The sequence below is a fragment of the Curvibacter microcysteis genome, assembly GCF_028649455.1.
Classification (GTDB): Bacteria; Pseudomonadota; Gammaproteobacteria; order Burkholderiales; family Burkholderiaceae_C; genus Curvibacter; species Curvibacter microcysteis.
In genome coordinates this window covers 1-113,735 of the sequence record NZ_JAQSIO010000001.1, presented here as the reverse complement: position 1 = coordinate 113,735, position 113,735 = coordinate 1, and the positions used below count along the sequence as shown (strand labels likewise).

The window sequence follows — 113,735 nt, the reverse complement described above, 5'->3', positions numbered from 1 at the left end:
GGCGACTGGTCTGAACCGGGCGGCGCGAGCCCCGGGTCACCGCTGACCTGTTGGCGGCGGTGACTTGGCCGCAGGGGGAACTTTTCCCCCTAATATCGGCTCTTCCCACACGGCTTGCGCCAGGCCGCACAACAACACACAACAAAGCACACTGCGCGAAGTCCGGGGCCAGGCGGCCGTGTCGCCCGTGCCCGGGTGGACTGAGACCTTTGTAATTTCCTGATGGAGCTTTGATGAAACGAATCCTGTTGTTGATCGCGACCAACGTCGCCATTGTGGTGGTGCTGGGCATCGTGGCCAGCCTGCTGGGTGTGAACCGCTACCTGACGGCCAACGGCCTGAACCTCGGGGCGCTGCTGGGCTTTGCCCTGATCATGGGCTTCGGCGGGGCCTTCATTTCGCTGCTCATCAGCAAGCCCATGGCCAAGTGGACATCGGGCATCCGCATCATCAATCAGCCCCAGTCGGCCGACGAAGCCTGGATCGTGGACACCGTGCGCCGCTTCTCCGAGCGTGCCGGCATCGCCATGCCCGAGGTCGGCATTTACGAGGGCGAGCCCAATGCCTTTGCCACCGGCGCCTTCAAGAATTCGGCCCTGGTGGCGGTGTCCACCGGCCTGCTGCAGGGCATGACGCGCGAAGAGGTCGAGGCGGTGATCGGCCACGAAGTGGCGCACGTCGCCAACGGCGACATGGTCACCATGACCCTGATCCAGGGCGTGATGAACACCTTTGTGGTGTTCCTGTCGCGCGTCATTGCGTATGGTGTCGACAGCTTCTTCCGCAAGAGCGACGAAGAGCGCTCGGGCCCGGGCATCGCCTACATGGTCAGCACCATCGTGCTCGACATCTTGTTGGGCTTCCTGGCCAGCATGATCGTGGCCTGGTTCTCGCGCCAGCGCGAATTCCGGGCTGACGCCGGCGCCGCTCAGCTGATGGGCCGCCGTCAACCCATGGTCAACGCGCTGGCTCGCTTGGGCGGCATGGTGCCTGGCGAGCTGCCCAAGAGCGTGGCCGCCATGGGCATCACGGGCAGCCTGGGCAAGCTGTTCTCCACCCACCCTCCGATCGAAGAGCGCATCGCGCGCCTGCAAGCCAGCTCGGCTGTTTGATCGACGACGCGCCTGGCGGCGCGTCATTTCCTCCCGCTGATCCCAGGCGGTTGGTCTCGCCTCCCGGTTGGTCCGGGGCAGCGGCAAGCAGGTGCCAGGGGCGTCCTAGCATGGACGTCCCCGACAACTTCGACTTGCTGTAGGACCACCCCATGACCCCCTTCTCTGTTGGTCGCGGCCGCCGCTGGGCCCGCTTGAACGCCGTTCGTTGTGCCCTGCTGGGCACCGCCTTGGGCGCCCTCACGTCGCTGCAGGCCCAAAGTCTGGACGCAGCCTCCCTCAAAACCCTGGACCAACGCATCAGCGCTGTTTCGCCGCAGTTGGTGAGTTGGCGGCGCGACATCCACAGCCACCCTGAGCTGTCCGGCGCCGAGGTGCGCACCGCCAAGCTGGTGGCCGATCATTTGCGGCGCCTCGGCCTCGAGGTCCAGACCGGGGTGGGCGGCCACGGCGTGGTCGGCATTTTGCGAGGGGGCCGATCCGGCAAGATGGTGGCGCTGCGCGCCGACATGGACGCCTTGCCCGTGCAGGAACTGACCGGCCTGCCCTTTGCCTCCAAGGTCAAGGCCAACTACCTGGGCCAAGAGGTGTCGGTGGCCCACGCCTGCGGCCACGATGGCCATACCGCCATCCTGATGGGCGTGGCCGAGGTGTTGGCGGGCATGAAGGCCGAGCTGCCCGGCAGCGTGAAGTTCATCTTCCAACCCGCCGAGGAAGGCGTCACCGAAGCCCCGGATGCCCACGGCCATGTGCCCAGCTTCGGCGCCAAGGCCATGGTGGAGCAAGGGGTGCTGAAGGAGGTGCAGGCCATCTACGGGTTGCACCTGACGGCCAACATCCCCCAAGGCTTGGCGGGCTACCGCAGCGGCGCCACCATGGCCAGTGCGGACGACATCACGATCGAGGTGACTGGCCGTGGAGGCCATGGCTCGGCCCCCTGGCTGGGGGTGGACCCGGTGGTGGCCGCAGGCCAGGTGGTGCTGGGCTTGCAGACGGTGGTCAGCCGTCAGCTCAACCTCACCCAAGACCCTGTGGTTGTGACCGTCGGGGCCATCAACGGGGGCAATCGGGGCAATGTCATTCCCGACAAGGTCGTGATGCTGGGCAGCCTGCGGGCCTTTGACGAGGACATGCGCCAGGAAGCCCAAAAACGCATCGTCGCCACGGCTGAGCAGATCGCGGCCAGTTCGGGCGCCAAGGCGACCGTGAGTTTTGGGCCCATGATTTACCCGGTCACGGTGAACTCTCCCGCCCTGACCGAGGCTTCGCTGCCCGCCCTGAAGCTGGCCATGCGGGGCCAGGTGGTGCAGATCCCCAAGGTCAGTGGCTCGGAAGACTTTTCTCAGTACCAGAAAGTGGTGCCAGGATTCTTCTTTTTCCTGGGCGGCACACCGGTGGGGCTGAAGGCGGAGACCGCGCCGTCCAACCACTCACCGTTGTTTGATTTCAACGAAGACGCCCTGGCCCTGGGCGTGCGGGCGCTGAGCGTGCTGGCGCTGGACTTTCTCCAGCGCTCTTGAAGGGCATTGAGGCTGGCGACCGGGCTTCGCTTCGGCTAAGCTGCCTCACTCTCTCTTCACTGTGCGGGGTGCGCCATGGGTGCAGGGCTTTTTTCTCGAACCCGCCTGGGGCCTCGTCTGGCGCTGGGTTTTGGCTTGGTGTGCCTGGTCATGAGCTTGGCCGCCGGCATTGGCGTTTGGCGCTTGATTCAATTGCAGGCGATCGCCGATGACCTGGGGGGAGACTCTTCCGAGCGCGCCTTGCTGGCTTCGGAGTTGCACGCGATTGTCGTGATCAGCTCCAGCCGCGCCGAAACCCTGTTGTTGATCGACAACCCGGCAGCGGCTACACGCATCGACGCGGACCGCAAGCGCACCTCGGCACGCTCTGCTGAGGTGCGAAAACGCCTGGAGGCCCTGGCGGATGACGATGAGTCCAAGAAACTGTTTGCTGCGTTGGACGGTGCCGGCAATGGTTTTCGAGAGGTGCGCGACCGCCTGGTCAAGCAGCGTGCCGCAGGCCAGCCTGTGCCGGACGAGGCCATCAGCCAGGACCTGCGCCCGGCGGCCGATCGCTACGCGGCTGCGGTCGACCAATTGGCCCAGCACCAGCGCGCCCGGGTGCAGTCGGCGCGTGAGAGCGCCCTCAACAGCGAGCGCCAGGGCATCAGTCTGTTGGTCATGGGGTCCTTGCTGGGCCTGGGTTTGAGCGTGCTCAGCGCTTGGCGGCTGTCGCACTCCATCCTCACCCCCGTGGCTGGCGCGACCCGATTGGCCGGTCACATCGCTGATGGCGATCTGACCCAGGTGCCGCCCCCGGTCGATCCCGCCAGCCGTGACGAGGTGCAGGGCCTGGTCGCCGAATTGACGGGCATGCAGGCCAAGCTGGTCCAGGTGGTGTCGGGCATGCGCAGTGCCAGTGCTTCTGTGGCCAATGCCAGCCATGAGATCGCCTCAGGCAACAACGATTTTTCTGCGCGCACCGAGCAAACCGCCTCCAACCTGGAGGAGGTGGCCGCCAGCATGGAGGAGTTGCTGGCCGCGGTGCGACAAAGCGCCGATGCCGCTCAGCAAGCCGAAGGCTTGGCTGGCTCGGCCAGTGCGGTGGCCGTGCAAGGGCGGGAGGTGGTGTCACGGGTGGTGTCGACCATGGAGGGTATTTCGGGCTCGTCGCGGCGCATTGCCGACATCACCGGGGTCATTGACGGCATTGCCTTCCAGACCAACATCCTGGCCCTGAACGCGGCGGTGGAAGCCGCCCGCGCGGGCGAACAGGGCCGGGGCTTTGCCGTGGTCGCGGGCGAGGTGCGCGTGCTGGCCCAACGCGCGGCCCAGGCCGCGCGTGAGATCCGCGACCTGATTGCATCCAGCGTCAGCCAGGTCGACAGCGGAGCGCAACTGGTGCAACAGGCCGGCAGCACCATGGCCGAGATTGTGGATTCGGTGGCCCGGGTAGGCACCATCATTGCCGAGCTGAGCCATTCGGCGCGCGAGCAGAGCACGGGCTTGGGGCAGGTCAATGAAGCGGTCAGCCGGCTCGACCAGATCACGCAACAGAACGCGGCCCTGGTGGAGCAGTCGGCTGCCGCCGCCCAAGGCCTGCGCAACCAAGCCCAGCAATTGGCGGACACCGTGGACAGCTTCCGCCTGCCTGCGGGTGCCGCACTGGACTGGGAGGGCGGCGCGCCACGGGCTGCGGGGCGTCCCGCGCCGCGTCAGCTCCGCTGAAGCCCCAGCAGGCTTTGCGCCACGGCCTCGCCCACCTTGATGCCATCGACGCCGGCCGACAAAATGCCCCCGGCATAGCTGGCCCCTTCGCCTGCAGGGAACAGGCCCCGGGTGTTGAGGCTTTGGTAGGTCTCACCCCGGGTGATCTTCAGAGGCGATGAGGTGCGGGTTTCGACCCCGGTCAGCACCGCGTCGTGCAGGTCAAAGCCCTTGATCTTGCGGCCGAAGGCAGGGAAGGCCTCGCGCATGGCGCTGATGGCATAGTCGGGCAGGGCCTGCGACAGATCGCCCATCTTCACCCCGGGCTTGTACGAGGGCTCGACCGAACCCAGCGCGGTGGAGGCTTTGCCCGCCACCAGGTCGCCCACCAACTGGCCAGGCGCTTCGTAATTGCTGCCGCCCAGCACAAAGGCGCGCGACTCCAGCTGACGCTGCAGCACGATGCCCGCCAGTGGGTGGAAGCCGCCGTCGGCGGGGGGCTGCCACGTGTGGTCCGGGCCCAGCGCCCATTCAAAATCGGCCGGCTGTGTGGGGTAGTCCTTGGGGTCGATCCCCACCACGATGCCCGCGTTGGCATTGCGCTCATTGCGCGAGTACTGGCTCATGCCATTGGTGACCACACGCTCGGGCTCGGAGGTGGCGGCCACCACGGTGCCGCCGGGGCACATGCAGAAGCTGTACACCGCGCGCCCATTGCTGGCATGGTGCACCAGCTTGTAGTCGGCTGCACCCAGCAGCGGGTGGCCGGCGTGCCGGCCCCAGCGGGCTCGGTCGATCAGGCCTTGGGGGTGCTCGACGCGAAAGCCCACCGAGAAGGGCTTGGCCTCCAAGTAGACGCCGCGCTGGTGCAACATGGCAAAGGTGTCGCGCGAGCTGTGGCCCAAGGCCATCACCACATGGGTGGCGGGCAACTCGTAGCTTTGGCCGCTTTCCAGGTCCAGCACCTTCAGGGCGCGCAGCTGCCGGCCTTGCGGGCCCTCGTCTTCGATCACCACGTCGGTCACGCGCTGCTGGAAGCGGATCTCACCGCCCAGGGCGATGATCTGTTCGCGCAAGGTCTCGACCACCTTGACCAGCTTGAAGGTGCCGATGTGCGGGCGTGCCGCGTACAGGATTTCTTCGGGCGCACCGGCCTGGACAAACTCTTCCATCACCTTGCGGCCCAGGTGGCGCGGGTCCTTGATCTGGCTGTACAGCTTGCCGTCCGAGAACGTGCCCGCGCCGCCTTCGCCGAACTGCACGTTCGACTCGGGGTGCAGCACCTTTTTGCGCCACAGACCCCAGGTGTCCTTGGTGCGCTCGCGCACGGTCTTGCCGCGTTCCAGCACGATGGGCTTGAAGCCCATCTGGGCCAAGACCAGCGCGGCAAAAATGCCGCAGGGGCCAAAGCCCACCACCACCGGGCGTTCATTGCCGGGGCTGGGAAAGTCACTCGGCGCCTGGCCGGGCGGGTGCCAGACCATGTCGGGCGTGGGCTGGATGTGCGGGTGGGTGGCGTGGCGTGCCAGCAGCGGGGCCTCGGCGGCGCTGTCGTGCAGCGTGAGGTCGACGATGTAGACCGTCAGCAGTTCGGGCTTGCGTGCGTCAAAGCTGCGTTTGTGCACATGCACGGTGGCGATGTCGCTGGGCGCGATGCCCAGGATGAGCGCGGCCTGGGTGCGCAAGGCCTCGATGGGCTGGGTCTGGGGATCGGCTGGCAGCGTGGCCAGCGGCAATTTGAGTTCGGAGAGGCGAATCATGGGGGCCGGCTTGTGTTGATCAAGCAGAGGTCTGGAGGTGGCCTCGATTTTAATCGGCCCGCCCGGTCCGGGGCCCACGTTGTGGGGCCCCAGTACCGCCGGTGGGGGCAGGGTGCGCTGCCTGCCCTGGTTGGGCTCAGGCCGGGAACAGGCCTTCGACCGACAGGTAGCGCTCGCCGGTGTCGTAGTTGAAGCCCAGGATGACCGCGTTGGCGGGCAGCTCGGGCAGTTTTTGCGCGATGGCGGCCAGGGTGGCTCCCGAGGAGATGCCGACCAGCAGGCCCTCTTCGCGCGCGCTGCGGCGGGCGTATTCACGGGCCGCTTCGGCGTCGACCTGGATCACGCCGTCGAGCAGGCTGGTGTCCAGGTTCTTGGGCACAAAGCCGGCGCCAATGCCCTGGATGGGGTGGGGAGCGGGTGCGCCGCCCGAGATCACGGGCGAGGCTGCAGGCTCCACCGCAAAGACCTTGAGCTGCGGGAACTTGGCCTTGAGCACGCGTGCCGTGCCCGTCAGGTGGCCGCCGGTGCCCACGCCCGTGATCAGCACGTCAATGCCCTCGGGGAAGTCGGCCAGGATTTCCTGCGCCGTGGTGCGCACATGCACATCGATGTTGGCGGGGTTTTCGAACTGCTGTGGAATCCAGGCGCCCGGCGTGCTGGCGGCCAGCTCTTCGGCCCGGGCGATGGCGCCCTTCATGCCTTTTTCGCGCGGCGTCAGGTCGAAGGTGGCGCCGTAGGCCAGCATCAGGCGGCGGCGCTCAATCGACATGCTGTCGGGCATCACCAGGATCAGCTTGTAGCCCTTGACCGCGGCCACCATGGCCAGGCCGATGCCGGTGTTGCCCGAGGTCGGCTCGATGATGGTGCCGCCGGGCTGGAGCTTGCCCGATTGCTCGGCGTCTTCGATCATGGCCAGTGCAATGCGGTCCTTGATCGAGCCGCCCGGGTTGCCGCGCTCCGACTTGATCCACACCTGGGCTTGCGGGCCAAACAGCCGGTTGATGCGCACGTGTGGGGTGCGGCCAATGGTCTGAAGGATGTTGTCGGCTTTCATGCGGTCTCCTGAGGGGTTTGAGGTGAATGCGCGAATTCTGGCCCACTTCATTCGCCCGTGGGCAACTAAGCTCATGCCCAGCAGTCATAATGGCGCCCGTGAAGTCAGCCAGACCGCCGCTGGTGCATGCCGAAAGGGCGGCGACGCAAGTCGCCGTGTGGAAACACCGCACTGGAGGAACGTCCGGACTGCACAGGACAGCGTAGGAGCTAACGGCTCTCCACCGCGAGGTGAGGATCAGAGCAACAGAGACGAGTTTGGTCGAACCGGCCCAATCAGGGTGTTCTGTGGGGGAGCGGCGCAAGCCGCGTTCGGACGGGCGAAAGCCCGTCAGATCACGCGCAAGCGTGACCCCCACAGCCACCTTGGTCGGTGCCCGACCAAGGTGAAACGGGCAATCTCTACGCGCAGCAATACCAAGTAGGCCAGCGTTGATGTGGTTCCGCAGAGTTGGCGGGTAGGTAGCATCGAGCCGGGTGGGCGACCCCCGGCCCAGAGTAATGGCGGTCACACCGGGGGCAACCCTGGTGCACAGAATCCGGCTTATCGGCTGACTTCACACTTTCTTCTTTCCGACGCGCCGAGGTGGCGCGCTCAGAACTTCTCGTGCGGGCCCATGAAGCGCCACTCGCCCGGCGCCAGGCCCGCCAGCGCGACCCGGCCCAGCCGGGTGCGGCGCAGCGCCAAGGGGCGCAGCCCCGCGCTCTCGCACAAGGCCAGGATGCAGCTGGCATTGCTGGCCTTGAGCGCGAAGCGCAGACGCGTGCCTTGGGGGCCGCGCGCGTTCAAGCTCAATTTGCCCACCACCGGCACCAAGGGCCATTGGCGCGCCTGCTGAATGCGGTTTTGCAGGCGTTCGATCGTGTCGTTGGTGACCTGGCCCGGCAGCTCGACCATGAACTCCTGCTCCAGCTCGGCCTCATCCTCCATCAGGCGGCGGCGCATGCGGCCGTCCTGGGTGAACACCACCAGACCCGTGGCCAGGCCGCTCAGGCCCGCCAGCGGCAGCTGCTGGGCGAAATGGCGTTTGAGCACGCGCACTGGGTGGCGGCTGATGGGGGCGGTGGCCTGCAGGCTCAAGGCGTCGCAGGCGGCTTGGGGGTCGGGGCGGTACCACAGCAAGGTGGCTGGCGGCACGGTTTCGGGGCGTGCTTGCGGGTCGATGTCAACCTGATCCACGCCAGGGTTGACCCGGTGCTGGGGCTCTTCGACGATGCCGCCATTGACCTTCACCCATCCCCCCTCGATCAGCAACTCGGCCTCGCGGCGGGAGCAGGCGGCCTGGTCGGCAACGTGTTTGGAGAGGCGGATCGGTTCGGTCATGGGCGGGCTCGTGGGGCTGCGGGTCGGCCACGCCCGGCGGGGGCGGCAGGGGGCGAAGTTTACGCGCTCGGGGGCCACGCCCGACCAGGGGATGGCCCGGGTGGCTTGGATACGCGCAGTGATCTCAGGCCAGGGCCAGGGTCCGGATGCGTTCCACATGGGCCATCAGCGAGCGCTGGGCCACCGGCCACAAGCGTTGCGGCACATCGTCGTAGGCCAGCGGCACCCACTGCTCGGGCGTGCCCTCGGGCAGGGCGCGCATGGCGGCCAACACCTTGGCTTCCCGCTTGAGCCGGTGCGCCTTGAGTTGGGCGATGGTGTCGGTGGCCGCACCCAGCACGTAGCCGTGGGCTGGCAGGATGAACTCGATGCCGTGCTCGGCGCAGGCTGCGCTCAGCAGGTCCAACGACTCGATGTACTGGGCCATGTTGCCGTCGGGTGGGTCGACCACCGTGGTGCTGCCATTGAGCACGTGGTCGCCCGAGAACAGCAGGCCGTCTTCTTCGAGCACCAGGCACAGGTGGTTGGCTGCGTGGCCTGGGGTGTGCAGCACGCGCAGGCTGTGTTGCACGCCCGGGGCCGTGAGCAAGAGGCGCTCGCCATGCTGCAGCGCCCGTTCGGGCGTGAAGGCGCTGGCCGCGCTGGCCGCGCGGGCGGTGGGGGCCGAGGGCAGGCCCAGGATGGGGGGCGCGGCGCGGCCGTGCTGCACGCACAAGGCCTGCAAGGGGGCGGCGCCGGGGGAATGGTCGGGGTGTGAGTGGGTGCAGACGATGTGGCGGATGTCGCCCCCGGCCGCCTGCCACAGGCGCTGCAGGTGTTCCAGGTCGGCCGGGCCGGGGTCGATGGCGATGTAGCCGGTGTCGGGGTCGCCCACCAGGTAGCTGTTGGTGCCAGGGCCGGTCATGACGCCGGGGTTGGGCGCGGTCAGCCGTTGTACGTTCTTGAGCAGCGGCACGGGGCGCTCGGTCTGCCAGGCCAGTTCATGCACGATCTGGCCGTCCGGGCTGACCAGGGCCAGCTCGCCGTAAGGCTGTTCATGCTCCATGTAGCGGGCCTCGTGGCCATGGAGCCAACCGGCGCGGGGGCAACTGGTCCACAGCGGCTGTTCACTGGCGCAGGCGGCCAGCACCGAGGCGACCGTGGGGTAGGCCTGCAGGCGCTCCAGCGTGCGGATGGTCGGGAAGATGATGAAGAACTGGCCTGCGGCATGCCGCGCCAGCGCGTCGGCCGGGCGCACCCAGACCGGTTCGAATTGCTCGGCCTCGTCGGCCACGGGCTCCTGGTGAGCGGGCATGGGCGCGACCAGGAAAGGCACGTCAAAGCGGCGCGGCAGGTCGCGGTCGGTCACCCAGTGCGCCAACACATGGACTTGGTCGGCGGCCAGTTGCAGGCCCAGGGCCTGGCATTGCGCCGCCAAGGGCTGGCTGCGGTCCAGTTGCGCGATGGTCTGGGCATCGGCTGGGCGGCCATCCGCTTGCCAGGCCAGCAGCACCCCCAGTTCCTCAAAGCTTTCGCGGATGGCGGCAATGGCCCGCGTGAGGTTCAGATCGCTCTGCCCTGGCCGGCGCCGGGCCTGGCCGTGCGAGGCGGCATCGAGCGCGTCGATGCCCCCGCCCGGGAACACATAGGCCCCCGGAGCGAAGCTGGCGGTCAGGGAGCGCCGGGTCATCAGCACCTCGACCGCGGTCTGGCCATCAGGCCCGACAGCATCCCTCAGCAGCAGCACGGTGGCGGCCTGGCGCAAGGGGGCGGGTTCGCGAAAAGGGTGCAGTTGCTGGCTGGAACGGGTCATGCGAGCCATTATGGTCAGCGCTCAGGCGGGACCTGACACCTGCAAGACTGGGGTTTTCACCAGGGGCGTTCGGGCCGATGCGGCGGGGACTGGGGCGTCGGCCCGGCCCTTGCTTGCAGCGCCGGCATAAGCAAAGACCTGGTGTTTATGAGCATCTGGTCACAATCGCGGTTCAACGAACCTACCCACCCTGCAGACCTGATTTTGGAGCGCTTGATGAACAACACCCCCTCTCTTCGCCGGACCCCTTGGCGCCTTGGCCTGAGCTGGCTGGCCGCTGCCTGGCTGGGCGTGGCCGGCCCGGTGCTGGCCCAGGGCGACTGGCCGCAGCACCCCATCACCGTGGTGATGACCTTCCCGGCGGGCTCCGGGGTGGACGTGGTGGCGCGCCAGATCCAGGAACCCCTGGGCAAGCAACTGGGCCAGGCGGTGGTGATCGACTACAAACCTGGCGCTGCCGGCAACATCGCCAGCGACTTCGTCTCGCGTGCCAAGCCCGATGGTTACACCCTGGTGTTCGGCACGGCCGCCACCCATGGCAGCAACGCCGCCTTGTATAAAAAACTGTCTTTCGATGTCGAGACCGACTTCGTGCCGGTGGCACCCGTGCTGGATGTGTCCAACGTGCTGACCATCAACCCCGACGTGGTGCCGGTGCGCACGCTCAAGGAGTTTGTCGAGCTGGTCAAGGCCAACCCAGGCAAATACAACTTTGCCTCCACCGGCAACGGCACGGGCACCCACATGGCGTTTGCCGAGTTCAACTCGCGTGTTGGCCTGGAAATGACCCATGTGCCCTACAAGGGCGGCCCCGAGGCCATGACCGCGGTGCTGCGCGGCGAGACCTGCTGCATCATGAACCAGGTGCAGACCGTGCTGACCCATTACAAGGCCGGCAAAGTGCGCCTGCTGGGCGTGACCACGGCCAAGCGCGTGGGCGCGGTCTCGGACGTCCCCACCATCGCAGAAAGTGGCCTCGCAGGCACCAAGGGTTTTGACAGCTCGATCTGGTTTGGCCTGTTCGCGCCCAAGGGCACCGACCCGCGCGTGGTGCAGCGCCTCAACAGCGCCGTGCAGGCGGTGCTGGAAAACCCCGAGGTCCGGGCCAAGCTCGAAGGCGCTGGCAACAGCGTGCGCCTGGAAAGCCCTGAGCAGTTCAAGGCCACCGTCAAAGCCAACCGCCAGAAATGGGCCGAGGTGGTCAAGGCGGCTCACATCAGCCTGGACTGAACCCGGCTTGACGCGGCCCGGTTTCGCCGCCCAGCGGAAGCCCCGATAATCTGGTGATGCAGATCCGCTTCACCAAGATGCAGGGCGCCGGCAACGACTTCGTCGTGCTGGACGAAACCGCCGCGCGCCTGAACCTCAGCCCGGCCCAATACCGCTACCTGGCGGACCGCCACTTTGGCGTCGGGGCCGACCAAATCCTGACCGTGCGCCCGGGCCCAGCGCCCGACATCGACTTCGAGTACGTGATCCACAACGCCGACGGCGGCGAGGTGGAGCAGTGCGGCAACGGGTCGCGCTGCTTTGCCCGCTACGTGCGCGACAAGGGCCTGACCACCAAGGACGCGATCCGCGTGCACACCCGTGCCGGCCTGATCGAGCCCGTGCTGCAGGCCGATGGCCGCGTCACGGTGGACATGGGCGCTCCGGTGTTCGAACTGGCCGACATCCCTTTTGACCCACAGGGCCTGACCCCGCGCGCCCGGGGCGACTGGCAGGTCTGGCCGCTGGCCGTGCCAGGCCGGGAGGCCTTGCAGGACGCCGCCGTGGCCGTGGTCTCCATGGGCAACCCCCACGCCGTGCTGCTGGTGGACGACGTGCAAACCTCGCCGGTGGCCAGCTGGGGCCCTCTGATCGAGTCCCACCCCTTCTTCCCGCGCCGCGTCAACGCCGGCTTCCTGCAGGTGGTGTCGCGCAGCGAAGTGCGCCTGCGCGTGTTCGAGCGCGGCACGGGCGAGACCCTGGCCTGCGGTAGCGGCGCCTGCGCGGCCGTGGTCGCGGGCATCCGCCTGGGCTTGCTGGCTGCGCGCGTGGACGTGCACACCCGCGGCGGCCAGCTCAGCATTGAATGGGCTGGTCTGGGTCACCCCGTGCGCATGACCGGCCCGGCCGTCACCGTTTTTGAAGGGCAGATCGACGTGCCCGACGCCCTCTGATTCACCCAGCTTCCCGCCCCATGACCGACCTCAACACCCCTGGCATGAACCCGATCACCGAAGACGACATCGCCAACTACCTGACCAACTCGCCCGACTTTTTCGAGCGCCATGCCGAGGTCCTGGCCAGCGTGCAAATGACCAGCCCGCACGGCAACCGGGCGGTCAGCCTGCAAGAACGCCAGGCCGAGATGCTGCGCGAAAAGATCAAGACCCTCGAGGGCCGCATCATGGACATGATCCGGCACAGCAACGAGAACCTCATCATTGCCGACAAGCTGCAGCGCTGGGCCCTGGGCCTGATGCGCACCGACAACCCGGCTGAACTGCCCGATCGCATCGTCGCCGACGTGCGCAGCCAGTTCCAGGTGCCCCAGGTGGCGATCAAGGTCTGGTCGGTGGCGCCCCAGCATGCCGAGGCGGCTTTTGCCCAAGGCGTGAGCGAAGACGCCAAGACCTTTGCCACCTCGCTGACCTCGCCCTTCTGCGGCGCCAACCCGGGCTTTGAAGCCGTGCAGTGGCTGGAGCAGCCGGCCCAGGCCGTGTCCCTGGCCTTGCTGCCGCTGCGCAATGGCGCCATCAGCAGCGCCGCGCCGGCCTTTGGCATGCTGGTCCTGGCCTCGCCGGACTCGCAGCGCTTCCACAGCGGCATGGGCACCGACTTCCTGGAACGCATGGCCGAGCTGGCCAGCGCCGCCCTGAGCCGCCTGCGCGGCTGATCCCGTGGCAGCCAGCGGCCGCTCCGCCCGCGCGCTGCGGCCCGCGCCGCGCCAGGCTCCGGCCAGGGGGGGCGATGGCGCCCCCAGCGCGGCGCCACTGGCCGCCTTGTCGCCTGATCCGGTCCCACCCGACGCGGCGGGGCAGCCCCCCGCTCCGGATGCGCTGGATCCCTTGCTGCAGGCCTACCTGACCCATGTCAGGGTTGAAAAGCGCTTGGCCGCACGCACTGTCACCCTGTACACCTTGCACCTGACGCAGCTCAGCGCGCTGGCCCACCAGGCCGGCCTGGGCTTGACGGCGGTGCCGCCCACCCAGGTGCGGCGCTGGGCCGCGCAAATGCATGGCGCCGGCCGCCAGGGCCGGGGCATCGCCCTGGTTCTGTCGTGCTGGCGCAGCTTCTACACCTGGCTGGGTCAGCAGGGTTGGGTGGGCAGCAACCCGGTCAGCGATGTGCGCGCCCCGCGCGCGCCCAAGCTGCTGCCCAAGGCCTTGGGTGTCGATGACGCGGTGCAGCTGGCCGAATTTCAGAACCCCGACGATGACCCTTGGCTGGAAGCGCGTGATGCCGCCCTGGTCGAGTTGCTGTACGGCAGCGGCTTGCGCGTGGGCGAGCTGGTGGGCCTGGATGTCCGGGCCAGCCCGCAGGCCCAGCAACAGGGGCGCGGCTGGATCGACCTGGAGGCCGCCGAGGTCCATGTGCTGGGCAAGGGCGGCAAACGGCGCAGCGTGCCCATCGGGCGCCAGGCCCTGGCGGCCTTGCAGCGCTGGCTGCACCTGCGTGGCGGGCTGGAGCCCAGCGCCGTGCTGTCGCAGCCGGCGCTGTTCATGGGGCGAAACGGCACGCGCCTGACCCCGCAGTCGATCTGGCAGCGCCTGCGCCGGCGCAGCCAACTGGCCGGCACGCCCACGGCGGTGCACCCGCACATGTTGCGCCACTCTTTTGCCAGCCATGTGCTGCAGTCCAGTGGCGACCTGCGCGCCGTGCAGGAGCTGCTGGGCCACGCCAACATCAGCACCACCCAGGTCTACACCCGGCTCGACTTCCAGCACCTGGCCAAGGCCTACGATGCGGCCCACCCGCGGGCGCGTCAAAAAAAGGCAAGCCGGCGCTCGGTCGACCTGCCAGGGGCGGTGCCCGCGCCCCCCGAGTCCCCAGCGGCCACCGAGGCCGAGCCCGAGGGCTGATCCGCTTCAGGGCCGGCGGCCCGAACTTCGGACGTGCTTAGGCCAGCCTTAAGTCCCGTTCGCCGAGGCCCCAGAGCCCGCTCAGTCGACGCATACTGCCGGTCATCTCAGGCCTGCCACGGTGGCGGGTCGGACCTGACAAGGACACCCCCGTGCTGCACTGGATTCGCACCAACCGCTCGTTTTTGCTGCTGTTGCTGGGCTTCGGCCTGTTCCGCACCGCGATCGCCGACTGGAACCCGATCCCCTCCGGGTCGATGCGGCCCACGGTGCTGGAGGGCGATGTGGTGCTGGTCAACCGCGTGGCCTATGACCTCAAGCTGCCGCTGACCGATGTGGTGCTGGCCCGCCTGGGCGAGCCGCAGCGCGGTGACGTGGTGACCTTCAGCTCGCCGCAGGACGGCACCCGCTTGATCAAGCGACTGGTGGCCGTGCCTGGGGACGTGGTCGAGATGCGTGACGAGCGCCTCTTCATCAACGGTGAAGCCGCTCAGTACGACGGCGCCGAGCAGCTCAGCGAAGCCCTGCTGCCCGGCATGGAGCGCCCGGCCACCCGCTTGACCGAAAGCATCCAGGGCCACCAGCGCCGTGTGCAGTGGTTGCAAGGGGTGAGGGCGCGCTCCAGCTTTGGCCCCTTGAGCGTGCCCGCCGGCCAATACCTGATGTTGGGCGACAACCGCGACAACAGTGCCGACTCTCGCTACATCGGCCTCGTGCCGCGCGAGCGCTTGATCGGTCAGGCCAAGGCGGTGCTGGTGTCGGCAGACATCCTGGGCCACTGGTGGCCCCGTTTCGAGCGTTTTGGCCAGGCCCTGTGAGGGCCGGGCTTGGGCGCTTGAACGTGGCGACGGCGCGGCTGGCGTAAAAGGAACGACAATTCCGCCCCATGAAAACGATTCGACTGCGCGAAGGCAAAGAGCGCTCCCTGCTGCGCCGCCACCCCTGGATTTTTGACTCCGCCATTGCCAAGGGCGGTGGCGACCCCGGCGAGACCGTGCGCGTCGAGGCGGCCGATGGCCGATTCCTGGCCTGGGCGGCGTTCAGCCCGGCCTCTAAGATCAAGGCCCGGGTCTGGAGCTTTGACGAGTCGCAGCGCATTGACGCGGCCTTCATGGGCGCCGCGGTGCAGCGCTCGGTGGCCGCGCGGGCCTGGTTTGACGTGCGCAGCAACGGCATCCGCCTGGTGCATGGCGAATCCGACGGTCTGCCCGGCCTGGTGGTGGACCGCTACGACGACACCCTGGTGGCCCAATTCGGCACCGCCGGCATGGAGCGCTGGAAAGACGTGCTGGCCGACGCCCTGCTGCGAGAAACCGGCCTGAGCAAGCTGTACGAGCGTTCCGACGCCAGCTCGCGCGGGCTTGAAGGCCTGCCCGAGGCCACTGGCTGGCTGCGCGGTGGCACCCTGGCCGATGGCCAAGCTGCGCCCACCGGCATCACCCTGCGCGAGCACGACTGGCAGCTCACGCTGGACGTGGCCGAAGGCCACAAAACCGGCTTCTACCTGGACCAGCGCGACAGCCGCCAGCGCTTTGCCGAAGTCACCCGCCAGCGTCAGTTTGGCAGCGTGCTCAACTGCTACTGCTACACCGGCGGCTTCACCGTGGCGGCCCTCGCGGGCGGCGCGGGGCATGTGACCTCGATCGATTCCTCGGCGCCGGCGCTGGAGCGTGCCCGCGCCCACGTCGCGCTCAACGGCTTCGCCGCCGACCGAGCCGACTTCCTGGACGCCGATGTGAACGCCTCGCTGCGCCGCTTTGGGGCCGAAGGCCGCACTTTCGACGCCATCATCCTGGACCCGCCGAAGTTCGCCCCGACCGCTGCGCACGCCGAGCGGGCCGCGCGCGCCTACAAGGACATCAACCGATTGGCTTTCAAGCTGCTCGCACCAGGGGGCGTGTTGTTCACCTACTCCTGCTCGGGCGGCATCAGCGCGGACTTGTTCCACAAGATCGTGGCCTCGGCGGGCATTGACGCGGGCGTGGATGGCTACATCACCGAGCGCCTGGCCGGTGCTCCCGATCACCCCATGACCATCAACTTCCCTGAGGGCGAGTACCTCAAGGGCCTGGTGGTGGTGCGGCGCTGAGCCCGCAGCCCGGGGCCGGGCTTGCCGCGGCCCGGGGGCGGGGCTTGAAAAGCCTCGATAAACTCCTCAACTTGTGCCGGTCGGGGGCGCGCCTTGCGCTCCGGGCTGCCCCACGCGCCGAACCGGCGCCGTCCTGAATTTGTTCGAAAGTCTAGCCATGGCCCTGATCCCCGTCACCATCCTCACCGGCTTCCTTGGTTCCGGTAAAACCACCTTGCTCAAGCGCGTGCTGACCGAGGCCCACGGCCAGAAGATCGCCGTCATCGAAAACGAGTTCGGCGAAGAGAACATCGACAACGACATCCTGGTCAGCAACACCGAAGAGCAGATCATTCAGATGAGCAATGGCTGCATCTGCTGCACCATCCGCGAAGACCTGCGCGAAACCCTGCAACTGCTGGCCGCCAAGCGCCGCAAGGGCCTGCTGGACTTTGAGCGCATCGTCATTGAAACCACCGGCCTGGCCGACCCCGGCCCGGTGGCCCAGACCTTCTTCATGGATGAAGAGATCGCCGAGACCTACCTGCTCGACTCCATCCTGACCCTGGTCGACGCCAAGCACGCGGCCCAGCAACTCAACGACCGCCAGGAAGCGCGTCGCCAAGTGGGTTTTGCCGACCAGATCTTCATCAGCAAGACCGACCTGGTGCCGGCCGAAGAGGTCGAAGCCCTCAAGCACCGCCTGGCCCACATGAACCCGCGTGCGCCGCAAAAGGCCGTGCATTTTGGTGAAGTGGCGATCAGCGAGGTGTTCGACCTGCGCGGCTTTAACCTCAACGCCAAGCTCGACATCGACCCCGACTTCCTCAAGGAAGACGATCACGACCACCACCATGACCACGATCATGCCCACGGCGAGCATTGCGACCACCCCTCGCACCAGCATGGCGGCCACGGTCACCATCACCACCACGATGACGACGTGAAGAGCTTCGCCTACAAGTCGGAGCGTGCCTTTGACCCGGCCAAGTTGGAAGACTTCCTGGGCGCCATCGTCAACATTTATGGCCCGCGCATGCTGCGCTACAAGGGTGTGTTGAACATGCAGGGCACCGAGCGCAAGGTGATCTTCCAGGGGGTGCACCAACTGATGGGCAGCGACCTGGGCCCGCAGTGGGGCCCGGACGAGGCACGCATCAGCAAGATGGTGTTCATCGGCATTGACCTGCCGCGCGACATCTTCTTGCAGGGCCTGGAACAGTGCCTGGTTTGAGGCAGGTCTGACCTCGGCGTCGTTTTTTATCAAAATTGATGCCAATGCCCTTGTGAAGGCGGGCAAAAGCCCTAGACTTGCGGTTTTTCGCAGGGGGTGGGCGACACATGTTTGTCTCGATTCCGCAACGGTTGACGGGGCACGGCCTTGAGCCTATACAATCGCGCCCCGGCAAAAGCCCGGTGCGCGTCCCCGGCGCAGGCCAGCCGGTTCGCCGGTTCCAAGCGATCCCGCCTTTCATGCGAGGAGACAATCTTTGAAAGCCCCTGCCAGCAAATCCCAAGCGGCGCCCGTGGCTGCGGTAAAGAAAACCGCAGCCGCCAAGCCTGCCAGTGCGACGGTGAAAACCGCCGCAGCGGTGAAAGCGCAGGCCAAGGCGGCTGCCCTGACTCCTCCTGCTGCCGCCAAGCCCCCTCCAGCCTCCCTGCCTTCCCTGGTGGTGCCGGCGGTGGCCCCGTCCGGCATCGAGCGCAGCACGCGCCCGTCTTCCAGACTGACCCAATTAACCGTACCATCCATGGCCACGGCCCCTGCCGTGGCGTCAACTGCCGCCAAAGCCAGCTTTCTACACACCATGCCTACGACAATGAACGTTTCGCCCGCGCTTTCCTCGATCAAGAAAGACCCGAAACTGGCCAACAACTGGAAAACCAAGACCGTCGACCAGATGACGGACGAGGAAGTGCTCGCCATGCCTGACAGCGAGTACATGAACGAAAAGCAGACGGCTTTCTTCCGCCTCAAGCTGAGCCGCCTCAAGCAGGACATGCTGAACAACGCCGGTGAAACCACCGAGCACCTGCGCGAAGACACGGTTGTGGTGCCTGATCCCGCCGACCGCGCCACCATCGAAGAAGAACACGCGCTTGAACTGCGCACCCGTGACCGCGAGCGCAAGCTGCTCAAGAAGATCGAGCAATCGATCGCCCGCATCGACGCCGGTGACTACGGCTACTGCGACGAAACCGGCGAACCCATCGGTGTCGGCCGCTTGCTGGCCCGCCCCACCGCCACGCTGTCGCTGGAAGCCCAGCAGCGCCGGGAACTCAAGCAGAAGATGTTCGGGGACTGAGCCCGGTTTGTCCGGCTTGCCCGCCCTGTTTTCATGACCAAAGAAGACCCCTCAGGCCTGCTGTCCAAGGTGGTTCGGTTCGTCACGAGCCCGACCACCAACTGGGGGGACCTCGATCAATCCGAGGACGATCGCGACAGCAACTACAACAAGCAAGCGCTCAAGGAAATGATTGAGCGCAAGCGGCGCAACGACTTCGTGCGCCGCCGTGAGTTTGACCAACTGCGCAAGCTGCGCAAGCGCGAGGCCTTGAACCCGCCCGAGGACCCGCAAGCTCGCCCCTCATTCTTCCAGAGCAGCCTGGCGTCACGCACCGACGACCGTGCCGGTACGCTCAAGAAGATCGACGAGATCGAAGCCCAGATGTCCATGCAGTGGTGGCGTTCCAAACAGGGGCAGCCGCCCCCGGGCACCTCGGCTGCGCTGGCCGCGGCCCACAAGAATGCTTTTGCGCCCACGCGCCCGACCGGTCTGGCATCCGCGCCGGCCTCGGTGCCCGCGTCGGTGCCAGCCGCGACCCAGCCGCAGTCGCGCCACAGTCTGGATGCGGCGCACACCTTGCCGGGCTCCACGGTGTCGACCTCCATGCTCAAGGGGATGAGCATCCCCGCGAGCCGACCGGGTGCGCCTGCGCCACCCCACCTCGCCGATTGGGACTTTGACGGCCCAGGCGGGCGCGGTCAGGGCCCCGCCTTTGCCCCCACGGCGGTGCAAAGCACCTTGCCCATGTCGGGTCACAGCGAATTCGCGTCCTCGCGCCTGCTCGGGCAAGAAACCCCCGCCTATGTGCATGCGCCAGAGTTGGAAGAGGCGGCGATCCGCTACGCCAATGGCGATGTAGAAGGCGCAGAGTCCGCGGTGCTGGACTTGGTGCAGCAGCCGTCGCTGGCCTACCAAGAGCCGCTGTGGATGGCCTTGTTTGATCTCTACCGGGCCACGGCCCAGGCCGATCGCTTTGACAGCGCGTCGATCGATTTCGCGGGCCGGTTTGGGCGCTCGGGTCCTTTGTGGGTGAGCTTTCCATCGGCCGATGCCTCGGCGCGTCGCGCGCCGACGGCCAGTCCCTGGGACGACGGCTTGACCGAGGCCGCGGGTTACCAGTGGACCAGCCCTTCGGTGTTGGGCCTGCAGTCCGTCGCGGCCTTGAAAGCCGCTTTGGGGCGGGCGGCCTCTCCCTGGTTGTTGGACTGGTCCCGCCTGAGCCTGATCGAGGACGCGGCGGTCCCTCCCTTGGCGGAGTTGATGGCCGACTGGGCCCAGTCCCGTGTGCGCCTGCGCTGGCAGGGCATGGCCATTTTTGATGATGTGCTGCGCGCCCAAACCCGATCGGGTGAGCCCGAAGTCTCGCCCGCCTGGTGGCAGCTGCGCATGGAGTCCTTGCGCGTCATGGGGCGCGCTGAGGAATTCGAGTTGGTGGCGCTGGACTATTGCATCACCTACGAGCAGTCCCCGCCGTCCTGGCAGGCGCCGTATTGCGAATGCCGTGTGTTGACGGGCGACGGCGCCGGCTTGTTGTTGGATGCGCCCGCCGGAGAGGGGCCTGCGACCCAGCCCTCGCGTTATCACACCGAGTTCGCCACCACCGCGCTGGCCTTGGACATGCCGGCCCCTGACTCCGAAATGGGCGGACAGCAAGCCATCGTGGTCGATCTGAGTGGCACCATCACCGGCGATGTGGGCGGCTCCCTGCCCGTGCCGCTGCCCGGCTACCGCATTCCCAAGGTGCTGGTGGTCGATTGCGCGCGCCTCGTGCGCATTGACTTCTCGGCGGCCGGCTCGGTGCTCAACTGGGCCGCTGCACGCCAGGCCGAGGGCACCCAGGTGCAGTTCCAGCAACTGCACCGCTTGGTCGCGGTGTTCTTCAATGTCATTGGCATCAATGACCATGCCCGGGTGATGCCCAGGCAAGACTGAGCTGGGGCCTTTTCGAGGTCGCCAAGCCGGGCGGGGCAGGGCGCTGCGCCTGGATTCAGGTGCCGCTTCATGGCCATTGCAAATTTCCCTCCCACCCCCAATTCAAGCAGCACTATGGAACAATTTCACGGAACCACCATCCTCAGCGTGCGTCGCCAAACCCCCACGGGCGTGCAAGTCGCCATCGGCGGCGACGGGCAGGTGACCCTGGGCAACATCGTTGTCAAAGGCACGGCACGCAAGGTGCGCAAGCTGCACCATGGCCGCGTGCTGGCGGGCTTTGCGGGCGCCACGGCCGATGCCTTCACCTTGTTCGAGCGCTTTGAAGCCAAGCTCGAGAAACACCAGGGCCACCTGGTGCGTGCGGCCATTGAGCTGACCAAGGACTGGCGCACCGACCGCGTGCTGCGCCGCCTGGAGGCCATGCTCGCAGTGGCCGACCGCGAGGCCTCACTGATCATCACGGGCAACGGCGATGTGCTGGAACCCGAGCAAGGCATTGTTTCCATCGGTTCGGGCGGTGCTTACGCGCACTCGGCGGCCAAAGCCTTGCTGGACAACACCGATCTGTCGCCCGAGCAGGTGGTGCGCAAATCCCTGGCCATTGCCGGCGAGCTGTGCATTTACACCAACATGAACCACACCATCGAAACCCTCGATTGATTCTTCACGCCGGGTGCCAGCGCGTGCGCGGGGCACTTGGCTTGCAGCAGGACCTGTCCCATGTCTTCCTTGACCCCCCAGCAAATCGTCTCCGAACTCGACGGCCACATCGTGGGCCAGGCCGGCGCCAAGCGCGCCGTGGCCATTGCCCTGCGCAACCGCTGGCGCCGCCAGCAGGTCGAAGCCGGCCTGCGCCCAGAGATCACCCCCAAGAACATCCTCATGATCGGCCCGACCGGGGTTGGTAAGACCGAAATCGCGCGCCGTCTGGCTCGGCTGGCCGATGCGCCCTTCATCAAGGTCGAGGCCACCAAGTTCACCGAGGTGGGCTATGTGGGCAAGGATGTGGATTCCATCATCCGTGACCTGGCCGAGGTGGCGGTCAAACAGACCCGCGAAGCCGCTGTGCGCCAGATGCGCAGCCGCGCCGAAGACGCGGCCGAAGACCGCATCCTGGACATCCTGATCCCGCCGGCCCGCCCGGTGTTGGGTGAGGCCGCAGAGCCCACCCCGGAAGGGCCCGCTCGCCAGGCCTTCCGCAAGAAGCTGCGCGAGGGCCAGCTCAACGACCGTGAGATCGAGATCGACCTGGCCGACACCAAGCAGCCGCTGGAGATCATGGGCCCCGCCGGCATGGAAGAGATGACCGAGCAACTGCGCGGCATGTTCAGCCAAATGGGCGCGGCCAAGCGCAAGACGCGCAAGCTGCCCATCGGCGAAGCCCTGCGCCTGCTGGTCGACGAAGAGGCGGCCAAGCTGGTCAACGAGGAGGAAATCCGCAGCCAGGCCCTGAGCAATGCCGAGCAAAACGGCATTGTCTTCATCGATGAGATCGACAAGGTCACCTCGCGCAGCCAGGGCAGCGGTGCCGAGGTCTCGCGCCAGGGCGTGCAGCGCGACCTGCTGCCCTTGGTGGAGGGCACGGCGGTGTCGACCAAGTACGGCGTCATCAAGACCGACCACATCCTGTTCATCGCCTCGGGGGCCTTCCACCTGAGCAAGCCCAGCGACCTGATTCCTGAACTGCAAGGCCGCTTCCCGATCCGGGTGGAGCTGCAGGCCCTGTCGGTGCAGGATTTCGAAGCCATCCTGGTGCAGACCCAGGCCTCCCTGGTCAAGCAGTACCAGGCCCTGCTGGCCACCGAGGGTGTCACGCTGGAATTCACACCCGAGGGCATCACCCGCCTGGCGCAGACGGCCTTCGACGTCAATGAGCGCACCGAGAACATCGGGGCTCGCCGCCTGTCCACCGTGATGGAGCGCCTGTTGGATGAGGTCAGCTTTGAGGCCACCGAGCGTCAGGGGCAAACGGTCGTCATTGACGCGGCCTTTGTCGATGCCCGCCTGGGTGAGTTGAGCCAGGATGAGGATTGGTCTCGTTACATCCTGTGACGTTCATCTGAGCTTCACGGAACACTTTCAGTGACGGAGCTAAGTGCTTAATTCACAACGATTTTCATCCGTTGTTGACTTTCGATTGCGGCTCTAAGTCCTTGATTTCATTGAAAAAATTCTGGCAAGACACCTTGCGGCTGCGGCATTTCCTGCTACAGTGGAAAAAAGTGCAATTTAGTGGTGAAAAGTGCCTCATGGAGGTGTTTTTACCGCTCTGGCGCTTGAACTCAACCTGGGGTGTGCTGTCGTGTTTCAAGGGGCTTCGTCTCTGAGTCTGGATGCGAAGGGTCGGCTTTCTGTGCCGACCCGGCACCGTGACGTCTTGAGCGCGACGGCGGGTGGTCAATTGACCATCACCAAGCACCCCCACGGCTGCCTGATGGTCTTCCCCCGCCCCGAGTGGGAGAAGTTCCGCGAGCGCATTGCCGAGCTGCCGATGTCGGCCCAGTGGTGGAAGCGCATCTTCCTGGGCAACGCCATGGACGTGGAGATGGATGCCACTGGCCGTGTGCTGGTGTCGCCTGAACTGCGCCAGGCCGCTGGCATCAGCAAAGACACCATGCTGCTGGGCATGGGCAACCACTTTGAACTGTGGGACAAGGCGACCTACGACGAGCAGGAAGCCAAGGCCATGCAAGGCGACATGCCCGAGGTCTTCAAGGATTTTTCTTTCTGAGGCCCCTTTGGACACCCCTTTGCAACACACCACAGTCTTGCTCGACGAGGCGGTCGACGCCTTGTTGGGCGGCGAGCTGCCCGAGGGCCCGGCCACTTGGGTGGACGCCACCTTCGGGCGCGGCGGCCACTCCCGGCTGCTGCTGTCCCGGCTGCGGCCGCAGGACCGCTTGATCGCGTTCGACAAAGACCCGGACGCCATTCAAGAAGCTGCGCGCATCACCGATGCGCGTTTTTCCATTCGGCACGAAGGATTTCGCCACCTGGGCGAGCTGCCCGCGGGCAGCGTGCAAGGTCTGCTGATGGATCTGGGCGTGAGTTCGCCGCAGATCGACAACCCGCAGCGCGGGTTCAGTTTCCGTTTCGATGGCCCCCTCGACATGCGCATGGACACCACCCGGGGTGAGAGCGTGGCCGAGTGGCTGGCCACGGCGGAACTTCAACAAATTTCGGAGGTGATACGTGACTACGGCGAAGAACGGTTTGCTTTTCCGATTGCAAAGGCGATTGTGGCTCGCCGACAGGAACGGGGCCCAATTTCAACCACCGCCGAGCTGGCCGAGCTCGTGGCTGGCACGGTCAAAACCCGCGAGCCGGGCCAGAACCCTGCAACGCGCACATTTCAGGCTCTTCGGATTTTCATCAACGCCGAGCTTGAAGAGCTGCAACAGGCGCTAGAGGCCAGCTTGGCCGTGCTGGCGCCCGGTGGGCGCTTGGCCGTGATCAGCTTCCATTCTTTGGAAGACCGCATCGTCAAGCAGTTCATTGCCAAGCACAGCAAGGAGGTCTTTGACCGCCGCGCTCCCTTTGCCGCGCCTCAGGTCATGAAGCTCGACGCGCTGGAGCGCATCCGCCCCAGTGCCGACGAGGTGGCGCGCAACCCGCGTTCGCGCAGCGCCATCATGCGGGTGGCCCTGCGCACGGAGGCGGCATGAGCCGTCGGGGTCTGTTGCACGGCGGTGTGCAGCTTCACGTCGGGGGAGGGCGTGGGCTGTGATTCGCCTCAACCTCGTTTTGCTGGTGGCCATTGTGCTCAGCGCCTTGTACCTGGTGCACAGCCAGTACGAGTCCCGTCGCCTGTTCATGGCGCTGGACCGGGCGCAGGCCGAGGCCCGCAAGATCGAGGTTGAGCACGAGCGCCTGCAGGTTGAAAAACGCGCTCAGGCCACGCCTTTGCGCATCGACAAGCTGGCCCGTAACCAGCTGCAAATGCGCACGGCCACGCCAGCCATCACGCAGTATGTGCAGCTCAAGGGCGATGCCGCCGAGGGCAGCAAGCCATGAGCCGCAGCGTGCTCTACACCTCCAGCCCTTTGCTGGCCAGCAAGACCCCGGTCTGGCGCAGCAAGTTCATCGTCGCGGTGGTGGCGCTGGGCTTTTTGGGCCTGGCCGCCCGGGCTGCCTACATCCAGGTGGTGGGCAATGCTTTTTTCCAGCGCCAGGGTGAAGTGCGCTTTGCACGCACCCTGGAGCTGCCGGCCAACCGCGGCCGCATTCTGGACCGCAACGGCCTGATCCTGGCCTCCAGCGTGCCCGCGCCCAGCCTCTGGGCCATTCCTGAAGACGTGGACCGCGACCCGGTGAAGCTGCGCCAACTGGCCAAGCTGATCGACATGCCGATCGCCGAGTTGAACAAGAAGCTGCAGGACGAGGACAAGACCTTCGTCTGGATCAAGCGCCAGCTCGATGAGCCTGTGGCGCGCGAGGTGGCCGCCCTGGGCATCAAGGGCTTCTACCAACGCAAGGAATACAAGCGCCAGTACCCGGAGGGTGAGAGCGCTGCCCACGTCGTGGGCTTCAACAACGTGGAAGACCAGGGCCAAGAAGGCATTGAACTGGCCTTCAACAAAGACCTGGGCGGCAAGCCCGGCTCCCGCCGCGTGATCAAGGACCGGCTGGGCCGCGTGGTCGAAGACGTGGGCGAGCAAGTGCCTCCTGTGGATGGCCGCGACATCCGCCTGAGCATCGACAGCAAGGTGCAGTTTTTCGCCTACCAGAAGCTGCGCGAGGCCGTGACCGCCAACAAGGCCAAGGCTGGCAGCGTGGTGGTGCTGGACTCGGTCACCGGCGAAATCCTGGCCCTGGCCAACTACCCCAGCTATGTGCCTGACAAGCGCCAGAACCTGACCGGTGAGCAGTTGCGCAACCGCGCCCTGACCGACACCTTTGAGCCCGGTTCGACCATGAAGCCCATCACCGTGGCCATGGCCATGGAGGCCGGGCGCATCACGCCGCTGAGCATGATCGATACCGGCCCTGGCCGCTACACCATCACCGGCGCCACCATCACCGACACCCACGCCAACGGCATGCTGACGGTGGAGCAGGTGATCCAGAAGTCCAGCAACATCGGCGCGGCCAAGATCGCCCAGCGCATGTCGCCCCATGAAATGTGGGACACCTTCACCGCCTTGGGTTTTGGCCAGAAGCCGCAGATCGCCTTCCCTGGGGTGGTCACGGGCCGGCTGCGCCCCTACAAGACCTGGCGCCCGATTGAGCAGGCCACCATGTCCTACGGCTATGGCCTGTCGGCCTCGCTGTTCCAGATGGTGCACTCCTACACCGCCTTCACCGATGACGGCGAAATCATCCCGGTCACCATGCTGAAAAGCGATGCCCGGGCTTCGGGGGTGAAGGTGTTTTCGCCCCAGACCGCGGCCGCCGTGCGCAAGATGCTGCAAATGGCCGCAGGCCCTGGCGGCACCGGCCCCAAGGCCCAGACCGTGGGCTATTCGGTGGGCGGCAAGTCTGGCACCGCGCACAAGCAAGTGGGCAAGGGCTATGCCAGCAACAAGTACCGCTCCTGGTTCACCGGCATGGCGCCGATCGACAAGCCGCGCATCATCGTGGGCGTGATGCTCGACGAGCCCAGCGCAGGCCAGTACTACGGTGGCCTGGTGGCCGCTCCGGTGTTCAGCGAAGTGGTGCAGCAGACCTTGCGCATGATGGGGGTGCAGCCCGACCTGTCGGTCAAGCCGCAGGTGGTGGCCCAAACTGTTGAGGAGTCCTTCTGATGCAAGTGCTCCACAGCCCCGAACAAGCCCTGCAGTGGTTGCGCGCCCAGGGCGCCACCGAGCTGCGCGTGGACAGCCGCCAGGTGCAGGCCGGTCAGGCCTTCATTGCCTGGCCGGGCGCCGCCACCGACGGCCGCCGTTTTGTGCGCGCCGCCTTGGCCCAGGGCGCCGTGGCTTGCCTGGTCGAACGGGAGGGTGTCGAAGCGTTGGCCGATTGGCCCGCCGACGCCCCCGTGGCCTGCTATGCCGGCCTGAAGGCCGCCACCGGCCCGCTGGCGGCGCTGTGGTGGGGTCAGCCTTCGCAGGACATCGATGTGCTGGCCATCACCGGCACCAATGGCAAGACCTCCACCGCCTGGTGGTTGGCCCAGGCCTTGTCGGCCCTGCCCGACGCGCTGCGCCGACCCTGCGCCATGATCGGCACCCTGGGCACTGGCCGGGTGCCGCAGCCCGACCAGGCGGGCACCGACCCGCTGGCCCAGTTGGCGGGCACGGGCATGACCACCCCCGACCCCGTGCTGCTGCAAAGCCAGCTGCGTCGCTTCATTGACCAGGGCTTCAGCGCCTGTGCCCTGGAGGCCTCGTCGATTGGGGTGGCCGAGCACCGCCTGGACGGCTGCCGCGTGCGCGTGGCCCTCTTCACCAACTTCACCCAGGACCACCTGGACTACCACGGCAGCATGGCCGCCTACTGGGCTGCCAAAGCCGCGTTGTTCGCCTGGCCCGGCTTGCAGACCGCCGTCATCAATGTGGATGACGAACACGGTGCGGCCCTGGCCCAGGACCTGGCTTCGCGCCTGGACTGCTGGACGGTGTCGCTGCACGGTGGAGCGCGCTTGAATGCGCAGCAGATTCACCACGGCGAACGCGGCCTGAGTTTTGTCGTGCAAGAGGGCGCGCAAAGCCTGCCCCTGAACACCGCCTTGATGGGCCGCTACAACGTCAGCAACCTGTTGGGCGTGATCGCCACCCTGCGCAGCCTGGGCGTGCCCCTGGCCGACGCCGTTCAGGCCTGCCAACACCTGCTGCCCGTGCCGGGCCGCATGGATTGCCGCGGTGGGGCTGGTCAGCCCCTGGTGGTGGTTGACTACGCCCACACCCCGGATGCGCTGGAAAAAGCCCTGCGCGCCTTGCGCCCCATCGCCACCGAGCGCGGTGGTCGCCTGTGCTGCGTGTTCGGCTGCGGCGGTGACCGCGATGCCACCAAGCGCCCACTGATGGCCGCCGTGGCTGAAAAAGAAGCGGACTGGGTCATGGTCACCAGCGACAACCCGCGCTTTGAAAAGCCCGAACACATCATCAGCCAAGTCCTGCTGGGCCTGAGCCACCGCCAGTGCGTGCAGGTGCAGGCCGACCGCGCCGCCGCCATCCAGGAGGTGCTGGCCCAGGCCAGCGCCGCCGACGTGGTGCTGGTGGCGGGCAAAGGCCATGAGGCCTACCAGGAGACGGCGGGCGTGCGCCATCCTTTTTCCGATCACGCCACCATTGACGCGGCCTTGCGCCTGAAGGGAGGGCGTGCATGAGCAGCCCCCAACACATGATGACCTTGGCCGACGTGGCCGCCGCCTTGCCTGGCGCCCGCCTGGTGGGCGACGCGGCCACGCCGCTGCTGCGCGTGGCCACCGACACCCGCAGCCTGCAAGCGGGCGACCTGTTCGTGGCCCTGCGCGGCGAGCGTTTCGATGCCAATGACCTGCTGCCCCAAGCGGCTGCCTCGGGGGCCAGCGCCGTGCTGGCCGAGCGCGACCCCGCCGCCGCTGGCCTGGCCGGCGTGCAAGTGCCCGACAGCCGCCTGGCCCTGGGCCAGTTGTCAGCCGCCTGGCGCCAGCGCTTCACCGGCCCCCTGATCGCGGTCACCGGCAGCAATGGCAAGACCACCTGCACCCAGATGCTGGCTTCGGTGCTGCGCGCCCACTGGGGGGCGGCCAGCCTGGCCACCGAAGGCAACTTCAACAACGACATCGGCGTGCCGCTGACGCTGCTGCGCCTGCGCCCTGAACATCAGGCCGCCGTGGTCGAACTGGGCATGAACCACCCGGGCGAAATCGACTACCTGCGCCGCCTGGCCCAGCCCACCGTGGCCCTGGTCAACAACGCCCAGCGCGAACACCAGGAGTTCATGGGCACGGTGGACGCCGTGGCCCAGGAAAACGGTCAGGTCTTGCTGGGTCTGGGCGCACAAGGCGTGGCCGTGTTCCCGGCCGACGAGCCCTATGCCGCGCTGTGGGCCCAATTGGCGGGCCCCGCCCGCTGCCTGCGCTTTTCGACCACGCCTGGCGTGGCCGCTGAAGTCACTTTGCTGTCGGCCCACTGGGCAGGCGCCGCCTGGACCGTGCAAGCCCAGAGCCCGCAAGGCCTGCTGAACTACCGCTTGCAGGTGGCCGGCATGCACAACGTGCGCAACTCGCTGGCCGTGCTGGCTTGCGCCCTGGCTGCTGGCGTGCCGGTGTCGGCCATCGAGCGCGGCCTGGCGGACTTCAGCCCGGTCAAAGGCCGCTCGCGCGCCTGGGTGGCCAACTGGTCGCAGGGTGGGGCGCCGCGCGCCATCACGGTGGTGGATGACACCTACAACGCCAACCCCGACTCGGTGCGCGCCGCCATCGAGGTGCTGGCGGCCTTGCCCGGTCCGCGCCTGCTGGTGCTGGGCGACATGGGCGAGGTCGGTGACCAAGGTCCTGCCTTCCATGCCGAAGCCGGCGCCTACGCCCGTGAGCGCGGCATCGAACAGCTCTATGCGCTGGGCGAGCAAAGCGCGCAGGCCGTGCAGGCCTTTGGTGCGGCGGGCCGCCACTTCGCTGATTACGAGGCTTTGCAGCACGCCGTGCTGCAAAGCCTGTCCGAGGCCGCATCGGTGCTGGTCAAGGGCTCGCGCTTCATGAAGATGGAGCGCGTGACCGGGGTCATCGACGCCGCAGCCCGGGCGTCCACTCAGGCGGAGGTGGCCGATGCGCCCCGCGCCTGATTCATTTTGTTTTGAGGAGAAGCAACCATGCTGCTGAGTCTTGCCCAATGGTTGCAGACGCTGTCGCCCGAATTCGGATTTTTCCGGGTGTTCCAGTACCTGACCTTCCGCGCCGTCATGGGCGCGACCACCGCGCTGCTGATCGGCCTGCTGGCCGGCCCGGCCGTGATCCGGCGCCTGCGCGCCCTGAAAATCGGCCAGCCCATCCGGGGCTACGCCATGGAATCGCACCTCAGCAAGAGCGGCACGCCCACCATGGGCGGGGTGCTGATCCTGCTGTCGATTGCCATCTCGACCCTGTTGTGGGCCGACCTGAGCAACCGCTTTGTCTGGATCGTGCTGCTGGTCACGCTGGGCTTTGGCGCCATCGGCTGGGCCGATGACTGGCGCAAGGTGGTCAACAAAGACCCCGAGGGCATGCCCTCGCGCGAAAAGTACCTGTGGCAGTCGGTGATCGGCCTGGTGGCCGCGCTCTACCTGGTGTTCAGCATCTCGGAAAGCTCCAACCTCAAGGTGATGGAGCTGTTCATCACCTGGGTGCAGTCGGGCTTTGACGTGGACCTGCCGCCCAAGGCGGGCTTGCTGCTGCCCTTCTTCAAGGAAGTCAGTTACCCGCTGGGTGTATTCGGCTTTGTGATCCTGACCTACCTGGTCATCGTGGGCTCGAGCAACGCGGTCAACCTGACCGACGGCCTGGACGGCCTGGCCATCATGCCGGTGGTGATGGTGGGCTCCTCGCTGGGCGTGTTCGCCTACGTCACGGGCAGCTCGGTCTACAGCAAGTACCTGCTGTTCCCGCACATCCCGGGGTCGGGCGAGTTGCTGATCTTCTGCTCGGCCATGGCCGGTGCCGGCCTGGCTTTCCTGTGGTTCAACACCCACCCGGCCCAGGTCTTCATGGGGGACGTCGGGGCCTTGGCCCTGGGCGGTGCCTTGGGCACCATCGCCATCATCGTGCGCCAGGAAGTGGTGCTGGCCATCATGGGCGGCATCTTCGTGGTCGAGGCCCTGTCCGTCATGCTGCAGGTGAGCTGGTTCAAGTACACCAAGCGCAAATACGGCGAGGGCCGGCGCTTGCTCAAGATGGCGCCGCTGCACCACCACTTCGAGAAGAGTGGCTGGAAAGAGACCCAGGTCGTGGTCCGCTTCTGGATCATCACCATGCTCTTGTGCCTGCTGGGCCTGACCACGCTGAAGCTGAGGTAAGCCGTGAGCCGCCTGCAAGACCAGCACATCCTGATCCTTGGCCTGGGCGCGTCCGGCCTGGCCATGGCGCGTTGGTGCGCCCGCCAGGGCGCGCGCGTCACCGTGGCCGACAGCCGCGCCCAGCCGCCCCAACTGGCCACACTGCAGGCCGAATGGCCTGAGGTCGGCTTTGTCGGTGGCCCCTTCAGTGCCAGCCTGGTCGACGGCACGGACGTGCGCGCGGTGTTCCGCTCGCCGGGTCTGTCGCCCGCGACCGTGGCGCCTGTTTTCGATGCGGCCCGCGCCATGGGCCTGTGGGTGGGCGGCGAGCTGAGCCTGTTCAACCACGCCTTGAGCGAGCTGCGCGAGGCGCAGGCCTACCAGCCGGCGGTGCTGGCCATCACGGGCACCAATGGCAAGACCACCGTGACCTCGCTGACGGGCCAGCTCGTGGAGCGTGCCGGCAAGACCGTGGCGGTGGCTGGCAACATTGGCCCGACCCTGCTCGACACCTTGCAGCAGCACCTGGACGCCAGCAGCCTGCCCGAGGTCTGGGTGCTGGAGCTGTCCAGCTTCCAGCTCGACGGCATCACGGGCTTTGAGCCCACCGCCGCGACCGTGCTCAACGTCACCCAGGACCACCTGGACTGGCACGGCAGCCTGGCCGCCTATGCCGAGGCCAAGGCCCGCATCTTTGGCCACCAGACCTTGCTCGTGCTCAACCGAGACGACGCCAGCGTGATGGCCATGCTGCCCGCACCGCAACGCGCCAAGCTGCAAAAGCCGGTGGTGCGCGAGCACATCACCTTTGGCGCTGGCTTGCCGGCTCGGCCCAGCGACTACGGCATCGAAGTGGTCAACGGCATGGCCTGGCTGGTGCGCGCCCTGGAGGCCGATGAGACCCGCAAGCGCCGCAAGGACGAAGACGAAGAACTGCACATCCAACGCCTGATCCCCGCTGACGCGCTGCGCATCCGGGGCCGCCACAACGCCACCAACGCCCTGGCCGCCCTGGCGCTGGCCCAGGCGGCCGGCTGCGCCATCGGTCCGATGCTTTATGGCCTGCGTGAATACGCGGGCGAGCCGCACCGGGTGGAACCGGTGGCGCTGATCCAGGACATCGAATACTTCGACGACAGCAAGGGCACCAACGTGGGGGCCACGGTGGCGGCCTTGCAAGGCCTGGGGGCCGAGCGCCGCATCGTCGTCATCCTGGGCGGTGACGGCAAGGGCCAGGACTTTTCTCCGCTGGCCGACCCCGTGTCGCGCTATGTGCGCGCCGTGCTGCTGATCGGCCGCGATGCCCCCCTGATTGCCCAGGCCCTGGCCGGCACCGGCGTGCCCCTGCACACCGTCGCCACCCTGCCCGAGGCCGTGCAACAGGCAGCGACACTGGCGCGCGGCGGCGACGCCGTGCTGATGTCGCCCGCCTGCGCCAGCCTGGACATGTTTGACAACTACGAGCACCGCGCCCGCGTCTTTTGCGCGGCGGTGCAGACCCTGGCGGATGAAGCCGGCACCTCGCTGGAAGGGGGCTTGGCATGAGCCAGGCGGCAGGACCTTTTTCGGGACGGCTTTCGGGCTGGTTCAGCGGCGTCTCCAAGGCCGCGGTCGAGGTCTTGCCCATCCGCACCTGGTCGGCTGACGAGGGGCGCGGTGCGCCGGCGCGTGCCAGCATGTTGGGCGTGGACCAGGCCCTGGTCTGGGTCACCGTGGCCCTGCTGGCCTGGGGCTTGGTGATGGTCTATTCCGCCTCGGTGGCCATGCCCGACAACCCGCGCTTTGCCAACTACACCCACACCTACTTCCTGAGCCGCCACGCGCTGTGGCTGGTGATGGGTTTTGTCGCGGCGCTGCTGGCCTTCCAGGTGCCGATGAAGGTCTGGGAAAAATGTGCGCCCTGGCTGTTTGTGGGCTCGCTGGTGCTGCTGATCGCGGTGCTGATCCCCCATGTGGGCAAGGTGGTGTACGGCGCGCGGCGCTGGATCGCCCTGGGCCCGCTGAGCTTTCAACCCTCCGAATTGGCCAAGTTCGCCGTGCTGCTCTATGCCGCCGACTACATGGTGCGCAAGATGGAAGTCAAAGAGCGCTTCTTCCGCGCCGTGTTGCCCATGGGCGTGGCGGTGGGCTTGGTGGGCGCCTTGTTGCTGGCCGAACCCGACATGGGCGCTTTCATGGTGATCGCGGTGATCGCCATGGGCATCTTGTTCTTGGGCGGTGTGAACGCCCGCATGTTCTTCTTGATCGCCGCCGTGCTGGTGGGTGCCTTCAGCATGATGATCGCCGCCTCGCCCTGGCGGCGTGAGCGCATCTTTGCCTACCTCGACCCCTGGAGCGAGCACAACGCGCTGGGCAAGGGCTACCAACTGTCGCACTCGCTGATCGCCATCGGGCGCGGTGAGATTTTTGGCGTCGGCCTGGGCGGCAGCGTCGAGAAGCTGCACTGGCTGCCCGAGGCCCACACCGACTTCTTGCTGGCGGTGATCGGCGAAGAGTTCGGCCTGATCGGCGTGCTGCTGGTCATCGGCCTGTTCCTGTGGATGACCCGCCGCATGATGCACATCGGCCGCCAGGCGATTGCGCTGGACCGGGTCTTCCCCGGTCTGGTGGCGCAGGGCGTGGGCATCTGGATGGGCTTTCAGGCGTTCATCAACATGGGCGTGAACCTGGGCGCGCTGCCCACCAAGGGCCTGACCCTGCCTTTGATGAGCTACGGCGGCTCGGCCGTGCTGATGAACTTGGTGACCATCGCCGTGGTGCTGCGCATCGATTACGAAAACAAAGTGCTGATGCGCGGAGGCCGGGTATGAGCCGTCAAAAAACCGCACTGATCATGGCCGGCGGCACCGGCGGCCACATCTTCCCGGGCCTGGCGGTGGCCGAGGCGCTGCGCGAGCGCGGCTGGCGCGTGCACTGGCTGGGTGGCCCCAACAGCATGGAAAGCCAGATCGTGCCGCCGCGCGGCTTCACTTTCGAGACGGTTGATTTCTCCGGCGTGCGCGGCAAGGGCCTGCTGACCCTGGCGCTGCTGCCGATGCGCCTGCTCAAGGCCTTCTGGCAAAGCCTGCAGGTGGTGCGCCGCGTGCAACCTGACGTGGTGGTGGGCCTGGGGGGCTACATCACCTTTCCGGCCGGCATGATGGCGGTGCTTTGGGGCAAGCCCCTGGTGCTGCACGAGCAGAATTCGGTCGCCGGCATGGCCAACAAGGTGCTGGCTGGCGTGGCTGACCGCGTGTTCACCGCCTTCCCGGGCGTGTTCGCCAAGGGCCGCTGGGTGGGCAACCCGCTGCGCGCGGGCTTCACCTCGCAGCCAGGTCCTGCTGAGCGCTTTGCCGGTCGCCAGGGCCCGCTGCGCGTGCTGGTGGTGGGGGGCAGCCTGGGCGCCAAGGCGCTCAATGACACCGTGCCGCAAGCGCTGGCCATGATCCCGCCTGAGCAGCGCCCCTTGGTGCGTCACCAAAGCGGCGCCAAGCAGATCGACGCGCTGCGCGAGGCCTACCGCGCCGCGGGCGTCGAAGCCGATCTGACCCCCTTCATCGACGACACCGCCACGGCTTTTGCCGAGGCCGACCTGATCATTTGCCGCGCCGGTGCCAGCACCGTGACCGAGATCGCCGCCGTCGGCGCCGCCGCGGTGTATGTGCCATTCCCCTTTGCGGTGGACGACCACCAGACCACCAACGCCCGCTTCCTGGTGGACGAACAAGGGGGCTGGCTGATGCCGCAAACCGAACTCAAGCCCGGCCCGCTGGCCGAGCTGATCCTGACCACCCCCCGTGCCGATCTGTTGGCGCGGGCATTGCAAGCCAAGAAGATGCAAAAAACTGAAGCCACCACCGAGGTGGTGAACGCCTGCGAGGAGCTGGCCCGATGAAGCACGCCATTCGCCACATCCATTTCGTCGGCGTCGGCGGCGCTGGCATGAGCGGCATCGCCGAGGTGCTGTTCAACCTGGGCTACACGATCTCGGGCTCCGACCTGTCCGACAGCGCCACCCTGCGCCGCCTGCAAGACCTGGGCATCAAGACCTCGGTCGGCCACAACGCGGCCAATGTCGAGGCTGCGGATTGCGTGGTCACCTCCACCGCCGTGAAGGCCGACAACCCCGAGGTGCTGGTGGCGCGCGAGCGCCGCATCCCCGTGGTGCCACGTGCCCTGATGCTGGCCGAGTTGATGCGCCTGAAGCGCGGCATCGCCATTGCCGGCACCCACGGCAAGACCACCACCACCAGCCTGGTCACCAGCGTGCTGGCCGAAGCCGGTCTGGACCCCACCTTCGTCATTGGTGGGCGCCTCAACAGCGCGGGTGCCAATGCCAAGCTGGGCAGTGGCGACTACATCGTGGTCGAGGCCGACGAGTCGGACGCCTCCTTCCTCAACCTGTTGCCGGTCATGGCGGTGGTCACCAACATCGACGCTGACCACATGGAAACCTATGGCCACGACTTCAACCGCCTGAAGGCGGCCTTCGTGGACTTTCTGCACCGCATGCCCTTCTACGGCACGGCCATCCTGTGCACCGACGATCCGGCGATCCGCGAGATCCTGCCCCAGGTCAACTGCCCCATCACCAGCTACGGCTTTGGCCCCGAAGCCCAGGTGCGTGCGGTGGACGTGCGCGCCGTGGCCGGCCAGATGCACTTCACCGTGCAACGCCGCAATGGTGTGACCCTGCCCGACCTGCCCGTGGTGCTGAACCTGGCGGGCGAACACAACGTGCTCAACGCCTTGTCGGCGATCGCGGTGGCGGTGGAGCTGGGCATTGCGGACGAGGCCGTGCAGCGTGGCCTGGCCCAGTTCAAGGGCGTGGGCCGGCGCTTCCAACGCTATGGCGACCTGCCTGCGCGCGACGGCGGCCAGTTCACCGTCATTGACGACTATGGCCACCACCCGGTGGAAATGGCCGCCACGCTGGCTGCGGCGCGCGGCGCCTTCCCAGGCCGCCGCTTGGTGCTGGCCTTCCAGCCGCACCGCTACACCCGCACGCGGGACTGCTTTGAAGATTTCGTCAAGGTCATCGGCCAGGCGGACGCCGTGCTGCTGGCCGAGGTCTATGCCGCCGGCGAAGCGCCCATCGTGGCTGCCGACGGTCGCGCCCTGTCGCGTGCCCTGCGCGTGGCGGGCCGCGTGGAGCCGGTGTTTGTTGACCAGATCGAGGCCTTGCCTGAGGCCATCGTCAGCAATGCGCGTGACGGCGATGTGGTGATGTGCATGGGCGCAGGCTCCATCGGAGCCGTGCCCGCCAAGGTGGTGGAGTTGCTGCAGTCGGCAGCACAGTCGTTGAAGGGAGTGCAAATCTGATGGCGATCCAGGTTTCTGAGCTGGGCAAGGTGGCGGTGTTGATGGGCGGCAGCTCGGCTGAGCGCGAGGTCTCGCTGATGTCGGGCCAGGGCGTGTTGCAGGCCTTGCTGTCCAAGGGCGTGGATGCCCACCCGTTTGACCCCGCTGGGCGTGACCTCAGCGAGCTGCGCCAGGCCGGTTTTGCGCGCTGCTTCATCGCTTTGCACGGTCGCCATGGCGAAGACGGCACGGTGCAGGGTGCCCTCGAACTGCTCGGCATTCCCTACACCGGTTCGGGGGTGATGGCCTCCAGCGTGGCCATGGACAAGGTCATGACCAAGCGCCTGTGGTTGGCCGATGGCCTGCCCACGCCGCGCTATGTGTGCCTGAGCCCCGACCGCCAGGGCCGCGAGGTGGTGCGCACCGTGCCCGACACCCTGGGGCTGCCCTTGATCGTCAAGCCGCCGCGCGAGGGCTCGTCGATTGGCGTCACCAAGGTCAATGGCTATTCGGAAATGCAGGAGGCCGTCAGCCTGTCGGCCCGCTACGACCCCGATGTGCTGTGCGAAGAGTTCATCGTGGGCGAGGAAGTCACCTGCCCGGTGCTGGGCACGGGACTCAACGCGCGCGCCCTGCCGGTGATCCGCATCGCCGCACCTGACGGCGCCTACGACTACCAGAACAAGTACTTCACCGACGACGTGAAGTACCAGTGCCCGAGCGGCCTGCCGCCCGAGGAAGAAGCCGAGATCCAGCGCATCGTGCTGGCAGCCTACCTGTCGCTGGGCTGCCGGGGCTGGGGCCGCGCCGACCTGATGATCCGCGCCAGCGACCGCAAGCCCTTCCTGCTGGAAATGAACACCTCGCCCGGCATGACCGGTCACTCCCTGGTGCCCATGTCGGCCCGGGCCACCGGCCTCAGCTACGAGGACCTGTGCCTGCAGGTGCTGGCCAGTGCCGCCCTCGATTCCGCCCCTGCGGCGGTGCAAGGCTGATGCGCATGAACGACTCGCTGGCCGTGCCGCTGGACGTCAAGCTGATGAACCTGACCGCCTCGGTCCTGTTCATGGGCCTGACCACGCTGGTGCTGGCGGCGGGCGGCTGGTGGGTGCTGCGGCACCCCGCTTTTTCGATTGGCGGCATCACGGTGCAGGGCGAGTTGGCGCACAACAACGCGGTCACCTTGCGCGCCAATGTGGCGCACAAGCTGGTCGGCAACTTCTTCACCGTGGACCTGCAGCAGGCACGCGCGGTGTTTGAAGGCGTGCCGTGGGTGCGTCAGGCTTCGGTGCGACGCCAGTTTCCCAACCAGTTGCAGGTGCAGCTGGAAGAGCATGTGCCCGTGGCCTTGTGGGGCCCGGAGAGCGGCTCCGGCATGTTGAACAGTTTTGGTGAGGTGTTCGAGGCCAATGTCGGCGATGTGGATGCCGACGACCTGCCCCGCCTGAACGGCCCCGAACGTCAATCGGTCGAGGTGCTGGACATGTACGGCCGCTTGCGCCCCATCCTCAAACAGGTCGATCTGGACCTGGCCGAGCTTGAACTCACGCAGCGCGGTGGCTGGCGCGCCACGCTGGACTCGGGCGCCGAGATCGAACTGGGCAACGGCACGGTGGACCAGGTGCTGACCCGCACGCGCCGTTTTGTGGCCACGCTGACCCAAGTGACTTCGCGTTATGGCCGCCGCACCAATGCGCTTGAAAGCGCTGATTTGCGCCACACCGAAGGCTATGCCCTGCGCTTGCGTGGCGTGACCACGGTGACGGCCGACGTTCCCAAAAAATAGACCCAACCCAATACACAGAATCACAGGTACACATATGGCAAAGGAATACAAGGATCTGGTGGTGGGGCTGGACATTGGCACGGCCAAGGTCATGGCGGTGGTGGCCGAAGTCCTGCCCGGCGGTGAGCTCAAGCTCGCTGGCTTGGGCGTGGCCCCCAGCAACGGCCTCAAGCGCGGCGTGGTGGTCAACATCGACGCCACCGTGCAAAGCATCCAGCAAGCCCTCAAAGAGGCCGAGCTGATGGCCGACTGCAAGATCACCCGCGTCTACACCGGCATCACCGGCAGCCACATCCGCGGCCTCAACTCCAGCGGCATGGTGGCGGTCAAGGACAAGGAAGTCACCTCGGCCGACGTGGCCCGCGTGGTGGAGACGGCCAAGGCCATCAACATCTCGACCGACCAGCGCCTGTTGCTGGTGGAGCCGCAGGAGTTCGTCATTGACGGCCAGGACGTCAAAGAGCCCATCGGCATGAGCGGCCTGCGCCTGGAAGCCAAGGTGCACATCGTGACCGGGGCGCAGAGCGCGGCCGAGAACATCATCAAGTGCGTGCGCCGCTGCGGCCTCGATGTGGAGCAGCTGATGCTCAACCCGCTGGCCTCCAGCCAAGCCGTGCTGACCGATGACGAGCGTGAGCTCGGCGTGGCCGTGGTCGACATTGGCGCGGGCACGACCGACGTGGCCATCTTCACCAACGGCGCCATCCGCCACACGGCGGTGATCCCGATCGCCGGTGACTTGATCACCAGCGACATCGCCATGGCCTTGCGCACGCCGACCAAGGACGCCGAGGACATCAAGGTCGAGTCGGGCTACGCCAAGCAACTGCTGGCCGATGCCGAGACCCAGGTCGAAGTGCCGGGTCTGGGCGACCGGGGCCCGCGCATGCTGAGCCGCCAGGCTTTGGCGGGTGTGATCGAGCCGCGCGTCGAAGAAATCTTCTCCCTGGTGCAGCAGGTGATCCGCGAATCCGGCTACGAGGAAGTGCTGTCCTCGGGCATCGTGCTCACCGGCGGCAGCTCGGTCATGCCCGGCATGGTGGAGCTGGCCGAGGACATCTTCCTGAAGCCCGTGCGCCGGGGTCTGCCCAAGTATTCCAGCGCCCTGTCCGACATGGTGGCCCAGCCGCGCGCCGCCACCGTCATGGGCTTGATGGAAGAGGCCCGCCAGGCCCGCATCCGAGGCTTCAAAGTGGCCCAGAAAAGTGGCTCCATGAAGACGGCCTTTGGCCGCTTCAAGGACTTCATCGTGGGGAACTTCTGACCATGTTTTTCCAACCGGGCCTCGGGGCTGGCATCACCCGCTGGAGCGGGGTGCTGGCGCTCGGCCCGCCCCAGCGAAAACGCTGGCTCGCCCGGGGCAGTCCGCCCTTGAAAAAAAGGCGAGCGGAACACTGTATCGGACCGCCGTGAAGGCCCTCTGGCAAGTCACAATATTCCAACAGTAAAAATTTTTGGCAATTGCATATCAGGCAGATTCAGGAGCAACAAGATGACCATCGAAATGATCGAAGTTGAAGAGTTCAACATGGGCACGCAGATCAAGGTGATTGGGGTGGGTGGTGGCGGCGGCAACGCGGTCGAACACATGATCCAACGCCATGTGCAAGGCGTCGAATTCGTCTGCGCCAACACCGACGCGCAGGCCCTGAGCCGCAGCGCTGCCCATCGCACGATTCAACTGGGTCTGAGCGGTCTGGGCGCAGGCAGCAAGCCCGACAAGGGCCGTGACGCCGCCGAAGCGGCCCTTGATGACATCCGTGCTGCCATCACGGGTGCCCACATGCTGTTCATCACCGCCGGCATGGGCGGCGGCACCGGCACGGGCGCTGCGCCGGTGATCGCCCGTGTGGCCAAAGAAATGGGCATCCTGACCGTGGGCGTGGTGACCAAGCCTTTCGACTGGGAAGGCAAGCGCCGCATGACCAACGCAGATGACGGCCTGGCCGAACTCGAAGCCAATGTCGACTCGCTGATCGTGGTCCTGAACGAAAAGCTGCTCGACGTGCTGGGCGACGACATCACGCAAGACGAAGCCTTTGCCCACGCCAACGACGTGCTCAAGAACGCTGTGGGCGGCATTGCCGAAATCATCAACGAATACGGCCATGTGAACGTCGACTTTGAAGACGTCCGCACCGTCATGGGCGAGCCTGGCAAGGCCATGATGGGCACCGCCGTGGCCAGCGGCCCGGACCGCGCCCGCATCGCCGCCGAGCAAGCCGTGGCCTGCCCGCTGCTCGAAGGCATCGACCTGTCGGGCGCCAAGGGCGTGCTGGTGTTGGTCACCGCCGCCAAGGGCAGCCTGAAGCTGTCCGAATCCAAGCTGGCGATGAGCACCATCAACGCCTACGCTTCGCCTGACGCGCATGTCATCTACGGCGCCGCCTACGACGACACCCTGGGTGAGAACATCCGCGTGACCGTGGTTGCCACCGGCCTGAGCCGTCAAAACGCTCGCCGTCAAGCGCCTCCGCTGCAAGTGCTGCGCACCGGCACCGACAACGTGGGCTTCAACCTGCCCGTGGCGTCGGCTGGCGGCTCGGTGGGCAACGCGGTGGGCCTGGGCTCGGTCAGCTCGGGCGCCGACTACGGCGGCATGAGCGTGCCCAGCGTCTGGCGCACCAACCGCACCCAAGCTGCGGCCAAGGTGGACGCGCTGGTGTCGGGCGGCATGGACGACCTGGAAATCCCGGCCTTCCTGCGCAAGCAAGCCGACTGATCTTGGTCACCTGACCTCGGGGCTGGGCCCCGACCTGATACGCCTGTGAAAAACCCCGCGCTCCTTTCGGAGGGCGGGGTTTTTTCATGGGGGGCAGAGGCTGGCGCGGGGGGCAGCCCGAGGGCTGACTCAGCCGCTGACGCGGTGGCTCAGAAGGATTCCCAATCGCCCTCGGACGTGGTGCTGCTGGCGTTGCTGGCCGCAGGCCGGGGTTCGGCGGCCGCTTTGGCGCTGCTGCCGCTGCCGTTGTGGCCCACGGCGGGGGCCTTGCTGGCCTGTGCAGGCAGGGCGCTGCTGGGGGCCGGGGTGCTGACCCGAGGTGCTGCTGGCCGGGCTGGCTGGGGCTTGGGCGCTGGCGCCCGCTGCGGCGCCGGGCTGAGGCGCGCCGGGGCGCTGCTGCCGTTGACGCGGAACAGGTCCACCACCTCGGTCAGGCGCAGGGCTTGTTCACGCAGGCTGTCGGCGGCGGCGGCCGACTGCTCGACCAAGGCCGAGTTCTGCTGCGTCATCTGGTCCAGCTGGTTGATCGAGCCATTGACCTGGGCGATGCCCTGGCTTTGCTCGGAGGTGGCGGCGCGGATCTCGCCAATGATGTCCGTCACGCGCTGCACGCTGGCCACGATCTCGTCCATGGTGCTGCCCGCATGGCCCACCAGGCGGGTGCCCGATTCGACCTTTTCGACCGAGGCGCCGATCAGCGACTTGATCTCCTTGGCCGCCTCGGCGCTGCGCCCGGCCAGGCTGCGCACCTCGCCGGCCACCACGGCAAAGCCGCGGCCTTGCTCGCCGGCCCGGGCAGCTTCGACGGCGGCGTTCAGGGCCAGGATGTTGGTTTGGAAAGCAATGCCGTCAATGACGCCAATGATGTCGGCAATCTTTTTGCTGCTGGCATTGATGTCTTCCATGGTGCTCACCACTTCGGACACCACGCTGCCGCCGCGTTGCGCCACCTCAGCGGCCGATTGGGCCATCTGGTTGGCGGTCTGGGCGGAGTCGGAGGTTTGGCGCACGGTGCTGGTCAATTCCTCCATGCTGCTGGAGGTGGATTGCAGGTTGCTGGCGGTTTGCTCGGTGCGTTGCGACAGGTCGGTGTTGCCCTGTGCGATTTCACTGGACGCGGTGGCGATGCTGTCGGTGGCGGAGCGCACCTCGCTGACCAGGCGGCGCAACGAGCTCACCATGTGGGCCAGGCCGTCGAGCATGGAGCCGGCCGGGGCTGGCGCGATGTGCACATCCAGATTCCCTTCGGCCACGGCCGACATGGCCTCGATGGCCACCAGCGGATCGCCGCCAATCTGTTGCAGCACCGAGCGCGCCACCAGCACGCCAATGCCGCCCACCACCAAGACCACCAGCAGCACGAAGCCAAACTGGCTCAGCATGGCGTCGCGCACCTGTTGGTCCAGGTCATCGGTGTAGACGCCAGAGCCCACCATCCAATTCCAGCCATCGACCCGGATCGCATACAGCAGCTTGGGCACCAAGGTTTGCTGGCCGGGGCGGGCGAACATGGTGGGCACAAAAGCGCGGCCCTGGGGGCTGGCGCGCACGCCATCGGCCAGGAGCTTGATGATGTCGGTGCCGGCCCCGTCCTTGATCTTGCCCTGCATGTTCTGGCCTTCCCACTCGGGCTTGATCGGGTGCATCACGCCGGTCGCATCCAAGGTCCAGATGTAGAAGTACTCGGTCTTGCCCTCCGGGCCGCCGTAGCGCGACACGCGCAAGGCCTCACGGGCGGCTTTTTGGGCGTCCTCGGTGCTCATGGCGCCGCTGGCGGCCTTGGCCTGGTAGGCGTTGACGATGCTGTACGCCCCTTGCACGGCGGTGGTCAGCAGCTCCTTGCGGGCTTCAATGATTTGGCTGCGCTGCTGGGCCAGGGTGATGACCGCCAGCAGCAGGAGCGCTGCCAGGGCCGTGCCGATGAGCAGCATGATTTTTGCTTTGAAACTGAGGCGGTTCATTCCATTCTCCTGGGCTTTTGGACGGGTGCGGATCGACGCACGTCGTCCTGGGTGCGGTGGCGTGCCACCCAATTTTGCGGGTCAACGCCCCACCTGGCAGGCAGGGCCTACCCTTAAAAAGGCTTGTCTTGATCTGGGTCAGGATGGGGCCGGCCTGCCGAGGCGGCGCCAAATCCCTAAAATGCTCGGATGCTGCAGCAAAGAACCCTGAAAACCCTGACCCGTGCCGTGGGCGTTGGCCTGCACAGCGGGCAGCGGGTGGAACTCACCCTGAGACCGGCCCAGCCGGACACCGGCATCGTGTTCCGCCGGGTGGACCTGCCCGAACCCGTCGACATCCCCATCACCGCCCAGGCCGTGACGGACACCCGCCTGGCCTCGACGATCTCGGCGGGGGGCGCCAAGGTGCACACGGTCGAGCATTTGATGTCGGCCTGCGCCGGCCTGGGCATCGACAACCTGTACATCGACATCACCGCTGAAGAGGTGCCCATTCTGGATGGCTCTTCGGCTTCGTTCGTGTTCTTGCTGCAAAGCGCGGGGGTGGAGCTGCAAAAGGCGCCGCGCCGCTTCATCCGTGTCAAGCGTCCCGTCGAGGTGCGCGAAGGCGAGGGCGCCCAGGCCAAGTGGGCCCGGCTCACGCCCTACCATGGCTACAAGCTGAACTTCGAGATCGACTTTGACCACCCGGCTGTGGACTCCACGGGCCAGCGCGTTGAATTTGACCTGGGCGCGGGCAACTACAGCCGCGACATCGCGCGAGCACGCACCTTCGGCTTCACGCGCGACGTCGAGATGATGCGCGCCAACGGCCTGGCCTTGGGCGGTGGGCTGGACAATGCCATCGTCATGGACGACTACAAGGTGCTCAACAGCGACGGTCTGCGCTACGACGACGAATTTGTGAAGCACAAGATCCTCGACGCCATGGGCGACCTGTACCTGATCGGCAAGCCTTTGCTGGCCGAGTACACCGCCTTCCGCTCGGGCCACGCCATGAACAACCGCCTGCTGCGCGAGTTGCTGGCCCAGCCGGACGCCTGGGACATCGTCACTTTTGATGACGAGCGTCAGGCCCCCAGCGGCTTCGCTCAGCCCGCCCGCGCCTGGTAAGGGGCTGGCAGCGCAAGCCCCGGGCCTGCGCTTATACTGCGGGCTGCTCCGGGGTGCACCATGTGCTGAGACGGGGCTGCGGTGGTCACAACCACGGCAGCTGCCCGAACCCGACGAACTTGATCCGGTTAATACCGGCGTAAGAAGAGCCGAACATCAGGCCAGCACTCCCTCGCGGAGCGTCTGGTTGTGCCAGCCCCGCCGTTCAGGTGGGCGCGCGCGCACAGGGTTCACTCCGGGGCTGGTTCAACAGCGCCGCAAAGGACCCACACCATGAACGCACCCGACACCCTCGCCCGCGAGAAATTCGCACAACTGCTTTCGCTCACCCGCGAACCTTTCCCCGCCTCCAGCAAGGTTTACGAATCCGGCGCCCTGTTCCCGGACCTGCGCGTGCCCATGCGCCAGATCGACCTCAGCAATGGCGAGCAGGTCACGGTGTACGACACCTCCGGCCCTTACACCGAACCCAGCGCCGCCATCGATGTGCGCCGTGGCCTGCCCAGCGTGCGGGGTGACTGGATCGCCCGCCGGGGCGACACCGAGCACTACGAAGGCCGCGCCCGCGTGGCCCTGGACGACGGGCAAAAAGGCGACGCCGATGATGCCCGCCTGCAGGCCTTGCGGGCCGAGGCGGCGGCGTTGCAGCGCCGCCCGATCCGGGCCAAGGCGGGGCGCAACGTGAGCCAGATGCACTACGCGCGCCAGGGCATCATCACGCCCGAGATGGAGTACGTGGCCATCCGTGAAAACGGCCGCCGCGAGTGGATGGCCCAGTACCTGGCCGATGAGGCGCGTGAGAAGCGCCTGGCCGGTAACCCCATGGGCGCGGCCATCCCGCGCCTGATCACGCCCGAGTTTGTGCGCGACGAGGTGGCGCGCGGGCGCGCCATCATCCCGGCCAACATCAACCACCCCGAGGTCGAGCCCATGGCCATCGGGCGCAACTTCCTGGTCAAGATCAACGCCAACATCGGCAACTCGGCCGTCACCTCCAGCATCGAGGAAGAGGTCGAGAAGCTGGTCTGGGCGATCCGCTGGGGCGCTGACAACGTGATGGACCTGTCCACCGGCCGCAACATCCACACCACGCGCGACTGGATCGTGCGCAACAGCCCGGTGCCGATTGGCACGGTGCCGATCTACCAGGCCCTGGAGAAGGTGGGCGGCGTGGCCGAGGACCTGACTTGGGAGATCTTCCGCGACACCTTGATCGAGCAGGCCGAGCAGGGCGTGGACTACTTCACCATCCACGCCGGGCTGCGCCTGGCCCACATCCACCTGACCGCCAACCGCCGCACCGGCATCGTCTCGCGCGGGGGCTCGATCATGGCCAAGTGGTGCATTGCCCACCACCGTGAGAGCTTCCTGTATGAGCACTTCGAGGACATCTGCGACATCATGAAGGCCTACGACGTGAGCTTCTCGCTCGGCGACGGCCTGCGCCCGGGCTCGGCCTCGGACGCCAACGACGAGGCCCAGTTCGCTGAGTTGCACACCCTGGGCGAGCTGACCCAGCTGGCCTGGAAGCACGATGTGCAGACCATGATCGAAGGCCCCGGCCATGTGCCCCTGCACATGATCCAGGCCAACATGACCGAGCAGCTCAAGCACTGCCACGAGGCGCCGTTCTACACCCTGGGCCCCCTGACCATCGACATCGCGCCGGGCTATGACCACATCGCCAGCGCCATCGGTGCGGCCATGATCGGCTGGATGGGCACGGCCATGCTGTGCTACGTCACGCCCAAGGAGCACCTGGGCCTGCCCGACCGCGAGGACGTCAAGCAGGGCATCATCGCCTACAAGATCGCGGCCCACGCCGCCGACGTGGCCAAGGGCCACCCAGGCGCTCGGGCCCGCGACGACGCGCTGTCGCAGGCGCGCTTCGACTTCCGCTGGATGGACCAGTTCAACCTCAGCCTGGACCCGGACACGGCGCGCAACTTCCATGACGAGACCTTGCCCAAGGACTCGGCCAAGGTGGCGCACTTTTGCTCCATGTGCGGGCCCAAGTTCTGCTCCATGAAGATCACCCAGGAGGTGCGCGAGTTCGCCGCCCAGGGCATGGCCGAAAAGTCGGCCGAGTTCAAGCAGGGCGGCGGCGACCTGTACGTGCCGATCAAGCCTGTGGCCTGAGTGGCACGCGGCCGGTGCCGTTACCGTGGGGGACAGCGCCCGGCGGGCCGCTTGATCAGGCCCGCTGGGGCTGGCCGTCCCAGGTCAGGGCCGGGCCGCCTTGGCTGGCGCCCTCGGGCAAGACGAACTGGCTGATCATGCCGCTGAGTTCGCGCGCTTGTTGGTTCAGGCCATCGGAGGCGGCGGCCGACTGCTCCACCAGGGCGGAGTTCTGCTGGGTCATCTCGTCCAGGCGCGCCACGGCGGTGTTGATCTGGGCGATGTCCCGGCTCTGGTCGGCTGTGGCCTGGGCGATGGCCCCCAGCGCTTGAGCCACGCCTTGCACGGCACCCACGACCCGGTTCATGGTGCTGCCAGTCTGGTTGGCCAGGGTGGCCCCCGCTTCGATGCGCTGCACGGAGTTGCCGATCAAGCCCTTGATCTCCTTGGCCGCACTGGCCGAGCGGCCTGCCAGTTGGCGCACCTCGGCCGCGACCACGGCAAAGCCGCGCCCGGACTCGCCGGCGCGGGCCGCTTCGACGGCTGCGTTCAAGGCCAGGATGTTGGTTTGGAAGGCAATGCTGTCGATCACCCCCACGATGTCCTCGACCCGGCCCGAGGCCTGGTGGATTTCGGTCATGGTGTGCACCATCTGATCGACCAGCGCTCCCCCTTGCTGTGCCACCTCGGCCGCTTCGGTGGCCATGCGTTCGGCCTGGCCAGCGGCGGCGGTGGACTGCTGCAGGGTCTGGCTCATGCCCTCCAGGGCGGCGGCGGTTTGTTGCAGGCTGGAGGCCGCTTGTTCGGTGCGCAGGGACAGGTCACTGTTGCCATGGGCAATCTCGCTGGAAGCATGGCCGATGTTGTGGGCCGATTGCCGGATCAAGGCCACCAGCCGCCGCAGCGAACCTTGCATCGAGCCCAGGGCCAGCAGCAACTGCCCGGCCTCATCGCGGCTGTGGCCTTCGATGTCGTCGCGCAGGTCCAGGGCGGCCACCCGTTCGGCCGTGTGGCTGGCCACGCGGATGGGCTGAGCAATCCGGCGCACCTGCCACATCGACAGCACACCGCCCAGCAGCAAGGCCGCCGCGCTGAAGCCCAGCAGGGCTTGGCGGGCGGAGGCGCTCAGGCCGCCCACCGTGGCGCCGGCCTCGTCAATGGCTTGGCGCTGGGCCTGACCCAGGTCTTTCAGCGCCCCCAGCAAGTTCGCGGCACTGGGTTGAAAGCGCTGGCTGAAGACCTTGCGGATGCGTTCGGTGAGGCCGGAGTCACGCGCCGCGACCAGTTCGGTGCGGGCCTTCTGGAAATCGGCGCCGGCTGTGGCGATGCGCTGCAGCAGTTGTTGATCGGCAGCGGCGGGCAGGCGCTCGTTGAGCTGCGCCATCAGGGCTTCGTACTGGACCTGGGTGCTCTGGATGTCCTGCGCCAAGATCTCGCCCACTTCGGGCTCGGAGCTCAGCGCCATCGCCTTGTAGCGCTCGGCATTGAGCGATTGCAGCCGGTAAGCGTCGGCCACCAGGCGCTCGGACGGGAGCTTGTCTTCGATGACCTGGCGTGTGGCTTCGTCCACCTGGTAGAGCGACCAGACCCCAAAGCCGGCACCGATGAGGCTGAGCACCAACACCATCCCAAAAGTGGCAAGTAGGCGCTGGCGCAGCGAATGGCGCGGCGCTTGGCTCAGAAGGGGGGCGGCGCCAAGGGGAGCATCGGTGAACGGGGCAGCGGTCGAAAAAGAGGTCACGGGCAGTTCCTTGCCCTCTTCCCCCCGGGATCAGCTGCGCTGCAGCACCAGCCTTGTGGGCGGGAGGTCCAACGCTTCAGGCTCCAAGGCCTCAGGGTGCCCCTCCAGGTACACCAGCATGCGGCCCTTGCGGAGCAACACATGGCTGATGGTCATGGTCATGCCTTTCCAGCGGGCCGATTTGCCGGGCTTGTACAAGGTCATGTCGCAGGTGCGGGGAGGCGGTCCTGAGTCGGTGGGGCTGTCCGGGGACAAAAGGGATTCTGTGGGTGGGAGCGGGTTTGCTCCACCATCGGTATTGAACATGCGCGGTGTGACGGTACTTTGACAGGAGGCGAAAAAGAAAGCCTCCCCGAGGCAAGGGTTGAGGGTACCCCAAACGGGGTGCGCGCAGGGATTTGTTTGGCCTCCCTTCCTCGCTTCGCTGGCCCCTGTCGGGCCAGGGCCCGACTCAGTAGCTGCGGCCGTCCCGGTACATGGCGTGGCTGCGGCGCTGCAACTGTCCCCCGGCTTCCGACAGCCGGGCCATGGCCTGGCCGGCGTGGGCGTGGGTGATGGCCATGCCCAGGGCGTCGGCCGCGTCGGTGCCGGGCAGACCAGGCAGGCGCAGCAGGCGGCGCACCATCTCCTGGACCTGGCTTTTGGCGGCCCGACCATGACCGACCACCGCCTTTTTCATCTGCAAAGCGGTGTATTCGGACACCGGCAGGTCCCGCGACACCAGCGCGGTGATGCAGGCCCCACGGGCCTGCCCCAGCAGCAGGGTGGATTGGGGGTTGACGTTGACGAAGATGATTTCCACCGTGGCCACCTCGGGCTGGTAGCGCTCGCTGACTTCGCGGATGCCGTCGTACAACACCTTCAGCCGCCCTGGCAGGTCACCCAGCGGCAAATGGGTGGTCTTGATGGTGCCGCTGGCCACATAGCTCAGGGTGGCGCCCTGAACGTCGATGACGCCAAAGCCAGTGGTTTGCAAACCGGGGTCAATGCCTAGAATTCTCATGAGGGGTCGAGTTTAGGCGCCTTCGCACCTGGCCTGCGGTCGGCCGCCTTGACCTCCGCTCCCTGGCTGGCTCCAGCCCGGGCAAAAGCCTCACTTACAATAAGTTAATGTCCCACCGCCGGCCCCAGCCTCATGTCTCGTCCTTCGCCGTTTGAGGATGGCGGGCGGCTCAGCGTGAGCCCCAGGGTGAGGGTCTTGCTGACCCTGGCGCGGCGCTACCGCATCGCGCAGCTCAGACACGCCAAAGGGCGTTGTTTTTCAAGTTCGCTGGCCTTGGCCCTGGAGGCTCGGCGCCGAGGCATTGAGGTGGAGTTGCTGCGGTGGCGCGTCAAGGACACAGACGACTACTCGGACCATTGGGCCGTTCGCCTTGATGAGCACCGGGCGCTGGACCTCAGCAGCGTGCAATTCGATCCTCTCGGCCGTCCGCTGCAAATGCTGGATGCCTACCCCTCCAGCTTCATCGACCGCCGCCAGTACCCCGCCAGCTTGTTCCTGGATGAATACCGGCGCGTCGCCCAGCACCGGCGCAGCCGGTTGCCTCTGGCCTTTTTGACGCTGGTGAGCCACCGCATGTGGCGGCATGACGTGGTGCTGGAGTTCAGGCGCGGCGCCTGGATCAGCGCTTCGCTCAATACCGTGCGCTACCTGGGCCGCCTGGCCGTGCTGCGCCTGGAAGGCCTGCGACGGCGCATGGACCGGCGGGCACGCCAGCTGCGCGGCGAGCCCAACCCCCAGAACGAAACGGTGTTGTGACGCCGCACCCGGGGCGCCGGGCTGGTGTCGGCGTCAGGGCAAGACGGCCGAGCCCATGCGCGCCTGGATGGTGGCTGCCCGCGCTGCCAGGTAGGGTGAGTTGGGCAGCTTCTCGAAGTACTTGGGGCGCGGCAACATGACCGCCAGGCGAGCCGCCTCGCTGGCGCTCAGGCGCGCGGCCGACTTGCGGAAGTAGTGTTGAGCCGCTGCCTCGGCGCCGAACACCCCTTCGCCCCATTCCACGCTGTTGAGGTAGATCTCCAGGATGCGCTGCTTGCTCAAAAAAGCCTCCAACAAGGCGGTGAGCACGAACTCCTGCCCCTTGCGCAGCAAGGTGCGTTCACCCGACAGCAACAGGTTCTTGGCCAACTGCTGGGTGATGGTGGAGCCACCCACGATCTTCGGTGGGCGCGGAGCGTTGCGGCCCGTGCTGGCGGCCGGTTGGGCCCGGGCCTCGGCCTTGGCGTTTTTTTGCCAGGCCTTCTGAATGGCGTCCCACTCCACACCGTCGTGCTGGGTGAAGCCGTCGTCCTCCGAGGCAATCACGGCGCGCTTGAGCGTGTCGGCGATGTTTTGGTAGGGCACCCATTGCTGGCGCCAGCGCAGGTGGCCGGTTTCGCGCTGCACCCGCACGGCCTCCGAGCGCTGAAAGCTGGTAGAGGCTGGGTCCAGCACCGTCAAGGCGGCGATGCGGGCGACAAAAAACAGCTGCAGGCCCAGCAGGGCCAGCACGAGCAGCAGCATCCAGCGCAGCAGGGCTTTCATGGTCGGCGCGGTCGCTTGAGCGCTCACTCGGCTCAGAGCAGGGCGCGCAACTCGGCCAGCACCTGGGCCGAGGGGGGACGCACGCCACGCCAGATCTCAAACGCCTCGGCCGCCTGTTCGACCAGCATGCCCAGGCCATCGCGGCCTTGCGAGCCATGGGCGGCCGCCCAGCTCAAAAAGCCTTGGGCAGCCGGGCCGTACATCATGTCCAGTGCCAGGCTGCCCGGGCGCAGCACGCTGGCGGGCACGGGGACCTCGGCGCCGCTCAAGCTGCTGGCCGTGGCGTTGATGACCACCGCAAAGTCCCCTTTGATCTGGTCGATGGGCGGGGCCTCGAGCTGGCAGCCGTTGCGATCGGCCAGGGTTTGGTGGCGGGCCACCAGGTCCAGCGCCTTGGCATGCGTGCGGTTGACCACCACCAGCCGGGCCGGGCGGGCGTCCAGCAAGGGGCCCAGCACCCCGGCGGCCGCGCCACCGGCACCGATCAGGAGCACGTCCTGACCCGCCAAGGGGCGGTTTGCGTTGTGTTCGATGTCCTTGACCAGGCCGATGCCGTCGGTGTTGTCCGCGTGGATGCCGTCGGCCCGCAGGCTCAGCACGTTGGCCGCCCCGGCCAGTTGGGCGCGTGGGCTCAGGTGCTGGGCCAGTTCAGCCGCTTCAAACTTGAAGGGCACCGTGACGTTGCAACCCCGGCACTGCGCCGCTTGCAGGGCGGCGATGTCCTGGGCAAATTGGCCCAGTTCGATGCGCTGGCGGCCGTAGCTCAGGTCCTGGCCGGTCAGCTCGGCAAAGCGGGCATGGATCCAGGGCGAGCGGCTGTGTTCAACCGGGTTGCCCAATACGCAGTAGGTGTCTTGGCTCATGGCAATGCGGGCCTGCGCCAGCAGGCCGGGAGGTGAAAGTTATTGGACCTTGGCTTCCAGGGTTTCGTCGCGGGTGAAGCGAAAGCGGGACACCACCACGATCTGATCGGCCTGCCGGCGCATCGCGGCGCTGAAGGCACCAAAGGGCTGGGCCGACCGGGCGATGGCCTCGGCACGCCGGTCCAGCGTTCGATTGCCCGAGCTTTGCACGATCTCCGTGCCCAGCAGCTTGCCTTGGGCGTCGATGGTCAGGGTCATGGTGAGTTCGCCATACAGCTTCTTGCCGTTTTGTTCGGGGAAGTTTTCCGTGCCTTTGTCTTCGACCTTGTGGCGCAGTTGGTCGTAGTAGGTGGCGTAGACCTCTTCGCGGGTGGCGGGACTGATGTATCGCTTCTTGGGACGCGCGTTTTCCTCGTTCACGCGGCGCTCGATTTCCGCCAGCAGCTTGATGAGTTGGCGTCGCTTCTCTTCTTGGGCGGTATCGGGTTGCGGGGTGTTGTCCCGCGCAGGGGGGGGCGCTGGCAGCGCCGCCAACTGCCGGCGGACTTCAGCCAGCAGGCGCGCCTGCTGCTGCTCCATCGCCGCGAGCTGGCGCTGGGTCTCTTCGAGCGTGTCTCCGACGCTGCTGAGCGCTGCGCTGGGCAAGGGGGAGGTGGCGCGCCCGCGGCTGGCTTCGCCGCCACCGGCCAGGGAGGCCTGGGCGATGGCGGTGGCTTTGTCAGGTCGGGCATTGGACTTGGCGTTGACCAGGATCACCTCCAGCGGCGTGTCCTGGAACACCCGGTTGAAGGCGCCGGGGTCGACAAAGCGCACCGTCAGCAGCGCTGCGTGCACGGCCAGCGACAGCGCCAGCGTGATCTGCAGCGTGCTCAGGCGACGAAGAGAGGCGAGGGGGCTCACGGGGCCGGATTATCGGGGCGATTCTCGCCGCCCGTGGGCTCTGCTTCGTTCACATCCACGGCAATCGCGATCGGGCCGGCCACGGCCTCGTCTTCACCGTCGTCCTCGTCGGCGGACGCCAGCGGCAGCTCGGCATCCAGGCGCTCGACGATGGTGCCGGTGAGGTCGAGGGCGATCTCGTCGATCTCGCCGAGCTTGACGCGCACCCGCGCACCGCGTGGCAGGCCGCTCATGCCCGAGGCGGCCAGCACCAGGGGCAGGCTGTCGGCGCGCACCAGCACGCTGCCGTTGGGGCCTTCCTTGAACACCGTGGCGTTCAGCTCGGTCAGGCCGTTTTGCTGCACGTACTTGAGGGTCCAGAAGCGCTCCATGCCGGCCTGGTAGCCGTTGTAGGCGCTGTAGGCGGCGTCAAAGCCGCTGATGATGGAGAACAGCTCAGCGTCCTTGGGCTTGAAGGGCGCGGCCAGCGCCGCGGTCTTGCCATGGCGGGCGCAGGCAATGATCTGCCACTGGTTGACCAGGTCGGTGTAGCGGCGCAGGGGCGAGGTGCTCCAGGCATAGGCCTTGACCCCGATGCCGGCGTGCGGCTGGGCCTTGGTGCCCATGCGCACCTTGACGCCGGGCGCCAGGCTGGCCTGGCTGCGGTAGATGCCGGGCACGCCGCATTCGGCCAGCCACAGGCCCCAGGTGCTGTTGGCCAGGATCATGGCCTCGGCCACGATCAGGTCCAGTGGGGCGCCGCGCTGGCGCACGCTGATCTGCACGGTTTCCTGGCCGGTGGGCTCGGCGCCCTCGTTGCCGACCAGGCGGAAGTTGTAGTCCGGGCGGTTGAAGGTCTCGGGCTTCCCGCGCACTTCTTCGCGTCGGCCCTTGAGCACCTTGGCCAGGCGGAACAAAAAGGCCATGGTGCGGTGGTCCATGCCGCCGGGCAGGGTGGTGGGCTCGGGCTGGTCGCTTTCCAGCCAGGCTTCGGTGACCACGGTGTCGAGCTGGTCATGGCGCAGGTTGGCGGCCATGGGCACTCGCTCCAGGCGGGTCTCGCTGGCTTGCACCTCCAGGCTGGCCTCGTCAAAGGTGACGTACAGCGACACTGCGGGGCAGGCGCGGCCTTCGGCCAGGGTGTAGCGCTGCACCACCTCGTCGGGCAGCATGGTGATCTTGTAGCCCGGCATGTAGACCGTGGACAGGCGGTGGCGCGCCACCTGGTCGATGGGCGTGCCCGTGCCCAGCGCCAGGCCGGGGGCGGCAATGTGCACGCCCAGGGTCACGCGGCCCGTGCCCAGGCCTTGAACGGACAGGGCATCGTCGATTTCGGTGGTTTGCGAATCGTCGATCGAGTAGGCCTGGACCTCGGCCAAGGGCAGCTCGTCGGTGATGTCGGGCGCTTGCAGCGGCGGGAAGCCCGTGCCCTTGGGGAAATTGTCAAACAGGAAGCGCTTCCAGTGGAACTGGTAGGCCGAGTCGATGGCGCCAGACTGGCGCAGCAGCTCGAGCGGCGCAGTCTGGGTGGCGCGTGAGGCCTCGACCACGGCCTTGTACTCAGGCGCGTTCTTGTCGGGGCGGAACAGGATCTTGTAGAGCTGCTCGCGGATGGCGGCTGGGCACTCGCCCTGGCCCAGGGCGGCCGCCCAGTCGGCGATCTGCTGCAGTTGCTGCTTCTTCTTCTCGATCGCCAGCAGGGCTTGCTGCACGATTTCGGCCGGGGCCTTTTTGTAGCGGCCCTTGCCGGCGCGGCGGAAATAGTGGGGGGCGTCGTGCAGTCGGAACAGCGCGGCCACCTGCTGGATTTGGGTGGCTTGCTCGCTGAAGTAGTCGCGCGCCAGGTCGGCAAAGCCGAAGTCGTCCTCGGGGGCGAACTCCCAGGCCAGTTCCAGCTCAATGCCGTCGGCGGCGGCCTGCGCCTGGGCCATCAGCTCGGCCGGGGCGGGCTTGTCAAACTTCAGCAGCAGGTTGGCGGCCTTGACCTTGACCCGTTTGCCGGATTCCAGTTCCACCTGCAGGGAGCTCTCCGCTTCCGACAGAACGCGTCCGGCCTGAAATTTGCCGGCTTCATCAAACAGTGCATACATGGGCCTGATTGTCCCATTCTCGGAGCCCACCCGGCGCGGCCCCTGGTGGCGGCCCTGGCAGGTCGCATGGACCAGGCCCTCAGACCAGCTGCAAAAAGGCCAATACAGCGTCCAGGTGCTGGTGGAAATCGCTCACTGCATGGTCCCCACCTTCGAGCAGGGTGAGTTGGGCTTGCGGGTAGCGGGCGGTCATTTCACGCCAGTCCAGGACTTCGTCGCCCTTGGCGATCAGGGCGAATTCCGGCCCCGGGGTGTCTTCGCCCTCCAGGGCCAGTTCGCGCAGTTCATCGACGTAGCGGGGCTCGAAGAAGAAGCGCGCTTCGGGTTGGTGCCAGAAAGTTTGCTCGCCGATGTAGCGTGCCAAGTCCCGCGCCGGGTCCACCGCCGGGTTGATCAGCACGCTGCGACACCCGGTCTGACGCGCCACCCAGGAGGCATAAAAACCGCCCAAGGACGAGCCCACCACCGCCATCGACTCATGCGGCCAAAGGCTCAGGCCCTGGCGCAGCAGCTCGACCGCCGCGCGCGGCGAGGGGGGCAGCTGCGGGCACCACCAGTGCACATGGGGGTACCGTGTTTGCACGGCTTCGGCCATCTGGCGCGCCTTGGCCGATTGGGGGGAGGAGCGAAATCCGTGCAGGTACAACAGGTGCGTGGTGGCGTGGGGCGTGTTGGGCATGGGGGGCCTGGCAAGGGCGGGGTGGAGAAAACACCGGTCAGGAAAGGGGCTGATCGGCACTTGGGCGGCCTCAACAGGCCCTAAACTGACCGTCGGACTGGCTTTGGCTGGGCTGAACCTCTCCCCTTCGCTTTGACACTTCCTATTTTGCGACATGCGTGACCCGAGCACCGCCCCCGCCCCGCTGGCCGACAGCGCCTGGTTGCTGCCCCATGAGGCCGTCGCGGCGGTGTTGGCTTGGCCGGCCGCGCCCGCCTTGGCCGAGCAGCCCGAGGAGGGCGTGTTTGCGGCCGGGGTGCTGTTGGCAGAAATGCTCAGCGGCCAGGCCTCGGCCCAGCGGGCCGCTGATTGCTCGCCCGATGCCCTGGAGCGCCGCTACCACGACCTGCCGGAGGACTGGGGCCGCAACATCGATCCCCCGTTACAAGCCCAGATCAGCCGCGCCCTGAGCCTGCAGCCCGAGGACCGTTTCGCCCATGTCGATGGCTTCAAGGAGGCCTTGTCGGCCTGGGCCGGAACGCCAGCAGCACGCACGCTGGAGACCTTGCTCGCGCGCATGCGCCGCCAGGGCGACTTCCCGGCCTTGTCCAGCGCCATGGGCCGCATCCTCAAGGTGGCCAACTCGGACGACGACAGCTTGGAGGATCTGACGCGCGAGGTGCTGCACGACGTCGCCTTGACCCAGCAGCTGCTGCGCCTGGTCAACAGCGCGCAATACGCCCAGGTCAGCGGCATGGTGACCACGGTGTCGCGCGCCGTGGGCCTGGTTGGCTTCAACGGGGTGCGCAACCTGGCCCTGGGCCTGCGCCTGCTGGAGCACATGCCTGACCAGACCCATGCCGTGCAGCTCAAGGCGCAGTTTTTGCGCGCTTTGATGGCGGGTTCGCTGGCGGCCGAGCTGTGCACGGTGGCGCAGGTGCGCGAGGACGCTTTTTTGGGCGCCTTGTTCCAGAACCTGGGGCGTTTGCTGACCGGCTTTTACTTCCCGGCAGAAGCGGCCCAGATCGAGCAGGCCCTGATCGATGGCCGTTTTTCCGGTGGCGAGTCCAGTGCTTTTGTGCACTTGCTGGGCCTCAGTGACGAAGACTTTGGCACAGGGGTGGCGCGCAGCTGGGGCCTGCCCGAGGACATCCTGTATTGCATGCGGCGGCCTTTCGGTCGCCCACCGACGCGCCGGCCGCAGGCCGCCCGCGAGTACCTGCGCTGGCTGGCGGTGGCGGCCAACGAAATCACGTCGGCCCTGATCGAGCCGGGTGGTGGTGACACCGCGGTGCGCGTCAAAGCCGTGACCGACCGCTATGCCCGCGTGCTGGGTTTGGCCCCCGAGGACTTTGCCGATGCGGTGGTGCACGCGCAAACCCGTCTGAAGTCCCTGGCCGAGGCCATGGGCTTGCCGGCAGGGACCACGGTGGCCTTGACCCGGCCCTTGGGCTCGCTGAGCGCGGTCCCTGCGCAGGGGGCGTCGGCTGGCCAGGCTGCTTTGGCCCAGGCGGTCCCGGCCTCACCCAAGCAGCCCGCAGCGACGCCACCCGTGCTGCCCCGCGAGCGTGGAGCGGCTTCGGCCCCCGCACCTTTGGCGGAGACGGTGCCCGTGGCGTCTCGCCCAGCGCCGCTGGCGCCTGCGGTGGCCACCCCGGCGCTGGCGCCATCCCTGACCCGCCGCCCCGACGCCGACGGGGCCCGCGATCTGCAGGCACGGGCGGCCCGCATGGCCCGCCAGCATGAGGCGCTCAAAGCCCTGTCCCAACGCTTGCAAGAGGTCTCCGCCCAAGGCCTGAGCCTGGCGGAGGGCATCAAGCTCAGCGTGGCGGGCCTGCAGCAAGCCCTGGGGGCAGACCGGGTCTTGTTTTGTCTGCGAGAAGCGGCTGTGCCGGTGTTGTCTGCACGCCATGCGCAAGGCCTGGGCGTGGCCAGCTTGCAGACGGCGTTTCGGGTGGATTTGGGCGCTGGCTCGATCGATGTGTTGGCCACGGCTTGCCACCAAGGCCGCCAGCTTTGGGTGCAGGACGCTTTCGAGCCCGGTACCCAGGCTCGGCTGCCTGCGTGGCTGCGTGAGCAGTTTCGGCCCGCCGGCTTCTGGCTGCTGCCCCTGGTGCACCGTGATGCGGTGTTTGCGCTGCTCTATGCGGATGTGGGTGAGTCCGAGCGCCTGATGATCGACCCAGGGTCGCGCGAATTGCTGCAGCAGCTGGGGCAGCTTTTGTTGGCCCTGTTTCGGCAACGGCAAAGCCGTTGAACGGCCTGACGATCCGGGCGAGCCTGGGCGAGCCAGCGGCGCAGGGCCGATAATCGCGGCATGTCCGCCGTCTTTGAAAAGCCCTCCCTGCGCCAGCGCCTGATCCCCTTGTTCCAGGGCTTCGATGGGCCGCTGGCATTTGCCGTTTTCATGCTGGTGTGCGCGGGCTTGCTGACCATGTATTCGTCGGGCTTTGACCATGGCACGCGCTTCGTCGACCACGCGCGCAACATGGTGATCGCGGGCGGTATCTTGTTTGTGGTGGCGCAGATCCCGCCACAGCGCTTGATGAGTTTTGCCGTGCCCTTGTACCTGACCGGGGTGGCCTTGCTGGTCGCGGTGGCCGTGTTTGGCCTGACCAAAAAGGGGGCCAAGCGTTGGCTCAACCTGGGGGTGGTGATTCAGCCCAGTGAGATTTTGAAAATCGCCATGCCCTTGATGTTGGCCTGGTGGTTTCAGCGCCGCGAGGGCCAATTGCGCCCGCTGGATTTTCTGGCCGCTGGCGGCTTGCTGCTGATCCCGGTCGGTCTGATCATGAAGCAACCCGACCTGGGCACCGCCCTGCTGGTGCTGGCCTCGGGTCTGTCGGTGATCTTTTTTGCGGGGCTGAGCTGGCGCTTGATTTTGCCGCCCATGCTGCTGGGCGTGATCGGCATTGCACTGATCGTCTGGTTTGAGCCGCGCCTGTGTGCGGATGGCGTTCGCTGGCCGGTGCTGCACGACTACCAACAGCAGCGCATTTGCACCTTGCTGGATCCCACGCGCGACCCCCTGGGTAAAGGGTTTCACATCATCCAGGGCATGATCGCGATCGGCTCGGGCGGGGTGTTTGGCAAAGGGTTCATGGCGGGCACCCAGACCCACCTGGAGTTCATCCCGGAGCGCACCACCGACTTCATCTTTGCCGCCTTTTCCGAAGAGTTCGGCCTGCTGGGCAACTTGCTGCTGATCGCGTCCTTTCTGTTTTTGATCGTGCGCGGCCTGATGATTGCGCTGGACGCGCCCACCTTGTTCTCGCGCTTGCTGGCGGGGGCGATGTCGTTCATTTTTTTCACCTACGCATTTGTGAACATGGGCATGGTGAGCGGCATCCTGCCCGTGGTGGGCGTCCCCTTGCCCTTCATCAGTTATGGTGGCACGGCCATGGTCACCTTGGGCATGGGGCTGGGCATTTTGATGTCCGTGGCGCGCGCCAAGCGTTTGGTGCCGACGTAAGGATCTGGCCCCCACGCTCCCCCACTGGCGTGTGGGTCGCTGCCCCCCGAGGGGGCCCCAGCCGCCTTGGGGCGGCCTGGCGGCGGCTGGATCTGGCCCCCACGCTCCCCCACTGGCGTGTGGTTCGTTGCGGGGGCCACCGCCTCGGGGCGGCCTTGTGGCTGCAGCGGGCATTGGCTGCGGCCTAAAATGGCCGGATGATTTCACGCGAACCCACCCTCGAACGCCTGGCGATCGCCAAGCAACTGCTGCTCGAACCCTTTGGCCTGGACGAAACCCATTTGTCCAAAGCCTTGGCCGAGATCCGAGCCCATCGGGTGGATGACGCCGATCTGTACTTCCAGTACACCCGCGCCGAAGGCTGGAGCCTCGAAGAGGGCATCGTCAAAACGGGCTCCTTCAGCATCGACCAGGGCGTGGGTGTGCGTGCGGTGAGTGGCGAGAAGACCGCATTTGCCTATTCCGATGACATTTCTCTGGAGTCCTTGTTGGATGCTGCCCGCACGGTGCGCACCATCTCGGGCCTGGGCGGCGGTGCCCGCGTCAAGGCGGCCAGCCGCAAGGTCGCGGCCAGCCGTTCGCTCTATCCAGGCCTGGACCCCATCGCCACCATGGACAGCACGGCCAAAGTGCGCCTGCTGGAGAAGGTCGAGCAACTGGCCCGAGCGCGTGACCCGCGCGTGGTGCAGGTCATGGCCGGTCTGGCCGGTGAATACGACGTGGTGCTGGTGGCCCGAGCCGACGGCACCTTGGCCGCCGATGTGCGTCCGCTGGTGCGTTTGTCGGTGACGGTGATCGCCGAACAAAACGGCCGCCGTGAGGTGGGCTCGGGCGGCGGTGGGGGGCGGTTTGGCCTGGCCTATTTTGACGACGCGATCATCGACGGCTACGTCACCGATGCGGTCAAGGCCGCGTTGACGAACCTGGAGTCACGCCCCGCGCCGGCTGGCGAGCTGACCGTGGTTCTCGGCCCGGGCTGGCCTGGTGTGTTGTTGCACGAAGCGATTGGTCACGGCTTGGAGGGCGACTTCAACCGCAAGGGCTCGAGCGCTTTCAGTGGCCGCATTGGCCAGCGCGTGGCCGCCAAGGGGGTCACCGTGCTCGACGACGGCACCCTGGCGGACCGCCGCGGCTCGCTCAATGTGGACGACGAAGGTCATGCCAGCCAGCGCAACGTGCTGATTGAAGACGGCATCCTCAAGGGCTACATCCAGGACTCGATGAACGCCCGCCTGATGGGCGTGGCCCCCACGGGCAATGGCCGCCGCGAAAGCTACGCCCATGTGCCCATGCCGCGCATGACCAACACCTACATGCTGGGTGGCGACAAGGCGCCCGAGGAAATCGTGGCCAGCATCAAGAAGGGCTTGTACGCCACCAACTTCGGGGGAGGTCAGGTGGACATCACCTCGGGCAAGTTCGTGTTCTCTGCCAGCGAAGCCTTCTGGGTCGAAAACGGCAAGATCCAATACCCAGTCAAGGGCGCCACCCTGGTGGGCAATGGCCCGGACGCCCTGACCCGCGTCAGCATGATCGGCAACGACATGCGTTTGGACAGCGGTGTCGGCACTTGCGGCAAAGAGGGGCAGAGTGTGCCGGTTGGCGTGGGGCAGCCCACTTTGCGCATCGATGGCATGACGGTGGGCGGTACTGCCTGAGTGCGGTGAGGCGGCCGCTGCCAGGCGGACCGCCAAGATCGCCCCCGATCAGCTTGGTTTGACCTGGGGGCGGTGCTTCTGACGGGTGGATGGGGCAGCTCCCTCGCGCGGTGCAATGCTTCTGCATTCATTTTGTACTAACTGGTTCGAACTTGTATTCTCTTTGCCACAAGCTCTGAGTTGGGCTTTGGCCTGTCCGGAGCTGTGCTAAATTGCTTGGCATGTCTCTGCGTTCCGCCTTTTACTTTTACTTTTGGTTCTCTGTCCCAGGCGGACGAGAGGCGAACGCATAAGCGCACGAACACCCTCCCAAAAACCGCCGAAGCTGAAAAGCACGGCGGTTTTTTTTTGCCCCTTTCAAAACCTCAAACCCTTGCACAGGAGTCCCCGATGAAGAAGCCCGCCGCCACCACCAGCGATGCTTGGTACGCACACGTCGAAAAAACCAGCCAGACCGACGACGAACGCATCAAGGACATCACCGTGCTCCCGCCCCCAGAACATCTGATCCGCTTCTTCCCCATCCACGGCACGCCCGTGGAGTCGCTGATCACCCAGACCCGCCGCAACATCCACAACATCATGGCGGCGCAGGATGACCGCCTGCTGGTGGTGATTGGCCCTTGCTCCATCCATGACCCGGCTGCCGCGGTGGAATATGCCCGCCGCCTGAAGGCCGAGCGCGAAAAATACGCTGACACGCTGGAAATCGTGATGCGTGTCTACTTCGAGAAGCCGCGCACCACGGTGGGCTGGAAGGGGCTGATCAACGACCCCTACCTCGACGAAAGCTACCGCATCGACGAAGGCCTGCGCATCGCGCGCCAACTGCTGATCGAGATCAACCGCCTGGGATTGCCTGCCGGCAGCGAATTCCTGGACGTGATTTCGCCTCAGTACATCGGCGACTTGATCAGCTGGGGCGCCATCGGGGCTCGTACCACCGAAAGCCAGGTCCACCGCGAACTGGCCTCGGGCATTTCGGCCCCCATTGGTTTCAAGAACGGCACCGACGGCAACATCCGCATTGCCACCGACGCCATTCAGGCAGCGGCCCGGGGTCACCACTTCCTGTCGGTGCACAAAAACGGCCAAGTGGCGATTGTTCAAACCCAGGGCAACAAGGATTGCCACGTCATCCTGCGCGGTGGCAAGACGCCGAACTACGACGCCGCCAGCGTGGGCGCTGCCTGCGCCGAACTGGCTGCCGCCAAGCTGCCCGCCACGCTGATGGTGGATTGCAGCCACGCCAACAGCAGCAAGCAGCACCAGCGCCAGATCGATGTCGCCAAGGACATTGCGGCCCAGGTGGCCGGTGGTTCGCACCAGGTGTTCGGCTTGATGGTCGAAAGCCACCTGAATGCGGGCGCGCAGAAGTTCACCCCGGGCAAGGACGACGTGCAGGCCCTGGCCTATGGCCAGAGCATCACCGATGCCTGCTTGGGTTGGGACGATTCAGCCGACGTGCTGGCGGTGCTGTCGGACGCCGTCAAGGCCCGTCGCGCCCTGAAGGCCTGATCAGCCCGCGGCCGGGCAGGGCGCCCGGCCACCTTGGATGGGGGTTGGCGTTGGGCGATTCCGCCCGCCCACAGACCCTGGGCCGCAGGCTCAGGGCACGCTGGCGCGCAAGGCGTCCAGCAGCTTGCCGTGCACGCCACCAAAGCCCCCGTTGCTCATGCAGACCACTTGGTCGCCGGGCTGGGCTACCGCACAAACCTGTTGAACCAGGGTGGCAATATCGGGTGCGGTGCGGGCCTTTTCCCCCAGCGGGGTCAAGGCCTCGGCGGCGTCCCAGTCCAAGCCGCCGGTGTGGCAGAACGCCAGGTCGGCATGGGCCAAGGCCCAAGGCAATTGGGATTTCATGGTGCCCAGCTTCATGGTGTTGCTGCGGGGTTCAAACACCGCCAAGATGCGGCCGCCCCCTTCGCCCAGGCGCTGGCGCAGACCGTCCAGCGTGGTGCGGATGGCCGTGGGGTGGTGGGCAAAGTCGTCGTACACCGTCACGCCGCGGGCCTGACCGCGCACTTCCATGCGGCGCTTGACGTTCTCAAAGCTGCTCAGGGCTTGGATCGCCACTTCGGGCGCCACCCCCAGGTGATCGGCCGCCGCGATGGCCGCTAGGGCATTGAGCTGGTTGTGCACGCCAGTCAGCGACCAGCGCAGTCGGCCCGAGGGCTGACCGTGGCGCAGCACTTGGAAGTCATGTGCCTCACCTTCGGCCGAGAAGTCGCTCACCGTGCTGCCGAAGCTGCGTTGCTCGCTCCAGCAGCCCATCGCCAGAACGCGGGTCAAGCTTTCTTCCAGGCCGTTGTAGACCACGCGGCCCGAGGCGGGCACGGTGCGCAACAGGTGGTGGAACTGGCGCTCAATGGCCGCCAGGTTGTCAAAAATGTCGGCGTGATCGAATTCCAGGTTGTTCAAAACGGCTGTGCGCGGACGGTAGTGCACGAACTTGCTGCGCTTGTCGAAGAAAGCCGTGTCGTACTCGTCGGCTTCGATCACAAATGGCGCCCCTTGTCCCAGCCGCGCCGAAACGCCAAAGTTCAGCGGGACCCCGCCCACCAAAAAGCCGGGCTCCAGCCCAGCCTGGTCGAGCACCCAGGCCAGCATGGAGGTGGTGGTGGTCTTGCCGTGCGTGCCGGCCACGGCCAGCACATGGCGGCCTTGCAGCAAGTGCTCAGACAGCCACTGCGGGCCACTGCTGTAGCGTGCGCCGCTGTCCAGGATGGCTTCCATCAAGGGGAATTTGGGGCTGCCGTCGCTCAGTCGGGCGCGGCTGACCACGTTGCCGACCACGAAGACATCGGGCTTCAGGGCCAGTTGGTTGGCATCAAAGCCTTCGATCAGGTCAATGCCCAGGGCGCGCAACTGATCACTCATGGGGGGGTAGACGCCCATGTCGCAACCTGTGACCCGGTGGCCGGCCTCCCGCGCCAGGGCGGCCAGGCCCCCCATGAACGTGCCACAAATACCCAGAATGTGAATATGCATGAACCCGATTTTACGTGGGGTCATGGCGCAAGCGTCTGCTGGTCCCGTGCTCGTGGGCTGGGAAGCTATCAAAGTCGTAGCGATCGGGGCTGACTTTGGAAAAGGCGGAAAATGCCTCTTCAATTCACTGGGCGACTCTGGCGCGCCTGTGGGAACCGAATCGATGCGCATGGACAGTCTTCAAGAAGAAATTGCCGCTACCGCCGCCCGCCTGGTGGTGGAGGAGGGCTTGGAATACGGCGGCGCCAAGCGCCGAGCCGTGAAACAACTGGGTTTGCCTGCGCGCACCGCTTTACCGGACAACGACCTGGTTGAAGCCTCGGTGCGTGAATACATTGAGCTGTTTTGCGCCGACACCCAACCAGCCGAGTTGAAGGCTTTGCGTGAACTGGCCTTGGTCTGGATGCAGCGCATGCAGGACTTTCGCCCCCACCTGACCGGCGCGGTGTGGCGCGGCACCGCCACGCGACTGTCCGATGTTTATATTCAGTTGTTCTGCGATGACCCCAAATCGGCCGAGATCGCCCTGATTGACCACCATGTCGACTACGAGCCCCAGACCGTGACCGGGTTTCGCGGGGAACCGGTCGAGGCCTTGTCCTTGGGGGCGCCCTGCCGCGGACTGGGCGAGGTGGTGGGGGTGCACCTGATGATTTACGACCATGATGACCTGCGCGGGGCCCTGGTGCCCGACGCCCAGGGCCGGGTGCCGCGTGGCAGCCTGGTGGCCTTGCAAAATTTGCTCCAGGAGGGCAGCACATGACGACGACTTCTTCTTCCGCTCAAGGCGCTCCGGTCGATGCCAGTGTGCGTCGCCGGCGCTGGTTGGGGGCCGGGGTGGCGGGCCTGGCGGTGGCCGCTGGCGCTGGTTTCAGTTGGTGGCGTCGACCTGGGGCAGGCGAAGGGGCTTTGGATCCCGCCCAGGCTCAGGCCCTGTGGGCGCTGAAGTTCGAGCGTCCTGGCGGTGGTGAGCTGGCGTTGGCGGATTTCAAAGGCAAGCCTCTGCTGATCAACTTCTGGGCGACCTGGTGCCCCCCTTGTGTCGAGGAGCTGCCGCTGCTGGATCGCTTCCAACGCGAGAATTCTGCTAAACGCTGGCAAGTTCTGGGATTGGCCATCGATCAGCCGAGTTCTGTGGCTCGTTTTCTGGGCAAGACCCCGGTGAGTTTTCCGGTGGGCTTGGCGGGTTTGGAGGGTTCGGAGTTGGGGCGATCGCTGGGCAATGAGACAGGAGGTTTGCCCTTTACCGTGGTGATCGCAGAGGATGGGCGTGTAATACAGCGTAAAATGGGGCAGATCACGCCCCAGGAACTGGCGCTGTGGTCCCGCTCCGGCTGAGGCCGGAGCCCTCCCTTGCCCCTCGTGCCACCGTCGTACAAAGGGGCGTCTGTCCGGCCGATGCTGGGTCACATCTGAGTGACTTGGCATCTGTTTTGACTTATTTTTATCTGCTGATCGCGATTTTTGGCGTGCATTTGAAGTAAATTCGCGCCTGTTATCGTTTTAGCTGTTGGAGCCCTCATGGATCTGCGAAAACTCAAGACCCTGATTGATTTGGTGTCTGAATCCAATGTGTCAGAACTCGAAATCACCGAAGCCGAAGGCAAGGTGCGCATCGTCAAAGGGGGCGGGGCCGTGGTTCAGCAATTGGTCGCTGCGCCGGTGGTCAGCGCCGCTCCGGTCGCCGCTGTGCCCGCTGCTGCTGCCGCACCCGCCGCTGCTGCACCGGCTGCAGCCACGGGCCACGTGGTCAAGTCGCCCATGGTGGGGACTTTCTACCGTGCCTCCAGCCCGGGCGCCAAGGCCTTTGTCGAAGTGGGCAGCCAGATCAAAGAAGGCGAGACCATCTGCATCATTGAAGCGATGAAGATCCTCAACGAGATCGAAGCCGACAAGTCCGGTACCGTGACCCAGATCCTGGGCGAGAACGGCCAAGCCGTCGAATACGGCCAACCGCTGTTTGTCATCGAATGATTGGCAGCCCGGCTCGGGCGCCCCAGCTTCAGTCACCTCCGAGGGGGTGATTGGGCGTTGGGCCTTCCAGCCGTGGCAACCTTTGAAAGTGCACGCCTTGCGTGCGGGGCCCTGCTGCCCCGGGAGCACTGATGTTTAAGAAAATCCTGATCGCCAACCGTGGCGAAATTGCCCTGCGCATCCAGCGGGCGTGCCGTGAGCTGGGCGTCAAGGCGGTGATGGTGTATTCCGAAGCCGACCGCGACGCCAAATACGTGAAGCTGGCGGAAGAAGCGGTCTGCATTGGCCCGGCCGCCTCGGGTCAGAGCTACCTCAACATGCCGGCCATCATTTCGGCAGCCGAGGTGACCGATGCCGAAGCCATTCACCCTGGGTATGGCTTTCTGAGCGAGAACGCCGACTTCGCTGAACGCGTTGAGAAAAGCGGTTTCCAATTCATTGGCCCGACGCCCGAGTCGATCCGCATCATGGGCGACAAGGTCTCGGCCAAGCAAGCCATGATCCGTGCTGGCGTTCCCTGCGTGCCCGGCTCTGAAGGCGAGTTGCCCGATGACCCCGTGCAAATCCGACGCATCGCCAAGAGCGTGGGTTATCCTGTGATCATCAAGGCCGCTGGCGGCGGCGGCGGTCGCGGCATGCGCGTGGTGCACACCGAAGCAGCGCTGATCAACGCGGTGCAGATGACCAAGGCTGAAGCGGGTGCTGCCTTTGGCAATCCAGCGGTCTACATGGAAAAGTTCCTGCAGAACCCGCGCCACATTGAAATCCAGATCCTGGCCGACAAGCACCGCAACGCGGTCTACCTGGGTGAACGTGACTGCTCCATGCAGCGTCGCCACCAAAAGGTGATCGAAGAGGCGCCGGCCCCGGGCATCCCGCGCAAGCTGATCGAGAAGATCGGCGAGCGCTGCACGGCCGCCTGCAAGAAGATCGGCTACCGCGGCGCGGGCACCTTTGAGTTCCTCTACGAGAACGGCGAGTTCTACTTCATTGAAATGAACACCCGCGTGCAGGTGGAGCACCCGGTGACCGAGCTGATCACTGGCGTGGACATCGTGAAGACGCAAATCATGGTGGCCGCTGGTGAAAAATTGCCCTTCACCCAGCGCCAGATCGAGATCCGTGGCCATGCCATCGAATGCCGAGTGAACGCCGAAGACCCGTACAAGTTTGTGCCGTCGCCGGGTCGCATCACCATGTGGCATGCCCCGGGTGGCCCGGGTGTGCGTGTGGATTCGCATGTCTACACCAACTACTTCGTGCCGCCGAACTACGACTCGATGATCGGCAAGATCATCGTGCACGGTGACACCCGCGAGCAGGCCCTGGCCCGCATGCGCACCGCCTTGCTGGAGACCGTGGTCGAAGGCATCAACACCAACATCCCGCTGCACCGCGAGCTGATGGTGGACGCCAAATTCATGGCCGGTGGCACCAACATCCATTACCTTGAGGAGTGGCTGAGCCACCACAAGCGTTGAGCGGCCTGGGCGCCCCGCCGATGAGGCCGGGGGCGCCTGCGGCAGCCTGTGCCCTCAAACTCCCAACACCAGGACCGTCATGTTTGAACTCCGGCTGCTGTGCCCCGAAGACCATGTTGAAACCCTGAGCGACGCACTCGATGCGCTCGACGCCTTGAGCGTCAGCGTGGAAGATGCCGACGCCCAGACCGATGCCGAGCAAGCCCTGTTTGGTGAGCCCGGCATGCCGCCGCCCAAAGAGGGCTGGCAGCGTTCGCGCATCATCGCCTTGTTCCCCGATGAAACGGCCGCCACCGAAGCCGCGCAGTTGCTGCAGCTGCAGGATTTTTTTGCGGATTGCCGCCTGCTGGGCGTGGCCCAGGTGCCTGACGAAGACTGGGTTCGTTTGACGCAGTCGCAGTTTGCCCCGGTTGAGATCACCCCCGAATTCTGGATCGTGCCGACTTGGCACGAGCCGCCCGAGCAAGCGCGCGAGGTCATCCGCCTGGATCCGGGCTTGGCCTTTGGTACAGGCACCCACCCCACCACCCGCATGTGCCTGCGCTGGATCGCACGCCGCTCCGCCACCGCGCCCCTGGGGCGGGTGCTGGACTATGGCTGTGGCTCGGGCATTTTGGCCATCGGTGCGGCCAAGCATGGTGCTTTGAACATTGACGCGGTGGACATTGATGAAGCGGCGGTGCAGTCCACCGTGCTCAACGCCGAAGCCAACCGAGTGACCCTGCAAGCTGGTCTGCCCGACCGCGCCCAAGGCGTCTACAACACGGTCCTGGCCAACATCCTGGCCACGCCGCTCAAAGTGCTGGCGCCGCTGCTGTGCGCCCACGTGGCCGATGGTGGCGCCTTGGTGTTGGCGGGCATTCTGGAGCGTCAGGCGGAGGAGCTCAAAGAGGCCTACGCACCCTGGATCCAACTTTCGGTGGCGGACACCGAAGACGGTTGGATTCTGATGACGGCCCAGCGCTGAGCCCGGGCCCCGGTGTCGGGGCTCTGACGGGGCGTGACAAGTGCATGCGCCCCTCTACAATCAGGCCCATCCATGAGCCTCATCACACGTTGCCCAGCCTGTGCCACCACCTTCAAAGTGGTGGCCGACCAATTGAGGATTTCCGACGGCTGGGTGCGCTGCGGTCAATGCGCCGAAGTGTTTGACGCCACGGCCCATCTGCTGACAGATCCGCCCACGCCGGCACCCAGTGCGCTGCCTTGGCGACCCAGTCCGGTGTCGCCCCCGCCCCGTGCCGAGCCACCGGCTTTCTTGAAGTCCCCTGCGGCCAACACCCGTTCTGCGCCCGCCCCCTCGCCCTCTGCGCACGCTGAGGTGGAGCCTCGCCTGGGTCAGTACGCGGCCGAGCAACGCCGGGCTCAAGAAGCGTCCATGCCGGCGCTGCCCGAGCGCTTGCCCAACCTGCCCAGTGCACTGGCCACGCCCCCTGACGCGTTGGAGGCCACCGAAGCGCGGCCCAAGCCACCGTCGGCGGATGAGCTGTTGGCGGCGCAGTTGGCGCGGCTGGACCTCAACCTCAGCCAACCCAGCCCCGAGTTGCCGCCGACGGACGATGTGGACGAGGCTTTGCGAGCGCTCGATGGCATTTTCGACATCGTGCCCGAGCGTGATCTGGACGTGCCCGTCTTCCAGCCTGATCCGCTGAGCCTGCAGGCCACGCCACGCACTCAGCCCGAAGGCGATCGCTTTCCCGTGCTATCGGTGCCAGAGCTGGATCTTGAGTTGCCCGGTGCCGCCGCTGCAGCGCGCCCGGCGCCGGCCGGCGTGACCTTGGGGGCCTTGCAGTTCCCCGGGGACCCGGCCCAGGGGCGCGATCCCAGCGTGGCCAAGCCGGCGCAGACGGAGGCCCTCCCGCCAACGACGGATGCGCTCGATGCCGGCACCTGGGAGCGACCTTTGCCGCCCGACGAGGTGTCGCCGAGTTTGCTGTCCGAATCGCAGGCGGGTGAGACCCCGGGGGACTTGTCCACCCAATGGGCGGCCGAGTCGGTGCTGGCGACCGCCGCTCCATTGGCCACGCCGGCGCCCCAGGCCCCGTTATCGGCGCAAGACGAGGTTGATGCCTATGGTCGACCCGATTTGCAGCAGCTTCAGTTCTTGAAGCGCGCCCGCAGCCAAGCCTTCTGGCGCCAGACCTGGGTGCGCCTCAGCCTGGTGCTTTTGATTCTTTTGTCCACCGCTGCATTGGTTTTGCAGTGGGTCTGGCATGAACGCGACCGCCTGGCCGCCAGCGAACCCCTGCTCAAGCCGGGCTTGCAGGCCATGTGCCAGGTCCTGTCCTGTGAATTGGCCCCTTGGCGCCGCATCGAGCCTTTGTTGATTGAGAGCTCCTCGTTCAACAAGTCGCGCGGCGGCACCTACCAGTTTGCGCTGACGGTGCACAACACCAGTGGTGTGCCCTTGGCCATGCCCGCCGCTGAATTGACCCTGACGGACGCCCAGGACCAGCCGGTTTTGCGGCGTGTTTTCCCGGTCGCTGAGTTGGGGGCGCCGGCCTCCTTGGCGGCTGGGGCGGAGTGGTCGGGCTCCTGGCCTGTCAGTGTGGCGGGCGCCTCAGGCTTGCGCATTGCGGGTTACCGCGTGCTGGTTTTTTATCCCTGATTTTCATCACTACTTTTCAACATGGCAGCAATCATCTGTGGCTCCTTGGCCTTCGACACCATCATGACCTTCGAGGGGCGTTTTGCGGAGCAGATCCTGCCCGACCAACTGCACATCCTCAACGTCTCTTTCCTGGTGCCCGCGCTGCGCCGCGACTTTGGCGGCTGTGCCGGCAACATCGCCTACGCCCTCAAGCTGCTGGGTGGCCAGCCCCTGCCCATGGCCACGGTGGGCAATGATGGTGCGGACTACCTGCAGCGACTGCAGGACCTGGGCATCAGCACCGAGTACGTGCGCCAAGTCAGCGACACCTACACGGCGCAGGCCATGATCATGACCGACCGTGACAACAACCAGATCACCGCCTTCCACCCTGGCGCCATGATGCAGGCCCATCACACGGCCATTGAGGCACGTTCGGATGTGCGCCTGGGCATCATCTCGCCCGATGGTCGTGACGCCATGCTGGCCCATGCCGCGCAGTTCAATGCCGCGGGCATTCCCTTTGTGTTCGACCCGGGCCAGGGCCTGCCCATGTTCGACGGGGCTGAGTTGGCGCGCTTCATCGAGCAAGCCACCTGGGTCACGGTCAACGACTACGAAGGCAAGATGCTGTGCGAGCGCACCGGTTGGTCACCGGCCGAAATTTCCCGCCGCGTACAAGGCCTGGTGATCACCTTGGGTGCCGAGGGCAGCGAGGTCTGGGTCGATGGTCAAAAGACCCATGTGCCGCCGGTACAGGCCCAAGCTGTGGTAGACCCCACTGGCTGTGGTGACGCCTGGCGTGGTGCGCTGTTGTTTGGGCTGGAGCAAGGTTGGGACTTGGTGCGCTGCGCCGAGCTGGGCAGTCGGGTCGGCGCCTTGAAGATTGCGCAGCGTGGGCCGCAGAACTACCAACTCGACTTCCGCGTCTGAGCCCTGGACTCGCATTCTGAGCGCCGCCACAGCGCTGGGGTTGTCCCCATAAAAAAAGCCCGAGGCCGTGAGGCATCGGGCTTTTTTGCATGCCGAGGACGGCGATGCAGGTCAGGCTCAGGGCTTGGTGCCGGTCGGAAACGGCCAGGCAGCTTGCGGGTTGAGCGTGGTTTGGGCAGCCGGTGCAGCGGCCACAGGGGCAGCTGCAGGCTTGGCGGCAGCGGCCTTCTTGGCAGCGGCCTTTTTGGCAGGCGCGGCAGCCGGCTTGGCGGGAGCTGCAGCCTTCTTGGCGGGCGCAGCAGCTTTCTTGGCGGGTGCAGCGGCCTTCTTGGCAGGAGCAGCTGCGGCCTTCTTGGCAGGAGCTGCCGCCTTCTTGGCCGGTGCGGCGGCCTTCTTGGCGGGCGCAGCGGCCTTCTTGGCCGGTGCAGCGGCCTTATTGGCCGGTGCAGCAGCCTTCTTGGCGGGAGCGGCGGCCTTCTTGGCCGGTGCAGCAGCCTTCTTGGCAGGCGCGGCGGCCTTCTTGGCCGGTGCAGCAGCCTTCTTGGCAGGAGCGGCGGCCTTCTTGGCGGGCGCGGCAGCCTTCTTCGCCGGGGTGGCGGCCTTGGCGGGTGCAGCAGCCTTCTTGGCAGGAGCGGCGGCCTTCTTGGCGGGCGCAGCGGCCTTTTTCGCAGGTGCGGCAGCCTTGGCGGGTGCAGCGGCCTTCTTAGCCGGGGCAGCAGCCTTCTTGGCGGGAGCAGCGGCCTTCTTGGCCGGTGCGGCTACCTTGGGGGTAGCGGCTTTCTTTGCTGGTGCAGCGGCCTTCTTGGCGGCCGGTTTTTTCGCAGTTGCCATTATTTTCTCCTTGATCGGATTGCAAAGAGCACTTGCCGCACTGGGGTGCGCGACAAGCGATTCAGGGCCCTGGGCTCGTGCCCAAGGCCCTGAACAGGGGAGCGCAACGCCACAGCCTGCAGCGCATCGGCGGCAGCAGTGTGGTCGGTGGGCGTGAACAGGTGTGCCATGGCGTTGCGTCGATCAATCCCAGGAGAGCGCACCGCCCGATTGGTATTCAATCACGCGGGTTTCGAAGAAGTTGCGCTCTTTCTTCAGGTCGATCATTTCGCTCATCCAGGGGAAGGGGTTTTCCTCGTTGGGGAAGAGCGGCTCCAGCCCGATTTGGGTGGCACGGCGGTTGGCGATGTAGCGCAGGTAACCCTTGAACATGGAAGCGTTCAGGCCCAGCACGCCACGCGGCATGGTGTCTTCGGCGTAGCGGTATTCCAGCTCGACTGCCTTCATGAACAAGGCCTTGATCTCGTTCTTGAAATCAGCTGTCCACAGCTGCGGGTTTTCCAGCTTCAACTGGTTGATCAGGTCGATGCCGAAATTGCAGTGCATGGACTCGTCGCGCAGGATGTACTGGTACTGCTCGGCGGCGCCGGTCATCTTGTTTTGTCGGCCCAGGGCCAGGATCTGGGTGAAGCCGACGTAGAAGAACAGGCCTTCCATCAAGCAGGCAAACACGATCAGGGACTTGAGCAAAGTCTGATCGGTTTCAGTGGTGCCGGTCTTGAAGTTGGGGTCCATGATCGCCTCAATGAAGGGGATCAGGAACTCGTCCTTGTCACGGATCGACTTGACCTCGTTGTAGGCGTTGAAGATCTCGCTCTCGTCCAGGCCCAGCGACTCCACGATGTACTGGTAGGCGTGGGTGTGGATGGCTTCTTCAAAGGCCTGGCGCAGCAGGAACTGACGGCACTCGGGCGCGGTGATGTGGCGGTAGGTGCCCAGCACGATGTTGTTGGCGGCCAGCGAGTCGGCGGTCACGAAGAAGCCGAGGTTGCGCTTGATGATGCGACGCTCGTCTTCGGTCAGGCCGTTGGGGTCTTTCCACAAAGCGATGTCGCGGGTCATGTTGACCTCTTGCGGCATCCAGTGGTTGGCGCAGGTGGCCAGGTACTTTTCCCAGGCCCACTTGTACTTGAAGGGGACGAGTTGATTGACGTCGGTTTGGCCGTTGATGATGCGTTTGTCAGCAGCATTCACGCGGCGCTTGGGGGCCGAATCGTCTGCGCTGGATGCGGAAGACGTAGCTGCGTCCGTGCGGCTGTTTTGCAGGTCGCCGGCGAGTGAATTTTGCGAGGAGGGCTTGACTTCTTCGTCCCAGGTCAACATAAGTTTTCCAATGTCCGGATTATGAAAGCAGCCATGCAAATTGGAAAGTACCCAATGGGCGTGGCGCCTTGGTTTATGAGCGGTTTGTTGTGCAATTGCATCGATCAAAGCCAGGCCCGCAGCATCGGCTGACAGCGCGGTCAGTGCGTTCGCTTTGCACGGTCACAACACCTTGTGGGACACGCGGCCAGGTTGACCTGAACGCGTGTCCAAAACGCTTTACTGGCAGGCTTCGCAGCCGGGGTCATCAATCGCGCAGAACTTGATGTCCGTGGCTGGCAGTGCATCGGCCTGAGCACGGGCGGCGGCAGCTGCAGCCTCCAGTGCGCTGGGCTTGGCGGCACTGGCCGAGGCAGACGAATCGCTGCCCGAAGACACCGAGTTCATGCGGCCCGATGCCACGGTGGATTTCTCCGCGTGTGTGGCGCCGACGGTGCGCAGGTAGTAGGTGGTCTTCAGGCCTCGCAGCCAGGCCAGCTTGTAGGTGTCGTCGAGCTTCTTGCCCGAGGCGCCTGCCATGTAGATGTTCAAGGACTGAGCTTGGTCGATCCACTTTTGGCGGCGCGCTGCGGCTTCGACCAACCAGGTGGTTTCGATTTCAAAAGCGGTCGAGTACAGGGCCTTCACTTCTTGCGGCACGCGGTCGATGGGACGCAGCGAACCGTCGAAGTGCTTGAGGTCCATGACCATCACGTCGTCCCACAGGCCCAGGCTCTTGAGGTCGCGCACCAGGTAGCTGTTGATGACGGTGAATTCACCCGACAGATTGGACTTCACCGAGAGGTTGCCGAAGCTGGGCTCGATGGAGGCATCCACGCCAATGATGTTGGAGATGGTGGCCGTGGGAGCGATGGCCACGCAGTTGGAATTGCGCATGCCGTCCTTGGCAATCTTCTGGCGCAGCGCATCCCAGTCCAGCGTGGACGAACGGTCCACTTCCACATAGCCACCACGGGCCTTTTCCAGCATGTCGATGGTGTCGAAGGGCAAGATGCCACGGTCCCACAGCGAGCCCTTGTAGCTCGAGTACTTGCCGCGTTCACGCGCCAGCTCGGACGAGGCCCAGTAAGCGTAGTAGCAGATCGCTTCCATCGACTGGTCGGCAAATTCAACGGCGGCCTGGGAGGCGTAAGGCACGCGCAGTTCGTACAGGCTGTCCTGGAAGCCCATCAGGCCCAGGCCCACCGGGCGGTGGCGCAGGTTCGAATCACGCGCCTTCTTGACGGCGTAGTAGTTGATGTCGATCACGTTGTCGAGCATGCGCATGGCGACCTTGATGGTCTTCTTGAGCTTCTCGTGATCGAGCTGGCCGTCCTTGATGTGCTGCAGCAGGTTGACCGAGCCGAGGTTGCAGACGGCGGTTTCGGTGTCGCTGGTGTTGAGCGTGATTTCGGTGCACAGGTTCGAGGAGTGCACCACGCCAGCGTGCTGCTGCGGCGAGCGCACGTTGCAAGCGTCCTTGAAAGTGATCCAAGGGTGGCCGGTTTCGAACAGCATGGTCAGCATCTTGCGCCACAGGTCCGTGGCTTGCAGGGTGCGGCTGGGCTTGATTTCGCCACGCGCGGCTTTTTGTTCGTAGGCCACGTAGGCCTTCTCGAAATCCGCACCGAACAGGTCGTGCAGGTCGGGCACGGTGGAGGGCGAGAACAGGGTCCAGGTGCCCTTTTCCATCACGCGGCGCATGAACAGGTCGGGGATCCAGTTGGCCGTGTTCATGTCGTGGGTGCGGCGGCGGTCATCGCCGGTGTTCTTGCGCAGCTCCAGGAACTCTTCGATGTCCAAGTGCCAGGTTTCCAGGTAGGTGCAGACCGCGCCCTTGCGCTTGCCGCCCTGGTTCACCGCCACGGCGGTGTCGTTGACCACCTTCAGGAACGGCACCACGCCTTGCGATTCACCGTTGGTGCCCTTGATGTGTGAGCCCAGAGCGCGCACACGGGTCCAGTCATTGCCCAGGCCGCCCGCGAACTTGGACAGCAAGGCGTTTTCCTTGATGGATTCGTAGATGCCGTCCAGGTCGTCAGGCACGGTGGTCAGGTAGCAGCTGGACAGCTGCGAACGCAGCGTGCCGCTGTTGAACAGCGTGGGGGTGCTGGACATGAAGTCGAACGAAGACAGCACTTCGTAGAACTCGATGGCGCGCGCTTCGCGGTCGATTTCATTGAGCGCCAGGCCCATGGCCACGCGCATGAAGAAGGCCTGCGGCAGCTCGATGCGGGTCTTGCGCACGTGCAGGAAGTAGCGGTCATACAGGGTCTGCAGGCCCAGGTAGTCGAACTGCAGATCGCGTTCGGCCTTCAGGGCGGCGCCCAGGCGCTCCAGGTCGTAGTGCAGCAGCTTCTCGTCGAGCAGCTCGTTTTCCACACCCTTCTTGATGAATTGCGGGAAATAGCTGGCGTAGCTTTGGGCCATTTCGGCCGGGCTCACTTCACGGCCCAGCACTTCTTTGGCGATCGTGTGCAGCAGCAGGCGCGCGGTGGCGTAGGTGTAGTCGGGGTCTTTTTCGATCAGCGTGCGAGCGGCCAGCACCGACGCTTTGTAGACCTCTTCCATGGGCACGCCGTCGTACAGGTTGCGCATGGTTTCGGCAAAGATCGGCTCGGGCTTGACGTCAGCGCTCAGGCCTTGGCAGGCGGATTCGATCAGCGAGCGCAGGTAGCCTTCGTCCAAGGTGCTGTTGTGGCCGTTGTCGGTCACGTGCAGGTCAGGGGCCTTGGGGGCGGTTTGTTCGGTTTGGCGGGCACGCTCTTGGGTGCGGCGTTCGCGGTACAGCACGTAGGCGCGGGCAATCTCGTGGTGGCCATCGCGCATCAAGCACAGTTCGACTTGGTCTTGCACATCTTCGATCGGGAAGGTGCCGCCGCCCGGACGCGAACGCACCAGGGCGCGCACCACGCCTTGGGTCAGGGTGTCGACCACTTCGCGCACGCTGGCCGACGCCGCGCCCTGGGTGCCGTGCACGGCCAGGAAGGCCTTCATCATCGCCACGGCGATCTTTTGCGGCTCAAACGGGACCACGGCGCCGTTGCGGCGGATGATCTGGTAGTGCGCGAGCAGGGCAGGGACCACCGAGTTGCTGGCGGTTTCGCCGAGCTGCACCGGGCTGTTCGGGATTGCGGCGGATGTGTTCTGGGCCACTTGCATGGATTCCTCTTCTTTCGCTGTTTTTGGGGCTGCGAGTCACTTGGATCGCATGGGACGGGGTGGTGCAGACGCTACCGGTTGGGTGGCTCTGCACACTACATCTGGGGTATCGGTAGAGTTTAAGACACTACCGGTAGTGTATCAAGGCGCTAACCCCCTTGACTTTGCACGGCTTTGATTTCATGGTCGAACAGACCCCAAAAGCACCCTCTGGCGAAGCCCGAAAAATCAGGCTTTCCAGCTGGAAAAGCGCATGCTGCCAAGCCCGAAACGGTGTTTTGGGCTGGCAAGCCGCATGCGGCTTGGGGTCGACTGGGGGAGGGGACCTGCGAAGGTCCGGTTAAAAAATATCAGGGCTGAGGCTCAGACGCCACGCCCGCAGGAAAAATCCCCGAAGGCCAGGCCAGCCGCTGGATCAGCTCGGGCCAGGAAAAACCGGCGCCAGGATCGCATTTGCGGCCTGGGGCAATGTGCTCATGTCCGGCCACATGGGCAATCGGGTAACGGCACCGAAGCGCCTGGCACAGCCCGCTCAGGGTCGCGTATTGTGCCACCGTGAAAGTGCTTCCTTCTATACCCTCAAGTTCTATGCCTATCGAGTCGTCGTTGCAGTTGTCGCGACCCCGGTAGTGCGAGCGTCCGGCATGCCAGGCGCGCTCGTCAGTGCTGACAAATTGCCACAAGGCACCGTCACGGCGTATGAAGAAGTGAGCAGATACTTCCAGGCCCCTGATTTGCTCGTAGTACGGGTGCTCCGACCAGTCCAGGGTGTTGGTGAACAGGCGTTGCACGCCATCGCCGCCGTACTCCCCTGGGGGCAGGCTGATGGAATGCAGCACCAGCAGATCGATCTGGGCCTGGGCCGGGCGTGGCCCGAAATTGGGTGAGGGCAGGGCCTGGGCGCCGTCGTACCAGCCCTGGTGCCACCGCTCGGTTTCAGGCGGCGGGTTCATGGGCGTCACCGTCTTGCGGAATGGGGATGTTGAGGCGCTCGATGCGGTAGCGGATCTGGCGCAGGCTCAGACCCAGGCGGCCTGCGGCGGCCGTGCGGTTGAAGTTGCTGAGCTCCAGTGCGCGCACCAGGATGGCCCGTTCTTGCTCGTCGAGGTAGGCCTGCAGATCGGGCGGAAGAGGCGGTGGGGCCTGGGGCGCCTCGGTGGCCTTGGGCTGGTGGACGATGGGCGGCTCGGCGCTGGGGGGCGTTGGCGCGTCGGGGGGGGCACTGCAGCTCAACCACAGGGCCTGGTCCATGGCCAGGTGCTCGCCATCGCTCAAGGCCACGGCGCGGTGCAGCAGGTTTTCCAATTCGCGCACATTGCCGGCCAAGGGGTGGGTTTGCAGCAGGGCCAGGGCTTCGGGGGTCAGGCGTGGGGTGGGCAGGCCTGATTCGCGGCCGATGCGGTCCAGCAGGGCCTGGGACAGCGCGGGCAGGTCTTCGCGGCGCTCGCGCAAGGGCGGCACCAAGACCTCGATCACGTTGAGGCGGTAGTACAGGTCCTGGCGGAAGCGGCCAGCCTGCACATCGGCGGCCAGGTCTTTGTGGGTGGCGCTGACGACGCGCACGTCCACCGGCACCTCCTGGGTCGAACCCAGTGGGCGGATGCTGCGCTCCTGAATGGCGCGCAGCAGCTTGGACTGCATGGCCAGCGGCAGGTCGCCGATTTCGTCCAGGAACAGGGTGCCGCCGCTGGCTGCCTGGAAGTAGCCTTCGCGGTCTTGCTGGGCGCCGGTGTAGGAGCCTTTGCGGGCGCCGAAGAATTCGGCCTCCAGCAGGTTCTCCGGAATGGCGCCGCAATTCACCGCGACCAGGGGGCCTTCGCTGCGCTGGCTGCAGGCGTGCACGGCCTGGGCCACCAGTTCTTTGCCGGTGCCTGATTCACCGCGCACCAGAATCGGCGCCATGCCGCGTGCCACCTTGCTGATGCGTTGCTTGACGGCTTGCAAGGCCTCGGACAAACCCACCAAGCGTTCCAAGGCCTGCTGGCCTGCCACCGGGGTGGGGCTGTCACTCAGTGCTGGGTTGTGCGCACGGGCCACCGGCAAGGGGGCTTGGCGGCCCTGGATGGCCGAGGCCACCACTGTGCGGAACTGCTTCAGGTCCACAGGCTTGGTCAGGTAGTCAAACGCGCCGGCTTTGAGGGCTTCGACCGCGTTTTCGGCCGAACCATAGGCGGTCATGACGACGCAGCGCTCGGGCCGCTGCAGGGACTTGAGCAGTTTGAGCAGCTCCAGCCCATAGCCGTCGGGCAGGCGCATGTCGGTGATGACGGCGTCGAAGGCGCGCTCGTCCAGGCAGCGGCGGGCTTCTGCCACGCTGGCGGCGGCCTCCACGCGGTAGCCCTCGCGCAGCAGGGTCAGCTCGTAGAGCGTGCGCAGGTCGGGCTCGTCGTCAACGACCAGGATGTGGGCCGGCGCGGGCAGGGGGGATGAGACGGTGCTTGCCATGGTGATCAGCGTGCCATTGTGTCAAAGCTCAGCTGCGACGGGGCGTCGGGGGCGGACTGCAGGTTCAAACGCAGGACGAAGGCGTTCCCGGGCTGCGCGCCGCGGGCCGTGTCCTGGTCCACGCGTTGGAAGTGGATCTGGGCACCATGGCGCTCGCAGAGCTGGCGGCAGATGTACAGGCCCAGGCCGGTGGAGCGGCTCTCAGAAGAGAAAAAGGGTTCGAACAGGTGCCGCTCCACGCTGGCCTCCATGGTCGGGCCATCGCTCCAGACCTGCAGCGAGGCGCCTTCGCTAGGCACACAGCGGGTGCTGATCTGCAAGGAGTCGCTGTGTGGCCCCTGGTAGCGCAAGGCGTTGTCCAGCAGGTTCACCAGCACCCGGCGCAGGTGGTCGTTGTCAAACACAACCCAGGCGCCTGTGGCTTGCAGGTCCAGCTTGAAGGCCCGCTGCGCGGGCGCCTGGCGTTGCCAGTCGTGGCAGCTCAGGGCCACTTGCTCGTCCAGGGACACCGCGCTGGACATCGCTTGCGGCTGCTGGTGTTGCACGCGCGCGATGTCCAGGATGTCTTCGACGATGCGCGTCAGGCGCTGTGCGTTTTGCTGCACCATCAGCACCAGGCGGCGCTGGGCCGGGTCCTGCACGTCTTCTTCCAACAAGGCATTGGCCTGGGCGATCGCGGCCAGGGGGTTGCGGATTTCGTGGGCCATGGCGGCCGACATGCGGCCCATGGCGGCGAGCTTTTCGGTGCGCAAGCGGGCTTCCAATTCGCGCAGGTCCTGCAAAAACATCACGCACAGGTTGCCGGCCAGCGGGTCGCTGCTGGCGGTCAGGCGCGTGCGGACGTGCACTTGGGCGGTGCCGGGCACGGGCCGTTTCAGGCTGACGTCCTGCACCAAGGCCTGTTGCTCAAGGAAGGTTCTTCGGGCCAGGTCCAGCAGGGCTTGCCAGTCGGCATGGCGGCCCAGCCAAAAACCCGTGGCCAGGTCCGAGGCCTGCGGGCCCAGCAAGGCGCGGGCGGCCGGGTTCAGGGCGCGCACCGTCTCGCGTGCGTCGACGACCAGCAGGCCATCGTGCAGGTTGTCGATCACCAGGGCATTCACCTGCGCCTGCACTTTGGCCGCCATGCGGTTGCGGTGCGAGAGCCTTTCCTCTCGGGCCAGGCGCTGCGCCAGCTGAAACACCAGCAGGCCAATGACAAAGTAGCCGCTGCCCGTCAGCCCCGCCTGCAGGAACAGGGCCGCCACGTCGGTGCCTGGCAGGTGCTGCTGCAGGCCGGCCTGCGCCAGCAGCATCAAGGTGCCCGCCGCCGCGCTGGACAAGGTGAGCAGGCGCGAACCCAGGGCTGCCGCCATCAGCACCGGCATGCCCAGCAGCGGGGTGTAGTTCACATTGCCCGGTTGCCACCACTGCAGCAAGGAAAACACCAGCAAGTCCATGCCGATGGTGGGCAGCCAGTGGGGGCCCAGCACCGGGGTCGGTGGGCGGTCTGAGGCCAGCAGCCGGCTGCTCAAAGTGGCGCCCAGGTAGGCCAGGCCCAACAGCAAGAGGCCGATGTTCAGGGGCTGCGACAGCAAGGTGCCCAACAGCTGCAAGGCCAGGATGGCCAGCGCCAGCATCAGGCGTGCAGTGAGGAAGCCATGCCACAGGCGCGAAGGGGTGCGCAGGTCCGAGAACAACTCGGGGTCGTCCAGAACCAGAGGGCTGAACCACGACGGCGACGGGGTGTCGCTGGGGTGCATCAGCCGCGGCGGCTCCGGCGGTGCTCCGGGCTGCAGTAAAACGGGGCGCTGCCGCCCGGGCCGTCGGCCAGTGCGTCGCTGCGCGGCAGGTGCAGGCCACAGACCTCGCAGGCCACCATGTCCTGGGGCGGTGTGGCCCCCCGGGGCATGGGCGGGCGCTGGGCCGTGCGCTCACGCTCGGCCTTGTCGGCCAGGCGGCCCTGGCGCCAGAACCAGTACACGCCCAGCGCAATGGCGATCACGGTCAGGTATTTCATGCCGTCCCTCCACGGGTCAGCAAGACCTCCAGCACAAAGCGCGAACCCACATAGGCCAGCAGCAAGAGGCCTGTGCCGATGTAGAGCATGCGCAGGGCCCGCTTGCCGCGCCAGCCAAAGCGGGCCCGGCCCAGCAGCAAGGTGGCAAAAGCCAGCCAGGACAGCACCGAGAACACCGATTTGTGGTCCCATTTCCAGGCCCGGCCGTACAGGGTCTCGCCGAACAGCCAGCCGGCCAGCAAGGTGGCGCTGAGCAGCACGAAGCCGGCACTGACAAAGCGGAAGGTGAGCCGCTCCAGCGTCAGCAAAGGCACGCCGCTGTGGGGGTCGGCGGCCTGGCGAATGCGTTGCTCGGCACGCGTCATCAGCCAGGCGTGCACCACAGCGGCCCCAAACAGACCATAGGAGGCGATGCCCAGCGCCCAGTGCAGGGGCAACCAGGGCGAGGCCGCCACATGCAGGGGCTGGCCCGGGAACAGCAAAGCCAGCACCACGGCCAGCGCGCCCAGTCCGGCCAGCGCCCAGCGCGCCTGCAATTGAGGGAACAGCCGGCTTTCGACGCCATACACCGTCAGCACCAGCCAGGCGGTGACGGACAGCGCCGGGGCAAAACCAAAGCGGGGCGTGTCGCCGACCAGGCCCAGCACCAGCAGCAGGGCGTGCAAGAACCACGCGACCAACAGGGCGCAACGCACGGCCAGGGGGTGGCTGCGGGCCGCCCGAAGCGCGGGCACGGCATAGGCAGCGGCGGCGGCCACGCCGAGCATCACTTGACCGGTGGACGCACTGGATAAAATCATGTGTCACAGTTTAGCGTCTTGCACCCGGGTGCCCGGCGCGCTGCCCGCCGTCTTTGCAAGGCCTTGGCCTTGCTGGCCCAGCCCGCTCAACCCTTCACGGAACATCTCACATGGCCTCCGCCCTTACCGACAAACTTTCCCGCCTCGTCAAGCAGATGAGTGGCCAGGCCCGCATCACCGAGTCGAATGTGGCCGACATGCTGCGCGAAGTCCGCATGGCCTTGCTGGAGGCCGACGTGGCCCTGCCGGTGGTGCGCGACTTCATTGCGCGGGTGAAAGACAAGGCCCTGGGCCAAGACGTGCTGGGCTCGCTCAAGCCGGGCCAGGCCCTGGTGGGCATCGTCAACCGCGAACTCGCCGCCACCATGGGTGAAGGCGTGGCCGACCTGAACCTGGCCACCCAGCCGCCCGCCGTCATCCTGATGGCCGGCCTGCAGGGCGCGGGCAAGACCACCACCACGGCCAAGCTGGCCAAGCACCTGATCGAGAAGCGCAAGAAGAAAGTGCTGACCGTATCGGGCGACGTGTACCGCCCGGCGGCCATCGAACAGCTCAAGACCGTCACCGCCCAGGCCGGCGCCGAGTGGTTCCCCAGCTCGCCCGACCAGAAGCCGCTGGACATCGCCCATGCGGCTTTGGACTACGCCAAGAAGCACTTTTTTGACGTGCTGCTGGTCGACACGGCGGGCCGCCTGGCCATTGACGAGGTCTTGATGACCGAAATCAAGCAACTGCATGCCGCGCTCAAGCCCATCGAAACCCTGTTCGTGGTCGACGCCATGCAGGGCCAGGACGCGATCAACACCGCCAAGGCCTTCAAGGAGGCCCTGCCGCTGACCGGCATCGTGCTGACCAAGCTGGATGGCGACTCGCGCGGCGGTGCGGCCCTGTCGGTGCGCCAGATCACCGGTGCACCGATCAAGTTCGCGGGGGTGTCCGAAAAAATCGACGGCCTGGAGGTGTTCGACGCCGAGCGCCACGCAGGCCGCATCCTGGGCATGGGCGACATCGTGGCCCTGGTCGAGCAGGTCACGGCCGGTGTCGACATCGAGGCCGCGCAGCGCCTGGCCGCCAAGGTCAAGAGTGGCGACGGCTTTGACCTCAACGACTTCCTGGCCCAGATCCAGCAAATGAAGCAAATGGGCGGCCTGTCCAGCCTGATGGACAAGCTGCCGGCCCAGCTCTCGGCCAAGGCCGGTCAGATGGACATGGACAAGGCCGAACGCGACATCCGCCGCAAGGAAGGCATCATCTGCAGCATGACCGCCCTCGAGCGCCGCAAGCCCGAGCTGATCAAGGCCACGCGCAAGCGCCGCATTGCCAGCGGCGCCGGCGTGCAGGTGCAGGAGGTCAACCGCCTGCTCAACGAGTTTGACCAGATGCAGACCATGATGAAGAAGATGAAGGGCGGCGGCCTCATGAAGATGATGAAGCGCATGGGCGGCATGAAGGGCATGCCCAAGATGCCGTTCTGACCCGGCCGCGGCCGGTGAACCGAATCAGCGCTCCCGAGGGAGCGCTTTTTTTTCGCCCCGTGCTCAGGCCAGGCTGGTTTCGCGCAGGCGCAGTTCGCCCTTGAGTGCGTGGCCCAGCGACTGGGTCACGGCCACGTCGACCATCTGGCCCACCAGGCGGCTGCCCTGCGGGCCGGCCGGGAAGTTCAGCACCCGGTTGCATTCGGTGCGGCCCATCAGCTCGGGCGCCTCGGGGGTGGACTTGCGCGACGGGCCTTCGACCAGGATGCGCTGCACCGTGCCCACACGGCTCTCGCCGATGCGCTTGACGTTGGCCTCGATCACCGCTTGCAGGTGCTGCAGGCGCTTGAGCTTGACCTCGTGCGGTGTGTCGTCGCTCAGGTTGGCCGCCGGCGTGCCCGGGCGCGGGCTGAAGATGAAGCTGAACGAGGTGTCGTAGCCGATGTCTTCGATCAGCTTCATCATCTTGCCGAAGTCTTCCTCGGTCTCGCCGGGGAAGCCCACGATGAAGTCGCTGCTCATGGCCATCTCGGGCCGGATGGCGCGCAGCTTGCGGATCGTGCTCTTGTATTCCATGGCGGTGTAGCCGCGCTTCATGGCCATCAGGATGCGGTCGCTGCCGTGCTGCACCGGCAGGTGCAGGTGGCTGACCAGCTTGGGCACCCGGGCATAGGCCTCGATCAGGCGCGGCGTGAACTCATTGGGGTGGCTGGTGGTGTAGCGGATGCGCTCGATGCCGGGGATGTCGGCGATGTACTCGATCAGCAGCGCGAAGTCGGCGATCTCAGCGGTGTCGCCCATCTTGCCGCGGTAGGCGTTCACGTTCTGCCCCAGCAGCGTGACCTCGCGCACGCCCTGGTCGGCCAGACCGGCGACCTCGACCAGCACGTCCTCGAAGGGGCGACTCACTTCTTCACCGCGGGTGTAGGGCACCACGCAGTAGCTGCAGTACTTGGAGCAGCCTTCCATGATCGAGACAAAAGCGGTCACGCCTTCCACGCGCGCCGGCGGCAGGTGGTCGAACTTCTCGATCTCGGGGAAGCTGATGTCCACCTGCGGGCGCTCCAGGCGCTGGCGCGCTTGCAGCATCTCGGGCAGGCGGTGCAGGGTTTGCGGGCCAAACACCACGTCCACATAGGGCGCGCGCTTGATGATCTCGGCGCCTTCCTGGCTGGCCACGCAGCCGCCCACGCCAATCAGCACGCCTTTTTTCTTCAGGTGCTGCACCCGGCCCAGGTCAGAGAACACTTTTTCTTGCGCCTTTTCGCGCACCGAGCAGGTGTTGAACAGGATCAGGTCGGCCTCGTCCACGTTCTGCGTGGGCTCGTAGCCCTGGGCGGCGCCCAGCACGTCGGCCATCTTGTCCGAGTCGTACTCGTTCATCTGGCAGCCAAAGGTTTTGATGAAGACTTTTTTGCTCATGGCGAATTCCGTCGAAATACAGGGGTGGGGCCGCACCTGGGGCGGCGCCCGCTGTGGGGTGTCGGGGCTGGCCGGCGGGGGCGCGACCGGCTTATTTCTGCTCGGTGACGAGGTTGCTGCTGGGGGCGGCCGTGCCACGCTTGAGCGAGGCTTCGGCCGCGGTCAGGATCCAGACCTCGTGCACCAGGCCGTGGGTGTCGCGGGTGTAGTTCACCGTCAGGCTTTGATTCAGCACACTGGCCGACAGCACCATCAGGTTCTCGGCATTGCGGATGCGCGCGCCCGGGGAGAGCCGGGTTTGCACCCCATCCATCAGCACGATCGGGGGTTGGGTCACGACCAGGGTGCCGCGCAGGGCGGCGGCCGGGAAGTCGCGCACCTGGGCCAGGGCGGTGCCGGTGGCGCTGGCCAGCAGCAGGCACAGGCCCGCCAAACAGCGGCGGCGGGGCAATGAAGAGCAGCGGTTCATGGTGTATATCCAGAGGCTGTGGGGGGAACGGCGGCGAGAAAGTGCCGCCTCAGGCGGCCCGAAGCAACCGGGCCGCAGCCTGAGCGACGGGGGTGGCTCGGGCAGGCCGGGATTGTGCCAGACCCGTGAGGTCGTCCGTCAAAATAAGGATTTGTGGCCATCGGCGCTCCCGCCCCCGGGCGCCTCTGTAAGCTACACCTTTGGCAGGGGGGCGGACGGTGATGCCCGTCCGGGGAGCCCCAGGCCGGTCCGTGGGCCGTTGGCACGCGCCGGCCGCATGAAAAGAAAGCGTTCGACGATGATTGATGGATTGATTTCTGGGCGCCTGCACGGCGCCGCCGAGTCCCGAATGGACCGGCACAACCAACCCTTTGCCGTGGCCCGGGTGCGCGCCACCTCCAGCGAGGGCGAGAACCTGTTTGTCAATGTGATCGCCTTTGAGGCCGAGGTGGTTGAAGGCTTGTTGGCGCTGGGCGATGGCGACTCGGTGGCCTTGTCGGGCAGCTTGACGCCACGCGTCTGGACCGACAAACAGGGCAACACCCGACCGTCGCTGGACATGGTGGCCCACCAGGTGGTGACGGCCTACCATGTGAACCGGCGCCGCGCCACAGCCTTGGGCCATGACGATGCGGCCCTGGCCAACCACCACCATCCGCACCCGGAGCGCTGAACCCTCCCACGTTGACCACCCTGCGAGGCCCGTGCCTGAGCGGCCCCAGCAAGCCCTGACATGACCCACGAATCCCGACTCGACTTGGCCTTGCGCCGTTTGCTGACCGAGCGCCGCGTGGCCGCCCTGGGCACCTGCACCGATGCGGGGGCGCCTTTTGTGTCTCAGGTGCCCTATGCCATCGACCACCAACAGCCTGCGCTGGTGATCCTGGTCAGTGGCCTGGCTGCGCATGCCGCGCATTTGGCCGCCCGCCCGGAGGCCTCGCTGCTGATCGCCGAGCCCGAGCAGGCGGGCGAGCCCGTGCATGGCCTGGCCCGGGTCAGTCTGCAGTTGCAGGCCGACTGGCCGGCGGCCGACAGCCCCGAGGCCAACCGGGCGCGTCAGGTCTACCTGGACCGCTTTCCCGAGGCCGAGCCGCTGACCAAGATGGCTGACTTCCGCTGGGTGCGGTTCCATCCCCTTGCGGCCCGCCATGTGGGCGGTTTGGGCGCAGCGCGCTCCCTGGATGGCGAAGACCTTCGCGCCCTGTTGCAGACGGCGGGGGACGCGGGGCTGGCTCTGGTCCCGGCAGAGCCGGAGCCGGCGGCCACCGATGTCCAGCCACCGCCCGAGCCCGAGCCACCCTCTGGCAACTGGGTGCAGTGCCATGCCGAGTTGCTGGCCCAGGGCCGTCCCCCAGCAACGGGCAGCCCTGTGTCTGGTCTGGTGACCTTGCTGCACCTGGGCGCACAAGGCAGTCAGGTGATTTTTGGCGACGGCCGTGAGGCTGCCCAAGTGCTGCCCTGGCCGGTCGGGGTCGAGGCCCTGGCGAAGACCTTTTTCCGCCATGACCCACCGCGCCCCATCGAACTGGAAGAGGCCATCGCCACGGTCGAGGACGCGTTGATGCGCCTGGTGCCGCGCCTGCCCGTGGGTTCGCGCTTGCACGCCCTGGCCCACGACCCCGGGTGGGCGCAGATCGCTGAGCTGGCGGGCGCCTCGGGGCCGCTGCTGAGCCTGGAGGCGGTGGAGCGCGTGTTCAACCGGCTGTGCCTCGTCGCGGAAGGTCGGCCGGCGTCTTTGGAGGGGTGGCCTGGGGGGCGGGGGCTGGCGGCGCGCTTGTTGGTGCTGAGGGAGTTCATGCACCACCTCGCCTTCGACGCGGTGGTGTACTGGCTACCGGATGGGCGCCATGCGTCGTTGGGCGGTGCTCAGGATCCTCACGTACAGGAAGTACGTTCCGGTCCTTGCGCTCCGTCCGCCTAGCCTGACACCCATCCGCTACGCCCTCGAGGCCGCTGTTGGGGGCTGGCTACCGGATGGGCGCCATGCGTCGTTGGGCGGTGCTCAGGATCCTCACGTACAGGAAGTACGTTCCGGTCCTTGCGCTCCGTCCGCCTAGCCTGACACCCATCCGCTACGCCCTTGAGGCCGCTGTTGGGGGGCTGGCTACCGGATGGGCGCCATGCGTCGTTGGGCGGTGCTCAGGATCCTCACGTGCAGGAAGTACGTTCCGGTTCCTGCGCTCCGTCCGCCTAGCCTGACACCCATCCGCTACGCCCTCAAGGCGGTGGGGGCGGGGTCAAGCCTGGGGGGCGGACTGGTTTTGCACAAACGCCTCAATGGCGGTGATCAAGGCTTGGGGCTGGTCGCGGTGGGGGGAGTGGCCGCAGTGGGGGATTTCCAGCAACTGGGTCTGGGGGACGCGGCGGGCAATGCCTCGGATTTGCGCCAGCGTGCCATAGGGGTCGTCCAGGCCCTGGATGGCGAGCAAGGGGCAGGCGATGGGGGCGAGTTCACTTTCAATGTTCCAGGGCTGGAACTCGGGCGCCAGCCAGATGCGGTTCCAGCCCCAGAAGGCCGAGTCCACGTCGGCGTGGTAGCGCGCCAAGCCCGCGCGCAGGGGGCTGTCGGGCGCCAGGTAGGCCTGGCGGGCCTGCTCAATGCTGGTCAGCGAAATGGCTTCGACCAGGATGTGCGGGGCCAGCACGATGGCGCCGCCCAGGCCCGCGTCGGGGCGGCTGGCGTAGAGCAGGGCGATGGAGCCGCCATCGCTGTGGCCCAGCAACCAAACCGGCGCGCGGCCAGGGGCCGGGGCGGCGTCCAGCGCCTGCAGCAAGGCGGGCAGCACCTCGTGCGCTTGCTGGTGCAAGAAGTCGGGGCCCCAGTGCTCGTCCGCGGGGCGCGGGCTGGACTGGCCATAACCGGGGCGCGAGTACATCAGGCCCCGCCAGCCCAGGGCCTGGCAGAGCTGCTGTGGGAAGTCCTTCCACATGGCCACCGACCCCAGGCCCTCGTGCAAAAACACCAGCAAGGGCACCTGCTGTCGCTCCGGGTGCAGCCATTGGTACTCGATCTGCACCGTGCGCTCGCGCCAACGCAGGGCCAGGTGCTCCGGGGGCGGCAGGGCGGGGCTCATGCGGCAGCCCGCTCGCGGTCGCGCAGCTTGAAGCGCTGGATCTTGCCGGTGGCGGTCTTGGGCAGCTCGGCCAGGAACTCGATCTGGCGCGGGTACTTGTAGGGCGCGAGCCGGTCTTTCACAAAGGCCTTGAGTTCGGCCTCGTCCGCGCTGGCGCCGGGGCGCAGCACCACAAAGGCCTTGGTCTTGGTCAGGCCCTCCGCGTCGGCCACGCCAATGACGGCGGCCTCCAGCACCGCGCTGTGCTGCACCAGCGTGGCTTCGACCTCGAAGGGTGACACGTAGATGCCGCTGACCTTGAGCATGTCGTCGCTGCGGCCCGAGTAGGTGTAGGTGCCGTCGGCGTTCTTCACGTACTTGTCACCGCTCTTGGTCCACGCACCCTGGAAGGTGTCGCGCGACTTGTCGCGGTTGCCCCAGTACATCAGCGCAGCCGATGGGCCGCGGATGTACAGGTCGCCCGGTTCGCCTTCCGGCACCGGGCCGCCTTGTTCGTCGCGCAGCTCGATGTCGTAGCCGGGCACCGGCGTGCCCGTGGTGCCGTAGCGCACCTGGCCCGGGCGGTTGGACAAAAAGATGTGCAGCATCTCGGTGGAGCCGATGCCGTCAATGATTTCCACCCCGTAGTGGCGCGTGAAGCGCTCGCCGATGTCGGCCGGCAAGGCCTCGCCGGCCGAGGAGGCCAGGCGCAGCGACACTTGGCCGCGCGCGGGCAGCTGGGGTGAGCTCAGCATGCCGGCAAAGCCCGTGGGCGCGCCAAAGAACACGGTCGGTTGGTGCTGCACCCAGCGCTGGAAGGTGGCGTCGGGCGTGGGCCGTTCGGCCATCAGCACGGTGGTGGCGCCCACGCTCAAGGGGAAGCTCAGCGCGTTGCCCAGGCCGTAGGCAAAGAACAGCTTGGCGGCCGAGAAGCAGATGTCCTGCTCGGTCAGGCCCAGCACCGGGCCGGCGTACAGCTCGGCCGTCCAGTAGGGGTTGGCGTGGGTGTGCAGCGCGCCCTTGGGGCGGCCGGTGGAGCCCGAGGAATAGAGCCAGAAACCGGGGTCGTCCGGTCCCGTGGCGGCGGGGGCGGCGGCGGGGTGGCCTTGTTGCAGGAACTGCTCGAACTCGACTGCGCCCTCGGGCAGCGGCGCCGTGGGCCGCGACACGATCACGCTCTTGACCTCGTGGCTGGCCAGGGCCAGCGCCGACTGCAGCGTGGGCAGCAGCGCGGCCGACACCAGCACCGCCTGGGCTCGGCTGTGCGCCAGCATGTAGGCGTAGTCGTCGGGCGTGAGCAAGGTGTTGACGGCCACCGGCACGATGCCCGCGTGCAGCGCGCCCAGGAAGGCCACGGGCCAGTCGTTGCAGTCGTGCATCAGCAGCAGCACCCGCTCTTCGCGGTGCACACCGCAGGCGCGCAGGGCCGAACCCAGGCGCCGGATGCGCTCGGCCAGGCTGCCGTAGCTCAGGGTGCCCAGGTCGTCGATGAAGGCCGTCTTGTCGGCGCGGCGCCCGTTGCGCTCGATCAGGTGCTGGGCAAAATTGAAGACCGGTCCGGGGGCCGGCACAGCGTGGGTGGGGGTCAAGGCTTGTCTCCTTCGGTCTTGTTGTGGGTGTTCTCTGGCGCCATCCGCTATGACTTGGGCGTCAGAGGCCAGCCAGCACCGGCGTGGCCGCCTGGATGGCGCTGCGCCGGTGGTAAAAGCCCAGGGCGCGCAGGCCGCCCAGTTCCTCGCCGCCGCCCGCGCGGCCGGGGCCGCCGTGCAGGGACTGGGGCATCACATTGCCGTGGCCGGTGTGCAGGGCCGCGACATCGGGCGAGATCACATGCACGCGGCCGTGGCTGTCGGCCAGATCCAGTGCCGCGTGGCGCAGCGCGTCCGCCGCCTGGCCATAGACCGAGGCCACCAGCGAGCCTTGGCCCCGGCGCACCAGGTCCAGGCCTTGGGCCAGCGTGCCGTAGGGCAGCAGGGTGGCGACCGGTCCAAACACCTCGGTGTCGTGCAGCACGGCGGGGCCCGCGTCGCGGCTGCCCAGCAGGGTCGGGCCTAGGCAGCAGGCCACGGCGGGGTCGGCGTCGATCAAGGCGTGCTGGGCGCCGTCGTGCAGCACCTGGGCCTGGGTTTGCAGCTGGGCCAGGCCGGCTTGCACGGCCTCGAACTGGCTGCGGCTGACCAGGGCGCCCATGCGCACGCTCTCGTTGCGCGGGTTGCCCACCGTGGTTTTGGCCAGGCGGGCGCTGATGGCCTGAGCGGCCCGTTCGTACAGCGCGTCGGGCACGAACACGCGGCGGATGGCGGTGCACTTCTGACCCGACTTGACGGTCATCTCGCGGGCCACTTCCTTGGCCAGCAGGTCCAGCGCCTCGTCGCCCGCGTCGGGCAGCAGCAGGGCCGAGTTGACGCTGTCGGCCTCGATGTTGCTGCGCACCGAGCGCTCGGCCAGCGCGGCATGGCGGCGGATCACCCCAGCGGTGTCGGCCGAGCCGGTGAAGCTCAGCACGTCAAACGGGGTCAGGGCGTCCAGCAGCCCGGCCGAGCTGCCGCACACCACCGACAGCGCCCCGGGCGGGAAGATGCCTGCGTTGACCACGTCCTGCACCATGCGCTGGGTCAGCCAGGCGGTGGCGGTGGCGGGCTTGACCACCACCGGCACCCCCGACAGCAGCGCCGGGGCGGCCTTCTCCCACAAGCCCCAGCTGGGGAAGTTGAAGGCGTTGATGAACAAGGCCAGGCCGCGGATGGGGCTCAGGATGTGTTGCGACTGGAACAGCGGGTCCTTGCCCAGGCGCACGCTCTCGCCGTCCAGCAGGTGGTGGCGCTCGCCCAGGCTCTGGCCCAGCTTGGCGTAGGTGCTCAGTGTGAAGAGGCCGCCGTCGATGTCGACCGCCGAGTCGTTCTTCACCGTGCCGCTGTTGGCGGTGGCGATCGCGTAGTAGTCGTCGCGGTGGGATTGCAGCACCTGGGCCGCCCGGGCCAGCAGGTCAGCACGTTGTGCATAGCTCAGCGCGCGCAGCGCCGGGCCGGCGTGTTGGCGGGCGTGGGCAAAGCCCGCGGCGAGGTCCAGGCCGGTGGCGTCCACGCGCACCAGGGGCGTGCCCAGCACCGGGTCCAGCAAGGTGCTGCCGGCGCCTTGGCCGTGGTGCCATTGACCGCCCAGGTGGTTGGGCAGCAGTTCGATCGTGCTCATGCGTCGGCCTTTGTGGGGGTGTTTCGGGTGAAGTCGATGCGGCCTTCGGGCAGCAGGTACAAAACCAGGGCGCGGCCCTGGCTCACGGTGGGGCGGTGGGCGCTGCCGGGCGGGCAGACCAGCCAGCCGGCGGGGCGGCCGTCAAACAAGGCCTCCCCTTCGATGGGCAGGATCAGGTCGATCTCGCCCAGCGGGTGGCTGTGGTGGGGGCCGGCGATGTCTTGCATGTCCACCACATCGACCGAAAACCCGTGCAGGTCTTCGGCCGGCTTGAAAATACGCCCGTAGCGGATACCGCCGCCTTCGCGCTCGCACAGCCAGCCTTCGGCCACGCCGCGCAGGCAGTCGGCGCGCAGCGCCTGGTAGCTGGCGCTGCCTGCGCCGTGCTCGGCATTGAGCCACTGGTCCAGGGCCGCGTCCAGCGGGCGCTGGCCGATCTCGGCGGTCACGCGCGCGAGGTTTTGGCGGAAGGTGTTTTGTGACACAGTCGGGCCTCCGTTTGACACGCAGGCTTGCGTGTCCTGGGGTGGTGAAGTATTGTGCATGTTGCGAAGGCTAATGCCACCCCATCCCGTCGTCAAGCAATATAGTTCATATCACCGGGTTTCCCCGTAGCATCAACATGCAAGAATCCCTCAACCCTGTTTCTGCCGGGCCTGCTGCCGAGGCTGAGGAGCGCCATGCCTCCTTGGTGGCTCTGGGCGAGCGGGTGCGCGCCCTGCGCGCGCGCCGCGGCATGACGCGCAAGGCCGTGGCCTTGGCGGCCGATGTGTCCGAGCGCCATTTGGCCAACCTCGAATACGGCACCGGCAATGCATCCTTCCTGGTGTTGCAGCAGGTGGCCGCTGCACTGCAGTGCTCCATGGCCGAGCTGATTGGGGATGTCACTGCGTCCTCGCCCGAATGGGTGCTGATCCGTGAACTGCTGGCCCACTGCGACGAGGCCACGCTGCGCCGGGTGCGGGTGGCGGTGGCTGATTTGTTGGGCGGCGGTGGGGTCAGCGGCAAGCCTTTGGGTGCGGCCTGGCCGAGGGTGGCGCTGGTGGGCTTGCGTGGCGCGGGCAAGTCCACGCTGGGTCAGATGCTGGCCGACGACCTGGAATACCCCTTTGTCGAGCTGAGCCGGGAGATCGAGAAGTTCGCGGGTTGCAGCATCTCTGAAATCCAGGGCCTCTATGGCATGAATGCCTACCGCCGCTACGAGCGCAGGGCCCTCGAAGAGGCCATTCAGATCTACCCCGAGGCCGTGATTGCCACGCCGGGCGGTCTGGTGTCGGACGCCGCCACCTTCAATTTGCTGCTCTCGCACTGCACCACCGTTTGGTTGCAGGCGGATCCCGAGGACCACATGCAGCGCGTCGCCGCCCAGGGGGACTTGCGGCCGATGGCAGCCAGTGCCGAGGCCATGGGGGATTTGCGTCAGATCCTGGCGGGCCGCTCGGCCTTTTACTCCAAGGCCGACCTGCGCCTGGACACCAGTTCACAGCCCTTGCAAGCCACCTTTGAGTTGCTGCGCGCCCAGGTGCGGGAGGCCTTGAAGCTGCCGCTGTGATCTCCGAATAGGAAATTTAGTGCATTTGCTTGACGCAGTTTATTGCATGAAATAAACTGCAGTCACTTTCGGAAAATGCACTATCGTTCCACATCCGTCGGAGACACACCATGAACCACGCCGCCCCCCGCGTTGACTACCAGACCCACCCGTCCCAGTACCGGCACTGGAAGCTCAGCTTCGATGGCGCCATCGCCACCTTGACGGCGGATTTCGACGAGAACGGCGGCTTGGCCCCGGGCTACAAGCTCAAGCTCAACAGCTACGACCTGGGCGTGGACATTGAGCTCAACGACGCCATCAACCGCATCCGTTTCGAGCACCCTGAAGTGCGCACCGTGGTGGTCACCAGCGCCAAGGAGAAGGTGTTCTGCTCGGGCGCCAACATCTTCATGCTGGGCGTCTCCAGCCACGGCTGGAAGGTCAACTTCTGCAAATTCACCAACGAAACCCGCAATGGCCTGGAAGACTCCTCGGCCCACAGCGGCCTGAAGTTCCTGGCCGCCGTCAACGGCGCCTGCGCCGGCGGCGGTTATGAACTGGCCCTGGCTTGCGACGAGATCATCCTGGTCGACGACCGCTCCAGCGCGGTCAGCCTGCCCGAAGTGCCGCTGCTGGGCGTGCTTCCCGGCACCGGCGGCTTGACCCGCGTCACCGACAAGCGCCATGTGCGCCACGACCTCGCCGACATCTTCTGCACCACCACCGAAGGCGTGCGTGGCCAGAAGGCCAAGGACTGGCGCCTGGTCGACGACATCGCCAAGCCCGCGGTGTTTGCCCAGAAGGTGCGCGAGCGCGCCTTGCAACTGGCCGAAAAGAGCGACCGCCCCGCCGATGGCCGTGGCGTCACGCTGACCCCGCTGCAACGCACGGTCGAGGCCGATGCGCTGCACTATTCACACGTCAGCGTGAACATCGACCGCAGCAAGCGCACCGCCACCTTCGTGGTCAAAGCCCCCACCGGTGCCCAGCCCGGCGATGTGGCGGCCATCGAGGCCGCCGGCGCCGACTGGTACCCGTTGGCCCTGGCGCGCGAGCTGGAAGACGCCATCTTGTCCATGCGCACCAATGAACTCGACATCGGCACCTGGCTGATCACCACCCAGGGCGACGCCGCAGCCGTGCTGGCCATGGACGCGGTGCTCGTGGCCCACGCCCAGCACTGGCTGGTGCGTGAAACCATCGGCCTGCTGCGTCGCACCTTCAGCCGCCTTGATGTGTCCAGCCGCAGCCTGTTTGCGCTGATCGAGCCCGGCTCCTGCTTTGCCGGCAGCTTCCTGGAGCTGGCCCTGGCCTGCGACCGCAGCTACCACCTGGCCCTGCCCGACGACGAAGCGCGCGCCCCCAAGATCACCGTGGGCGAGACCAACTTCGGCTTCTACCCCATGGTCACCGGCCAAAGCCGCCTGGGCCGCCGCTTCTATGACGAAACGGCCCCGCTGGAAGCCGTGCGCGCCGCAGCCGGCCAGCCGCTCGACGCCGATGCCGCCTACGCGCTGGGCCTGGTCACGCTGAACCCCGACGACATCGACTGGGCCGACGAGGTCCGCATCGTGATCGAAGAGCGCGTGGCCATGTCGCCCGATGCGCTGACCGGCATGGAAGCCAACCTGCGCTTCAACGGGCCCGAGAACATGTTCACCCGCATCTTCGGCCGCCTCACTGCCTGGCAGAACTGGATCTTCCAGCGCCCCAATGCGGTCGGCGAACACGGCGCCCTCAAGGTCTACGGCAAGGGCAACAAAGCCGCCTTCGACTGGAACCGCGTGTGAGCGGCGCCGTCATCCACTGACACCAGGTTGTGCGGCGCGGATCAGGGTGGCGCGCCGCAACCCCAGTTCTTCCACCGAAATTCGTCTTATCACGGAGACATCCATGTCCAGCATCGACTACAGCGAAAAGATCCCCAACAACGTCAACCTGGCCGAAGACCGCACCCTGAAGCGCGCGCTGGAGCAGTGGCAGCCCAACTACCTGGACTGGTGGAACGACATGGGCCCAGACGGCAGCCACGGCTTTGACGTCTACCTGCGCACGGCGGTCAGCGTCGACCCGCAAGGCTGGGCCCAGTTTGGCCACGTCAAAATGCCCGACTACCGCTGGGGCATCTTCCTCAACCCGGCCGAGCAAGACCGCAAGATCCACTTCGGTGACCACAAGGGCGAAAACGCCTGGCAGGACGTGCCCGGCGAGTACCGTGCCAACCTGCGCCGCATCATCGTCACCCAGGGCGACACCGAGCCGGCCTCGGTCGAGCAGCAACGCCACCTGGGCCTGACCGCGCCCAGCCAGTACGACCTGCGCAACCTGTTCCAGGTCAACGTTGAAGAAGGCCGCCACCTGTGGGCCATGGTCTACCTGCTGCACAAGTACTTCGGCCGCGACGGCCGCGAGGAAGGCGAAGCGCTGCTGGAACGCCGCAGCGGCCAGGAAGACAACCCCCGCATCCTGCAAGCCTTCAACGAGCCCACGCCGGACTGGTTGAGCTTCTTCATGTTCACCTACTTCACCGACCGCGACGGCAAGTTCCAGTTGTGCGCCCTGGCCGAGTCCAGCTTCGACCCCTTGGCCCGCACCACCAAGTTCATGCTGACCGAGGAAGCCCACCACATGTTCGTGGGCGAGTCGGGCGTGAGCCGCGTCATCCAGCGCACCTGCCAGGTCATGAACGAGTTGAAGACCGACGACCCGGCCAAGCTGCGCGCCGCTGGCGTGATCGACCTGCCCACCTTGCAGCGTTACCTGAACTTCCACTTCAGCGTCACCATCGACCTGTTTGGCGCCGACGAATCCAGCAACGCCGCCACCTTCTACAGCACCGGCCTCAAGGGCCGTTATGAAGAAGGCAAGCGCATGGATGACCACCAGCTCAAGGGCCAGAGCTACAAGGTGCTCAACGTGCAAAACGGCCAACTGGTGGAGAAGGAAGTCCCCATGCTCAACGCCTTGAACGAGGTGCTGCGCGACGACTACATCAAGGACTCCATCGGTGGCGTGGAACGCTGGAACAAGGTCATCGAAAAGAACGGCATTCCGTTCCGCCTGACCGTGCCGCACAAGGCCTTCCACCGCAACATCGGTGCCCTGGCCGGCCTCAAGCTCACGCCCGAAGGCCGCGTGGTGTCCGAAGCCGAATGGCAAGCCAAGAAGAACGACTGGCTGCCCTCGGCCGAAGACCGCGCTTTCGTGGCCAGCCTGATGGGCCGCGTCACCGACACCGGCAAGTTCGCCAACTGGATTGCTCCCCCGGTCATGGGCATCAACCGCCAGCCCGTGGATTTTGAGTACGTCCGGTTCAATTGAGCCCCCACGGTCGTGCACTGCGTGTCACTCCCTGGTCGCGGGCGCGAGACGCGCACGCCCTTCGCCTTGTCCAGGCCTGCGCAGGCAGGCCTGGAGCCGCAGGGCTCAGCCCCAAGGGGCCCCCAGCCGCCTTGGGGCGGCCCGGCGGCGGCTGGAGGTGACCACCACAGTCGTGCGCTGCGGGTCACGCCCTGCCTTCCAGGTGGTGGGTGATCCGCCCCGGGCCCGCTGCGGCGGGCCCGCACCCGGGTGAACCCGCTTGTCAGCCTCCCCGTTTCCCTTGACCCTAGCCTTCAAGCCCCACTTACCCCGTCGAGACAAGCCATGGACCTGAGCGAACCCCAAGTCATCCGCCAGCACCTGATCGACCCCGAGATCTGCATCCGCTGCAACACCTGTGAGGCCACCTGCCCGGTGGGGGCCATCACGCACGATTCGCGCAATTACGTGGTCGATGCCGACAAGTGCAACCTCTGCATGGCCTGTGTGCCGCCGTGCCCCACCGGCTCGATCGACAACTGGCGCGACATGCCGCGCCAACTGGCCTATTCACCCGAGGTGCAGCTGACCTGGGACAGCCTGCCCGCCGAGTTGAGCCCCGAGCAGCTCGCCGCCGCCGGTGGCGGCGCGCCCGCGGCCGAGCCCGTACCGACGCCTCAAGCCATCAGTGCGCCTGAAGGCGAACGCTTCAACAGCGCCCAATTCGGCGCCACCGTGCCGCCGTGGTCGGCGGCCCACGCCTACACCAACCTCTACGGCCCCAAGGCGGCCGAGAAGTTCGTCACCGCCACCGTGGTGGGCAATGTGCGCGTCACCGAAGCGGGGCGCGACTACGACACCCACCATGTGGTGCTGGACTTTGGCCAGATGCCCTTCCCGGTGCTCGAAGGCCAGTCGATTGGCATCTTGCCCCCGGGCGTGGACGCCCAAGGCCGACCCCACCATGCGCGTCAGTACAGCATCGCCAGCCCGCGCAACGGCGAGCGGCCCGGCTACAACAACCTCTCCCTGACCATCAAGCGCGTGCTGCAGGACCCGCAAGGTCAGGCCGTGCGCGGCGTGGCCAGCAACTACATGTGCGACCTGCAGGTGGGTGACAAAGTGCAGGTGATTGGCCCCTTTGGCGCCAGCTTCCTGATGCCCAACCACCCGCGTTCGAACATCGTGATGATCTGCACCGGTACCGGCAGCGCGCCCATGCGAGCGATGACCGAATGGCGTCGCCGCCTGCGCCAGTCGGGCAAGTTCGAGGGGGGCAAGTTGATGCTGTTCTTCGGCGCCCGCACGCCCGAAGAGCTGCCGTACTTCGGCCCGCTGCAGAACCTGCCCAAGGACTTCATCGACACCAACTTCGCTTTCTCGCGCCAGCCTCAGAGCCCCAAGACCTATGTGCAGGACCTGATCCGCCAGCGCGCCGCCGACCTGGCCCCGCTGCTGGCCGACCCCAACACCTTCTTCTATGTCTGCGGCCTCAAGAGCATGGAAGAGGGCGTGGTGCTGGCGCTGCGGGATGTGGCCCAACAGGCCGGCCTGTCCTGGGACACCCTGGGCCCGGCCTTGCGCCAGGGCGGTCGCCTGCACCTGGAGACCTACTGAGCATGCGCTTTGCTGACTTTTCCGTGGGCCAGGTCATCGAGGCCGGCCCGCGACTGCTGGAGCGCACCGAGCTGCTGGCCTTTGCCCAGCGCTACGACCCGCAGTGGTTCCACACCGAGCCTGAGCGGGCCGAGGCCGGCCGCTTTGGCGGCTTGATTGCGAGTGGCTGGCAGACCTGCGGCATCGCCATGCAGTTGGTGGCGGAGACCGCGCTGCGCGGCTCGGAGTCCTTTGCCTCGCCGGGCCTGGCCTATGTGAAATGGCCACACCCGGTGCGCCCGGGCGACGCCCTGCGCCTGCGCGCCACGGTGCTGGAAACCCGTCGCTCGCAAAGCCAGCCCACGCTGGGCATCCTGCGTTGGCGTTGGCAGCTGTTCAATCAGCTGGGCACCGAGGTGCTGGACCTGGAAGCCACCAGCCTGTTTGAGTTGAGCGCCTGAGTCTTCGCCCTGGCGGGCCCCGGCCCGTGGCGGCGGCCCGCCTCAGTGGCAGGTGACGCGGTCGCGGCCGTTCTTTTTGGAGGCGTACAACGCCGCATCGGCGCGCGCGATCAGCGAGTGCGCGTCATCACCGGGGCGCCACTCGGCCACGCCGCTGGAGATGGTCACCGTCAGCACCACCTCTTGCGTGCTGCGGTTGCGCAGCTTCATGGCCTTGGTGCGGGCGCGGATGGTTTCGGCGATCTGGACCGCTTCAGCCTTGCTGGTCTGCGGCAGCACGATGGCAAATTCCTCACCGCCATAGCGAGCCACCGCCTGGGTCGGGCGGGTCACCGAGGTGCGCAAGATTTCGCTCAGGCCCTGGATCACCCGGTCGCCCATCAGGTGGCCGTGGGTGTCGTTGACGCTCTTGAAGTGGTCGATGTCCAACATCAGCAGGCAGTGGCTCTCGCCAGGCTGGGTCGGATGGCTCAGCAGGGCTTGCAGGCGCTGGTCAAAGCCTTTGCGGTTGAGCAGGCCGGTCAGCGGGTCCAGCATGGCTTCTTCGCGCGTGCGCTCCAAGTCGCTGCGCAGGCGCTGGATTTCGCTCTGGCTTTGGTTGACCCGGTTTTGCAGCGTGTCCACCGCCAGCTTCATGCCCACGGTGCCTTCGCGCACCCGCTCCAGGTGGGGCTTGAGGGTGGTGTCGGCGCTTTGGGTTTCCAGCACCTCGCTGAGCTCATTGAGCTGCACGCCAAAAGTGCCTGCCTGGTGGCCGGTCTCCGAGGCCGAGTCCGACACGGTCTTCATCAGCCGCTGCATTTCCTGGGCGATCAGCTCGACCTGTTCGGTGTCGGCCGGGGCGATGTGCTCGCGGTACAGGCTCAGCACGGTGGCGTCGTCCACGGGCTGGGCCTGGCCCAGGCGCAACTCAATGGCGGCATTGAGCTTGGGGTTCATGCCCGACGCGTACTCGTACCAAAGCGTGAAGGTCAGCGGGTTGAACGCAGCCGAGTGATGCCCCATGTGGGCCAGGGTCAGTCGGAGCAGCTCAGCACTTCTCGCTTTGGTTTCGGTGTATCTCATGAAAAACCCCGCTGCGCGCCGGGGGAGTAGTTTGTCTGCACGCCGTTGAAAGGGCGATGAGCCCTTTGGGTGTGCTTTCGTTTTGTTACACGGAAGTGTATGTCAAGCAGGCGAAGCCCTGCGTGGAACCACGTATTCAATTTGGGCTTTAAAGGTTGCGCGCGCAACCAAAAAGCCTAGAATCAGGGGCATTCCCATCAGCCCAATCCGAGGCTGATGCCCCTCCAGGAGACCTGCATGCACCAGCCTTGCGAACAAGCGCGCCGCTCGCTTTATTACGACTACCGGGTGCATGCCGCCTGGCGCCCTTCCGCTCACGGGCCTCAGGCGCGCCAAGCGGTGGTGGTGGTCGGCTCGGGCCCAGTGGGGCTGACGGCGGCCCTGGGCCTGGCCCAGGCTGGCGTGCGCTGCGTGGTGCTGGAGAGCGAGTTGCAGGTGTCCGAGGGCAGCCGGGCCATCGTCTTCACGCGCCGCTCCATGGAGATCCTGCAGCAGCTCGGTGTGGCCGACCGGGTCAGCCAAAACGGCTTGCCCTGGCGCTTTGGCAACTCCTTCTACCGCGGGCAGCGGGTCTACCGCATGGAGGCACCGCACGACCCCGACGACCGCTTCTTTCCCCTGATCAACCTGCAGCAACCCTTTCTCGAGGGCTATCTGGTGGACGCGGCCTTGGCCCACCCGCTGATCGACTTCCGCTGGGGCAATCGCGTGACCCAGGTGCGCCAGCAGGCGGACCACGCGCAGATCGAGGTCGACACCCCCGAGGGGCCTTACACCCTGGACAGTGACTGGCTGATCGCAGCCGACGGCGCCCGTTCAGGCCTGCGCAGCCTGCTGAACCTCAAGCTGGAAGGGGCCTCCTACGAGGGGCGCTTTGTGATCGCGGACATCCGCATCGACCTGCCCCTGCCCACCGAGCGCCTGGCGTTTTTTGACCCCGACTGGAACCCCGGCAACACCGTCCTCATGCACCGCCAGCCGCACGGCCTGTGGCGCATCGACTACCAACTGCCCGCCGATGAAAGCCCCGAGCAGGCCTTGCAGCCCGAGGCCCTGGCCCAGCGCATCAACGCCTTGCTGGCGCAGATTGGCCACGCCGGCCAGCCCTGGGAGATGGACTGGTCATCGGTCTACTCGGCCCGCACCCTGACCCTGCCGGACTACCGCTGCGGCCGCGTGCTGTTCGCCGGCGACGCGGCGCATTTGCTGCCCATCTTTGGCGTGCGCGGCGCCAACACCGGCTTCCAGGACGCCCAGGCCCTGGCCTGGCGCCTGGCCCTGGTGCAGCGCGGCGTGGCCTCGGAGCGCTTGCTGGACAGCTACAGCCAAGAGCGCGTCGCCGCCGCACGCGAGATCATCGACGAGGCCGGCAAAAGCACTCGCTTCATGACCCCGCCCACGCGCGGCTTCCGCCTGCTGCGCGACGCGGTGCTCTCGCTCTCGCTGAGCCAGCCTTTTGTGGGGCCGCTCTACCACTGGCGCACCTCGCGCCCGCACGAGTACCGGCACTCGGCGCTCAACAGCGCGGGCGACGACAACGCCTTGTTCCAGGCCGGCCCAGGCCATGGCGCAACACCGCAGAACGTGAACCTCGGGCCGGATGATTACCTGCTGGACCACCTGGGTGCCGTGTTCCATCTGCTCTACGCCAGCACGGGCGAGGCCTTGCCCGACACCGTGCAGGCCGTGGTGGCCCAGGCGCGCGCGCAGGGCCTGCCCCTGCGGGTGACCGCGATCGGCAGCGCCCAGCCGGTGGCGGGCGCCGACCAGACCCTGGCCGACGCCGCGGGCCGGGTGCGCCAGCGATGGGGCCTGCGTGGTCCTGGGGCGGCCTACCTGCTGCGTCCCGACCAGCATGTGTGCGCCCGCTGGCTCAGCCTGGACGGCCACCGTTTGCAATCGGCCTTGCGCAGCGCGCTGGGCCCCACCGGAGTCGCCTCATGAACACCGCACCGATGACTTCTGGCCTGGGCATTGGCGCCCTGGAGGCCGTCTACGACACCCTGGCCCAGGCCATCGACCAGGCCGGGCCGGGCAAGATCGAGCTGTTGCTGGTCAAGCTGGCCCTGCTGCAAGCCCAGGCCTTGGGCGATGAACAGGCGTTCCAAGCCCAGGTCGAGGCGGCTTTGCGCGACTTGTGAGGCCTTGTGGGGCTCAGCCAGGCGACGTCAGTGCGGCCCTTCAGTCGCTGGTGATCAGTGCCCGCACCGGCGCCAGGTCCCATTCCAGTGTGGCCGCCATGGACTCAAAGCCGAAAAAGCGCAGGTAGTCGGGCACCTGCTGCACCAGCATGTCAAAGCCCGGGTGGTAGCGCACACCGGCGGCCTCGCAGGCGCGCTGCAGCGGCGTGCCTGCGGTTTTCATGAGGATGTCGAACACCACGGCGCCTGGGTCCAGCGCCTGCACTGCGAAGGGCAGGGGGTCGTCGGCGCGCAGGCCCAGCGGTGTGGCGTGCACCACCAGGCTGAAGCCGGCCGGGTCCAGCTGGCCGGGGGTGCTCAGCGGGCAGGCGCTGTCGGCTTGCAGGCGCGCTGCCAGCGCGCTGGCGCGGCCTGGCTGGGCGTCGTACAAGGCCAACTCGGCCAGAGGGCGCTCTGACAAGGCCGCCGCAATGGCCATCCCGGCCCCGCCCGTGCCCACCAGCAACACCCGCTGGCCGGTGGTGGCCACGCCCTGGTGGTCCAGCGCCTTGGCCAGGCCCAGGCCGTCGAACAGCGCGCCTTCCAGGCTGGCATCGGGGCGCCGGCGCACGGCGTTCACGGCGGCGGCCCGGCGCCCGCTCGGGTTGCAGTGGTCCAGCCAGTCCAGCGCGGCGGTCTTGTGCGGGATGGTCAGCCACAGGCCGTCCATGTTGCCCGCGCCCAGCACACCGCGCACAAAGGCTTCGCAGCGTTCGGGCGCCACATGGGCAGGCACCAGCACCGCGTTCTCGCCAAAGCGCCGGAACAAGGGGTTGAACAACTGGGGGGCCCGCACTTGGGCAACCGGGTCGCCGAGCACGAAGAAGACCCGGGTCAGGCCGTTGATGGACATGGATGACAAGGCTGCAGCAGCGCAGCGGCAAAACAAAGAATGGCCCGCACTATGGTGCGGCCCAGCCCTCAGCTCAAGCCAAACCGGGGATTTTTGAGCGGTAATCGGACGCCACGTCCGAAATAAGTGTGTTTATAGGGTTTTTGCGTACTCGGTGCCGGCGCATCGGCGGCTACAAACACGCCATGGAGATTGACCGACAGAACATCATCGAAGGCCTGGGCAAGGGCCTGCGCGTCATCGAGGCCTTTGACGACGAGACGCCGCGCCTGACCGCGTCCGAGGCGGCGGTCCGCGCCGACCTGTCGCGCACAGCGGCGCGCCGCTACCTGCTCAGCCTGGTGCATTTTGGGTACGCGGAAACCGATGGCAAGCGCTTCTGGCTGGCGCCGCGCATCCTGCGCCTGGGCCAAAGCTACCTCAGCGCGGCACGCCTGCCGCGCCTGGTCCAGCCCTTCATTCAGCGCCTGGCCAATGAGTGCGGCGAGAACTTCAACTTCAGCGTGCTCGACGGCCATGAGGTGGTCTACCTGGCGCGCAGCCAGAGCAATCGCATGGTGTCGATCGGCTTCTCGGTCGGTGCCCGTGTGCCCGCCCATGTGGTCACGCCCGGGGCTGCCATCTTGTCGACCTGGGGGGCGGCCGAGCTGCAAACCTGGGTCGGCCAGCATGAATTCGCGGCCTTCACCGCCACCACGCCCACCGACGCCGAGACCTTTTTGCGCGAGGTGCACGCCGCCCGCGAGCAGGGCTACTGGGTGGCCGAGCAGCACCTGAACACCGGCCTGCGTGGCTTTGCCATGCCCGTGAAGACGCGCAAAGGCGAGTGCGTGGGGGCCATTGGTTCGACCATGACCATGCAACTCAGCCGCGAAGAAGTGGTGGCGCGCTTGCTGCCGCGCGTGGCCGAGGTGGTGCAGACCTTGCGCCAGGTCCTGTGAGCGGCCCCGCGCGCAGCCGCTGACTCAGCTCAGGGCCGCTGGGTGGCCCACAAGGGCAGCGGCGCCGCCTTGCGCAGCACGTCGTCATGCAGCCAACCGGCCGCGCGCCGGGCGCGGGCGGCCACGGTGTCCAGGGGCAGCTGCTGGTAGTCCTCGTTGAAGACCTCAAAGCTGTAGTCGCCGGTGTAGCCCAGGCGGTCCAGGCGCAGGGCCAGGTCGGCCAGGGGCTCGCTGTGCGCGCCCTCACCGGGGAACACGCGCAGGCTGCGCGCCGTGGTCATGCGGTCTTCTACGGTGGGGATTTCGTGCCACATGAAGTCCGACAGCTGGACCAGGAAGATGCGCTCTGGGTCGATCTCGGCCAGCGCGTCCAGCGGCGTCTTGGCCGCCAGGATGTGGAAGGTGTCCAGGCACAGGCCCAGGTTGGGGCAGTCGGCGTCGCAGACCAGGTCCCAGGCGGTCACAAAGTCGTTCACCGTGCGGCCCCAGGACAGGGCCTCGTAGGCCACGCGGATGCCCAGGGGCACGGCCAGCATGGCCAGCTTGCGCAGGTCGGCGGCCAGGGTGTCCCAGTCGGCGCTCGCGTGCGGCGAGGTGCTGGAGCTCAGCACCAACAGCTGGCTGCCGGCCTGGGCGCAGGTTTGCAACAGGCTTTTGGCGATGTCGACCTTGTAGTCGTGCAGCACGCCGCTCAGGCCTTCGTAGTCGCGCAGCACCTGCAAGCCGGTCGGGCGCAGGCCACTGGCCTGCACCGCCTGCACGGCTTCGGCCACGCCACCGGGGTGGCCGACCAGGTCGTGGGCGTGCAGCATCACCTGCGAAAAGCCAGCCGCCTTCATGGCGGCCAGCCGGGCCTCCAGCGGGCCAGCCAGGCTGCTGGTGTCCATGCCGTAGCGGTCGAGCAAGTTCATGCGGGGCCCTTGTTCAAACGCTGCGGTGGACCAACTCAAACGAGACCGAGCCCAGCACCTTGCGGGTCAGGGCACCTCGGTCTTCGGGGTGCAGGGCGCTGGTTTCGATGAACTCGATGCCGCGCGCCTTCAGGGCCGCCACGGCGGCGCCCACGTCGGGCACGCCCAGGCCGATGCGCTCCAGGCTTTCGGGCGCCTGGTGGCTTTCCATCCAGGGGTCCGGTTCGATCAGCTGCCACATGAACTGGCCGCAGGGGCTCTTGAGCACCTTGCCCTTGGGCAGGATGCCGAAGCGTTCTTCCTCGGGGATCACGCTGAAGTCGAACATGTTCTCGTAATAGCGGATCCAGTCTTCGCTGCGGCCCACATTCACGTACTGCACCAGGCCAAAGTAGTTCATGCCTTCGATGGCGGGCGGGTGCGGGTCGACGGTGGGGATGGGCTTGAAGTCGATGTCGTAGATCGAAAATTCCTGCCAGCGGTCCACCAGGTAGAAGCGGCAGCCGCCGGGGCCGTGGATGGCCGGGATGTGCAGCTCCATGGCCTGGGCATGGCTGGGCACGGACCACGCGCCGAGCTCGACGCAGCGGCTGTGCGCGCGCAAGGCGTCCCGCACCCGAAAGGCCACCGCCGAGATCACCGGCTTGTTGTCCACCACAGCGCTCACCCGGGCGTCGTCGGGGTGGGCGTTGACCACCACGTTCATGTCGCCTTGGCGGTACAGGGTCACCTCGCGCGAGCGGTGGCGGGCGATGGGGCGAAAGCCCATCATCTCCAGCACATGGCCCAGGGCTTGGGGGCGGGTGGTGGCGTATTCAACAAATTCGATCCCGTCCAGGCCCAGCCGGTTGGGCATCTCAGGCACGGATTCGCGGTCGTGGCCGGCGTCGGTCATGGGTTCCTCTCTGCTTGCGCATCCAACTGCGCCGATTTTGCGCTGGAAATGCCAAGGCTTCAGTGATCCGTGGAGTATGCCGGCAAGCCAGCCGGGCACGGGCCCGGCAGCCTGGCCGCTGTGCGCACGTTTTGCGCGCAGGGCGCGCGCTCCGGCCCCGGCCTGGGCTCAGTTACCCTATCGGCCGGCTTGGCTTGGAGTGAACGGACATGAGCGGCGTGTTGGAACGGACTTTGCGCATCCTGGAGTTGCTGGCGCAGCACGCGCATGGCGTGGAGCTGGCCTTTGTGGCCGATCAGCTGGACATCCCGCGCAGCGCGGTGCACCGCTTGCTGACCGACCTGGTGCGCTGCGGCTATGTGCGCCAGACGCGCGAGCACGGCGACTACCTGCTGACCACCAAGCTGGTGGCCCTGGGCCTGAGTTTTCTCAGCCACTCCGGCGTGATCGACATTGCCCAGCCGCTGCTGGATCGGCTGGCCGCCACCTCGGGCGAGCTGGTGCGCCTGGCCGTGGCCGAGGGCCCTGGCCTGACGTGGGTGGCGCGCGCCCAGGGCGCTCGCCAAGGCCTGCGTTATGACCCCGACATGGGCAGCACCGCGCCCTTGGCCTGCACCTCGTCCGGCTTGGCCTGGTTGTCGGTGTTGCCCGAAGAAGACGCGCTGGCCCGGGTCAGCCAGCAAGGCTTGGCGCAGCTGGGCCAGTACGGCCCGCAGGCCCCGACCACCCTGGAGGCGGTGCGCGCCGCCCTGCGCGCCACGCGCGAGCGGGGCTACAGCATGAGCTTTGAAACCTACACCGCCGGCCTGAACGCCATGGCGGCGCCCGTGCGCCTGGCCGGGCAAGCAGCCTTGGGCACCTTGAGCATTGCCGGCCCCGCCGTGCGCTTCACGCCTGAGCGCATGCAGGCCCTGGGCCCCGAGTTGCTGGCCTGCGCGGCCCAGTTGGCGGCGGCCAGCGGGAGTTCGCCGTTCTTCAGCAAGCTGGCGGCCGATCGGCAGGGCTGAGCGCAGCGCTGCAGCCCGCCCGTGCTCAGGGCAGCTCGGCTTGCAGGCGTTGCTGCATCTGGCCGATCTGGCACTGCCAGTCCGCCGTGGCCAGCCACGCGGGCACCCCGCCCAAGGTGGGGCCGTGCAGGTGCTGCTGCAGGTGGTGGAAGTCCGCCTCGGGGCCCATCACCAAGGCCTGGGCTTGGGCCGGCGTGGCCCGGCCCCACATCAGGCGTTCGCCCAGGCGCGCACTGAGGTAGGTCAGGGCCCGGCGCTGGTCTGCCTTGGTCTTTGGCGGGTGGGGTGGGCTGATCAGCAGGCGGTCAATCTCCTGGGTGCTGTGGATCAGCGCCTCAGGCAGTTGCCAGGACTGCATCAACAGGGCGCCGACCTCGCTGGCATTCAAGCCCAGTTCGGCCTGTTCGCGCTGGCAGCGGCTGAGCAAGTCCTGGTCGGCCAAGGCCAGCAAGGTGGGCGTGGGCAGCAGCGAGGCCAGGGCCAGGCGCCCCAGGAATGACAGCAAGACCTGGGTCGACAGCGTGCCCGGGTCGGCCTGGTGTCCCACCGGGGCCAGGCGTTGGCACAGTTCGCTGGCCAGGGTGCTGGCCCCCCAGACCTGGGCGAAGTAGCGCTTCACCTGCGGGTCGCTGTGGGGGAAGGCGTCCTCCAGCATGTAGCGCAGGCAGATGCCGCGCACGGTGTTCAGGCCCAGGTAGGTGACGGCCGGCCCGATGCTCATCACCGGCACCTGCAGACCAAACAAGGGCGAGTTGACCGTGGCCAGCACCTTGGCGGCCACTTGCGGTTCGCCTTGAATCAGCTCGGCCAGGTCGCTGGAGCTGGCCTGGGCCAGAAAGTCGGGCGCCACCAACTGGTGCAAGGCCCGCGAGGGGGCGGGCAGGCGTTGCAGCGCCGCCATGATGGCTTTTTGGCGCGCTTCGGACAGGCTGCTGCGGCTGACCCATTGAAAGGCTGCCAGGGCCTCAGGCATCGGCGCTGGTGGGGGCGGGGGCTCGCTGTGCGGATCCGGCATGGGCGCGGGGGTGGCTTGGGGCCCCGAGGGGCTGCTTGAACCCGCGGGCCGGCGGGGCGCCGGCACGCTGGGGGGCGCGGCGGGTCGCGCCTGGGGCGCTTGGCGGCCCCGGCGCAGCAGCCACCCCACCACCAGCGCCGCCAGCACCAACACCACGAACACAGTCAAAAATTTCACTTGAACACCTCCTGAAGGCGTCGGTCAGGGCAGGCCGACCAGGCTTGGCGGCAATATTTCCCCATTTCCGACCACAGGGCTTCTTTGGCCCTGATGAGTATTGTTAAATCCTGTTACAAACAGGTCAGCAAATTACGTTCCCGCTCCGATTCTCACCTCATGGCCCTCGATTCTTCGCGCGATATCGCAGACACCCAGGCCTTGGTGATCGATGGCAACACCACCTCGCGCTCGATTCTGGTGCGCCAGCTGCGCGATTACGGCGTGGGCCAGGTTGTGCAGTGCAGCCGCATCCAGGACGCCCGGAACCGGCTCGAGCACACGGTGTTCGACTTCGTGCTGTGCGAGCAGTTCTTTGCCGAGCACCACTACTCGGGCCAGACCCTGCTGGACGACCTGCGGCGGGCCAACTTGCTGCCTTTTTCCACGGTGTTTTTCATGGTCACGGCCGAGGCCTCCTATGGCGCCGTGGCCGAAGCCGCCGAATCGGCCTTGGACGGCTACCTGCTCAAGCCCTTCACCCCCGCCACCTTGTTTGAGCGCCTGAGCCTGGCGCGCTTGCGCAAACGCCACCTGCAACCGATTTTTGAGGCGCTGGAGCGCCAGCAGCTCGAGCACGCGGCCGACCTGTGCCTGCAGCGCTTCCAGGCCCGTGAGCCCTACTGGCTGTACGTCGCGCGCATTGGCGCCGAGCTGCTGCTGCGCCAGGGCCGCCACCGCGAGGCCGAGACCCTGTACAAGGCGGTGCTGGCCGAGCGCGCCATGCCCTGGGCGCGCCTGGGCATTGCGCGTGCCCAGATCGAGGCTGGCCAGTCCTCGAAAGCCATTTCAGGGCTGTCGCAAATGATCGAAGACGACGCCAGCTTTGCCGACGCCTACGACGTGCTGGGCCGGGCCCAGGTCGAAGTGGCCGACTTTGGCGGCGCCATGGGCACCTTCCGGCGCGCCACCGAGTTGACGCCTGAGTCCGTGGCCCGGCTGCAAAAGAGCGGCATGATGGCCTACTACACCGGCGACCTGCGGACCGCCAAGGTCTGGCTGGCCCGCGCCACCATCCTGGGCCTCAACTCCAAGCTCTATGACTTCCAGTCCCTGGTGCTGCTGGCGTTTTGCTACCTGGCCGAGCGTGACCGGCGCGGCTTGGAACGCTGCCTGGCCGACTTTGGCCGCATCGGTCACCGGCATGCGGGCAGTGCCCGGGTGCGCCGCTTTGGCGAAGTGGCCCAGGTGCTGAGCCACCTCTACAGCCTGCGCCACGCCGAGGCGGCCGCCGGGGTCAGCGCCTTGGCCGCGGAGCTGGTGCAGCCCGACTTTGACTTTGAAGCCGCCTGCAACCTGTGCAACCTGCTCGCGGTGATGGAAGTGGTCGGCTTGCGCGTCAACGAAGCCGAAGGCTGGGTGCGCAGCGTGGGCTTGCGCTTTGCCAACACGCGCGGCCTGGCCGAGCTGATCGCCAACGCCTGCCAGCTGCACCCGCCCTACGGCGAGGTGGTGCGGGCCAGCCTGGCCCACATCAACAGCCTGGCCGAGGTCTCCATGGGCCGCAGCCTGGGCGGCGATGTGACTGGCGCGGTGGAGCAGTTGCTGGACGGCGCCGACGAGACCATGAACACCAAGCTGCTGGACCTGGGCCAGCAGATCCTGACCCGCAACCAGGCCCGCATCCCGCAGCATGCAGAACTGCAGCAGCAGATCGACCAGCTGCGCAAGCGCTGTGGCATCGGCCCGGCGCGTGCCATGCTGGGCCAGGAGGGCGAACGCGCGGCCGGCGGGCTGGCGCTGCGCATCCGCGACCGCGAGGCGGCCCGGGCGCGTCAGCAAGAAGGCTTTGCCCAGCTGCGCGACACCGGTCGCCACGTCGCCGCGCCCCCCGACGTCCACGACAGCGACACGCTGGCGCAAGCCCTGCGCCTGCGCCCGACCTGAGCCTGGGGCTCACCACACCGACAGGCTGTTGGTCAGCACGCGCTGCAACCAGTTGCGCTGCGCGGCCTCCGACACATCGCCCTGGCCGGCCATCTCCAGGCGGGCGTTGACCACATCGCTGGAGGCCACCACATTGCCCGACTTCAGGTCCTTGGGGTCGACCACGCCCGAGAAGCGCAGGGTGCGGACCCCGCCGTTCAGGGCCACGCTGCGTTCGCCCGCGACCACCAGATTGCCGTTGGGCAGCACGTTGATCACCGTGGCCGCCAACTGGCCCGTGAAGCTGCTGCTGTCGGTGGTCTTGCCTGTGCCCTTGTAGGAGTCGCTGCCCGAGGCCGAGGCGTCCAGGTTCAGCAGCGAGCGGATGATGCCGCTGCCCACGCCCTTGACGCCCGGGCCTTTGACGGCCATGGCGTTGTCGCGGCTGTTGTCGGTGCTCAGTGCGTTGCTGGCGTTGATGCTTTCGGAGATGTCCACCTTCAGCGTGTCGCCAATGCTGCGCGGCTTGCGCCGGTCCATGAACATCGAGGCCGAGGTCATGCCGGGCTGGAACAGCGAGCCGTTGTTGACCCGCTCCAGGTTCAGCGGTGCAGGCGCGGGCAGGGCGCTCATGGGGCCGGTCACGGTGCTCACCGGGGGGCTGCTGCAGCCTTGCAGGGCCGCGCCGGCCAGGCACAGCGTGGCCGCGGCCAGACGCCAGGCCGGCGCGCGGCGCGCGCGCGTGGCACGGGGCCGGGTGGGAGGGGCTGCCGTGCGCAGCGGGTTCAGGGACAGGGGCTGGTTCGGTGTCATGGGGAATCCTTGGAGGGGGCTCGGCTCAGTTCTCAAAGCCGGTCAGCAGGGCGGTGACCACCGGACCCAGCTTGTCGCGGGTGGTGGCCCATTTGCCGGTGCTGAAGCTGGAGTCCACGTTGTAGTGGCTGGTGGACAGCACCTGGCCGTTGTCGCGTTGCAGGGTCAGTGAGGCCCGGTTCAAGTAGGGCTTGTGCTGGTCGCTGAAGGGCGGGGTGCCCCAGTCCACAAAAGCGCTGTAGCGCAGCCACACGGGGCAGCGGTCGCTCCAGGCATTGCTGCTGTAGACGCGGCTTTCGACCGAGTGGTGGCGCAGCTCGGCCTGCAGGGCCGGCACCACGTCGGACACCTGGGTCATGGGGTTGTATTCGATGCAGACGGTTTTGACCGTGGGGTGCAGGTGGTAGATGGTGTCGCTGGCCTTGCCCTTGCTCGACTGCAGGGCCACGCCGGTGACTTCGCCCGTGGCCTTGGTCAGCTCCCACAGCGGAAGGGGGCTGATGATGGAGCAGCCGCTCAAGGCGGTGCCCAGGCTGAGGGCCGCCAGGACACGCGCAGCGGGGCGGGCGGGGGTCTTCAAAGGGCTTGGGGTGGGGGTCATGCGGGCCTCCTTCTGGACTGGTTTGGGCTGGGTGAGGGGTCAGGCCATTTCCCGGAGCAGTTGCTGGCCACCCAGCGCGCCCAGGGTCAGGTAGGCCGCCGTGCTGGAGGCCGCATCGCCGATGGCGTCGACCACCGAGGCCGCGCCGTCGTACACCGTGTTCGCGGCATCACTGACCGTGCTGGTCACGGTGCTGGCCGCGTCGCTGACGGCGGTGGTCGCGCTGGAGGCGGCACTTTCGATGTCGCTCACCAGTTCGCTGGCGGCATCGCCCAGGCTGCTGATCAGGCTGCCGCCTTCGTCCACGGCGCTGCTCAGGGCCGACACGGTGCTGTCCACCCCGCTGCTGAGGGCGCTGGCCGCGTCGTTGACGGTGGACGCCACCGAGTCGTAGCCGTTTTCGGTGGCGGCAGCCAACTTGTCCAGGCTCTCGGCGCTGAACGAGTACACCGCACTGACCGAGTCGGCGGCGGCCTGGGCCACCCCAATCGCCGAGGCGACCACGGGGCCGAATGCCTTGTTGTTGATTTCATACGGACCCGGCGTCTGCATCCAGGTCATGGCGCTCGTGTTGATGCTGCTCATGGGTTTCTCCAGAGAGTTGAGTGGTGTCTGAATACTAGGTTTTGCTTCGCCGGGCAGGCGGTTGATAAATCGCCAGTAAATCGCTCTGTTTCTCGGAAGAATGCATGTACCAAAATACAAACAAACATGATTTGGGTACAAAGCAAATTAATTAATTAATATTTACCTCGGGTTCACTTGGGTGGGGTGAATGACAGGCTGACATCGGTTAAACGTGCGCGATGTGATGTGATGCGATGTGATGCCCGGCCTTGGGCCCGGCGCCCGCTGGGCCGCAGCCCGGGCCAAGCCCACCATGGGCCCGTCTGGGTGGATGGGCGCAGGCCATGGGGCTGAAGCGTCTGAATCAGCCGGTGGGTGCCGGTCCGCTGGCGCCCGAGGTGAATGGGGCTGCATGGAGGCTGGCCCGCCGCGGAGGGGCTGATTCTCTATTTTGATGTAGCGTCTTTTTAAAGCCTGTGTACCGAGTTTGAAATTATTCAGGGTTAACCTGAATAATGTTTTTTGGCCTGTGCTGGCCAGGTTTGGGCGCCGCCCCGGCCCCCGTTTTGCGGGCGGCCGGGGTGGCGCAGCGCCGGGCCTGGGTTATCGTGGCGCCACGCGGTGTCGGTATCGCGCCACGCCGGATCCTCTTGCCCCACTTCAACGCTGCCATGTCCTTGCGCCCCTTGCTTTCTGCTGCCGTCCTGACCTTGTCCAGCGCTCTGGCGCAGGCGGGCCCGCCCCTGCTCGCCGATGGGATCCATCGGCCGGTCCGCGCCAGCGCGCAGACGCCGACGGCGGTGCTGGGGTACTCGCCCAGCCACATGGACCGCAGCGTCGACCCTCGGCAGGACTTCTATGCCTACGCCAACGGCCAATGGCTTCGGCAGCTCACCATCCCCGATGCCGAATCCGACATCGGTGGCTTCTCCCTGTTGGGCAAGCACCTCGACACCCAGCTGCAAGGCCTGGCGGTGCAAGCCAGCCAGCGCTCATCTCCCCGGGGCAGTCCGGCGCAGCAGGTGGGCGACTATTACCGTGCGGCCATGGACCTGACGCAGCGCAACGCTGTGGGCTTGCAAGCGCTGCAAGCCGACCTGGAGTCGGCGGCGCGGGTCATCGGCCCGGTCGAACTGGCGCAGCTCTCGCTGCGCCTGCAGGCCAGCACGGGCAACTCGCCCCTGCTCAATTGGGTGACCATGCCCGACCTGAAGGACAGCCGCCGCGTGTTGCTGACCCTGCAGCTTGGCGCCCTGTCCTTGTCCAAAGACCAGTACAGCGACCCGGCCAGTCAGAAGGTCCGTGAGCTGTACGTCGACTACGTCACCCGGGTGCACCAGCAACTGGGGGACGCGCCCGACGTGGCCGCGGCCAAGGCCCGCACCATCCTGGCCCTGGAGACCGCGCTGGCCGCCCCCCGACTGACGCCCTTGCAGGCCTACGACCCGGCCATGATCTACAACCTGATGACGGTGGACGAGGCGCAGGCCCTGATCCCTGGCATCGACCTGCGGGCGATGGCCGCTGCCGCCAAGCTGAGCCTGCCCGAGCGTCTGCAGGTGAAGGACCTGGCCGGCCTGCGGGCTTTGCAGCAGCTGTTGGCGCAGCGCCCGCCTTCAGAGGTGCAGACCCTGCTGCGCTGGTCGGTGCTGGCGCTGAATGCCGACCACCTGGGCCAGCCCTGGCTCCAGCTCAGCCAGGACTACCAGCGCCAGCGCGACGGCCTGGCCGCGCCGCTGCCCCTGGAGCGACAGGTGGTGCAGGCGCTGTCGCAGCAGCTCTACCACCCGCTGTCGCAGCTGTACGTGCAGCAGCACTACAGCGAAGCCACCCGGCGCGACATCACCCATATGGTGGGCCACATCAAGGCCGAGTTCGCCCGCCGGCTGAAGACCAACCCTTGGCTGGACGCCCCCACCCGCGCCGCTGCGCTGGCCAAGCTGGCCAAGGTCGACATCCAGGTGGGTTACCCGCAGCGCTGGATTGACTTCAGCCGCGTGGACATCCGCCCCGACGACCACCTGGGCAACCAGCAGCGTCTGGCGGCCTTCCAGCTGCAGCGTGAGGTTGATCAGGTCGGCCAGCCGGCCACGCGACAGCGCTTTGCCGAAGTGGGGCACACCACGCCCATTTCAGTCAACGCGGCCTATGACCCGCAGCTCAATGGCATCGACATCACCGCCGCCATCTCGCAGCCGCCCTTCTTCACACCAGGGGCCGACCCGGTGGTGAACTACTGCACCATGGGGGCGGTGCTGGGTCATGAGCTGACCCACGGCTTTGACAGCATGGGCCGCCAGTTCGATGCCGAGGGCAATGTGCGTGACTGGTGGACGCCCCGGGCCACGGCCGAGTTCAAGAAGCGCAACCAGCAGTTGGTGGCGCAGTTCAACCAGATCCAACTGCTGCCGGGCCTGCCGCTGGATGGGGCGCTGACGCTGGGCGAGAACACGGCCGATCTGGGCGGCCTGACCCTGGCCCATGCGGCGCTGCACCGCACCTTGAAGGGCCGATCGCTGCCCCCGGTGGATGGCCTGAGCACAGACCAGCGCTGCTTTGTGGCCTGGTCCCAGTTGTGGATTTACAAGGCCCGCGAGGAGCGCATCCGCTTCCTGGCCGCCGTCGACTACCACGCCAACAGCGCCGTGCGCGGTTATGCCCCGCTGATGAACCTCGATGCCTTCCACCGGGCTTTTGCAACCCGGCCGGGGGACGCGATGTGGCGTCAACCCGCTGACCGGGTGCGTGTCTGGTGAGGCCGCAGCGGCCCGCGCCGACCTGCTGGTCCACGGCTGCGCGGGCGCTTGGCGGTTCAGGCGGCCTGCGCGGGCACCGGTCCCGGTGGGCCAGCCGGTGTATAACCGGTGTCCCTCAGCCCGGCGCGGGTGTCCTCGTGGACGCCTGGCCGGCCTGCACGCACCGGGGCCGGCACGGCCTGGCCGGTGCGCGACAACACCAATCCAAGGAACATCAGACATGGGCGCGCAGTGGAAAGCAAAAGGCAAAGAATTGGCGGCCAACGCCAAGGGCAAACTGTTTGGCAAGTTGGCCAAAGAAATCATGGTGGCCGCGCGCAGCGGCGCTGACCCCTCGCTGAACTCGCGCCTGCGTCTGGTGCTGGAGCAGGCGCGCAAGGTCTCCATGCCCAAGGACACGCTGGAGCGGGCCATCAAGAAGGGGGCCGGCATTGGCGCCGATGCGGTCAACTTCGAGCACGTCATCTACGAGGGCTACGCCCCGCACCGCGTGGCGGTGATGGTCGAGTGCCTGACCGACAACGTCAACCGCACCGCCCCTGAGATGCGCGTGCTGTTCCGCAAGGGCCAGCTGGGCACCTCGGGCTCCGTGTCCTGGGACTTCGACCATGTGGGCCTGATCGAGGCCGAACCCGCGGTGGCTGGCGCCGACGCCGAACTCGCCGCCATCGAAGCCGGTGCGCAGGACTTTGAAGCCGCCGACGAAGACGGCAGCAGCCTGTTCATCACCGCGCCGACCGACCTGGACCTGGTCAGCCGTGCCTTGCCCACCCATGGCTTCACCGTGCTGACCGCCAAGCTGGGCTACAAGCCCAAGAACCCGATCGACCCGGCCAGCCTGAGCGCCGAGCAGCTCGAAGAAGTGGAAGCCTTCCTGGCGGCCATCGACGGCAACGACGACGTGCAGCACGTCTACGTGGGTCTGGGCGGCTGAGCCCCGGCGCTGACGCCTCATCCCAACGCCAAAGGCCCGCAGCAGCGGGCCTTTTTTCATGGTCGGTGTGGTGGGCCGCTTCAGTGCACCATCAGGCTCTTGGCGACCTTGCTCTTGCCGGCGCGGGCGGGCGGGTTGCACAGGCCGCAAAGGAAGTGGCGTGCGTTTTCATAGGGTTCGGTGACGAACTTGCCGGTGCATTTGGAGCAGGCGGTCATGGTGAGCATGTCGGCGTCGACGAACTTGACCAGGCGCCAGGCGCGGGTGAAGGAGAGCAGGGGTTCGATGTCAGCGGAGTCGACTTGTTCGCTGTAGAGGCGCCAGGCTTTGGTGAGCAGGTCGATGCTGTCCATGTCGGCGCCTTTGGAGAGGTACTCGTAGATGTTGAGGAACAGCGAGGCGTGGACGTTTTCCTGCCAGGTGAGGAACCAGTCGGTGGAGAAGGGGAGTTGGCCCTTGGAGGGGGACTTGCCGGCGATTTCCTTGTAGAGGCGGATGAGGCGCTCGTAGGAGAGGGAGGTTTCGGACTCGAGGACCTGCATGCGGGCGCCCATGCGGATGAGCATGGCGGCGCGCTCGATCTGACGCGACTCGTTGAGGACGCTTTTGGGGGCGGCTTTGGGAGCGGCCTTGGCGGCGATGGCGTCGACTTGGGCGAGGGTGGCGGCGGTGTTCATGGCAGGTCTCCGAGGCAGGTGTTGGGGGAGTAGGAGTCGCGGGGGCGGGGCGGTGTTCAGGGGCCTACCA

At 66.7% G+C, this 113,735-nt stretch carries 96 protein-coding genes, 1 other RNA gene and 1 riboswitch (1 of these 98 running past the window's edge); of the genes, 60 read left to right on the top strand and 37 right to left on the bottom strand.

What is annotated here, in order from left to right; genetic code table 11:
* The 4 genes from pyrC to PSQ39_RS00470 form a co-directional block, all read left to right on the top strand.
* Positions 1–14: the 3' end of a dihydroorotase gene (gene pyrC, locus PSQ39_RS00485; protein ID WP_273924635.1), read on the top strand. It extends 1,018 nt beyond the left edge of the window; only the last 14 of its 1,032 coding nucleotides appear in the window; its start codon lies beyond the left edge, outside the window; it ends in the stop codon at positions 12–14.
* Positions 15–233: 219 nt separating this feature from the next.
* A complete protein-coding gene (htpX, locus tag PSQ39_RS00480; RefSeq protein WP_273924634.1) occupies positions 234–1,112 on the top strand; it encodes a protease HtpX in 879 nt (292 codons plus the stop codon).
* Between the two features lie 152 nt (positions 1,113–1,264).
* Positions 1,265–2,632, top strand: a complete 1,368-nt coding sequence (locus PSQ39_RS00475; RefSeq protein ID WP_273924633.1) for an amidohydrolase — start codon at positions 1,265–1,267, stop codon at positions 2,630–2,632.
* A 75-nt stretch (positions 2,633–2,707) separates the two neighbouring features.
* Positions 2,708–4,339: a methyl-accepting chemotaxis protein gene (locus PSQ39_RS00470; RefSeq protein WP_273924632.1), complete on the top strand. Its 1,632-nt coding sequence runs from the start codon at positions 2,708–2,710 to the stop codon at positions 4,337–4,339.
* Here PSQ39_RS00470 and PSQ39_RS00465 read toward each other — a convergent pair.
* On the bottom strand, positions 4,327–6,078 hold the full coding sequence (locus tag PSQ39_RS00465; RefSeq protein ID WP_273924631.1) for an NAD(P)/FAD-dependent oxidoreductase: 1,752 nt from the start codon (positions 6,076–6,078) through the stop codon (positions 4,327–4,329). The two genes, PSQ39_RS00470 and PSQ39_RS00465, sit on opposite strands and share 13 nt — an antisense overlap.
* A 136-nt stretch (positions 6,079–6,214) precedes the next feature.
* On the bottom strand, positions 6,215–7,132 hold the full coding sequence (gene cysK / locus PSQ39_RS00460) for a cysteine synthase A (RefSeq protein ID WP_273924630.1): 918 nt from the start codon (positions 7,130–7,132) through the stop codon (positions 6,215–6,217).
* A gap of 100 nt (positions 7,133–7,232) precedes the next feature.
* Between cysK and rnpB the strand changes: the two genes are divergently transcribed.
* Positions 7,233–7,694: RNase P RNA component class A (gene rnpB, locus PSQ39_RS00455), an RNA gene on the top strand.
* A 32-nt stretch (positions 7,695–7,726) separates the two neighbouring features.
* Here rnpB and PSQ39_RS00450 read toward each other — a convergent pair.
* Positions 7,727–8,455, bottom strand: a complete 729-nt coding sequence (locus PSQ39_RS00450; protein ID WP_273924629.1) for an RNA pseudouridine synthase — start codon at positions 8,453–8,455, stop codon at positions 7,727–7,729.
* A 124-nt stretch (positions 8,456–8,579) separates the two neighbouring features.
* Positions 8,580–10,247, bottom strand: a complete 1,668-nt coding sequence (locus PSQ39_RS00445; protein WP_273924628.1) for an MBL fold metallo-hydrolase — start codon at positions 10,245–10,247, stop codon at positions 8,580–8,582.
* A 216-nt stretch (positions 10,248–10,463) separates the two neighbouring features.
* Between PSQ39_RS00445 and PSQ39_RS00440 the strand changes: the two genes are divergently transcribed.
* The 26 genes from PSQ39_RS00440 to ftsZ all read left to right on the top strand — a co-directional run bounded on the left by PSQ39_RS00440 (position 10,464) and on the right by ftsZ (position 40,284).
* The gene (locus tag PSQ39_RS00440; protein WP_273924627.1) at positions 10,464–11,477 is read left to right on the top strand and encodes a Bug family tripartite tricarboxylate transporter substrate binding protein; all 1,014 of its coding nucleotides are present in this window, start codon (positions 10,464–10,466) and stop codon (positions 11,475–11,477) included.
* A 56-nt stretch (positions 11,478–11,533) separates the two neighbouring features.
* Positions 11,534–12,409, top strand: coding sequence for a diaminopimelate epimerase (dapF, locus tag PSQ39_RS00435; protein ID WP_273924626.1), 876 nt, complete (start codon positions 11,534–11,536; stop codon positions 12,407–12,409).
* Between the two features lie 20 nt (positions 12,410–12,429).
* Complete coding sequence (locus PSQ39_RS00430) at positions 12,430–13,128, top strand: DUF484 family protein (protein WP_273924625.1); 699 nt, start codon at positions 12,430–12,432, stop codon at positions 13,126–13,128.
* 172 nt (positions 13,129–13,300) lie between these two features.
* Positions 13,301–14,314: a tyrosine recombinase XerC gene (locus tag PSQ39_RS00425; RefSeq protein ID WP_273925588.1), complete on the top strand. Its 1,014-nt coding sequence runs from the start codon at positions 13,301–13,303 to the stop codon at positions 14,312–14,314.
* Positions 14,315–14,466: 152 nt separating this feature from the next.
* Positions 14,467–15,132, top strand: coding sequence for a signal peptidase I (gene lepB, locus PSQ39_RS00420; protein WP_273924624.1), 666 nt, complete (start codon positions 14,467–14,469; stop codon positions 15,130–15,132).
* A 68-nt stretch (positions 15,133–15,200) separates the two neighbouring features.
* The gene (locus PSQ39_RS00415) at positions 15,201–16,403 is read left to right on the top strand and encodes a class I SAM-dependent rRNA methyltransferase (protein ID WP_273924623.1); all 1,203 of its coding nucleotides are present in this window, start codon (positions 15,201–15,203) and stop codon (positions 16,401–16,403) included.
* Positions 16,404–16,560: 157 nt separating this feature from the next.
* The gene (locus PSQ39_RS00410; protein WP_273924622.1) at positions 16,561–17,616 is read left to right on the top strand and encodes a CobW family GTP-binding protein; all 1,056 of its coding nucleotides are present in this window, start codon (positions 16,561–16,563) and stop codon (positions 17,614–17,616) included.
* Positions 17,617–17,872: 256 nt separating this feature from the next.
* Positions 17,873–18,688, top strand: coding sequence for an RNA polymerase-binding protein DksA (gene dksA, locus PSQ39_RS00405; protein WP_273924621.1), 816 nt, complete (start codon positions 17,873–17,875; stop codon positions 18,686–18,688).
* Positions 18,689–18,721: 33 nt separating this feature from the next.
* Positions 18,722–20,602, top strand: a complete 1,881-nt coding sequence (locus tag PSQ39_RS00400) for an STAS domain-containing protein (protein WP_273924620.1) — start codon at positions 18,722–18,724, stop codon at positions 20,600–20,602.
* A gap of 114 nt (positions 20,603–20,716) precedes the next feature.
* Entirely contained in the window at positions 20,717–21,265 is a 549-nt protein-coding gene (gene hslV / locus PSQ39_RS00395; RefSeq protein WP_273924619.1) for an ATP-dependent protease subunit HslV, read from the top strand.
* A gap of 60 nt (positions 21,266–21,325) precedes the next feature.
* On the top strand, positions 21,326–22,657 hold the full coding sequence (gene hslU, locus PSQ39_RS00390) for an ATP-dependent protease ATPase subunit HslU (RefSeq protein ID WP_273924618.1): 1,332 nt from the start codon (positions 21,326–21,328) through the stop codon (positions 22,655–22,657).
* A 250-nt stretch (positions 22,658–22,907) separates the two neighbouring features.
* A complete protein-coding gene (gene mraZ / locus PSQ39_RS00385) occupies positions 22,908–23,336 on the top strand; it encodes a division/cell wall cluster transcriptional repressor MraZ (RefSeq protein WP_273924617.1) in 429 nt (142 codons plus the stop codon).
* Between the two features lie 7 nt (positions 23,337–23,343).
* Positions 23,344–24,270: a 16S rRNA (cytosine(1402)-N(4))-methyltransferase RsmH gene (gene rsmH / locus PSQ39_RS00380; protein WP_273924616.1), complete on the top strand. Its 927-nt coding sequence runs from the start codon at positions 23,344–23,346 to the stop codon at positions 24,268–24,270.
* A gap of 58 nt (positions 24,271–24,328) precedes the next feature.
* Positions 24,329–24,619, top strand: coding sequence for a cell division protein FtsL (gene ftsL, locus PSQ39_RS00375; protein ID WP_273924615.1), 291 nt, complete (start codon positions 24,329–24,331; stop codon positions 24,617–24,619).
* Positions 24,616–26,349 (top strand): peptidoglycan D,D-transpeptidase FtsI family protein, encoded by a 1,734-nt coding sequence (locus tag PSQ39_RS00370; protein ID WP_273924614.1) that lies wholly within the window; start codon positions 24,616–24,618, stop codon positions 26,347–26,349. The genes ftsL and PSQ39_RS00370 overlap by 4 nt, the downstream gene beginning before the upstream one ends.
* Positions 26,349–27,872 (top strand): UDP-N-acetylmuramoyl-L-alanyl-D-glutamate--2,6-diaminopimelate ligase, encoded by a 1,524-nt coding sequence (locus PSQ39_RS00365; protein ID WP_273924613.1) that lies wholly within the window; start codon positions 26,349–26,351, stop codon positions 27,870–27,872. The genes PSQ39_RS00370 and PSQ39_RS00365 overlap by 1 nt, the downstream gene beginning before the upstream one ends.
* Positions 27,869–29,311: a UDP-N-acetylmuramoyl-tripeptide--D-alanyl-D-alanine ligase gene (locus PSQ39_RS00360; RefSeq protein WP_273924611.1), complete on the top strand. Its 1,443-nt coding sequence runs from the start codon at positions 27,869–27,871 to the stop codon at positions 29,309–29,311. Before PSQ39_RS00365 ends, PSQ39_RS00360 begins: the two co-directional genes overlap by 4 nt.
* Positions 29,312–29,338: 27 nt before the next feature.
* Positions 29,339–30,517, top strand: a complete 1,179-nt coding sequence (gene mraY / locus PSQ39_RS00355; protein ID WP_273924610.1) for a phospho-N-acetylmuramoyl-pentapeptide-transferase — start codon at positions 29,339–29,341, stop codon at positions 30,515–30,517.
* 3 nt (positions 30,518–30,520) lie between these two features.
* Positions 30,521–32,041, top strand: a complete 1,521-nt coding sequence (murD, locus tag PSQ39_RS00350) for a UDP-N-acetylmuramoyl-L-alanine--D-glutamate ligase (protein WP_273924609.1) — start codon at positions 30,521–30,523, stop codon at positions 32,039–32,041.
* The gene (gene ftsW, locus PSQ39_RS00345; protein ID WP_273924608.1) at positions 32,038–33,306 is read left to right on the top strand and encodes a putative lipid II flippase FtsW; all 1,269 of its coding nucleotides are present in this window, start codon (positions 32,038–32,040) and stop codon (positions 33,304–33,306) included. The genes murD and ftsW overlap by 4 nt, the downstream gene beginning before the upstream one ends.
* Complete coding sequence (gene murG, locus PSQ39_RS00340; RefSeq protein ID WP_273924607.1) at positions 33,303–34,370, top strand: undecaprenyldiphospho-muramoylpentapeptide beta-N-acetylglucosaminyltransferase; 1,068 nt, start codon at positions 33,303–33,305, stop codon at positions 34,368–34,370. The genes ftsW and murG overlap by 4 nt, the downstream gene beginning before the upstream one ends.
* A complete protein-coding gene (gene murC, locus PSQ39_RS00335) occupies positions 34,367–35,797 on the top strand; it encodes a UDP-N-acetylmuramate--L-alanine ligase (RefSeq protein ID WP_273924606.1) in 1,431 nt (476 codons plus the stop codon). The genes murG and murC overlap by 4 nt, the downstream gene beginning before the upstream one ends.
* A complete protein-coding gene (locus tag PSQ39_RS00330; RefSeq protein ID WP_273924605.1) occupies positions 35,797–36,771 on the top strand; it encodes a D-alanine--D-alanine ligase in 975 nt (324 codons plus the stop codon). The genes murC and PSQ39_RS00330 overlap by 1 nt, the downstream gene beginning before the upstream one ends.
* A 5-nt stretch (positions 36,772–36,776) precedes the next feature.
* Positions 36,777–37,562: a cell division protein FtsQ/DivIB gene (locus PSQ39_RS00325; RefSeq protein ID WP_273924604.1), complete on the top strand. Its 786-nt coding sequence runs from the start codon at positions 36,777–36,779 to the stop codon at positions 37,560–37,562.
* Positions 37,563–37,596: 34 nt separating this feature from the next.
* Entirely contained in the window at positions 37,597–38,826 is a 1,230-nt protein-coding gene (gene ftsA, locus PSQ39_RS00320) for a cell division protein FtsA (RefSeq protein ID WP_273924603.1), read from the top strand.
* A gap of 228 nt (positions 38,827–39,054) precedes the next feature.
* The gene (ftsZ, locus tag PSQ39_RS00315; RefSeq protein ID WP_273924602.1) at positions 39,055–40,284 is read left to right on the top strand and encodes a cell division protein FtsZ; all 1,230 of its coding nucleotides are present in this window, start codon (positions 39,055–39,057) and stop codon (positions 40,282–40,284) included.
* Between the two features lie 149 nt (positions 40,285–40,433).
* Here the strand turns inward: ftsZ and PSQ39_RS00310 are convergent, their stop codons facing one another.
* Entirely contained in the window at positions 40,434–42,245 is a 1,812-nt protein-coding gene (locus PSQ39_RS00310) for a methyl-accepting chemotaxis protein (RefSeq protein ID WP_273924601.1), read from the bottom strand.
* 189 nt (positions 42,246–42,434) lie between these two features.
* Between PSQ39_RS00310 and lpxC the strand changes: the two genes are divergently transcribed.
* Both lpxC and thiC read left to right on the top strand, forming a co-directional pair.
* Positions 42,435–43,358, top strand: coding sequence for a UDP-3-O-acyl-N-acetylglucosamine deacetylase (gene lpxC, locus PSQ39_RS00305; protein ID WP_273924600.1), 924 nt, complete (start codon positions 42,435–42,437; stop codon positions 43,356–43,358).
* A 39-nt stretch (positions 43,359–43,397) separates the two neighbouring features.
* A riboswitch (TPP riboswitch) is annotated at positions 43,398–43,521 on the top strand.
* 110 nt (positions 43,522–43,631) lie between these two features.
* The gene (thiC, locus tag PSQ39_RS00300) at positions 43,632–45,497 is read left to right on the top strand and encodes a phosphomethylpyrimidine synthase ThiC (protein WP_273924599.1); all 1,866 of its coding nucleotides are present in this window, start codon (positions 43,632–43,634) and stop codon (positions 45,495–45,497) included.
* 55 nt (positions 45,498–45,552) lie between these two features.
* Here thiC and PSQ39_RS00295 read toward each other — a convergent pair whose 3' ends face one another.
* The 3 genes from PSQ39_RS00295 to ruvC form a co-directional block, all read right to left on the bottom strand.
* A complete protein-coding gene (locus PSQ39_RS00295) occupies positions 45,553–47,217 on the bottom strand; it encodes a methyl-accepting chemotaxis protein (RefSeq protein WP_273924598.1) in 1,665 nt (554 codons plus the stop codon).
* 30 nt (positions 47,218–47,247) lie between these two features.
* Positions 47,248–47,421 carry a hypothetical protein gene (locus PSQ39_RS00290; protein ID WP_273924597.1) on the bottom strand — a complete coding sequence of 58 codons (174 nt, stop codon included), beginning with the start codon at positions 47,419–47,421 and terminating at the stop codon, positions 47,248–47,250.
* Positions 47,422–47,668: 247 nt separating this feature from the next.
* On the bottom strand, positions 47,669–48,220 hold the full coding sequence (ruvC, locus tag PSQ39_RS00285; RefSeq protein WP_273924596.1) for a crossover junction endodeoxyribonuclease RuvC: 552 nt from the start codon (positions 48,218–48,220) through the stop codon (positions 47,669–47,671).
* A 132-nt stretch (positions 48,221–48,352) separates the two neighbouring features.
* Between ruvC and PSQ39_RS00280 the strand changes: the two genes are divergently transcribed.
* Positions 48,353–48,976: a hypothetical protein gene (locus PSQ39_RS00280; RefSeq protein WP_273924595.1), complete on the top strand. Its 624-nt coding sequence runs from the start codon at positions 48,353–48,355 to the stop codon at positions 48,974–48,976.
* Positions 48,977–49,009: 33 nt separating this feature from the next.
* On the opposite strand, the gene mtgA is transcribed toward PSQ39_RS00280, so the two are convergent.
* From mtgA to PSQ39_RS00255, 5 genes are all read right to left on the bottom strand, one after another.
* Positions 49,010–49,741 carry a monofunctional biosynthetic peptidoglycan transglycosylase gene (gene mtgA, locus PSQ39_RS00275; RefSeq protein ID WP_273924594.1) on the bottom strand — a complete coding sequence of 244 codons (732 nt, stop codon included), beginning with the start codon at positions 49,739–49,741 and terminating at the stop codon, positions 49,010–49,012.
* A 32-nt stretch (positions 49,742–49,773) separates the two neighbouring features.
* The gene (gene aroE / locus PSQ39_RS00270; RefSeq protein ID WP_273924593.1) at positions 49,774–50,604 is read right to left on the bottom strand and encodes a shikimate dehydrogenase; all 831 of its coding nucleotides are present in this window, start codon (positions 50,602–50,604) and stop codon (positions 49,774–49,776) included.
* A 39-nt stretch (positions 50,605–50,643) separates the two neighbouring features.
* Positions 50,644–51,504 (bottom strand): energy transducer TonB, encoded by an 861-nt coding sequence (locus PSQ39_RS00265; protein ID WP_273924592.1) that lies wholly within the window; start codon positions 51,502–51,504, stop codon positions 50,644–50,646.
* Positions 51,501–53,573 (bottom strand): ribonuclease catalytic domain-containing protein, encoded by a 2,073-nt coding sequence (locus PSQ39_RS00260; protein WP_273924591.1) that lies wholly within the window; start codon positions 53,571–53,573, stop codon positions 51,501–51,503. The genes PSQ39_RS00265 and PSQ39_RS00260 overlap by 4 nt, the downstream gene beginning before the upstream one ends.
* Positions 53,574–53,652: 79 nt before the next feature.
* Entirely contained in the window at positions 53,653–54,252 is a 600-nt protein-coding gene (locus PSQ39_RS00255) for a YqiA/YcfP family alpha/beta fold hydrolase (protein ID WP_273924590.1), read from the bottom strand.
* 154 nt (positions 54,253–54,406) lie between these two features.
* Here PSQ39_RS00255 and PSQ39_RS00250 point away from each other — a divergent pair, with 154 nt between their 5' ends.
* The 4 genes from PSQ39_RS00250 to PSQ39_RS00235 all read left to right on the top strand — a co-directional run bounded on the left by PSQ39_RS00250 (position 54,407) and on the right by PSQ39_RS00235 (position 60,879).
* Entirely contained in the window at positions 54,407–56,488 is a 2,082-nt protein-coding gene (locus PSQ39_RS00250; RefSeq protein WP_273924589.1) for an HDOD domain-containing protein, read from the top strand.
* A 60-nt stretch (positions 56,489–56,548) separates the two neighbouring features.
* Complete coding sequence (rodA, locus tag PSQ39_RS00245; RefSeq protein ID WP_273924588.1) at positions 56,549–57,703, top strand: rod shape-determining protein RodA; 1,155 nt, start codon at positions 56,549–56,551, stop codon at positions 57,701–57,703.
* A gap of 197 nt (positions 57,704–57,900) precedes the next feature.
* Positions 57,901–59,361, top strand: a complete 1,461-nt coding sequence (tldD, locus tag PSQ39_RS00240; RefSeq protein WP_273924587.1) for a metalloprotease TldD — start codon at positions 57,901–57,903, stop codon at positions 59,359–59,361.
* 390 nt (positions 59,362–59,751) lie between these two features.
* Complete coding sequence (locus tag PSQ39_RS00235) at positions 59,752–60,879, top strand: 3-deoxy-7-phosphoheptulonate synthase (RefSeq protein ID WP_273924586.1); 1,128 nt, start codon at positions 59,752–59,754, stop codon at positions 60,877–60,879.
* A 90-nt stretch (positions 60,880–60,969) separates the two neighbouring features.
* Here PSQ39_RS00235 and mpl read toward each other — a convergent pair whose 3' ends face one another.
* Positions 60,970–62,352: a UDP-N-acetylmuramate:L-alanyl-gamma-D-glutamyl-meso-diaminopimelate ligase gene (gene mpl, locus PSQ39_RS00230; protein ID WP_273924585.1), complete on the bottom strand. Its 1,383-nt coding sequence runs from the start codon at positions 62,350–62,352 to the stop codon at positions 60,970–60,972.
* A 169-nt stretch (positions 62,353–62,521) separates the two neighbouring features.
* Here mpl and PSQ39_RS00225 point away from each other — a divergent pair, with 169 nt between their 5' ends.
* The 7 genes from PSQ39_RS00225 (at position 62,522) to PSQ39_RS00195 (ending at position 69,330) form a co-directional block, all read left to right on the top strand.
* Entirely contained in the window at positions 62,522–63,115 is a 594-nt protein-coding gene (locus PSQ39_RS00225) for a hypothetical protein (protein WP_409241965.1), read from the top strand.
* Positions 63,116–63,261: 146 nt separating this feature from the next.
* Positions 63,262–63,690: a TlpA family protein disulfide reductase gene (locus PSQ39_RS00220; RefSeq protein WP_409241964.1), complete on the top strand. Its 429-nt coding sequence runs from the start codon at positions 63,262–63,264 to the stop codon at positions 63,688–63,690.
* A gap of 183 nt (positions 63,691–63,873) precedes the next feature.
* Positions 63,874–64,326 carry an acetyl-CoA carboxylase biotin carboxyl carrier protein gene (accB, locus tag PSQ39_RS00215; protein ID WP_273924582.1) on the top strand — a complete coding sequence of 151 codons (453 nt, stop codon included), beginning with the start codon at positions 63,874–63,876 and terminating at the stop codon, positions 64,324–64,326.
* A gap of 131 nt (positions 64,327–64,457) precedes the next feature.
* Positions 64,458–65,807, top strand: a complete 1,350-nt coding sequence (gene accC / locus PSQ39_RS00210; protein WP_273924581.1) for an acetyl-CoA carboxylase biotin carboxylase subunit — start codon at positions 64,458–64,460, stop codon at positions 65,805–65,807.
* A 79-nt stretch (positions 65,808–65,886) separates the two neighbouring features.
* Positions 65,887–66,774, top strand: a complete 888-nt coding sequence (prmA, locus tag PSQ39_RS00205; RefSeq protein WP_273924580.1) for a 50S ribosomal protein L11 methyltransferase — start codon at positions 65,887–65,889, stop codon at positions 66,772–66,774.
* Positions 66,775–66,846: 72 nt separating this feature from the next.
* Positions 66,847–68,415 (top strand): DUF3426 domain-containing protein, encoded by a 1,569-nt coding sequence (locus PSQ39_RS00200; RefSeq protein WP_273924579.1) that lies wholly within the window; start codon positions 66,847–66,849, stop codon positions 68,413–68,415.
* 21 nt (positions 68,416–68,436) lie between these two features.
* A complete protein-coding gene (locus PSQ39_RS00195) occupies positions 68,437–69,330 on the top strand; it encodes a carbohydrate kinase family protein (protein ID WP_273924578.1) in 894 nt (297 codons plus the stop codon).
* Between the two features lie 117 nt (positions 69,331–69,447).
* Here the strand turns inward: PSQ39_RS00195 and PSQ39_RS00190 are convergent, their stop codons facing one another.
* From PSQ39_RS00190 to PSQ39_RS00155, 8 genes are all read right to left on the bottom strand, one after another.
* A complete protein-coding gene (locus PSQ39_RS00190) occupies positions 69,448–70,161 on the bottom strand; it encodes a hypothetical protein (RefSeq protein ID WP_273924577.1) in 714 nt (237 codons plus the stop codon).
* Positions 70,162–70,344: 183 nt separating this feature from the next.
* Positions 70,345–71,484, bottom strand: coding sequence for a ribonucleotide-diphosphate reductase subunit beta (locus PSQ39_RS00185; RefSeq protein WP_273924576.1), 1,140 nt, complete (start codon positions 71,482–71,484; stop codon positions 70,345–70,347).
* 219 nt (positions 71,485–71,703) lie between these two features.
* Complete coding sequence (locus tag PSQ39_RS00180) at positions 71,704–74,625, bottom strand: ribonucleoside-diphosphate reductase subunit alpha (protein ID WP_273924575.1); 2,922 nt, start codon at positions 74,623–74,625, stop codon at positions 71,704–71,706.
* A 350-nt stretch (positions 74,626–74,975) separates the two neighbouring features.
* Complete coding sequence (ampD, locus tag PSQ39_RS00175; protein WP_273924574.1) at positions 74,976–75,578, bottom strand: 1,6-anhydro-N-acetylmuramyl-L-alanine amidase AmpD; 603 nt, start codon at positions 75,576–75,578, stop codon at positions 74,976–74,978.
* Positions 75,562–77,070 (bottom strand): sigma-54-dependent transcriptional regulator, encoded by a 1,509-nt coding sequence (locus PSQ39_RS00170; RefSeq protein ID WP_273924573.1) that lies wholly within the window; start codon positions 77,068–77,070, stop codon positions 75,562–75,564. Before PSQ39_RS00170 ends, ampD begins: the two co-directional genes overlap by 17 nt.
* Before the next feature lie 5 nt (positions 77,071–77,075).
* Positions 77,076–78,809, bottom strand: a complete 1,734-nt coding sequence (locus PSQ39_RS00165; RefSeq protein ID WP_273924572.1) for a sensor histidine kinase — start codon at positions 78,807–78,809, stop codon at positions 77,076–77,078.
* Complete coding sequence (locus PSQ39_RS00160; protein ID WP_273924571.1) at positions 78,809–79,066, bottom strand: PP0621 family protein; 258 nt, start codon at positions 79,064–79,066, stop codon at positions 78,809–78,811. Before PSQ39_RS00160 ends, PSQ39_RS00165 begins: the two co-directional genes overlap by 1 nt.
* The gene (locus tag PSQ39_RS00155; protein WP_273924570.1) at positions 79,063–79,866 is read right to left on the bottom strand and encodes a cytochrome C assembly family protein; all 804 of its coding nucleotides are present in this window, start codon (positions 79,864–79,866) and stop codon (positions 79,063–79,065) included. Before PSQ39_RS00155 ends, PSQ39_RS00160 begins: the two co-directional genes overlap by 4 nt.
* Positions 79,867–79,976: 110 nt before the next feature.
* Here PSQ39_RS00155 and ffh point away from each other — a divergent pair, with 110 nt between their 5' ends.
* Positions 79,977–81,341, top strand: a complete 1,365-nt coding sequence (gene ffh, locus PSQ39_RS00150; protein WP_273924569.1) for a signal recognition particle protein — start codon at positions 79,977–79,979, stop codon at positions 81,339–81,341.
* 63 nt (positions 81,342–81,404) lie between these two features.
* Here the strand turns inward: ffh and miaB are convergent, their stop codons facing one another.
* Positions 81,405–82,763 (bottom strand): tRNA (N6-isopentenyl adenosine(37)-C2)-methylthiotransferase MiaB, encoded by a 1,359-nt coding sequence (gene miaB, locus PSQ39_RS00145; RefSeq protein ID WP_273924568.1) that lies wholly within the window; start codon positions 82,761–82,763, stop codon positions 81,405–81,407.
* A gap of 91 nt (positions 82,764–82,854) precedes the next feature.
* Positions 82,855–83,232: a hypothetical protein gene (locus tag PSQ39_RS00140; RefSeq protein ID WP_273924567.1), complete on the bottom strand. Its 378-nt coding sequence runs from the start codon at positions 83,230–83,232 to the stop codon at positions 82,855–82,857.
* Between the two features lie 298 nt (positions 83,233–83,530).
* On the opposite strand from PSQ39_RS00140, the gene PSQ39_RS00135 reads away from it, so the two are divergent.
* Positions 83,531–83,905, top strand: coding sequence for a single-stranded DNA-binding protein (locus tag PSQ39_RS00135; protein WP_273924566.1), 375 nt, complete (start codon positions 83,531–83,533; stop codon positions 83,903–83,905).
* A 60-nt stretch (positions 83,906–83,965) separates the two neighbouring features.
* Positions 83,966–85,153, top strand: a complete 1,188-nt coding sequence (locus PSQ39_RS00130) for a pyridoxamine 5'-phosphate oxidase family protein (protein ID WP_273924565.1) — start codon at positions 83,966–83,968, stop codon at positions 85,151–85,153.
* 316 nt (positions 85,154–85,469) lie between these two features.
* On the opposite strand, the gene PSQ39_RS00125 is transcribed toward PSQ39_RS00130, so the two are convergent.
* The 4 genes from PSQ39_RS00125 to PSQ39_RS00110 form a co-directional block, all read right to left on the bottom strand.
* A complete protein-coding gene (locus PSQ39_RS00125) occupies positions 85,470–86,306 on the bottom strand; it encodes an alpha/beta fold hydrolase (protein ID WP_273924564.1) in 837 nt (278 codons plus the stop codon).
* Entirely contained in the window at positions 86,303–87,874 is a 1,572-nt protein-coding gene (locus tag PSQ39_RS00120) for a benzoate-CoA ligase family protein (RefSeq protein ID WP_273924563.1), read from the bottom strand. The genes PSQ39_RS00125 and PSQ39_RS00120 overlap by 4 nt, the downstream gene beginning before the upstream one ends.
* A gap of 61 nt (positions 87,875–87,935) precedes the next feature.
* Entirely contained in the window at positions 87,936–89,477 is a 1,542-nt protein-coding gene (locus PSQ39_RS00115) for a 3,4-dehydroadipyl-CoA semialdehyde dehydrogenase (protein ID WP_273924562.1), read from the bottom strand.
* Entirely contained in the window at positions 89,474–89,962 is a 489-nt protein-coding gene (locus tag PSQ39_RS00110) for a DUF4863 family protein (protein WP_273924561.1), read from the bottom strand. The genes PSQ39_RS00115 and PSQ39_RS00110 overlap by 4 nt, the downstream gene beginning before the upstream one ends.
* 137 nt (positions 89,963–90,099) lie before the next feature.
* Here PSQ39_RS00110 and PSQ39_RS00105 point away from each other — a divergent pair, with 137 nt between their 5' ends.
* From PSQ39_RS00105 to PSQ39_RS00085, 5 genes are all read left to right on the top strand, one after another.
* Positions 90,100–91,029 carry a helix-turn-helix transcriptional regulator gene (locus tag PSQ39_RS00105; protein ID WP_273924560.1) on the top strand — a complete coding sequence of 310 codons (930 nt, stop codon included), beginning with the start codon at positions 90,100–90,102 and terminating at the stop codon, positions 91,027–91,029.
* Between the two features lie 110 nt (positions 91,030–91,139).
* The gene (gene boxC, locus PSQ39_RS00100) at positions 91,140–92,801 is read left to right on the top strand and encodes a 2,3-epoxybenzoyl-CoA dihydrolase (RefSeq protein WP_273924558.1); all 1,662 of its coding nucleotides are present in this window, start codon (positions 91,140–91,142) and stop codon (positions 92,799–92,801) included.
* Between the two features lie 103 nt (positions 92,802–92,904).
* A complete protein-coding gene (gene boxB / locus PSQ39_RS00095) occupies positions 92,905–94,332 on the top strand; it encodes a benzoyl-CoA 2,3-epoxidase subunit BoxB (RefSeq protein ID WP_273924557.1) in 1,428 nt (475 codons plus the stop codon).
* Positions 94,333–94,656: 324 nt separating this feature from the next.
* Entirely contained in the window at positions 94,657–95,928 is a 1,272-nt protein-coding gene (boxA, locus tag PSQ39_RS00090; RefSeq protein ID WP_273924556.1) for a benzoyl-CoA 2,3-epoxidase subunit BoxA, read from the top strand.
* Positions 95,929–95,930: 2 nt separating this feature from the next.
* A complete protein-coding gene (locus PSQ39_RS00085) occupies positions 95,931–96,368 on the top strand; it encodes a MaoC family dehydratase (protein ID WP_273924555.1) in 438 nt (145 codons plus the stop codon).
* Positions 96,369–96,410: 42 nt separating this feature from the next.
* Here PSQ39_RS00085 and PSQ39_RS00080 read toward each other — a convergent pair whose 3' ends face one another.
* The gene (locus PSQ39_RS00080) at positions 96,411–97,433 is read right to left on the bottom strand and encodes a GGDEF domain-containing protein (RefSeq protein ID WP_273924554.1); all 1,023 of its coding nucleotides are present in this window, start codon (positions 97,431–97,433) and stop codon (positions 96,411–96,413) included.
* 237 nt (positions 97,434–97,670) lie between these two features.
* On the opposite strand from PSQ39_RS00080, the gene PSQ39_RS00075 reads away from it, so the two are divergent.
* Complete coding sequence (locus tag PSQ39_RS00075) at positions 97,671–99,377, top strand: FAD-dependent monooxygenase (RefSeq protein ID WP_273924553.1); 1,707 nt, start codon at positions 97,671–97,673, stop codon at positions 99,375–99,377.
* Complete coding sequence (locus PSQ39_RS00070; RefSeq protein WP_273924552.1) at positions 99,374–99,574, top strand: DUF2783 domain-containing protein; 201 nt, start codon at positions 99,374–99,376, stop codon at positions 99,572–99,574. Before PSQ39_RS00075 ends, PSQ39_RS00070 begins: the two co-directional genes overlap by 4 nt.
* Before the next feature lie 40 nt (positions 99,575–99,614).
* On the opposite strand, the gene PSQ39_RS00065 is transcribed toward PSQ39_RS00070, so the two are convergent.
* The gene (locus PSQ39_RS00065; protein ID WP_273924551.1) at positions 99,615–100,466 is read right to left on the bottom strand and encodes a shikimate dehydrogenase family protein; all 852 of its coding nucleotides are present in this window, start codon (positions 100,464–100,466) and stop codon (positions 99,615–99,617) included.
* A 185-nt stretch (positions 100,467–100,651) separates the two neighbouring features.
* Here PSQ39_RS00065 and PSQ39_RS00060 point away from each other — a divergent pair, with 185 nt between their 5' ends.
* Complete coding sequence (locus PSQ39_RS00060) at positions 100,652–101,407, top strand: IclR family transcriptional regulator domain-containing protein (RefSeq protein WP_273924550.1); 756 nt, start codon at positions 100,652–100,654, stop codon at positions 101,405–101,407.
* Positions 101,408–101,436: 29 nt separating this feature from the next.
* Here the strand turns inward: PSQ39_RS00060 and PSQ39_RS00055 are convergent, their stop codons facing one another.
* Together PSQ39_RS00055 and PSQ39_RS00050 are read right to left on the bottom strand one after the other, a co-directional pair.
* The gene (locus PSQ39_RS00055; RefSeq protein WP_273924549.1) at positions 101,437–102,318 is read right to left on the bottom strand and encodes a sugar phosphate isomerase/epimerase family protein; all 882 of its coding nucleotides are present in this window, start codon (positions 102,316–102,318) and stop codon (positions 101,437–101,439) included.
* Between the two features lie 13 nt (positions 102,319–102,331).
* Complete coding sequence (locus PSQ39_RS00050) at positions 102,332–103,213, bottom strand: VOC family protein (protein WP_273924548.1); 882 nt, start codon at positions 103,211–103,213, stop codon at positions 102,332–102,334.
* A gap of 209 nt (positions 103,214–103,422) precedes the next feature.
* On the opposite strand from PSQ39_RS00050, the gene PSQ39_RS00045 reads away from it, so the two are divergent.
* A complete protein-coding gene (locus tag PSQ39_RS00045) occupies positions 103,423–104,220 on the top strand; it encodes an IclR family transcriptional regulator (protein WP_273924547.1) in 798 nt (265 codons plus the stop codon).
* 25 nt (positions 104,221–104,245) lie between these two features.
* Here PSQ39_RS00045 and PSQ39_RS00040 read toward each other — a convergent pair whose 3' ends face one another.
* Complete coding sequence (locus PSQ39_RS00040) at positions 104,246–105,412, bottom strand: HDOD domain-containing protein (RefSeq protein ID WP_273924546.1); 1,167 nt, start codon at positions 105,410–105,412, stop codon at positions 104,246–104,248.
* A gap of 159 nt (positions 105,413–105,571) precedes the next feature.
* Between PSQ39_RS00040 and PSQ39_RS00035 the strand changes: the two genes are divergently transcribed.
* The gene (locus PSQ39_RS00035) at positions 105,572–107,338 is read left to right on the top strand and encodes a response regulator (protein WP_273924545.1); all 1,767 of its coding nucleotides are present in this window, start codon (positions 105,572–105,574) and stop codon (positions 107,336–107,338) included.
* 9 nt (positions 107,339–107,347) lie between these two features.
* Here PSQ39_RS00035 and PSQ39_RS00030 read toward each other — a convergent pair whose 3' ends face one another.
* From PSQ39_RS00030 to PSQ39_RS00020, 3 genes are read right to left on the bottom strand one after another with little or no spacing between them, the layout of a single operon-like run.
* Positions 107,348–108,130 carry a flagellar basal body L-ring protein FlgH gene (locus tag PSQ39_RS00030; protein ID WP_273924544.1) on the bottom strand — a complete coding sequence of 261 codons (783 nt, stop codon included), beginning with the start codon at positions 108,128–108,130 and terminating at the stop codon, positions 107,348–107,350.
* Between the two features lie 25 nt (positions 108,131–108,155).
* Entirely contained in the window at positions 108,156–108,731 is a 576-nt protein-coding gene (locus PSQ39_RS00025) for a cell division protein FtsI (RefSeq protein WP_273924543.1), read from the bottom strand.
* A gap of 39 nt (positions 108,732–108,770) precedes the next feature.
* Positions 108,771–109,316: a hypothetical protein gene (locus PSQ39_RS00020; RefSeq protein ID WP_273924542.1), complete on the bottom strand. Its 546-nt coding sequence runs from the start codon at positions 109,314–109,316 to the stop codon at positions 108,771–108,773.
* Between the two features lie 653 nt (positions 109,317–109,969).
* Here PSQ39_RS00020 and PSQ39_RS00015 point away from each other — a divergent pair.
* Both PSQ39_RS00015 and PSQ39_RS00010 read left to right on the top strand, forming a co-directional pair.
* The gene (locus tag PSQ39_RS00015; RefSeq protein ID WP_273924541.1) at positions 109,970–112,054 is read left to right on the top strand and encodes a M13 family metallopeptidase; all 2,085 of its coding nucleotides are present in this window, start codon (positions 109,970–109,972) and stop codon (positions 112,052–112,054) included.
* 220 nt (positions 112,055–112,274) lie between these two features.
* Complete coding sequence (locus PSQ39_RS00010) at positions 112,275–112,988, top strand: YebC/PmpR family DNA-binding transcriptional regulator (RefSeq protein ID WP_273924540.1); 714 nt, start codon at positions 112,275–112,277, stop codon at positions 112,986–112,988.
* 80 nt (positions 112,989–113,068) lie between these two features.
* Here the strand turns inward: PSQ39_RS00010 and flhC are convergent, their stop codons facing one another.
* Entirely contained in the window at positions 113,069–113,665 is a 597-nt protein-coding gene (gene flhC / locus PSQ39_RS00005; RefSeq protein ID WP_273924539.1) for a flagellar transcriptional regulator FlhC, read from the bottom strand.
* Positions 113,666–113,735: the final 70 nt, after the last annotated feature.

Excerpts from the sequence above, each read along its gene's own strand:
- htpX (WP_273924634.1), top strand. The coding sequence starts at position 234 with ATGAAACGAATCCTGTTGTTGATCGCGACCAACGTCGCCATTGTGGTG.
- PSQ39_RS00475 (WP_273924633.1), top strand. The coding sequence starts at position 1,265 with ATGACCCCCTTCTCTGTTGGTCGCGGCCGCCGCTGGGCCCGCTTGAAC.
- PSQ39_RS00470 (WP_273924632.1), top strand. The coding sequence starts at position 2,708 with ATGGGTGCAGGGCTTTTTTCTCGAACCCGCCTGGGGCCTCGTCTGGCG.
- PSQ39_RS00465 (WP_273924631.1), bottom strand. The coding sequence starts at position 6,078 with ATGATTCGCCTCTCCGAACTCAAATTGCCGCTGGCCACGCTGCCAGCC.
- cysK (WP_273924630.1), bottom strand. The coding sequence starts at position 7,132 with ATGAAAGCCGACAACATCCTTCAGACCATTGGCCGCACCCCACACGTG.
- PSQ39_RS00450 (WP_273924629.1), bottom strand. The coding sequence starts at position 8,455 with ATGACCGAACCGATCCGCCTCTCCAAACACGTTGCCGACCAGGCCGCC.
- PSQ39_RS00445 (WP_273924628.1), bottom strand. The coding sequence starts at position 10,247 with ATGACCCGTTCCAGCCAGCAACTGCACCCTTTTCGCGAACCCGCCCCC.
- PSQ39_RS00440 (WP_273924627.1), top strand. The coding sequence starts at position 10,464 with ATGAACAACACCCCCTCTCTTCGCCGGACCCCTTGGCGCCTTGGCCTG.
- dapF (WP_273924626.1), top strand. The coding sequence starts at position 11,534 with ATGCAGATCCGCTTCACCAAGATGCAGGGCGCCGGCAACGACTTCGTC.
- PSQ39_RS00430 (WP_273924625.1), top strand. The coding sequence starts at position 12,430 with ATGACCGACCTCAACACCCCTGGCATGAACCCGATCACCGAAGACGAC.
- PSQ39_RS00415 (WP_273924623.1), top strand. The coding sequence starts at position 15,201 with ATGAAAACGATTCGACTGCGCGAAGGCAAAGAGCGCTCCCTGCTGCGC.
- PSQ39_RS00410 (WP_273924622.1), top strand. The coding sequence starts at position 16,561 with ATGGCCCTGATCCCCGTCACCATCCTCACCGGCTTCCTTGGTTCCGGT.
- PSQ39_RS00400 (WP_273924620.1), top strand. The coding sequence starts at position 18,722 with ATGACCAAAGAAGACCCCTCAGGCCTGCTGTCCAAGGTGGTTCGGTTC.
- hslV (WP_273924619.1), top strand. The coding sequence starts at position 20,717 with ATGGAACAATTTCACGGAACCACCATCCTCAGCGTGCGTCGCCAAACC.
- hslU (WP_273924618.1), top strand. The coding sequence starts at position 21,326 with ATGTCTTCCTTGACCCCCCAGCAAATCGTCTCCGAACTCGACGGCCAC.
- PSQ39_RS00370 (WP_273924614.1), top strand. The coding sequence starts at position 24,616 with ATGAGCCGCAGCGTGCTCTACACCTCCAGCCCTTTGCTGGCCAGCAAG.
- PSQ39_RS00365 (WP_273924613.1), top strand. The coding sequence starts at position 26,349 with ATGCAAGTGCTCCACAGCCCCGAACAAGCCCTGCAGTGGTTGCGCGCC.
- PSQ39_RS00360 (WP_273924611.1), top strand. The coding sequence starts at position 27,869 with ATGAGCAGCCCCCAACACATGATGACCTTGGCCGACGTGGCCGCCGCC.
- mraY (WP_273924610.1), top strand. The coding sequence starts at position 29,339 with ATGCTGCTGAGTCTTGCCCAATGGTTGCAGACGCTGTCGCCCGAATTC.
- ftsW (WP_273924608.1), top strand. The coding sequence starts at position 32,038 with ATGAGCCAGGCGGCAGGACCTTTTTCGGGACGGCTTTCGGGCTGGTTC.
- murG (WP_273924607.1), top strand. The coding sequence starts at position 33,303 with ATGAGCCGTCAAAAAACCGCACTGATCATGGCCGGCGGCACCGGCGGC.
- murC (WP_273924606.1), top strand. The coding sequence starts at position 34,367 with ATGAAGCACGCCATTCGCCACATCCATTTCGTCGGCGTCGGCGGCGCT.
- PSQ39_RS00330 (WP_273924605.1), top strand. The coding sequence starts at position 35,797 with ATGGCGATCCAGGTTTCTGAGCTGGGCAAGGTGGCGGTGTTGATGGGC.
- PSQ39_RS00325 (WP_273924604.1), top strand. The coding sequence starts at position 36,777 with ATGAACGACTCGCTGGCCGTGCCGCTGGACGTCAAGCTGATGAACCTG.
- ftsA (WP_273924603.1), top strand. The coding sequence starts at position 37,597 with ATGGCAAAGGAATACAAGGATCTGGTGGTGGGGCTGGACATTGGCACG.
- ftsZ (WP_273924602.1), top strand. The coding sequence starts at position 39,055 with ATGACCATCGAAATGATCGAAGTTGAAGAGTTCAACATGGGCACGCAG.
- PSQ39_RS00310 (WP_273924601.1), bottom strand. The coding sequence starts at position 42,245 with ATGAACCGCCTCAGTTTCAAAGCAAAAATCATGCTGCTCATCGGCACG.
- lpxC (WP_273924600.1), top strand. The coding sequence starts at position 42,435 with ATGCTGCAGCAAAGAACCCTGAAAACCCTGACCCGTGCCGTGGGCGTT.
- thiC (WP_273924599.1), top strand. The coding sequence starts at position 43,632 with ATGAACGCACCCGACACCCTCGCCCGCGAGAAATTCGCACAACTGCTT.
- PSQ39_RS00290 (WP_273924597.1), bottom strand. The coding sequence starts at position 47,421 with ATGACCTTGTACAAGCCCGGCAAATCGGCCCGCTGGAAAGGCATGACC.
- ruvC (WP_273924596.1), bottom strand. The coding sequence starts at position 48,220 with ATGAGAATTCTAGGCATTGACCCCGGTTTGCAAACCACTGGCTTTGGC.
- PSQ39_RS00280 (WP_273924595.1), top strand. The coding sequence starts at position 48,353 with ATGTCTCGTCCTTCGCCGTTTGAGGATGGCGGGCGGCTCAGCGTGAGC.
- mtgA (WP_273924594.1), bottom strand. The coding sequence starts at position 49,741 with ATGAAAGCCCTGCTGCGCTGGATGCTGCTGCTCGTGCTGGCCCTGCTG.
- aroE (WP_273924593.1), bottom strand. The coding sequence starts at position 50,604 with ATGAGCCAAGACACCTACTGCGTATTGGGCAACCCGGTTGAACACAGC.
- PSQ39_RS00260 (WP_273924591.1), bottom strand. The coding sequence starts at position 53,573 with ATGTATGCACTGTTTGATGAAGCCGGCAAATTTCAGGCCGGACGCGTT.
- PSQ39_RS00255 (WP_273924590.1), bottom strand. The coding sequence starts at position 54,252 with ATGCCCAACACGCCCCACGCCACCACGCACCTGTTGTACCTGCACGGA.
- PSQ39_RS00250 (WP_273924589.1), top strand. The coding sequence starts at position 54,407 with ATGCGTGACCCGAGCACCGCCCCCGCCCCGCTGGCCGACAGCGCCTGG.
- rodA (WP_273924588.1), top strand. The coding sequence starts at position 56,549 with ATGTCCGCCGTCTTTGAAAAGCCCTCCCTGCGCCAGCGCCTGATCCCC.
- tldD (WP_273924587.1), top strand. The coding sequence starts at position 57,901 with ATGATTTCACGCGAACCCACCCTCGAACGCCTGGCGATCGCCAAGCAA.
- PSQ39_RS00235 (WP_273924586.1), top strand. The coding sequence starts at position 59,752 with ATGAAGAAGCCCGCCGCCACCACCAGCGATGCTTGGTACGCACACGTC.
- mpl (WP_273924585.1), bottom strand. The coding sequence starts at position 62,352 with ATGCATATTCACATTCTGGGTATTTGTGGCACGTTCATGGGGGGCCTG.
- PSQ39_RS00225 (WP_409241965.1), top strand. The coding sequence starts at position 62,522 with ATGGACAGTCTTCAAGAAGAAATTGCCGCTACCGCCGCCCGCCTGGTG.
- accB (WP_273924582.1), top strand. The coding sequence starts at position 63,874 with ATGGATCTGCGAAAACTCAAGACCCTGATTGATTTGGTGTCTGAATCC.
- accC (WP_273924581.1), top strand. The coding sequence starts at position 64,458 with ATGTTTAAGAAAATCCTGATCGCCAACCGTGGCGAAATTGCCCTGCGC.
- prmA (WP_273924580.1), top strand. The coding sequence starts at position 65,887 with ATGTTTGAACTCCGGCTGCTGTGCCCCGAAGACCATGTTGAAACCCTG.
- PSQ39_RS00200 (WP_273924579.1), top strand. The coding sequence starts at position 66,847 with ATGAGCCTCATCACACGTTGCCCAGCCTGTGCCACCACCTTCAAAGTG.
- PSQ39_RS00195 (WP_273924578.1), top strand. The coding sequence starts at position 68,437 with ATGGCAGCAATCATCTGTGGCTCCTTGGCCTTCGACACCATCATGACC.
- PSQ39_RS00190 (WP_273924577.1), bottom strand. The coding sequence starts at position 70,161 with ATGGCAACTGCGAAAAAACCGGCCGCCAAGAAGGCCGCTGCACCAGCA.
- PSQ39_RS00185 (WP_273924576.1), bottom strand. The coding sequence starts at position 71,484 with ATGTTGACCTGGGACGAAGAAGTCAAGCCCTCCTCGCAAAATTCACTC.
- PSQ39_RS00180 (WP_273924575.1), bottom strand. The coding sequence starts at position 74,625 with ATGCAAGTGGCCCAGAACACATCCGCCGCAATCCCGAACAGCCCGGTG.
- ampD (WP_273924574.1), bottom strand. The coding sequence starts at position 75,578 with ATGAACCCGCCGCCTGAAACCGAGCGGTGGCACCAGGGCTGGTACGAC.
- PSQ39_RS00170 (WP_273924573.1), bottom strand. The coding sequence starts at position 77,070 with ATGGCAAGCACCGTCTCATCCCCCCTGCCCGCGCCGGCCCACATCCTG.
- PSQ39_RS00165 (WP_273924572.1), bottom strand. The coding sequence starts at position 78,809 with ATGCACCCCAGCGACACCCCGTCGCCGTCGTGGTTCAGCCCTCTGGTT.
- PSQ39_RS00160 (WP_273924571.1), bottom strand. The coding sequence starts at position 79,066 with ATGAAATACCTGACCGTGATCGCCATTGCGCTGGGCGTGTACTGGTTC.
- PSQ39_RS00155 (WP_273924570.1), bottom strand. The coding sequence starts at position 79,866 with ATGATTTTATCCAGTGCGTCCACCGGTCAAGTGATGCTCGGCGTGGCC.
- ffh (WP_273924569.1), top strand. The coding sequence starts at position 79,977 with ATGGCCTCCGCCCTTACCGACAAACTTTCCCGCCTCGTCAAGCAGATG.
- miaB (WP_273924568.1), bottom strand. The coding sequence starts at position 82,763 with ATGAGCAAAAAAGTCTTCATCAAAACCTTTGGCTGCCAGATGAACGAG.
- PSQ39_RS00140 (WP_273924567.1), bottom strand. The coding sequence starts at position 83,232 with ATGAACCGCTGCTCTTCATTGCCCCGCCGCCGCTGTTTGGCGGGCCTG.
- PSQ39_RS00135 (WP_273924566.1), top strand. The coding sequence starts at position 83,531 with ATGATTGATGGATTGATTTCTGGGCGCCTGCACGGCGCCGCCGAGTCC.
- PSQ39_RS00130 (WP_273924565.1), top strand. The coding sequence starts at position 83,966 with ATGACCCACGAATCCCGACTCGACTTGGCCTTGCGCCGTTTGCTGACC.
- PSQ39_RS00125 (WP_273924564.1), bottom strand. The coding sequence starts at position 86,306 with ATGAGCCCCGCCCTGCCGCCCCCGGAGCACCTGGCCCTGCGTTGGCGC.
- PSQ39_RS00115 (WP_273924562.1), bottom strand. The coding sequence starts at position 89,477 with ATGAGCACGATCGAACTGCTGCCCAACCACCTGGGCGGTCAATGGCAC.
- PSQ39_RS00105 (WP_273924560.1), top strand. The coding sequence starts at position 90,100 with ATGCAAGAATCCCTCAACCCTGTTTCTGCCGGGCCTGCTGCCGAGGCT.
- boxC (WP_273924558.1), top strand. The coding sequence starts at position 91,140 with ATGAACCACGCCGCCCCCCGCGTTGACTACCAGACCCACCCGTCCCAG.
- boxB (WP_273924557.1), top strand. The coding sequence starts at position 92,905 with ATGTCCAGCATCGACTACAGCGAAAAGATCCCCAACAACGTCAACCTG.
- boxA (WP_273924556.1), top strand. The coding sequence starts at position 94,657 with ATGGACCTGAGCGAACCCCAAGTCATCCGCCAGCACCTGATCGACCCC.
- PSQ39_RS00085 (WP_273924555.1), top strand. The coding sequence starts at position 95,931 with ATGCGCTTTGCTGACTTTTCCGTGGGCCAGGTCATCGAGGCCGGCCCG.
- PSQ39_RS00080 (WP_273924554.1), bottom strand. The coding sequence starts at position 97,433 with ATGAGATACACCGAAACCAAAGCGAGAAGTGCTGAGCTGCTCCGACTG.
- PSQ39_RS00075 (WP_273924553.1), top strand. The coding sequence starts at position 97,671 with ATGCACCAGCCTTGCGAACAAGCGCGCCGCTCGCTTTATTACGACTAC.
- PSQ39_RS00070 (WP_273924552.1), top strand. The coding sequence starts at position 99,374 with ATGAACACCGCACCGATGACTTCTGGCCTGGGCATTGGCGCCCTGGAG.
- PSQ39_RS00065 (WP_273924551.1), bottom strand. The coding sequence starts at position 100,466 with ATGTCCATCAACGGCCTGACCCGGGTCTTCTTCGTGCTCGGCGACCCG.
- PSQ39_RS00060 (WP_273924550.1), top strand. The coding sequence starts at position 100,652 with ATGGAGATTGACCGACAGAACATCATCGAAGGCCTGGGCAAGGGCCTG.
- PSQ39_RS00055 (WP_273924549.1), bottom strand. The coding sequence starts at position 102,318 with ATGAACTTGCTCGACCGCTACGGCATGGACACCAGCAGCCTGGCTGGC.
- PSQ39_RS00050 (WP_273924548.1), bottom strand. The coding sequence starts at position 103,213 with ATGACCGACGCCGGCCACGACCGCGAATCCGTGCCTGAGATGCCCAAC.
- PSQ39_RS00045 (WP_273924547.1), top strand. The coding sequence starts at position 103,423 with ATGAGCGGCGTGTTGGAACGGACTTTGCGCATCCTGGAGTTGCTGGCG.
- PSQ39_RS00035 (WP_273924545.1), top strand. The coding sequence starts at position 105,572 with ATGGCCCTCGATTCTTCGCGCGATATCGCAGACACCCAGGCCTTGGTG.
- PSQ39_RS00030 (WP_273924544.1), bottom strand. The coding sequence starts at position 108,130 with ATGACACCGAACCAGCCCCTGTCCCTGAACCCGCTGCGCACGGCAGCC.
- PSQ39_RS00025 (WP_273924543.1), bottom strand. The coding sequence starts at position 108,731 with ATGACCCCCACCCCAAGCCCTTTGAAGACCCCCGCCCGCCCCGCTGCG.
- PSQ39_RS00020 (WP_273924542.1), bottom strand. The coding sequence starts at position 109,316 with ATGAGCAGCATCAACACGAGCGCCATGACCTGGATGCAGACGCCGGGT.
- PSQ39_RS00015 (WP_273924541.1), top strand. The coding sequence starts at position 109,970 with ATGTCCTTGCGCCCCTTGCTTTCTGCTGCCGTCCTGACCTTGTCCAGC.
- PSQ39_RS00010 (WP_273924540.1), top strand. The coding sequence starts at position 112,275 with ATGGGCGCGCAGTGGAAAGCAAAAGGCAAAGAATTGGCGGCCAACGCC.
- flhC (WP_273924539.1), bottom strand. The coding sequence starts at position 113,665 with ATGAACACCGCCGCCACCCTCGCCCAAGTCGACGCCATCGCCGCCAAG.